This window comes from Providencia sp. PROV209 (assembly GCF_028479485.1).
In the GTDB taxonomy this organism is placed as follows: Bacteria; Pseudomonadota; Gammaproteobacteria; order Enterobacterales; family Enterobacteriaceae; genus Providencia; species Providencia alcalifaciens.
The window spans coordinates 1-93,145 of sequence record NZ_JAMPNR010000007.1; the positions used below are offsets into that span (position 1 = coordinate 1).

81 protein-coding genes and 1 pseudogene are annotated in these 93,145 nt (G+C 42.6%); 48 read left to right on the forward strand and 34 right to left on the reverse strand.

What is annotated here, in order from left to right:
- Positions 1–129: 129 nt before the first annotated feature.
- Positions 130–201 (reverse strand): annotated as a pseudogene (locus tag PR795_RS06860) (hypothetical protein); the annotation flags it as partial.
- A 720-nt stretch (positions 202–921) separates the two neighbouring features.
- On the opposite strand from PR795_RS06860, the gene PR795_RS06865 reads away from it, so the two are divergent.
- The 5 genes from PR795_RS06865 (at position 922) to PR795_RS06885 (ending at position 5,403) form a co-directional block, all read left to right on the forward strand.
- Positions 922–1,713 carry an endonuclease/exonuclease/phosphatase family protein gene (locus PR795_RS06865; RefSeq protein ID WP_006661009.1) on the forward strand — a complete coding sequence of 264 codons (792 nt, stop codon included), beginning with the start codon at positions 922–924 and terminating at the stop codon, positions 1,711–1,713.
- A gap of 79 nt (positions 1,714–1,792) precedes the next feature.
- The gene (locus tag PR795_RS06870) at positions 1,793–2,362 is read left to right on the forward strand and encodes a DUF1287 domain-containing protein (protein WP_036975309.1); all 570 of its coding nucleotides are present in this window, start codon (positions 1,793–1,795) and stop codon (positions 2,360–2,362) included.
- Positions 2,363–2,604: 242 nt separating this feature from the next.
- On the forward strand, positions 2,605–3,792 hold the full coding sequence (locus PR795_RS06875) for an NAD(P)/FAD-dependent oxidoreductase (RefSeq protein ID WP_006659395.1): 1,188 nt from the start codon (positions 2,605–2,607) through the stop codon (positions 3,790–3,792).
- 13 nt (positions 3,793–3,805) lie between these two features.
- Positions 3,806–4,198: a hypothetical protein gene (locus PR795_RS06880; protein WP_006661011.1), complete on the forward strand. Its 393-nt coding sequence runs from the start codon at positions 3,806–3,808 to the stop codon at positions 4,196–4,198.
- A 14-nt stretch (positions 4,199–4,212) separates the two neighbouring features.
- The gene (locus PR795_RS06885) at positions 4,213–5,403 is read left to right on the forward strand and encodes a methionine gamma-lyase (protein WP_006659393.1); all 1,191 of its coding nucleotides are present in this window, start codon (positions 4,213–4,215) and stop codon (positions 5,401–5,403) included.
- 65 nt (positions 5,404–5,468) lie between these two features.
- Here the strand turns inward: PR795_RS06885 and PR795_RS06890 are convergent, their stop codons facing one another.
- The gene (locus PR795_RS06890) at positions 5,469–6,836 is read right to left on the reverse strand and encodes an amino acid permease (protein WP_006661012.1); all 1,368 of its coding nucleotides are present in this window, start codon (positions 6,834–6,836) and stop codon (positions 5,469–5,471) included.
- Between the two features lie 177 nt (positions 6,837–7,013).
- Between PR795_RS06890 and queE the strand changes: the two genes are divergently transcribed.
- Complete coding sequence (gene queE / locus PR795_RS06895; protein ID WP_006659391.1) at positions 7,014–7,685, forward strand: 7-carboxy-7-deazaguanine synthase QueE; 672 nt, start codon at positions 7,014–7,016, stop codon at positions 7,683–7,685.
- A 48-nt stretch (positions 7,686–7,733) separates the two neighbouring features.
- On the opposite strand, the gene queD is transcribed toward queE, so the two are convergent.
- Positions 7,734–8,099: a 6-carboxytetrahydropterin synthase QueD gene (queD, locus tag PR795_RS06900; RefSeq protein ID WP_036967979.1), complete on the reverse strand. Its 366-nt coding sequence runs from the start codon at positions 8,097–8,099 to the stop codon at positions 7,734–7,736.
- A gap of 264 nt (positions 8,100–8,363) precedes the next feature.
- On the opposite strand from queD, the gene cysJ reads away from it, so the two are divergent.
- From cysJ to rpoS, 15 genes are all read left to right on the forward strand, one after another.
- Positions 8,364–10,169 (forward strand): NADPH-dependent assimilatory sulfite reductase flavoprotein subunit, encoded by a 1,806-nt coding sequence (gene cysJ / locus PR795_RS06905; protein ID WP_272516755.1) that lies wholly within the window; start codon positions 8,364–8,366, stop codon positions 10,167–10,169.
- Complete coding sequence (cysI, locus tag PR795_RS06910) at positions 10,169–11,914, forward strand: assimilatory sulfite reductase (NADPH) hemoprotein subunit (RefSeq protein ID WP_006659388.1); 1,746 nt, start codon at positions 10,169–10,171, stop codon at positions 11,912–11,914. The genes cysJ and cysI overlap by 1 nt, the downstream gene beginning before the upstream one ends.
- Positions 11,911–12,645 carry a phosphoadenylyl-sulfate reductase gene (locus PR795_RS06915; RefSeq protein ID WP_181480189.1) on the forward strand — a complete coding sequence of 245 codons (735 nt, stop codon included), beginning with the start codon at positions 11,911–11,913 and terminating at the stop codon, positions 12,643–12,645. The genes cysI and PR795_RS06915 overlap by 4 nt, the downstream gene beginning before the upstream one ends.
- 336 nt (positions 12,646–12,981) lie before the next feature.
- The gene (gene cysG / locus PR795_RS06920) at positions 12,982–14,394 is read left to right on the forward strand and encodes a siroheme synthase CysG (protein WP_036975301.1); all 1,413 of its coding nucleotides are present in this window, start codon (positions 12,982–12,984) and stop codon (positions 14,392–14,394) included.
- 14 nt (positions 14,395–14,408) lie between these two features.
- Positions 14,409–15,317: a sulfate adenylyltransferase subunit CysD gene (gene cysD, locus PR795_RS06925; protein WP_181480188.1), complete on the forward strand. Its 909-nt coding sequence runs from the start codon at positions 14,409–14,411 to the stop codon at positions 15,315–15,317.
- A gap of 22 nt (positions 15,318–15,339) precedes the next feature.
- Positions 15,340–16,782: a sulfate adenylyltransferase subunit CysN gene (gene cysN / locus PR795_RS06930; protein ID WP_006661016.1), complete on the forward strand. Its 1,443-nt coding sequence runs from the start codon at positions 15,340–15,342 to the stop codon at positions 16,780–16,782.
- A 4-nt stretch (positions 16,783–16,786) separates the two neighbouring features.
- Entirely contained in the window at positions 16,787–17,395 is a 609-nt protein-coding gene (gene cysC, locus PR795_RS06935; protein WP_006659383.1) for an adenylyl-sulfate kinase, read from the forward strand.
- A 158-nt stretch (positions 17,396–17,553) separates the two neighbouring features.
- Positions 17,554–17,850: a cell division protein FtsB gene (ftsB, locus tag PR795_RS06940; RefSeq protein ID WP_006659382.1), complete on the forward strand. Its 297-nt coding sequence runs from the start codon at positions 17,554–17,556 to the stop codon at positions 17,848–17,850.
- Positions 17,851–17,910: 60 nt separating this feature from the next.
- Complete coding sequence (gene ispD, locus PR795_RS06945) at positions 17,911–18,639, forward strand: 2-C-methyl-D-erythritol 4-phosphate cytidylyltransferase (protein ID WP_006659381.1); 729 nt, start codon at positions 17,911–17,913, stop codon at positions 18,637–18,639.
- A 9-nt stretch (positions 18,640–18,648) separates the two neighbouring features.
- Positions 18,649–19,161, forward strand: coding sequence for a 2-C-methyl-D-erythritol 2,4-cyclodiphosphate synthase (gene ispF / locus PR795_RS06950; protein WP_181480187.1), 513 nt, complete (start codon positions 18,649–18,651; stop codon positions 19,159–19,161).
- A complete protein-coding gene (gene truD, locus PR795_RS06955; RefSeq protein ID WP_006659379.1) occupies positions 19,127–20,179 on the forward strand; it encodes a tRNA pseudouridine(13) synthase TruD in 1,053 nt (350 codons plus the stop codon). The genes ispF and truD overlap by 35 nt, the downstream gene beginning before the upstream one ends.
- Positions 20,157–20,918 carry a 5'/3'-nucleotidase SurE gene (surE, locus tag PR795_RS06960; protein WP_006659378.1) on the forward strand — a complete coding sequence of 254 codons (762 nt, stop codon included), beginning with the start codon at positions 20,157–20,159 and terminating at the stop codon, positions 20,916–20,918. Before truD ends, surE begins: the two co-directional genes overlap by 23 nt.
- Entirely contained in the window at positions 20,915–21,541 is a 627-nt protein-coding gene (locus tag PR795_RS06965) for a protein-L-isoaspartate(D-aspartate) O-methyltransferase (protein ID WP_006659377.1), read from the forward strand. Before surE ends, PR795_RS06965 begins: the two co-directional genes overlap by 4 nt.
- 215 nt (positions 21,542–21,756) lie before the next feature.
- Complete coding sequence (gene nlpD, locus PR795_RS06970; protein WP_036961513.1) at positions 21,757–22,818, forward strand: murein hydrolase activator NlpD; 1,062 nt, start codon at positions 21,757–21,759, stop codon at positions 22,816–22,818.
- Between the two features lie 54 nt (positions 22,819–22,872).
- Positions 22,873–23,859 carry an RNA polymerase sigma factor RpoS gene (rpoS, locus tag PR795_RS06975; RefSeq protein WP_006659375.1) on the forward strand — a complete coding sequence of 329 codons (987 nt, stop codon included), beginning with the start codon at positions 22,873–22,875 and terminating at the stop codon, positions 23,857–23,859.
- Between the two features lie 57 nt (positions 23,860–23,916).
- Here the strand turns inward: rpoS and miaE are convergent, their stop codons facing one another.
- From miaE to PR795_RS06990, 3 genes are all read right to left on the reverse strand, one after another.
- Positions 23,917–24,690 carry a tRNA isopentenyl-2-thiomethyl-A-37 hydroxylase MiaE gene (miaE, locus tag PR795_RS06980; RefSeq protein WP_006661021.1) on the reverse strand — a complete coding sequence of 258 codons (774 nt, stop codon included), beginning with the start codon at positions 24,688–24,690 and terminating at the stop codon, positions 23,917–23,919.
- Position 24,691: 1 nt separating this feature from the next.
- On the reverse strand, positions 24,692–27,259 hold the full coding sequence (gene mutS / locus PR795_RS06985; protein ID WP_036961517.1) for a DNA mismatch repair protein MutS: 2,568 nt from the start codon (positions 27,257–27,259) through the stop codon (positions 24,692–24,694).
- Between the two features lie 205 nt (positions 27,260–27,464).
- A complete protein-coding gene (locus tag PR795_RS06990) occupies positions 27,465–28,355 on the reverse strand; it encodes a LysR family transcriptional regulator (RefSeq protein WP_006659372.1) in 891 nt (296 codons plus the stop codon).
- A gap of 124 nt (positions 28,356–28,479) precedes the next feature.
- On the opposite strand from PR795_RS06990, the gene PR795_RS06995 reads away from it, so the two are divergent.
- From PR795_RS06995 to PR795_RS07005, 3 genes are all read left to right on the forward strand, one after another.
- Positions 28,480–30,126 (forward strand): alpha-keto acid decarboxylase family protein, encoded by a 1,647-nt coding sequence (locus PR795_RS06995; protein ID WP_181480180.1) that lies wholly within the window; start codon positions 28,480–28,482, stop codon positions 30,124–30,126.
- Positions 30,127–30,383: 257 nt separating this feature from the next.
- Positions 30,384–30,653, forward strand: coding sequence for a DUF1471 domain-containing protein (locus tag PR795_RS07000; protein ID WP_036961522.1), 270 nt, complete (start codon positions 30,384–30,386; stop codon positions 30,651–30,653).
- A gap of 201 nt (positions 30,654–30,854) precedes the next feature.
- A complete protein-coding gene (locus tag PR795_RS07005; protein ID WP_272516756.1) occupies positions 30,855–31,400 on the forward strand; it encodes a DedA family protein in 546 nt (181 codons plus the stop codon).
- A gap of 47 nt (positions 31,401–31,447) precedes the next feature.
- On the opposite strand, the gene PR795_RS07010 is transcribed toward PR795_RS07005, so the two are convergent.
- The 5 genes from PR795_RS07010 to gltS form a co-directional block, all read right to left on the reverse strand.
- On the reverse strand, positions 31,448–33,106 hold the full coding sequence (locus PR795_RS07010) for an alpha-keto acid decarboxylase family protein (RefSeq protein WP_272516757.1): 1,659 nt from the start codon (positions 33,104–33,106) through the stop codon (positions 31,448–31,450).
- Between the two features lie 251 nt (positions 33,107–33,357).
- A complete protein-coding gene (locus PR795_RS07015) occupies positions 33,358–33,711 on the reverse strand; it encodes a RidA family protein (protein WP_181480177.1) in 354 nt (117 codons plus the stop codon).
- 3 nt (positions 33,712–33,714) lie between these two features.
- A complete protein-coding gene (locus tag PR795_RS07020; RefSeq protein ID WP_006661026.1) occupies positions 33,715–34,956 on the reverse strand; it encodes a D-amino acid dehydrogenase in 1,242 nt (413 codons plus the stop codon).
- Positions 34,957–35,012: 56 nt separating this feature from the next.
- Positions 35,013–35,921, reverse strand: coding sequence for a LysR family transcriptional regulator (locus tag PR795_RS07025; protein ID WP_006659364.1), 909 nt, complete (start codon positions 35,919–35,921; stop codon positions 35,013–35,015).
- Between the two features lie 186 nt (positions 35,922–36,107).
- Positions 36,108–37,313 (reverse strand): sodium/glutamate symporter, encoded by a 1,206-nt coding sequence (gene gltS, locus PR795_RS07030; protein WP_006661027.1) that lies wholly within the window; start codon positions 37,311–37,313, stop codon positions 36,108–36,110.
- Positions 37,314–37,976: 663 nt separating this feature from the next.
- Between gltS and mdlC the strand changes: the two genes are divergently transcribed.
- Complete coding sequence (mdlC, locus tag PR795_RS07035; protein WP_224050508.1) at positions 37,977–39,650, forward strand: benzoylformate decarboxylase; 1,674 nt, start codon at positions 37,977–37,979, stop codon at positions 39,648–39,650.
- Between the two features lie 79 nt (positions 39,651–39,729).
- Here mdlC and PR795_RS07040 read toward each other — a convergent pair whose 3' ends face one another.
- Positions 39,730–41,073: an NCS2 family permease gene (locus tag PR795_RS07040; RefSeq protein ID WP_006659361.1), complete on the reverse strand. Its 1,344-nt coding sequence runs from the start codon at positions 41,071–41,073 to the stop codon at positions 39,730–39,732.
- The gene (locus PR795_RS07045; RefSeq protein WP_036961532.1) at positions 41,073–42,881 is read right to left on the reverse strand and encodes an adenine deaminase; all 1,809 of its coding nucleotides are present in this window, start codon (positions 42,879–42,881) and stop codon (positions 41,073–41,075) included. Before PR795_RS07045 ends, PR795_RS07040 begins: the two co-directional genes overlap by 1 nt.
- 145 nt (positions 42,882–43,026) lie before the next feature.
- Here PR795_RS07045 and PR795_RS07050 point away from each other — a divergent pair, with 145 nt between their 5' ends.
- From PR795_RS07050 to PR795_RS07060, 3 genes are all read left to right on the forward strand, one after another.
- The gene (locus PR795_RS07050) at positions 43,027–43,962 is read left to right on the forward strand and encodes a LysR family transcriptional regulator (RefSeq protein WP_006659359.1); all 936 of its coding nucleotides are present in this window, start codon (positions 43,027–43,029) and stop codon (positions 43,960–43,962) included.
- 183 nt (positions 43,963–44,145) lie between these two features.
- The gene (locus PR795_RS07055; protein ID WP_006659358.1) at positions 44,146–45,033 is read left to right on the forward strand and encodes a hypothetical protein; all 888 of its coding nucleotides are present in this window, start codon (positions 44,146–44,148) and stop codon (positions 45,031–45,033) included.
- 143 nt (positions 45,034–45,176) lie between these two features.
- On the forward strand, positions 45,177–45,911 hold the full coding sequence (locus PR795_RS07060; RefSeq protein ID WP_006661032.1) for a vWA domain-containing protein: 735 nt from the start codon (positions 45,177–45,179) through the stop codon (positions 45,909–45,911).
- A 75-nt stretch (positions 45,912–45,986) separates the two neighbouring features.
- Here PR795_RS07060 and efeB read toward each other — a convergent pair whose 3' ends face one another.
- The 5 genes from efeB to PR795_RS07085 all read right to left on the reverse strand — a co-directional run bounded on the left by efeB (position 45,987) and on the right by PR795_RS07085 (position 50,030).
- Positions 45,987–47,276 carry an iron uptake transporter deferrochelatase/peroxidase subunit gene (gene efeB / locus PR795_RS07065; RefSeq protein ID WP_272516758.1) on the reverse strand — a complete coding sequence of 430 codons (1,290 nt, stop codon included), beginning with the start codon at positions 47,274–47,276 and terminating at the stop codon, positions 45,987–45,989.
- An 11-nt stretch (positions 47,277–47,287) separates the two neighbouring features.
- Entirely contained in the window at positions 47,288–48,175 is an 888-nt protein-coding gene (locus PR795_RS07070) for an EfeM/EfeO family lipoprotein (RefSeq protein ID WP_006659355.1), read from the reverse strand.
- On the reverse strand, positions 48,168–49,025 hold the full coding sequence (locus tag PR795_RS07075) for an FTR1 family iron permease (protein WP_006659354.1): 858 nt from the start codon (positions 49,023–49,025) through the stop codon (positions 48,168–48,170). Before PR795_RS07075 ends, PR795_RS07070 begins: the two co-directional genes overlap by 8 nt.
- An 8-nt stretch (positions 49,026–49,033) precedes the next feature.
- On the reverse strand, positions 49,034–49,372 hold the full coding sequence (locus PR795_RS07080) for a cupredoxin domain-containing protein (protein ID WP_006661035.1): 339 nt from the start codon (positions 49,370–49,372) through the stop codon (positions 49,034–49,036).
- 100 nt (positions 49,373–49,472) lie between these two features.
- Positions 49,473–50,030 carry an iron transporter gene (locus PR795_RS07085; RefSeq protein WP_006659352.1) on the reverse strand — a complete coding sequence of 186 codons (558 nt, stop codon included), beginning with the start codon at positions 50,028–50,030 and terminating at the stop codon, positions 49,473–49,475.
- Positions 50,031–50,296: 266 nt separating this feature from the next.
- On the opposite strand from PR795_RS07085, the gene PR795_RS07090 reads away from it, so the two are divergent.
- From PR795_RS07090 to PR795_RS07100, 3 genes are all read left to right on the forward strand, one after another.
- Entirely contained in the window at positions 50,297–51,226 is a 930-nt protein-coding gene (locus PR795_RS07090) for a DUF7916 family protein (RefSeq protein WP_006659351.1), read from the forward strand.
- 165 nt (positions 51,227–51,391) lie between these two features.
- On the forward strand, positions 51,392–52,726 hold the full coding sequence (rimO, locus tag PR795_RS07095) for a 30S ribosomal protein S12 methylthiotransferase RimO (RefSeq protein ID WP_006659350.1): 1,335 nt from the start codon (positions 51,392–51,394) through the stop codon (positions 52,724–52,726).
- A gap of 217 nt (positions 52,727–52,943) precedes the next feature.
- Positions 52,944–53,576 carry a helix-turn-helix domain-containing protein gene (locus tag PR795_RS07100; protein WP_272516759.1) on the forward strand — a complete coding sequence of 211 codons (633 nt, stop codon included), beginning with the start codon at positions 52,944–52,946 and terminating at the stop codon, positions 53,574–53,576.
- A gap of 660 nt (positions 53,577–54,236) precedes the next feature.
- Here PR795_RS07100 and PR795_RS07105 read toward each other — a convergent pair.
- Positions 54,237–54,866 (reverse strand): LuxR C-terminal-related transcriptional regulator, encoded by a 630-nt coding sequence (locus PR795_RS07105; RefSeq protein ID WP_181480172.1) that lies wholly within the window; start codon positions 54,864–54,866, stop codon positions 54,237–54,239.
- Positions 54,867–55,500: 634 nt separating this feature from the next.
- On the opposite strand from PR795_RS07105, the gene rarD reads away from it, so the two are divergent.
- Together rarD and purT are read left to right on the forward strand one after the other, a co-directional pair.
- A complete protein-coding gene (gene rarD, locus PR795_RS07110) occupies positions 55,501–56,427 on the forward strand; it encodes an EamA family transporter RarD (protein WP_036978602.1) in 927 nt (308 codons plus the stop codon).
- A 163-nt stretch (positions 56,428–56,590) separates the two neighbouring features.
- Positions 56,591–57,769, forward strand: a complete 1,179-nt coding sequence (purT, locus tag PR795_RS07115; RefSeq protein ID WP_181480171.1) for a formate-dependent phosphoribosylglycinamide formyltransferase — start codon at positions 56,591–56,593, stop codon at positions 57,767–57,769.
- 47 nt (positions 57,770–57,816) lie between these two features.
- Here the strand turns inward: purT and PR795_RS07120 are convergent, their stop codons facing one another.
- On the reverse strand, positions 57,817–59,424 hold the full coding sequence (locus tag PR795_RS07120) for a GMC family oxidoreductase (protein ID WP_181480170.1): 1,608 nt from the start codon (positions 59,422–59,424) through the stop codon (positions 57,817–57,819).
- A gap of 358 nt (positions 59,425–59,782) precedes the next feature.
- On the opposite strand from PR795_RS07120, the gene PR795_RS07125 reads away from it, so the two are divergent.
- The 4 genes from PR795_RS07125 to yjiA all read left to right on the forward strand — a co-directional run bounded on the left by PR795_RS07125 (position 59,783) and on the right by yjiA (position 64,142).
- A complete protein-coding gene (locus PR795_RS07125) occupies positions 59,783–60,271 on the forward strand; it encodes a WG repeat-containing protein (protein WP_006659344.1) in 489 nt (162 codons plus the stop codon).
- A gap of 394 nt (positions 60,272–60,665) precedes the next feature.
- On the forward strand, positions 60,666–62,819 hold the full coding sequence (locus PR795_RS07130) for a carbon starvation CstA family protein (protein WP_036961560.1): 2,154 nt from the start codon (positions 60,666–60,668) through the stop codon (positions 62,817–62,819).
- Positions 62,820–62,920: 101 nt separating this feature from the next.
- Positions 62,921–63,124, forward strand: coding sequence for a YbdD/YjiX family protein (locus PR795_RS07135; protein WP_006659341.1), 204 nt, complete (start codon positions 62,921–62,923; stop codon positions 63,122–63,124).
- Between the two features lie 55 nt (positions 63,125–63,179).
- A complete protein-coding gene (gene yjiA, locus PR795_RS07140; RefSeq protein ID WP_181480168.1) occupies positions 63,180–64,142 on the forward strand; it encodes a GTPase in 963 nt (320 codons plus the stop codon).
- A gap of 161 nt (positions 64,143–64,303) precedes the next feature.
- Here the strand turns inward: yjiA and PR795_RS07145 are convergent, their stop codons facing one another.
- Positions 64,304–65,623, reverse strand: a complete 1,320-nt coding sequence (locus PR795_RS07145) for an L-cysteine desulfidase family protein (protein ID WP_181480167.1) — start codon at positions 65,621–65,623, stop codon at positions 64,304–64,306.
- A gap of 196 nt (positions 65,624–65,819) precedes the next feature.
- The gene (locus tag PR795_RS07150) at positions 65,820–67,166 is read right to left on the reverse strand and encodes an MATE family efflux transporter (protein WP_006659338.1); all 1,347 of its coding nucleotides are present in this window, start codon (positions 67,164–67,166) and stop codon (positions 65,820–65,822) included.
- Between the two features lie 192 nt (positions 67,167–67,358).
- Between PR795_RS07150 and PR795_RS07155 the strand changes: the two genes are divergently transcribed.
- Together PR795_RS07155 and PR795_RS07160 are read left to right on the forward strand one after the other, a co-directional pair.
- Positions 67,359–68,255, forward strand: a complete 897-nt coding sequence (locus tag PR795_RS07155) for a diaminopimelate dehydrogenase (protein WP_181480166.1) — start codon at positions 67,359–67,361, stop codon at positions 68,253–68,255.
- A gap of 183 nt (positions 68,256–68,438) precedes the next feature.
- Positions 68,439–69,188 (forward strand): hypothetical protein, encoded by a 750-nt coding sequence (locus PR795_RS07160; RefSeq protein WP_036975282.1) that lies wholly within the window; start codon positions 68,439–68,441, stop codon positions 69,186–69,188.
- An 83-nt stretch (positions 69,189–69,271) separates the two neighbouring features.
- On the opposite strand, the gene PR795_RS07165 is transcribed toward PR795_RS07160, so the two are convergent.
- A complete protein-coding gene (locus PR795_RS07165) occupies positions 69,272–70,099 on the reverse strand; it encodes a phosphoenolpyruvate hydrolase family protein (protein WP_006661045.1) in 828 nt (275 codons plus the stop codon).
- A gap of 10 nt (positions 70,100–70,109) precedes the next feature.
- A complete protein-coding gene (locus PR795_RS07170) occupies positions 70,110–71,330 on the reverse strand; it encodes a Tm-1-like ATP-binding domain-containing protein (RefSeq protein ID WP_006661046.1) in 1,221 nt (406 codons plus the stop codon).
- Positions 71,331–71,708: 378 nt separating this feature from the next.
- Between PR795_RS07170 and PR795_RS07175 the strand changes: the two genes are divergently transcribed.
- On the forward strand, positions 71,709–72,347 hold the full coding sequence (locus PR795_RS07175) for a TetR/AcrR family transcriptional regulator (protein ID WP_272516760.1): 639 nt from the start codon (positions 71,709–71,711) through the stop codon (positions 72,345–72,347).
- A gap of 170 nt (positions 72,348–72,517) precedes the next feature.
- Positions 72,518–73,558, forward strand: a complete 1,041-nt coding sequence (locus tag PR795_RS07180) for an AbrB family transcriptional regulator (RefSeq protein WP_006659332.1) — start codon at positions 72,518–72,520, stop codon at positions 73,556–73,558.
- A 65-nt stretch (positions 73,559–73,623) separates the two neighbouring features.
- Here the strand turns inward: PR795_RS07180 and PR795_RS07185 are convergent, their stop codons facing one another.
- Positions 73,624–73,971, reverse strand: coding sequence for a YacC family pilotin-like protein (locus tag PR795_RS07185; protein WP_006661049.1), 348 nt, complete (start codon positions 73,969–73,971; stop codon positions 73,624–73,626).
- A gap of 313 nt (positions 73,972–74,284) precedes the next feature.
- On the opposite strand from PR795_RS07185, the gene cueO reads away from it, so the two are divergent.
- Together cueO and hpt are read left to right on the forward strand one after the other, a co-directional pair.
- Positions 74,285–75,916: a multicopper oxidase CueO gene (gene cueO, locus PR795_RS07190; RefSeq protein WP_181480165.1), complete on the forward strand. Its 1,632-nt coding sequence runs from the start codon at positions 74,285–74,287 to the stop codon at positions 75,914–75,916.
- A gap of 114 nt (positions 75,917–76,030) precedes the next feature.
- On the forward strand, positions 76,031–76,567 hold the full coding sequence (gene hpt / locus PR795_RS07195; RefSeq protein ID WP_006661051.1) for a hypoxanthine phosphoribosyltransferase: 537 nt from the start codon (positions 76,031–76,033) through the stop codon (positions 76,565–76,567).
- A gap of 66 nt (positions 76,568–76,633) precedes the next feature.
- Here the strand turns inward: hpt and can are convergent, their stop codons facing one another.
- Positions 76,634–77,287, reverse strand: coding sequence for a carbonate dehydratase (can, locus tag PR795_RS07200; RefSeq protein ID WP_006659328.1), 654 nt, complete (start codon positions 77,285–77,287; stop codon positions 76,634–76,636).
- Positions 77,288–77,557: 270 nt separating this feature from the next.
- Between can and PR795_RS07205 the strand changes: the two genes are divergently transcribed.
- Positions 77,558–78,496 carry an ABC transporter ATP-binding protein gene (locus PR795_RS07205; RefSeq protein ID WP_006659327.1) on the forward strand — a complete coding sequence of 313 codons (939 nt, stop codon included), beginning with the start codon at positions 77,558–77,560 and terminating at the stop codon, positions 78,494–78,496.
- Positions 78,496–79,266: an ABC transporter permease gene (locus PR795_RS07210; RefSeq protein ID WP_006661053.1), complete on the forward strand. Its 771-nt coding sequence runs from the start codon at positions 78,496–78,498 to the stop codon at positions 79,264–79,266. The genes PR795_RS07205 and PR795_RS07210 overlap by 1 nt, the downstream gene beginning before the upstream one ends.
- An 83-nt stretch (positions 79,267–79,349) precedes the next feature.
- Here PR795_RS07210 and panD read toward each other — a convergent pair whose 3' ends face one another.
- The 7 genes from panD to sfsA all read right to left on the reverse strand — a co-directional run bounded on the left by panD (position 79,350) and on the right by sfsA (position 85,672).
- The gene (gene panD / locus PR795_RS07215) at positions 79,350–79,730 is read right to left on the reverse strand and encodes an aspartate 1-decarboxylase (RefSeq protein ID WP_181480164.1); all 381 of its coding nucleotides are present in this window, start codon (positions 79,728–79,730) and stop codon (positions 79,350–79,352) included.
- A 393-nt stretch (positions 79,731–80,123) separates the two neighbouring features.
- On the reverse strand, positions 80,124–80,987 hold the full coding sequence (gene panC, locus PR795_RS07220; RefSeq protein WP_036961573.1) for a pantoate--beta-alanine ligase: 864 nt from the start codon (positions 80,985–80,987) through the stop codon (positions 80,124–80,126).
- Between the two features lie 34 nt (positions 80,988–81,021).
- Positions 81,022–81,813 carry a 3-methyl-2-oxobutanoate hydroxymethyltransferase gene (panB, locus tag PR795_RS07225; protein WP_006659323.1) on the reverse strand — a complete coding sequence of 264 codons (792 nt, stop codon included), beginning with the start codon at positions 81,811–81,813 and terminating at the stop codon, positions 81,022–81,024.
- Between the two features lie 67 nt (positions 81,814–81,880).
- The gene (gene folK, locus PR795_RS07230; protein WP_006661056.1) at positions 81,881–82,363 is read right to left on the reverse strand and encodes a 2-amino-4-hydroxy-6-hydroxymethyldihydropteridine diphosphokinase; all 483 of its coding nucleotides are present in this window, start codon (positions 82,361–82,363) and stop codon (positions 81,881–81,883) included.
- 57 nt (positions 82,364–82,420) lie between these two features.
- A complete protein-coding gene (gene pcnB, locus PR795_RS07235) occupies positions 82,421–83,929 on the reverse strand; it encodes a polynucleotide adenylyltransferase PcnB (RefSeq protein WP_272516762.1) in 1,509 nt (502 codons plus the stop codon).
- A gap of 380 nt (positions 83,930–84,309) precedes the next feature.
- Positions 84,310–84,765: an RNA polymerase-binding protein DksA gene (dksA, locus tag PR795_RS07240; protein WP_006659320.1), complete on the reverse strand. Its 456-nt coding sequence runs from the start codon at positions 84,763–84,765 to the stop codon at positions 84,310–84,312.
- A 190-nt stretch (positions 84,766–84,955) separates the two neighbouring features.
- Positions 84,956–85,672 (reverse strand): DNA/RNA nuclease SfsA, encoded by a 717-nt coding sequence (gene sfsA, locus PR795_RS07245; protein WP_006659319.1) that lies wholly within the window; start codon positions 85,670–85,672, stop codon positions 84,956–84,958.
- A 143-nt stretch (positions 85,673–85,815) separates the two neighbouring features.
- Between sfsA and hrpB the strand changes: the two genes are divergently transcribed.
- Positions 85,816–88,275, forward strand: a complete 2,460-nt coding sequence (hrpB, locus tag PR795_RS07250) for an ATP-dependent helicase HrpB (RefSeq protein WP_272516761.1) — start codon at positions 85,816–85,818, stop codon at positions 88,273–88,275.
- A gap of 191 nt (positions 88,276–88,466) precedes the next feature.
- On the forward strand, positions 88,467–91,013 hold the full coding sequence (gene mrcB / locus PR795_RS07255) for a bifunctional glycosyl transferase/transpeptidase (protein ID WP_006661059.1): 2,547 nt from the start codon (positions 88,467–88,469) through the stop codon (positions 91,011–91,013).
- A 199-nt stretch (positions 91,014–91,212) separates the two neighbouring features.
- On the opposite strand, the gene hemL is transcribed toward mrcB, so the two are convergent.
- A complete protein-coding gene (gene hemL / locus PR795_RS07260) occupies positions 91,213–92,502 on the reverse strand; it encodes a glutamate-1-semialdehyde 2,1-aminomutase (protein WP_181480162.1) in 1,290 nt (429 codons plus the stop codon).
- Positions 92,503–92,739: 237 nt separating this feature from the next.
- Between hemL and erpA the strand changes: the two genes are divergently transcribed.
- A complete protein-coding gene (gene erpA, locus PR795_RS07265) occupies positions 92,740–93,084 on the forward strand; it encodes an iron-sulfur cluster insertion protein ErpA (protein WP_006659315.1) in 345 nt (114 codons plus the stop codon).
- Positions 93,085–93,145: the final 61 nt, after the last annotated feature.

Genomic DNA, 93,145 nt, shown 5'->3' on the forward strand with positions numbered 1-93,145 from the left:
ACCACGATTCCTTATTTCGTATGGCACACTAGCAGGATTTTGAATGTAGAATCTGCGCTGAGCGCAAAAAATGGTACTAACCTCCCTCCCTCCATCATCATCGCTACTCCCTTGTTTAACGGGGCATATCAACTTTTTCAGCATCAGATTCAGTACTTTCAAGGGGGGTATCTCCTGAAGGCTAGCTATTGTCGTCGTCATGACAAAAACATTTTCTTCATATAAGAGAATTGAGAGTCTACTGTTTGTACTGAATGCGATGATGGGCGAAGTGGAGCTTCACTGATACTGATTTATCCCAATGTCATAACCTAGATTGTTTTGATTGATTCGATCGAAATGGCTTTTGTGTTAGTTAGAATTGCAATGAAGTGCGGATAACTGGCGTATTTTTTTAACGTTACTCATCACCACCATGAACTGTGGGACTCACTGACATCTTATCATCATCGCTACCTCTTGTTTAATAAGACCTCAACATTGGAGGCAATTTTGTTCCTGTCTGCTCTGACCGTTAGAAGATTATCAATGTAAAATAATCTCTGTAGTTACTTCCTACCTCGTAAATAACATAAAATTCTCCTTTGAACTCCCTAACGCACTCAAACACTGCCTCTATTTAAGTGATTTAAGTGATTTAAGTGTAAAAAATCTGAGTCCTTTTAGGTATTACGCCGTAATCAAAATTCTGAATGTTTTTCTACACTAAACTATTATTTAGCAGTCATATCATGGTGAAATGGTAGTAAATTCGAAAAAATAGAGAGGGCAGAAGAAAAAAGTCACAAAAAGGAATAATAAGTTCCTTAAGATTACCCGTGAGATATTTGATATACTGAATTCGTGTTTATCAGACCAATGCTAAACTAGTAGAGTTTACATCAATCGCTGTGGTTATTAATTTTGTAGGGAATCCGGTAAGTGGCTAAAAGAACCTATTCTGTTCGGTACATTGCAGGTGAACCTGCAAAACGTATTCAGCCTATGCCAATTCATATGCTTGGAGATTCACTTCCTATTGGTCTCCCACTCTTTCCTGCGGGCGAAACATTAGATGTAGTGACGTGGAACATCTATAAACAGCAGCGACCTAACTGGAAATCCACGTTGGCGGAACTTGTCAAAGAAAAAAAATTGTTATTGCTTCAAGAAGCGCAAATGTCTCCTGAGTTAGTCTCGTTCGCTGCTCATCATCAATTAATTGCTGACCAAGTTCCTGCATTACCTTTTTCTCCTCATCCCTCTGGCGTGATGACACTCGCGACAGCTCACCCGATTTATTGTTGTCCTTTACGAGAAAAAGAGCCGTTATTACGCTTAGCAAAATCAGCGTTAATCACGGTTTATCCATTGCCTAATGGCAAACATCTCATGGTCGTAAATGTGCATGCAATTAACTTTAGCTTTGGGGTGGATGTTTATACTAAGCAGCTGGGCAAATTGGGTTCTCATATTAGTAAACATGTGGGACCTGTTATTTTAGCGGGGGATTTTAATGCTTGGAGCCGTCAACGAGTGAATGCATTGAAGCGTTTTATTCGCTCTGTAGGACTCAAAGAAGTTCTCTTTGATGTCGATCTACGCACAAAAGCGTTTGGTCGCCCATTAGATTTTATGTTTTACCGTGGTTTAAAATTGAAGGAAAGCCGTGTATTACAGACGGATGCCTCTGACCATAATCCTATCATCACGCAATTTAAATTAACTAAATAGCCCCTTTTAAGACTATCCCACCTTATTTATCCCTGTAATTATTGTAGATTTTACGCTCAATTTTATGGGGGAATACTCATTGAAACAATTACTATCCTTACTCTTACTGTGTTGCATACCCTATGCATTAGGGAAAAATAATCTTGAACTAGCAAAGAAGGCAGAACAGTTGCCCCGTTTAGTTATGTATGATTCATCATATCGACAAATAGATTATCCCAATGGTGATATACCTAGTCATTATGGTGTTTGTTCTGATGTTGTGATCCGCAGTTACCGTCAATTAGGTATCGATCTTCAGAAACGCCTTCATGAAGATATAAAGAAAAACTTTAGCCAATATCCGAGCCAAAAAATATGGGGACTTAGTAAGCCTGACGCCAATATTGATCATCGGCGAGTCCCTAACTTGGAAACCTTTTTTACACGAAAAGGTACCGTTATGCCGATCACATTAAAAGGGGAGGATTATCGACCTGGTGATATTGTTTCGTGGCGTTTAGATAATGGTCACCCACATATTGGAATTGTGACATCCATCAAAGCATCGAATAGTCAATCTTACTTAGTGATGCATAACATTGGGTATGGTCAAGTGGCTGAGGATGTTTTATTTAAATGGAAGATAGTCGGACATTATTCATATTAATATTCTTATTTCAAAGAGTTACGGAAGCTATCTAGGGGAGGATTGTGGGCAATTTAATGTTTATTTACCGGATAAAATACTTTAATATCTGAAAGTGATTAGTTTTTCTTGTTGATTATTGAATTATATGCAATTTATTGTATTGGTTGTTATCGGCATTAAACTATATTTACTAAGTGTAAAGCACAGAGATGATCAGGATATATTTATCGGGTTGTTTTATTTCTTAAGGATTTTACATCATGAAAAATATAGTTATTGTGGGTGGTGGTACTGGCGGTACCATGTTAGCTAATATTTTGGCAAGAAAACTTAATAAAGACATTTTTTCTCAAAAAATAAAAATAACATTAATTACCGATAATCCCATTCATTATTATAAACCTGCATTTATGTATGTGGCTTTTAATATGTTTTTTAAGGACGAATTGAGTCGTCCTGAGCGTGAATTATTAAGACCGGAAATTGAATTAGTTATTGATAAAATTGATTCGTTTGATTTTAAAAATAAAGAGTTATACTCGAGAAATAATAAAAAATACCATTATGATTATTTGGTTGTAGCAACAGGATGTATTCCTAGACCTGAGCGTATTGAAGGTCTAAAAGAAATGGGGAATCATTTTTATGCTTATGATGCATCTCGTAAATTAGCTGATCAATTATCTAAGATTGAAAAAGGGCGTATTTTTATTACTGTTTCATTCCCTGAGACACCTAATGTTCCCCATCAGTGTGGAATTGCACCGATGGAAACAACTTTAATGATTGATGAATATTTACGAAAACGTCGAGTTAGGGATAATATTGAAATTGTTTATACTTATCCAACGGTTTCACAATTACTGCGTAATTGTTTATTCATGCAACAACCTGTTTGCGAAGTTATTCCCGAAATATTTGTCACGAAAAATATTAAAGCGCAACGAGGGTTTACCTTAGCTAAAGTTGATCCAGATAAGAAATTAGCGTACTCCAAAGAAGGGGATGAACAGCCTTTTGATTTATTAATTAGTACGCCGCCAATTACTGCGGTAGAGGCTGTTGTGAATACAGGATTAAGTGAGCATAACAACGGTGAAGGTTGGTTACCAACAGACCATGAAACGATGCAAGTTTATGGTGTAGAAGGCGTTTATGTCATTGGCGATACGGTTGACTTACCAATTAGTAAAGCAGGGGGAAGTTGCCATAACCAAGCAGCAATTATCGCAGACAATATTTGCGGTGAATTAATCTACGGATACCCTGCTGCAATTTATGATGGACGAGTGCAAGCGGTTGCTCAAATGGGGTTAACGGCAGGCATGCCTTTGCAATATGATTATAAGCACGATGTTATTCCTACTCCACCAACGAAATTGGGTGGATTACTAAGAAATGGTTTCAATAGAGGTATTTATTGGGCGGCAATTCGTGGCTTAGTTTAATAAGGAATTAAAAATGTCGAATAATGAAAGTCAAAGTAAACTGGTTGAACTATTAAGTTCTGATGCGGGTAATCATTTTGCTGAGAAATTAGCGCCATTATTACAGTTAAATCGCCTAGACAATATTGTTGATTTACTTTCTCTAGTTTCCGATCTTGTGGACATATTAGATAACAGTACAGTAGAAAGATTATCAAACTCTTTTGAAGATACTTTAGTTCCTGTCTGGGAATTAGGTACTGCCTATAATATGGCTAAAATGGAAGGTATTCATGATAGTAAAAATCCCAATTTTCGCTCAGTGTATGGATTATTAAAAGATCCTAATACATTGCGTGGAATTACAACACTTTTGCGAACAATGCAAATTGTTGGTTCTCGATTATCTCAATCCCAAGGAGGGTAATTTTCGGAGGTGGTATGAGTTTAGATATAAAACGTTCTTTTGAAACACGGGCGATCCATAGTCATTATAATTCACAGGATCATTTAGGCTCTTTAGCTTCACCTATCTACCAAACATCGACTTATGTGTTTAAAAGTGTAGAAGAAGGCGCTGCCTATTTTAGCGGTGAAAAGGATGGCTATATTTATACCCGAATTAATAACCCAACATTAAGTCTATTAGAAAATAGAATTTCCTCTCTTGAGGAGGGAGAGGCGGCTATTGTGTTCTCCTCTGGTATGGGCGCAATTACCTCAACGTTTTGGTCATTATTAAATCCGGGTGATGAGCTGTTAGTTGATCTAACTGTTTATGGTTGTACTTATGCCTTTTTTCATCATGGATTGGCTCGATTTGGTGTGAAAGTTCGTCATATTGATATGAGTGAGCCGGAAAATTTGGCACAAGCAATTACTGAAAATACGCGGATGATATTCTTTGAGTCGCCTGCTAACCCGAACATGCGCTTAGTGGATATTGCTGCGGTGAGCCAAATTGCTCATCAGCATAATATTTTAGTAGCAGTCGATAACACTTATTGCACACCGTATATTCAAAAACCACTGGTTCTTGGTGCAGATATTGTTCTGCACTCATTAACTAAGTACATGAATGGTCATGGCGATGCGATGGGGGGAGCGGTGATCACCACCGCAGAGCGTGCGAAGCATATAAGATTAGTGGGCTTGAAAGATATGACAGGAGCGTGTTTATCTCCTCATGATGCGAATCTGATTATCCGAGGGCTTAAAACCTTGTCTGTTCGTATGGATAGGATTGTCCAAAGTACACAAAAAATTGCTGAATATTTAGAAGCGCACCCGCAGGTGGTGGCAATTATGTACCCTGGCTTACCGAGTTTTGAGCAGTATCAATTAGCTCAAAAACAGATGGAATTAGCGGGAGGAATGATTGCCTTTGAACTGAAAGGGGGATTGGAGGCAGGTAAACGGTTTTTAAATCATTTAACACTGTTTTCACGTGCAGTTAGCTTAGGAGATTGTGAGTCATTAGCACAGCATCCGGCAAGTATGACCCACTCCACCTATACACCGGAAGAAAGGCAACAATATGGTATTAGTGATGGATTGATCCGTCTTTCTATTGGCTTAGAAAATGTGGATGAGTTGATTGCCGACATTCATCAAGCACTCAGTGTTGAGTAACGTATCTTGATAAAAAACAGCCCTATATGTGTACGATGTAGGGCTGCTTTATTCATCAATGTTTATTAGCGTTTTTGGTAATAACGCATGGCAAAGAAGGTAATGCTGAGTAACGCAACCCAAACAAAGCCGACAATGAGTGCTACCTGTGTATCTTTAAAGAAGCCTAATAATGCGATAACAAACACCATGAATGCGATGGTGATTGCAGGACCTACTGGCCAGAAAGGCACTGGGAATTTCAGCTTCTTAATTTCTTCTTGGCTCATCTTACGGCGCATCGCAACTTGGGACAGTAAGATCATTAACCAAACCCACACAGTCGCGAAGGTTGCAATCGAGGCAATAATAACAAAGATTTTTTCAGGTAACAGATAGTTCAGGTATACGCCCAGTAACATCACGACGGACATCACGAGAACCGTTACCCACGGCACACCGCTTTTAGTCAGTTTGGTAAAGACTTTTGGTGCTTGCCCATCTTGAGCCATACCGTACATCATGCGACCCGCACCAAAAATATCACTGTTGATCGCAGAAATTGCTGCGGTGATCACCACGATATTCAAGATATTTGCTGCAGATTGGATCCCTAAACTATCGAAGATTTGTACAAATGGACTACCATTTTGACCGATTTGGTTCCATGGATAGATGCACATCAGAATAAACAGTGTTAACCCGTAGAATAATAGGATACGGATAGGGACTGCATTAATCGCTTTTGGGATGGTTTTTTCAGGGTTTTGCGCTTCACTGGCGGTGATACCAATGACTTCTATTCCCCCAAAGGCAAACATGACTATTGCTAAAGAGGCTATCACCCCTTCGATACCATTAGGCATAAACCCGCCATGTTCCCACAAGTTTTGGATACCCACTTCATGGCTAGTTTCTTGACCAAAGCCGTAGATCATCAAGAAGGCACCACCGACAATCATGGCGATAATGGCGCTGACTTTTATAATTGAAAGCCAGAATTCCATTTCACCAAAAATCTTAACGTGACACAGATTGAGCGCACTGATAAATAATACGATACTTAAGACCCACACCCATTGATCAACATGTGGGAACCAGAATCCCATATACATCCCAAAGGCGGTAATATCGGCTAAGCAGACGACCAGCATTTCAAATACGTAGTTCCAGCCAGTTAGAAAGCCTGCGAGTGGACCCATATAATGGCTTGCGTAGTGAGAAAATGAACCGGGGACTGGATGATGAACCGCCATTTCGCCGAGGGCTCGCATCACCATAAACACCGCGGCACCACCTAACATATAAGCCAGTAACACCGCTGGACCCGCAGCTTGAATCGCAGACGCAGAGCCGTAGAATAGACCAGTACCAATCGCCGACCCTAAGGCCATAAAGCGAATGTGCCGGACACTCAGTCCCTTTCTGAGTTGATTTTGTTCACTACTTTGCATGTCTTTTCCTGTCATTAACTTTATTTCGAAATATTGTACCGAATATTGTTTCGGTTTCGTTGATTGAGTTGACGTACTTTCCTGAACGCAGGGTGACTACATTATCACAAAGTGCATTGCCCGCGAGATAGATATCTGCAATATAATATGCGCCAAATGGAATCTTCTAGGAGCAATATGAAATACCCAATAAATGAAATCTTCCAAACTCTACAGGGGGAAGGTGTTTTCACTGGTGTCCCCGCTGTTTTTATTCGTTTGCAAGGCTGTCCTGTTGGTTGTAGTTGGTGTGATACCAAACAGACATGGGATAAAGAACCTGCGAAAGAGTCCACATTGGGTGATATTGCATTAAAAACACAAGACAGTGATTTCTGGGCGATGTCCGATGCTGAGAGTTTGATTCAACTGATGCTGCAAAATGGTTATACCGCAAAACATATCGTGATAACCGGTGGAGAGCCTTGCATTTATGACTTAACGGCATTAACGCAAACGCTTGAAGCCAATGGCTTTCAATGCCAAATTGAAACGAGCGGTACATATCCGATTCTCTGCACTGAAAATACGTGGGTTACCGTCTCACCCAAAGTGGGAATGAAAGGAGGGCTACAGGTGCTTGAACAGGCGATTAATCGTGCCAATGAAATTAAGCATCCTGTCGCGAGAGAAAAAGACATTGAAGCGCTTGATCAGCTGCTTTCTCTACGCACCCAAGGTCAGCTTCCAATTGTCGCGTTGCAACCGATTAGCCAAAAAACGTCTGCCACTAAGCTGTGTATCGATACCTGCATTCAACGTAACTGGCGTTTATCTATTCAAACACACAAATATTTGAATATTCAGTAATCAACGTGTTTTGAGCTGTAGGTGATGACTTACAGCTCAATAAAGGTCTTATTCCTCACCGCGATAAACACAACCTGCATTACAGGTCTCTTTGACCGTAATGGCACTCAACAAGGGCAGTAACGGTTTAGTTTGTTGCCAAATCCAACGAGCAAGTACTTCACTGGTCGGGTTTTCTAAGCCTTCTATCTCATTTAAATAGTGGTGGTCTAGGCGTTCATAGATAGGATTAAAGGCGCTTTTCACATCAGCAAAATCCATGATCCATCCAGTATGAGCATCAATTTCACCCGTAATTTCTAAGCGCACCATGAAAGAGTGCCCATGCAGGCGACCACATTTATGCCCTTCAGGTACATGAGGAAGGCGGTGTGCCGCTTCAAAGTGAAAATCTTTGTAGATGGTTGTGCTCATAAATTTCTCCTTACTAATGTTTAGCAGCGTATTCTACTGCTATTTTGACTCAAAATGTCGTTATTTATCGATTTCTGGCTAATCTTTTTATTCGATATTCATCATCGAATATTTTCTTTAGGATTTTTAGCTATTAGTTATGGCTATAGTTTCTTATCTTCCTAGTTATGGCTGTTATAACCTCTATCCTCATTTGGGATAGAGAATGGCATGAATGACTTTTATTGACTATTCAATGATGGATCACGTTGGAGTGACAAAATAATGCAAAACAAGCAACCTCCATTATCAGCATTACCGATTTCTACGGAGCAATTAGGGCGTTTACAGACCGCTGTGGGAGATTTTTCATCTCATCAGTTGGCATGGTTATCAGGCTATTTATGGGGCATGGTGAATCAAAATAGTGCTGTGGATGAAACGGTTCCCGCAACGCTTGTCCCCCAAGAAACAGTGACCATTATTTCAGCCTCTCAAACAGGCAACGCCCGCCGCCTTGCCGAACAACTTAGAGAGAAACTCCTGAGTGAAAAGATCAGCGCGAATTTAGTGAATGCGGGTGACTATAAATTTAAGCAAATCAATCAAGAAAAAGTCGTTATTGTCGTGGCATCGACTCAGGGTGAAGGGGAACCTGCGGAAGAGGCGGTGGCTTTGCATAAATACCTGAACTCGAAAAAAGCCCCAGATCTTTCTGCAACTCATTATGCCGTTTTTGCACTTGGTGACTCTTCCTATGAACATTTTTGCCAAGCTGGAAAGGATTTCGATTCCCAGTTCGCGAAGTTAGGGGCAAGTGAATTGCTACCACGGGTTGATGCTGATGTGGAGTATCAAATATTGGCCGATGAGTGGGTGAGTACACTGACACAAATTTTAAAAGCGCGTGTGCCTGCTCAGTCAGATAGCCAGCTTATAAACACTCAATCTGGCAGCGTGAACCAGCTAGACTCTTCCCCATACACTAAAACGGCACCGCTCACCGCAACGTTGTTGAGTAACCAAAAGATAACTGGGCGCGGATCTGACAAAGATGTTCGCCACATTGAGATTGATTTAGGAAACTCGGGGTTGCGTTATCAACCCGGCGATGCGCTTGGCGTGTGGTTTGATAATGACCCAGCCTTAGTGGATGAGCTGATTGGCTTATTGTGGTTACACGGGGATGAGGACGTGTTTATCGGTCAGCAGCGTCATTCACTGCGCGACGCGTTAACTTACCAACTGGAGCTGACTCAAAATACCCATTTGATCGTCGAAAAATATGCTCAGCTATCAAAAGATGATGGCTTGCTGGCGCTAATTAGTGATAAACCGGCCATTATGCAATATGCGCAAACCACGCCAATCGTCGATATGGTACGTCAAGCGGCGGCACAGCCGAGCGCGCAAGAATTTGTTGATTTACTGCGTCCACTGACGCCTCGTTTGTACTCTATTTCTTCTTCTCAGGCTGAAGCAGAGGATGAGGTTCATGCAACGGTTGGTGTCGTACGTTATGACATTGAGGGACGCCCAAGGACAGGGGGAGCTTCTGGATTTTTAGCGGATCGTCTTAAGGAAGGAGACGAATTACGGGTATTTATTGAACATAATGATAACTTCCGCTTACCCGCAGATTCAAATACGCCGGTGATTATGATTGGACCGGGAACGGGGATAGCCCCATTCCGCGCTTTTTTGCAGCAGCGTGATAATGACGGTAGCGCAGGTAAAAACTGGTTGTTCTTTGGTAATCCGCACTTTGTTGACGACTTCTTATATCAAGTGGAGTGGCAGCGTTACGTCAAAGATGGCTTGCTGACTCATGTGTCACTGGCATGGTCTCGGGATCAGGCTCAAAAAGTGTATGTCCAAGACAAATTACGTGAGCAAGGTCGTGAAGTGTGGAATTGGATTCAGCAAGGTGCGCACATCTACGTGTGCGGGGATGCAAACCGTATGGCGAAAGATGTGGAACAAGCATTATTGGATGTCATCAGCGAGCACGGGCACATGGATGAAGAGCAAGCGGATGACTTTTTAAGTGAGCTGCGTGTGATGCGCCGTTATCAGAGGGACGTTTATTAATGAGCAATGAACATCAACAAGCTGCACCTCAACCACCTTTAGTGGTCGAAGGGAAGCTCGCAGACAGCGAGCGTATGAAGCAGCAAAGTAACTATTTACGAGGCACCATCAAAGAGGATCTTAAAAACGGTCTTACTGGGGGTTTTGATGGCGATAACTTCTTACTGATCCGTTTTCACGGTATGTATCAGCAAGATGATAGAGACATTCGAGCCGAGCGTGCAGAACAGAAATTAGAACCACGCCACGCGATGATGCTACGTTGCCGTTTACCTGGGGGAATAATCACGCCAAAGCAGTGGCTAGATATCGATAAGTTTGCCTCTGAGCACACATTATACGGCAGCATTCGTATCACTAACCGGCAAACGTTCCAGTTCCACGGCATTCTTAAAGGGGATGTGAAGCCTGCCCATCAGATGCTCAGCCATGTGGGACTTGATGCGTTAGCTACGGCTAACGATGTAAACCGTAACGTACTGTGTACCTCTAACCCTGTACAGTCTGAATTGCATCAGCAAGCCTATGAATGGGCGAAAAAAATCTCTGAGCATTTGCTACCTCGTACGAGTGCGTATGCTGAGATTTGGTTGGATAAAGAAAAGATTGTGACCACCGATGAAGAGCCGATTTTAGGGCAAACTTATCTTCCTCGGAAATTTAAAACCACCGTCGTGATCCCACCACTTAACGATGTGGATCTCCATGCCAATGACATGAATTTCGTGGCAATTGCAGAGAAAGGGCAACTTATTGGTTTTAATGTGCTGGTGGGCGGTGGATTAGCAATGACCCACGGCGATACGAATACATTCCCACGCCTTGCGAGCGAATTTGGTTTTATTCCATTAGATAAAACCTTGGCGGTCGCGGAAGCGATAGTGACCACCCAGCGGGATTGGGGAAATCGAACGGAGCGTAAAAATGCCAAAACCAAATACACTCTCGAACGAGTTGGGGTTGAGGTTTTTAAAGCGGAAGTCGAAAAGCGCGCAGGTGTACAGTTTGAGATCATCCGCCCCTATCAATTCACTCAGCGCGGAGATCAAATTGGTTGGCTAAAAGGGATTGATAACCGCTGGCATTTGACGCTATTTGTAGAAAATGGGCGTTTAATTGATTTAGCGGATAAGCCATTAAAAACCGGTGTTGCAGAAATTGCCAAGATCCACAAAGGCGATTTCCGTTTAACGGCGAATCAAAATTTAATTGTAGCGGGTATTGAGGAAGAGGATAAAGCGGCGATAGAGCAAATTGCCCTTGATCACGGTTTAATGAGCCGTGAAGTAACCCGTCAGCGTGAAAATTCGATGGCGTGTGTGTCATTCCCTACATGCCCTCTAGCAATGGCGGAAGCAGAACGTTTTTTGCCTGAATTTGTCAGCGAAGTTGAAAAAATCATGACTTCCCATCACGTCGCGGATGAGCACATTGTACTACGCATTACAGGGTGCCCAAATGGCTGTGGTCGCGCGATGCTCGCGGAGGTGGGGCTCGTTGGTAAAGCCCTTGATCGTTATAATCTGCATCTAGGTGGTAATCGAATCGGTACGCGTATTCCTCGGATGTATAAGGAAAATATCAGTAGCGCGGAAATTTTATCTATCCTTGATGAATTGATTGGTCGGTGGGCAGCTGAGCGTCAGCCTAATGAAGGTTTTGGTGACTATCTGGTCCGTGTTGAGGTGGTGAAACCCGTTCTCAACTCTGCGGTTGATTTCTACGAGGTTAAGGAGGCGGTATGAGCCGACTTCAGTTAGCGCAACTTCAGCAGTTAGATAAGCGAGATCAAGAGTCTTATCTGCATGAATACAATCTGCAACTCGAAGCGATGAGCGCCTTGGAACGCGTTGAGTGGGCAGTGGAACACTTACCCGCTGAGTTTGTCTTGTCATCCAGTTTTGGCATTCAAGGTGCTTTAGCATTGCATTTGGTGACACAAATCGTACCGAATATTCCGGTTATTTTAACGGATACAGGGTATTTATTTCCTGAAACCTATCAGTTTATTGAACAATTAACTGAGCGACTTGCTTTAAATTTAAACGTGTACCGCTCGCCTATTAGCCCTGCATGGCAAGAAGCGGTTCATGGACAGCTGTGGACTCAAGGGATTGAGGGAATTGAGCGTTATAACCAATTAAATAAAGTCGAGCCAATGTCTCGGGCACTACGGGAATTGCAGGCTCAGAGCTGGTTTTCAGGGCTGAGACGGGAACAGTCTGCCAGTCGTGCAGAATTACCTGTACTGAGCATAGGTCGTGGTATTTTTAAAATTCTGCCAGTGATTGACTGGAATAATAAGGATGTTTATCAATACCTCACTAAACATAACCTGCCATACCACCCATTATGGGAAAAAGGGTATTTGTCGGTGGGGGATACTCATACGAGTCGACCGTGGGAGCCGGGTATGAATGAAGAGCAAACTCGTTTTTTTGGTTTAAAGCGCGAATGTGGGCTTCATGAAAACTAACACTTTTCATAAAAATTAAAGTGTTTCGTTAAAATAATTAATTACTTGCTTTAATAATAAGTAGAAAATAATTTTATTTGTTTAATAACAAAGGGATGCCATTATCTTTAATAAAGGCATCCCTTTATTGTTTTTTATTATGAATTCTTTGTTTTTTATTATTTAATCAGGCTATTATCCCTGAAAATAAGCTGATTTTACTTGGTTTTGTCGACTTTATTTACCTTATGCCTTTCTGTTCCTATTCATGCTTTTTTGTCATTTCAAAGTCACGAATTCACACCATATAGTCAATTTCATTGCTCTTATAATTAAAATGTTGGATGGAAGTGATATATGGATTACTTACCTTTATTTGTGAGTTTGCGCGGTCGTCAAGTGGTACTGATTGGTGGCGGGGTCGTGGCGGCACGAAAAGCCGAGTTATTACTTAAAGCTCATGCATCGCTGGTGGTCATTTCTCCAGAGCTATGTGAAAGCTTGTATGAGGCTTATCAACAAAATCAATTGTTATGGGTACAAGCGTCTTACCAGACTCAGCATCTTGATGGTGCTTATTTAGTGATAGCTGCAACGGACGATCACGCTCTCAATGAGAAAGTTTTTCATGATGCGCAGCAGCACCACATTTTTGTTAATGTGGTGGACGAACAGCCACTATGTTCATTTATTGTGCCATCCATTATTGACCGTTCTCCTGTCATTGTTGCTATTTCATCGGGAGGTACTGCACCGGTCTTAGCGAAATTGTTGCGTGAAAAACTGGAAGCCATGCTCCCGCCATCACTTGGCAAGATGGCAGAGATTGCAGGACGTTGGCGTGAGCGTGTTAAGCAGCGTTTAACCAAATTAAGTGAGCGTAAGCGTTTTTGGGAGCGCAGTTTTAGCGGGCGTTTTGCATCTTTGGTAGAAAGCGGGCAATTGGATGATGCAGAAAAACAACTTGAACAACAATTGACTGAGCCAGATAACCAAGGGGAGCTCATCTTGGTGGGGGCTGGACCTGGTGATGCAGGACTGTTAACACTCAAAGGTTTGAGGGTACTGCAAAATGCTGATGTGGTGCTATATGACCATCTAGTGAGCGCGGAAATTCTTGACCTTGTACGTCGCGATGCAGACAAAATTTGTGTCGGAAAACGGGCGGGCAACCACAGCGTAACTCAAGAAGAAACCAATCAATTGATCGTCAAATATGCTCAGCAAGGTAAAAAAGTCGTGCGCTTAAAAGGCGGTGACCCGTTTATTTTTGGTCGCGGAGGCGAAGAGCTACAAGTCGCTGCTGAGGCTAAAATTCCTTTCCAAGTGGTTCCAGGGATCACTGCGGCGATTGGTGCAACCGCGTATGCCGGAATTCCACTGACTCACCGAGATCACGCTCAGAGTATCACGTTTATTACAGGTCATTGCCGACAAGGTGGTGCAGAGCTGGATTGGCAAGCGCTAGCGCGTGGTCACCAAACGCTGGCTATCTATATGGGGACCGTGACGGCTGACAATATTCGCCAGCAGCTTATCCAGCATGGACGTCACCGAAATACGCCTGTAGCGGTGATCGGTTGCGGAACCCGTCAGGATCAAAAAGTGGTGACTGGCGCATTACATGAATTGGAGTCATTGGCTCAACAAGCCCCCGCACCTGCATTAATCGTCATTGGCGAAGTGGCGGCATTACATCAACAGCTGGCATGGTTTGGTCAGCAACCCGAAACCATTCAATGGCGTTCAGCGGTGCTGGAATTGGCTTAAGCGAGGAGTGAATCATGAACGAAAAAAAATTAACCCACTTACAGCAATTAGAAGCGGAAAGTATTCATATTATTCGTGAAGTTGCTGCTGAATTTGCAAATCCAGTAATGCTCTATTCGATAGGAAAAGACTCTTCCGTGATGCTGCATTTAGCGCGTAAAGCGTTTTATCCCGGTACGATCCCATTTCCGTTACTGCACGTTGATACGGGGTGGAAATTTCGTGAAATGTACCAGTTTCGTGATGAAACTGCGCAAAAGTACGGTTTTGAATTACTCATCCACCGTAACCCTGAAGGGGAAAGATTAGGCATTAACCCATTTGTGCATGGCAGTGCAAAACATACTGATATCATGAAAACGGAAGGCTTAAAACAAGCGCTAGATAAGTATGGCTTTGATGCCGCTTTCGGTGGCGCAAGGCGGGATGAAGAGAAATCACGTGCGAAAGAGCGCATTTATTCATTTCGTGATCGCTCTCACCGTTGGGACCCGAAGAATCAACGCCCTGAGCTATGGCATAACTATAATGGCCAAATTAATAAAGGCGAAAGTATCCGCGTTTTTCCATTATCTAATTGGACCGAGTTAGATATTTGGCAATATATCTACTTGGAAAATATCGATATTGTTCCTCTCTATTTTGCTGATGAGCGGCCTGTGATTGAGCGTGATGGAACATTGATCATGGTCGATGATGGGCGAATCCAGCTAAAAGCGGGTGAAGTTATCACCAAGAAAAAAATCCGTTTTCGAACATTAGGATGCTGGCCACTGACTGGGGCTGTGCCATCGAATGCCAGTACGTTACCGGAAATAATCGAAGAGATGTTGCTATCCACCACCAGTGAGCGTCAAGGGCGCTTGATTGATAGTGACCAATCCGCCTCTATGGAGCAGAAAAAGCGCCAAGGCTATTTTTAATCAATCGGTAAGGAACAATATCATGGCTGAACTGGCTTACAACGACGCAATTGCGCATCAAATCCAACAACAAGGGGGCGTGGAGGCTTACTTACTCGCTCAGCAGCATAAGGGATTATTACGCTTTTTAACCTGTGGAAATGTGGATGATGGCAAAAGCACCTTGATTGGTCGCTTATTGCATGACACTCAACAAATTTATCAAGATCAGCTGTCTGTTTTACAAACGGACAGTAAGCGAATAGGGACGCAAGGCGAAAAGTTGGATCTGGCGTTGCTGGTGGATGGATTAGCCGCCGAGCGTGAACAGGGGATCACCATTGATGTGGCATATCGTTATTTTTCAACGGAAAAACGCAAGTTTATCATCGCAGATACCCCTGGACACGAGCAATACACTCGCAATATGGCGACAGGTGCGTCAACCTGCTCGTTATCTATTCTGCTGATCGATGCTCGAAAAGGGATACAAGAGCAAACTCGGCGTCACAGTTTTATTAGTACGCTACTAGGGATCCGCCATTTGATCGTTGCTGTGAATAAGATGGATTTGGTGGGTTATAGTCAGTCTGTATTTGAAAAAATTCAGCGTGATTACCAGCAATTTGCTGAACAATTGCCCGTTGATCTCAACGTTTGGTTTGTGCCTATTTCTGCACTGGATGGGGATAATATTGTATCGCCAAGTGATAATTTACCGTGGTATCACGGCGAAACATTATTGTCGCTATTGGAAAATGTGCAAGTCACTCAGACCGCAGCGGAACAGCCATTACGCTTTCCTGTGCAATATGTGAATCGTCCAAATTTGGATTTTCGTGGGTACAGCGGCACATTGTCATCGGGAATTATACAGGTGGGACAGCCGATTAAAGTGCTGCCATCTGGCACGACTTCCACCATCAAAGAGATTGTGACGTTTGCTGGTAATCAGTCTTCTGCAATTGCTGGAGAAGCGATTACCTTAGTTCTCAGTGATGAAATTGATATTAGCCGCGGTGATTTGATTGTCGCTGAAAATGAACACTTACTTGCCAGTCAGCATGCGTTAATCGATGTTGTGTGGATGTCAGAACAGCCCCTAGTACAAGGGCAGCAAGTGGATATCAAAATTGCAGGTAAGCGTAGCCGAGGCAAAGTAGAGAATATCCAGTATCAAGTGGATGTGAATAACTTGACTCAGAAAGTGGCGACGGAACTTCCATTAAACGGTATCGGTTTAGTTGAATTTTCATTCGATGAGCCATTGTTACTGGAAAATTATCAAAGTAATGGCGATACCGGCGGCATGATTTTGATTGATAGGTTAACTAACGTAACGGTTGGCGCTGGGTTGGTTCGAGAAGCTCAGTCTGAAGACGCCATCCATAGCAGTGAATTTAGCCAATTTGAAATCGAGCTTAATCAATTGATTCGCCGTCATTTCCCTCATTGGGGTGCTCGCGATGTGTTAGGTGGGAAGTAGTACCATGAGTTCACAAGAAAATATTGTTTGGCACCAACACACGGTGACTCGGCAGTGGCGCGAACAACGTAATGGACATAAAGGCGCGGTATTGTGGTTTACAGGGTTATCGGGTTCAGGGAAATCCACATTAGCGGGGGCGGTTGAAGCTCAGCTCGCGGCTTTGGGTATGCAAACCTATCTGTTGGATGGGGATAATATACGCCATGGGTTATGTGGCGATTTAGGGTTTAACGAACCAGATAGGCAGGAAAATATTCGGCGTATTGGCGAAGTGGCCAAGCTGATGGTCGATGCTGGATTGATAGTTGCAACGGCATTTATTTCACCGTACCAAGAAGATAGACAGCGAGTTCGGGCGTTATTTGAGCCTGACCAGTTTTATGAGTTGTATGTTGATACACCAATCGAGATTTGTGAAGAGCGTGACCCAAAAGGGTTATATCGGCAAGCTCGTGCGGGAAAAATTGCCCATTTTACTGGGATCGACGCACCTTATCAGCCTCCTGAAAATCCAGAGCTGCACCTTGATGGAACGCGTTCTATTGATGATTCTTTAATGCAGATTATTCAACTGCTTCAGCAAAAAAAGACCATTTCTATAGCAAATTGATTTTACTTAAATATCATCCTTTTCTACATTTATAGGGAATTGGATGATATTTAATCTCTTCTAGCGCGAAAAATTCTGACTTTTTAGACAATATTTGCATCACAGTAGCGTCACGCGCTCAGTTATGGGATGATTAGCAAATCATTTCAGGGGGCAAGATGGGTAAATTAACGCTACTATTAATTGCGATATTAGCTTGGTTACAATATTCCTTATGGTTAGGCAAAAATGGCATCCATGACTATGTAAAGGTCAAAGATGATGTTGCTGCGCAGGAAATTGTGAATTCGCGCTTAAAACAGCGCAATGAACAGCTATTTGCAGAAATTAATGACTTGAATGATGGTCAAGATGCAATTGAAGAACGGGCACGTAGCGAACTTGGCATGTTAAAGCCTGGTGAGTCATTCTATCGAATGGTCAAAGAGCGTAATAATTCGCCGTCATCTCAATAACCATCATTTAGGGTATATTACACCCAATAGCCTGATAATTTCTGATGTAAGACTCGAATCATGATAAATCCAATAACATCAAGCGCAGCACCGATTGTTGCGCTTATCCCCGCTGCGGGAATCGGAAGCCGCATGAACGCGGATTGCCCAAAGCAATATTTGTCGGTCGCGGGTAAAACGATTATTGAACACACCATTGATGCTTTGTTACGTAGCCCTGACGTACAGCTGATAGTGGTCGCATTAAGTGCTGAAGATGATTATTTTCAACACCTTGATATCGCCAAAGATCCTCGTGTCGTAACAGTTATTGGGGGAAAAGAACGCGCGGACTCTGTCTTGTCAGGACTCAACTATCTTATTAAACAACCTGAGTATGATAATGCTTGGGTTTTAGTGCATGATGCAGCACGCCCATGCTTGCATTTGGATGATTTAAATACAATTATTCAGTTAGTGACCAAAAATGATTGTTGCGGCGGCATATTGGCTGCTCCCGTTCGGGATACGATGAAACGCGGGACTGCGGGTACACAAAATATATCTCATACCGTTGAGCGAGAAGCTCTTTGGCATGCCCTGACTCCGCAGTTTTTCCCATTAGAATTATTACGTAACTGTTTAGATAAGGCATTGAAAGAGAACGCTGTTATCACCGATGAGGCTTCCGCACTGGAACATTGTGGTTATCAACCGATATTAGTATCAGGACGTGCTGATAACCTTAAGGTGACGAGACCAGAAGATCTGGCATTGGCAGAATTTTATCTTTCAAGAATGAAATCATAAGGAAAAAAAATGAGAATCGGACACGGTTTTGATGTGCATAAGTTTGGCGGTGAAGGTCCCATCGTGATCGGTGGTGTTCGCATTCCCTACGAGCAAGGCCTTATCGCACATTCCGATGGTGATGTTGTTTTGCATGCACTGACAGATGCTATTTTAGGCGCAGCAGCACTTGGGGATATTGGTAAATTATTCCCTGATACCGATCTTGCCTATAAAGGGGCGGATAGCCGTGTTTTACTCAGAGAAGCATTCTGCCAAGTCCGTAAAAAAGGGTATTTGATTGGCAATATTGATGTCACTATCATGGCACAAGCGCCGAAAATGCTGCCACATATTCCACAAATGCGTGTGAATATTGCCGAAGATCTCGAATGCCATATGGATGATGTCAATGTGAAAGCGACCACCACAGAGCAATTGGGTTTTGTGGGTCGTAAAGAAGGGATTGCTTGCGCCGCTGTGGCTTTACTTATCAAAGATAATAGTAATGAAAGTTATGAATGTTCAGTACCTGCATGGTAAACCCCTCTCTTCGGGGACGTTAAAAAGTATTCCTGAAGATTTCGTGGTGAAAGAAGATTTAGGTTTTGAGCTTGATGGGGAAGGCGAACACGTTATGGTTCGCGTCGAAAAAACAGGCTGCAATACATTATTTGTTGCGGAACAACTGGCAAAGTTTGCTAAAATTTCAGCACGGGCAGTGAGTTATGCTGGGCTAAAAGATAGACACGCGGTCACGGAACAATGGTTCTGTTTACAAATGCCAGGTAAAGATACCCCTGATTTTTCTGCTTGGCAGCTTGAAGGCTGTCGTGTTCTTGCCGTCACGCGCCAAAAGCGTAAATTACGGATTGGTTCTCTCAAAGGTAACCAATTTGAAATCACGTTGCGTGATATCACGAACGCAGATGATGTGGAGCAACGCCTACAAAAAGTGGCTAAACTGGGTGTTCCTAACTATTTTGGTGAACAACGTTTTGGTCGTGATGGACAAAATCTTGTCCAAGCACGTCGTTGGGCAAACCAAGAAATCACAGTTCGTGAACGAAATAAGCGTAGTTTTTATCTCTCTGCTGCACGAAGTGCTATGTTTAATGATATCGCAAGTGCGAGAATTGCGAATAATACGGCGCAGTACGCGATGTTGGGAGATGCTTTGCAACTCACTGGGAGAGGAAGCTGGTTTGTCGCGACCGCAGAAGAGTTGGATTCACTGCAAGCTCGCTTACAGTCTTCAGAATTAAGTGTGACAGCGCCGCTTCCTGGTGATGGCGATTTAGGTACCCAAGAGGACGCACTGGCTTTTGAAATACATTGCTTAGAACAAGATTATCAGCCATTTATGGCGCTAATGAAAAATGAGCGAGTTTCTCCAGCAAGACGCGCTGTGCTTGTTAAGCCGCAAAATTTGCAATGGCAATGGTTAGACTCGTCAACCGTGAAACTGGATTTTTTCCTGAATTCAGGCAGTTTTGCGACCAGTGTTGTACGAGAAATTATCAATCAGGATTGTGTTGATGCTGAATATATTATTGAGTAACGATGATGGGGTAACAGCGCCGGGGATACAAACTCTGGCAGCGGCGTTACGCCAACATTATCATGTACAAGTGATTGCACCCGATCGTAATCGAAGTGGGGCTTCAAACGCACTAACTTTAGATAAGCCATTAAAAATTCAAACATTAAGTAATGGTGACCTGGCTGTTCAAGAAGGAACACCAACCGATTGTGTGTATATTGGGGTGAATAAAGTGGTTCGCCCTCGTCCTGATATTGTGGTGTCGGGCATTAACTGTGGTCCAAACCTTGGGGATGATGTTATCTATTCAGGTACTGTCGCGGCAGCAACAGAAGGACGCCATTTGGGATTACCTTCTATTGCCGTTTCACTTGATGGCGAAGTGCATTATGACACGGCCGCTAAGGTAACTTGCGATATCCTCATTATGTTGCAAAAAAATCCATTACGTGCGGGAAATATCTTAAATATCAATGTGCCAGATATTCCTTACGAAGAGTTAAAAGGGATCAAAGTGACCCGTTGTGGTAGCCGCCATGCGGCATCTAAGGTCTATAATATTGAAGATCCTCGCGGGAATATGCTGTATTGGCTAGGTCCGGTAGGCGAGATTCGCGATGCAGGACCGGGCACAGATTTTGAAGCAGTACAAAATGGCTATGTTTCGATTACGCCTCTGCAAGTGGATTTAACCTCTTATAAAACGCAGGCAGTGTTAGAAGAGTGGCTAGATAAGTCAGGAGTGAAGGCAAAATGAAAATTGGGCTCATGAAAGAACTGCTGGCACAGTTGCGCCAACAGGGAATTCACGATGAGCGCCTATTAGACGCGCTCGCGCTTGTTCCTCGCGAACGGTTCGTTGACGAAGCGCTATCTCATAAAGCCTACGATAATATCCCATTACCGATTGGTCATGGGCAGACGATTTCACAGCCGTATATTGTCGCAAAAATGACCGCATTATTAGCGGTCAAACCCACAGATCATGTTTTGGAGATTGGGACAGGGTCTGGGTATCAAACTGCGGTACTGGCGCATCTTTGTGAGCATGTTTATTCAGTCGAAAGAGTCAAAAGCTTACAATGGACGGCGAAGCGTCGTTTTAAATTATTAGATTTACACAATATTTCAACTCGCCACGGTGATGGCTGGGAAGGTTGGCAATCTAAAGGTCCTTTTGATGGGATCATTGTGACAGCTGCACCTAGCGAAATACCGTCGTTGTTACTGAAACAGTTAAAAGATGGGGGACGATTAGTCCTGCCTGTTGGTGACAAAGATCAGGCTCTGAAATTGATTACCCGTCGTGGTAATGACTATCATACGAACGTGATTGAGAAAGTCCGTTTTGTTCCTCTGGTTGCCGGTGACTTGAGCTAATTACCTTTTGGGTTATCTTTTACTCATAGGGTATTTTGCTCAAACTGTTAAGTGATAATCTCAATTTGTTATACTTTTGATACATTTAACTTGTCCATTATTTTATATTTCTGCTTTAATAAGCGAAATATTTTAAGATACTAATATTCAATAAGCATACATTGCATTCTAACCCTTTAGTATCAGGTCAGACTTTTCTTCACGGGAGAAGAAATATGAAAATTGTTAGCCCAATAAACAGAATTCGATGGGCGGTTATCTTTTCATTTAGCGGTGCTTTATTAGCAGGATGCTCAACGCCTTATCATCCAGCAGCACCGATTTCGAGTGTGAATGATGGAGGTTCTAGCCAACAAACGGCGTCAAGAACTGTGCCGAACCCACCGACTAACACGGGAATGAGTACGGCGATGCCTTCAGATAGACCTAATTTATCGTCGAATAGTTCGATGGGTAATAGTGCGTCTAGACCTGTATCAACAAGTAGTGATGGCCGGATTGTTTACAACCGAGACTACGGTCAAATTCCGAAGGGAAGCTATAACGGTAATAACTATACCGTTCAGCGTGGAGATACTCTGTTCTATATCGCCTATATAACTGGTAATGATTTCCGTGAGTTAGCATCGAAAAATAACATTCCGGAACCATACAGCCTAAATGTAGGTCAGGTGATAAACATTGGTAATGCAAATGTGAGCTCGAGCACACAATTAGCATCAAATAGTCAACAGCGTCCGGTTGATCTTCAACCAACTAATGGGTATCCTGAAAATAGTAGCGGGCAGAATTCAGGTAAGATGTTGCCGAATAACAAGAAACCAACCTCTACGGTTTCTACGACAACAGCAAGCCCAACCACTACGACTGCAACAGCCACAACCGGAAGTAGCACAAATAATTCGTCAATTAAATGGCGTTGGCCAGCAGATGGGAAGATGATTGAAGGCTTCTCTGATGCTCAAGGCGGGAACAAAGGTGTCGATATTGCCGGTTCTCGTGGTCAATCTGTTATTGCCGCTGCTCCGGGTAAAGTCGTATATGCTGGCAATGCACTGCGTGGATATGGAAATCTCATAATAATAAAACATAACGATGACTACTTAAGTGCCTATGCACATAACGATACGTTACTTGTGCGTGACCAACAGGATGTTGCTGAGGGTCAGAAAATAGCCACAATGGGTAGCACCGGAACAAGTTCTGTTCGTTTGCATTTTGAAATTCGTTACAAGGGAAAATCAGTAAACCCGCTGCGTTATTTACCGCAGCGATAAACTGGGCGGGGTGTATTCGCATTCCGTCCTCATTATCTAGGGTCGGAGTCACTGATGAGCCAAAGTTCGCTGAAAGTTAACGAGTTGTATAATGACCTCGATGAAAATGCGATGGATGAAGCATTTGATGAGAGTCAATTTAAAGAAGAGGATCTAGCTTCAGAACTGGATGAAGAAACGGATTTACTCCAAAGCGCGAGTCAACGCGTTTTGGACGCAACCCAAATTTATCTCAGTGAAATTGGATTCTCTCCACTCCTCACAGCAGAGGAAGAGGTTTTCTATGCTCGCAGAGCCCTTCGGGGGGATGTGGCGTCGCGTCAGCGTATGATAGAAAGCAACCTGCGTTTAGTGGTAAAAATATCTCGCCGTTATAATAACCGAGGATTAGCCTTACTCGATCTGATCGAAGAAGGAAATCTCGGGTTGATTCGTGCCGTTGAAAAGTTTGACCCTGAAAAGGGCTTTCGTTTTTCAACGTATGCGACATGGTGGATCCGTCAAACGATTGAACGTGCCATCATGAACCAAACTCGAACAATCCGCCTTCCTATTCATATTGTCAAAGAGCTCAATATTTATCTTCGTACTGCCCGTGAACTTGCCCAAAAGCTAGATCATGAGCCAAGCCCTGAAGAAATTGCTGAGCGATTAGACAAGCCTGTAGAAGATGTCAGCCGAATGCTACGTTTAAATGAACGTATCACGTCCGTTGATACACCGATTGCAGGGGATTCAGAGAAGTCATTGTTGGAAGTCCTATCTGACGATAATGAGTCGGGACCTGAAAACACAATCCAAGATAACAACTTAAAAGAAAATATCGTTAAGTGGTTATATGAATTAAATCCGAAGCAGCGCGAAGTATTAGCACGTCGTTTTGGTTTATTGGGTTATGAAGCGGAAACTCTGGAAGAGGTTGGGCGCGAAATTGGGCTCACTCGTGAAAGAGTTCGTCAAATTCAGGTTGAAGGTTTAAGACGTCTTAAAGATATTTTGCAAGGTGAAGATTTAACGCTGGAAGCGTTATTCAATATGTAATCTGCTGTGTTTGAACTCAAAGCCCCTGTTGTCATTGATAACAGGGGGCTTTTCTTTTTAGCCGGCGGAATTAATCGGTATACCGCTGTGGAATTTAAAATCGTCATCTGGTGTTGAAATCAACTGCGCCTCAACTTCCCCGTAAAAACGTACACGCTCGGTAATATCTGTTTTGCTAATTGATTGAGCGAGTTGCAGATAGTCTTGGTAATGACGTGCTTCTGAGCGTAAAAGTGACGTATAAAAATTGGCAAGTTGCTCATCCAAATGAGGGGCTAACTTAGCAAACCGTTCACAGGATCGTGCTTCAATATAAGCACCAATAATTAATTTATCGACCAGCGTTTTTGGGTCATGTGGATCTAAATGACTAAATAATCCTTTAGCATAGCGCCCTGCGGTGATCCCATCATACGTAATACCCCGTTGATGCAGTATTTCCAATACTTGATAGAAATGGTGCAGCTCTTCTTTGATTAACAACACCATTTTATCAATGAGATCTTGGCTATAAGGTGACTGCTTTTTGGCTAAAATTTGTTTAGAAATTTGATTCTTGTTTTTCAATGTATGCACATCACCAATCCGATCATAGGCGAAGGCTTCATAGGGTTTGAACCATTCTAAAAGGATAGCTGCGCTTTCTTTATCAACGGCATATTTGCGAATTAAAAACATGGCGCTTTGCGCGGCTTTTAATTCACACAATAAATGGTCCTTCAAAATAATGGGCAAATTTTCAGGCTGACTCGCTTTGTAGATCCATTCATCAGGCGTTTCACACTGTAAAAATTGCTTAATTGGCGCTAATAATTCAGCGTACTCATCCATGTTAGTTATCCATTTCCTTTAAACGATATAACCAGTCAAGGGCTTGGCGTGGGGTGAGTTTATCGGGGTCAATGTCTTCTAAAGCGGCTAATACGGGAGACGGTTCTTCTTCTACTGCACCTAAGAAGCTTAGCTGAGCGCTATCTACATGGCTGGCATTGGCATTATTGGAGATAACTTCTAACTCTTTGAGTTTTTGCTTAGCGCGTTTAATCACTTCTTTCGGTACACCTGCTAGAGAAGCAACGGCTAAGCCATAACTTTTGCTTGCTGCGCCATCTTGGACATTATGCATGAAGGCAATGGTATCACCGTGCTCCATGGCATCGAGGTGAATATTAACCGCACCTTCCAGTTTTTCCGGCAGGGTAGTTAATTCAAAATAGTGGGTGGCAAACAGGGTCATTGCCTTGATACGGTTGACTAAATTTTCTGCACAAGCCCACGCTAATGAAAGCCCATCATAGGTTGAGGTACCTCGACCAATTTCATCCATCAGAACTAAACTGTGTTCAGTCGCATTATGTAAAATATTCGCTGTTTCTGTCATTTCTACCATAAAGGTTGAACGTCCAGAAGCAAGGTCATCAGAGGCGCCCACACGCGTAAAAATACGGTCAACCGGACCAATCACCGCTTTACTCGCAGGAACAAAACTACCAATGTAAGCCAGCAAAGTGATCAACGCAGTTTGGCGCATGTAGGTGCTTTTACCGCCCATATTGGGGCCTGTAATGATCAGCAAGCGGCGCTGTGGAGAAAGGGATAGCGGGTTAGAAATAAATGGCTCACTAAGTACTTGTTCAACAACAGGATGTCGACCTTCAGTAATCTGAATACCGGGTTTGTCCGTCAATTGAGGGCAGGCATAGCCCAGAGTGTCCGCTCGTTCAGCCAAAGTGGAGAGAACGTCCAGTTCAGCCAGAGCTTCTGCACTGGTTTGTAATGCGGCTAAATGAGGCAGTAGTCTATCAAACAGTTCATCATACAGGGCTTTTTCGATAGCCAGTGCTTTGCCTTTTGATGTTAGAACCTTATCTTCATACTCTTTCAATTCAGGGATAATATAGCGTTCTGCATTTTTCAATGTTTGGCGGCGTACATAATGAATTGGGGTGAGATGGCTTTGCCCACGACTCACTTGAATGTAGTAACCATGTACTGCGTTATAGCCCACTTTTAGGGTATCGATACCCAGTTTTTCACGTTCACGAATCTCTAAGCGGTCAAGATAATCTGTTGCGCCATCAGCTAATGCTCGCCATTCATCGAGTTCACTGTTATAGCCAGTCGCAATAACACCACCATCACGGACTAATACTGGAGGAGCGTCGACAATCGCCTTTTCTAGCAGGTCTTGTAACTCATCGAATCGACCAATCCGTTGGGTTAACGTATTCAGGTAACCACAGTCTGATTGTGCCAGAATTTGGTGAATATCCTGATATTGCTGGAACGCATGGCGCATACGTGTTAAGTCACGAGGGCGAGCGGAACGTAAAGCGAGTCGAGCAAGGACTCGTTCCAGATCACCAATTTGACGTAAGAATGGTTGCAGCTCAATGCCATATTGTTGCAAGGCACCAATGGCTTGCTGGCGGTTGGTTAACACGGTGAGATTACGCAGTGGGGTATGAAGCCAGCGTTTTAGCATACGGCTGCCCATTGGTGTCACACATTTATCCAAAATGGCGGCGAGTGTGTTTTCTGTTCCACCTGCAAGGTTTTGAGTTAACTCTAAGTTTCGGCGTGTTGCTGCATCTAAAATAACATTATCTTGTTGTTTTTCCATAATAATGCTACGAATGTGCGGGAGTGCTGTTCGTTGAGTATCTTTAACATATTGCAGTAAGCAACCCGCTGCACGTAAAGCTTTATGGGCATTTTCAACGCCGAATCCGACCAAATCTTTGGTGCCAAATTGCAGGTTTAATTGCTGTTTTGCCGTGTCTAATTCATATTCCCAAAGCGGTCGACGGCGTAATCCTTTATTCAATTCAATCAAGGACATGCTGGCAAAGTCTTCAGGATAGAGTAATTCCGCAGGACGAGTACGCTGAAGCTCAGCTTTTAATGACTCATCATCATCGATTTCGCTGATAATAAAACGACCTGATGCGATATCTAAGGTGGCGAAACCATAACCTTGGGATTCTTGCCAAACTGCCGCTAATAAGTTGTCTTGGCGTTCATTCAATAACGCTTCGTCAGTGATGGTGCCAGGGGTTACGATCCGCACGACTTGGCGCTCTACAGGACCTTTGCTGGTGGCAGGATCGCCAATTTGTTCACAAATTGCGACAGATTCCCCCATTTGCACCAATCGAGCTAAGTAGTTTTCTGCTGCATGGTGAGGGACACCCGCCATTGGAATTGGCTGCCCCGCAGATTGACCGCGTTTGGTAAGAGAAATATCCAATAATTGAGACGCTTTTTTAGCATCATCAAAGAAGAGTTCGTAGAAATCTCCCATACGATAAAACAGTAAAATATCGGGATGTTGCGCTTTGAGTTTTAAGTACTGTTGCATCATCGGCGTATGAGATTCGAAACTTTGGTTTTCTGTCATGTTTTTAACTTGTTGAATATTGAATGTATTTATGGGCTTCTGACTTTCGGTGCCAACGTCATTTTATCTTGTTGTTATAGTGGACGCGCGAAGAGTCGAAAGGTGCATTTGCGCCCATCATAGTAGCCCAGTTAAGGTAAAACTTGTACTAATGGGAACGAAAAAATGGTCAAAAGTTTGAAAAAGAAATGAAATGGTTAAATCTCTAAGATTTAACATTCAACATTTTTAATGCTAACGCTATCCATGCATTTGCTCTACGGCTAGGATGCGCACCTTTTAAGGTAGATAAGGCAAGCTCATAAGCCAACACTGGCTCCGTAACGGGAATAATGGACAGCCCATCAATGTGATTTTTTTGCCACATACTTTCAGGAAGTAATGTAACCCCGACCCCAGCCCGTACCATCGCCATAACAAGGTCTAAATGCCCGCTACGCCCAGCAATCATCGGTTTTTTACCATGAATACCACAAGCACTCGTCACCAATTCATTGATGCGATAGCTATCTTGGAAAAAGATAAATGGCTCATTCAGAATTTCTGCAAATTTAACGATATTTTTAGAGGCTAATGGATGCTTATCATTAACGAGTAGCATTAAACGGTCAGTTGCGAATCGGTATAAATTAAATTGTTGTTCATCAAATGGAGACATGATCGCTGCGGTTTCAACATCTCCTCTGAGCATAGCATCCATCATGTGGTTAGAGCTTAATTCAATGATTTGTAATTCAACTTGTGGGAATTTTTGGCTAAATTCCATGATGATGTCGGCAAAGTAGGTTGAAGCGATAACAGGGGGTAAGCCAACTTTTAACACCCCAGAGAGGGGATCTGACCTGTTTTTTAATGCATCGTTCATCCTGTCAAACTGCTCCAGTATTTGCCGTGCATGGTTGAATAAAATCTCGCCTTCATCTGTCATTTTTACCCCGTCAGTTTCTCGGATTAACAACGTGTATTCGAGCTCTTGTTCTAACTTTTGAATACTACGGCTGATAGCGGGTTGAGTGACGCACAATTTATCTGCTGCACGACTAAAGTTGTTTTGCTGAACAACTTCAACAAAATAGCGTAATCCTCGAATCTCCATCCTAACCTCTATGATATTTTGTTATAGCGATGATGATTATAAATAATTTCCGTTAATGCAATATTCGAGCTAGTAATAATACAAAGTTGAATAATCAGCCATCATTATTGTTGGGAATGAAACAATGAAAACAGTTATCGAATATGTTCTTGATCGCCTGCATATGCTGGGTATTAACGAGGTCTTTGGTGTCGCGGGTGATTATGCTTTCCCTATCGAAGATGCGGTCTGTGAAAATAAAACGTTGCGTTGGATAGGAAATTGTAATGAGTTAAATGCGGCTTATGCCGCAGATGGCTATGCAAGAATTAAAGGAATCGCTGCACTTTCAACAACTTTTGGGGTGGGGGAACTTAGTGCTTTGAATGGCTTAGCGGGTTCGTATGCGGAGCATCTACCCGTCTTCCATTTGGTTGGTATGCCAGCCAGTGGTGTACAAAAAAGCCATCGTCTTGTTCACCATACATTGGGGGATGGTGATTTTGATGTGTTCTATAAAATGAGTCAGCACTTAAGTTGTGCTCATGGGATCTTAACGCCAGAAAATTGCATTGATGAAACAGAACGATTAATTGCAGCGGCACTAAAAGAACGTCGACCAGTCTATATGGGGTTCCCATCCGATTATGCGGTAATGCCGGTTATGACTAAAAGTCAGCATGAAAAGCGTATTCCGCTAAAAAGTGATGACCAATCCTTAAAGGCGGCGGTGAATGCGATTTTGGATAAACTGAGTGTCAGTCAAAAAGCGTGTATTATTCCGGGGATCCTCTCTGCTCGTTTAGGGTGTTCGGATAATGTGCAGGCAATTATTGATAAGACGGGACTACCTTATGCCACCATGTTTATGGATAAGGGGATTGTTAGTGAATCTAACCCGACTTACATGGGGATATATAACGGCAAGTTAATGAATGCGCAAGTTGGGGAGTTCGTGGAGAGTTGCGACTGTATTTTAGGTATTGGTGCAGTATTGACTGATTTTAATTCGGGAAGTTTTACGGCATCGATCTCCCCTGAACAGCGTATTAATATTTTAGCGGATCATGTGAAAGTGGGTTCAGCTATTTATCCGAATGTCGTCATGAAAGAGGTGTTAGAAAAACTGCAAATATTAGCGCCTTCATTACAGCATAAAGGTATTAAGGCGCAAGGATTAGGCGAGCCAAGAAAAGAGGCTAATGGACAAATTACAGCACAATATTTGTATCCTCGTTTAGAGCAGATGTTTAAAGCGCAGGATATTATTGTTGCGGAGACCGGCACGGCTTCCATGGGGCTTGGTTTTGCGCTATTACCTAAAGATGCCCAATTTCATAATCAAACATTATGGGGCTCTATTGGTTGGGCAACACCAGCGGCTTTTGGTGCTGCGATTGCGGCGCCAAACACACGTGTGATTTTAGTGACGGGGGAAGGCTCTCATCAGTTAACAGCACAAGAAATTAGCCAATTTGCGCGCTTTGGTTTAAAGCCGATTGTGCTTGTGTTGAATAATGATGGCTACCTTATTGAGCGGTTATTATGTAAAGAGCCGGAGGCCTATTATAACGATTTACCTCAGTGGAATTATGCGCAACTTCCTGCTGCATTAGGCTGTGATGATTGGTTTTGCCAAACAGTAACGACTTGCGACGAGCTAGATGCCGCCATTAAACAGGCTGAAATAACAGACTCAGCTGCGTATATTGAGATTGTGATGGACCGCTATGCGGCTTCCGATTTGGCTAAAAAACTCGGTAAATCTGTAGCATCGTTATATTCATTCTGATGCTAGGGATAAGCTTGTATTTGTTGCTATTTTTAGCTCTAGTTTTAAAAAATTAACATTGCACAAATAAAAGCAATATTTGTTCAATTCAGCATGATATTAAATTTGATCTTCTTCATGGCATTCTTTATTTTAATAGATAGATATCATTTTTTACTAATAGATAAATAACGCTTCTTTTGATGATTATCAATATTGGATTTTCTAAAAGTGGAAGTGTTAATTAATAGTCATTTATTTAAATAAAGGTGAATTTGATGAATAAATTAAAAGTAGCACTGGTTAGCTTGATGTTTTTAAGTCCATTTGCGATGAGTGCAACTGAAATTAATTATGTTCAATCTATGGAAATGAAATTAGTGGGTAACATTAATATTGTCATGAATGCAGCGACAACAACGGATTATGTGAATGCGGTGTCACAAAAAGCAGATGAAGCTGGAGCAAAGTATTTCATCATAACGTCAGTTAATACTGAAGGTGAAGGCAACGATATCTCAATCAATGCTAGCTTATATAATAAATAGTCTATATTTATATTTTATGCGTTGTGATCCCCTGCACTTAAGTCAGCGTTAAGTGCAGTTTTTTTATGTATCTCTATCCTAACCAGCAGTTTTCCATCATATTGAATCAACTCGCAGAGACCTCAAATTTCATATTTATTTGTGCTAAGATTTTAGCCAGAGATATCGCTTATTGATTGGTTTGGAAAGGCTCCTCATTTTATGTCTGAAGTTTTAACTCATTGGTTAATGGAATATGGTTATTGGGCTGTATTTCTTGGTGCAATGCTTGAAGGTGAAACGGCTGCCTTTTTATCAGGGGTTGCTGCCCATAATCAATTACTTTCTTATCCTTTGACGATGTTATTTGCTGCTCTGGGCGGTGTGTTTAGCGATAACGTACTTTTTTTCGTTGGGCGCTATGCGGGAGCGAAAGTTTTACCTAAATTTCAAAAGCATCAACATAAAATCGTGCGGGTGCAGCAATTGATACAGCGTCATGAAAATTGGATTATTATTGGAATTCGATTTGCTTATGGCATGAGAACCATCGGCCCCATTATTATTGGTGCTAGCAAAGTGAATCCGCTGAGATTTTTTGTGTTAAATATTTTTGGCGGTGCAATTTGGGGATGCCTGATTGTTTCTATTGGGTACTTTGTGAGCTCACTTGTATTGTCACTTCCATTCCATCCTCACTTTTCTTGGTTGGTTATTGCTGTGTTAGTCATCGTGGGTATTTGGTGGATTCGACGAAACAAACGGTAAGTATCAATAATGATAAGCCACCAAGTGATGGCGGCGAGTAGCGATATTTAAGCGGTGTGAGCCTTTGGTATTCCCGTGCGAATGATTTCCCCCATTTTTTTAAGTAATTCTGATGCTTCATACTTGTCAGTCATAATTTCTATATAGGCGGCAGTGTCTATTCTTTCGAGTGTATTAAGAACGCGATCGAGCTCTTCACAGGTTGTCACTGTTTGGCAATACCAATTTTTGCATCCAAGGGTCGCAGGGAGTTGCGCATAATTCCATGGATGTACGTCGTTATAATAAGCTTCAGGCTGATGGCAGAAAAGACGTTCAATAAGGTAACCATCATTATTGAGAACAAAGATCAGCGGCTTAAGTCCCCAACGTGCAAATTGGCTAATTTCTTGAGCCGTTAATTGGTGTGAGCCTTCTCCGGTCGCGAGAATGACTCGACGATGGGGGGCTGCAAGGGCTGCGCCTAATGCGGCAGGTGTCGCCCAACCAATAGAGCCCCATAAGGATTGGGTTTGAAATGAAACCTCTTTAGGAAGAAGTGCAAAGCCTAATCCCATTGAGAATGTACCGGTATCTGCAAACACAATGTCATTTTGCTTTATAAATTTTTCAAATCGTGGATATAAATAACTACTCGTTATTTTGCCTTCATTGTTGGGGATGGGGTTTCCTAAACCATGTGCTTTTATTGATGTGCTGGGAATAAATGTCAAAATATCTTTGAGTTCATTCAAAAGCTCATAAATATAAACTTGAGTATAAACAATAGAATCAATCACCACGTGATCGTCCATAATTTGAATCAGATTGTCAGGGAGAATATTGGCGCTGAAGCATCCTGTATTTACATCACTCATTGCTGCACCAATATTTAAAATGCAGTCACAGTTTTCAATAAAATCAGCGACTGCTAAATTCATTAAATGTCCGGAATACATTCCCATATATTGAGGGTCTGTCTCATTTAAGACGCCTTTATCCATAAACATGGTGGCATAGGGTAGATGAGTTGATTTGATGATAGCTTCGGTTTCTTTGACTAAATCAAACCGCGAAATGAGGGAACCAATTAATGCACAAGCTGATTCGCTATTTTGAAGTTTATGGGCAATTAAGCTAATGACTTTTTTCAATGTATCAGGTCGGCTGGTCGGTAGCACCAATGGTTTTGCTTTCGATATGGTAATACGTTGAACGGCATAATCAGCGGGAATACCAATATAGACAGGGCGTCTTTGTGATAGGGCGTGGGTAATTAAGCGATTCATTTCGCTAACACAATTTTCAGGCGTGAGTATTGCGTGAGCACAAGCGAAAGATTGAGCCGCTTTGTAAAATACGTCAAAGTCACCATCACCTAAAGTGTGATGCATAATGCGTTGATTTTTTTGAATATGGCTAGATGGCATGCCCACTAAATGAAAAATTGGTAATCTCTCTGCATACGCACCAGCAATGCCATTTAAGGCGCTAAGTTCTCCGACTGCGAACGTGCTGGCGAGGGCGGCAACCCCCTTTAAACGCGCATAACCATCTGCGGCATAGGCCGCATTAAGCTCGTTGCAGTTTCCTACCCAACGTAAGTTTGGATTAGCGCAAACAGCGTCATTAATTGGGAAAGCATAATCACCTGCAACGCCAAAAATGTCATTGATGCCTAAATCCTGTAATCGGGATAAAACATGCTCAATCACGGTTTGGGTCATGTAATCTCTCCATCTTGATATAAAAACAACCAATAATTATTGGTTTTGTTTTAATTTTCAGATAATTATTTAAATAACGTATATAGATAATAGTAGTAGGAATGCTAGATAAAGGCGTATTTTTTTTATTAGAAGGGTAATAAAAAGAGTGATTGAGATGAAAATTGGACGAAAAAGATGAAAAGAGGAGTAAGATAAGCATTCAAAAGAATAAATCTAACCTTTTGAATGCGATAGCGAATGAGTAATAATTAACGTTGGGCAGCAGTGACCATCACTTCAACGAGAACTTGTTCTCGTGCCATATTAGCTTCAACGGCAGCGCGAGCAGGGCTAAATTCAGCGGGCATCCATGCTTCCCAAACAGTATTGAAGTCAGCAAAATCGCGTTTCATATCTTTAATCCACACCTGTGCAGATAAAATACGTGTTTTGTCACTGTTACTGGCTGCAAGCAATGCATCAATTTTATTTAATACGTCTTGAGTTTGCGTTGTAATATCTCCGATTAAATCAGTAGGGACCTGTCCTGATAAGTAAACTAAGCCAGCATATTCAACGCTATCCGCTAAGCGGGGTTTTGGGTTATTCCGTTTAATTGGCATCAATTACCTCGTTAATCCTTCTAGTGAAATTGGAGAACTCTGCTGAGTAATGAGCTGAGTTAATATCTCTGCGCTACCCGCTGCTAATGTAAAACCTAAACTGCCATGACCCACATTGAGCCATAAATTGCTGTGTGTTGTCTTGCCTAACATAGGGGGTCCCTTGGGTGTTGACGGACGTAAACCGCACCATGTTTCTGCTTCATCGATTTTAGGTAAATTCGGGAATGTTTTTTTAATAATGTTTTTTAATGCAGAAATTCTGTTTTCCCGTAATCCATATTTGTCATAACCAATATCTACCATTGCCGCGATACGCAATTGATCATGCAGTTTGGCGTAAACAATTTTATTGCCGTAGTCGGTAACACTAATTTTAGGAACGATATGTGTCATGTGTGGATATTCCACACTGAGGCTGTAACCTTTTAAACCTAAAATGGGTACATCGATACCGAGTGGTTTTAATAGCTCTCGACTTCCGTTACCCGCACAAATCACAACATCATCGGCTTGAATGGTGCCTTGAGACGTCTCTACACCAGTAATGGCATTGCCAAGCTTAATAAAGGATTTTACTGAATGCTCGAGGCATAATTTAAATTGTGGTTGTGTTGTTAAGTACGCCAGAATATTTTTGCAGAATAAATAACAATCTGCGGTTTCATCATTTGGTGCGTAGATAGCACCAACTAATTGTGATTGGATATTTTTCAATGCAGGTTCTAGTTGAACAATTTCTTGTGCACTGAGTACTTTTTGGAATTCTTTATCTACGGTTTCACTGGCTTTTTTAAAGCTAGATTGATCTCGATGGATAATTAATTTCCCTGATTTCTCCCAAGCAAAATCAGAAATATCGCCACTTGTTCGCCAAGTATTCATTACATTTTGGCTTAAGAGTGATAATCGTAATAAATGGGCGCCATTGATTTTATTGGTTGTGCGGTTGCAAGCTAATGTGAATTGAGTCATCCAAGCAAGCTGATGTAAGGTAAAATCGATTCTTAAATTTAATGGGGAATCACTTTTACCCATCCAGCGTAAACCTTGTAAGGGAACGCCAGCATCCGCTAATGGTGAAACATAGCGATAACTTAATTGACCACCGTTAGCAAAACTTGTTTCCATGCCCACATCAGAATCGGATTCAATGAGTGTGACGGTTTGACCTGCTTTAATTAAAGCATATGCGGTACTTAATCCAATCACCCCTGCACCGATCACTACCACATGTTTAGTCATAATATTCCGCAACCAATAATAACTTAGGAGTTATCATTTAACGGCGAATAGTCAGACTAAACAATTGAGTTTTCATCACCAGAGTATAACTTTTGGTTAACTACTGCGTTGCGTTTTTTTAGTATTAGCGACAAGGTGTTTACATAATTTTGGGCGGCTTTGGTCAGTGGTCTGTCAGCACGATGGAAGACTGATACAGCGAGGTGTAAATGCTCTTTGAGTGGATAAATCATGGATTCAGGTAAGGTATGTTCCGCGGAAAAAATATCGGTAATACTGCAACCTAATCCTGCACGCACAAACTCTGCAGCCATATGATAAGTATGCACACTGATATTCGATTCCTCGAACTCATGTACCTGTTGTAGCAGTTGAGACAATGAGTCTGATCCTGGGTGGATCCAACGGTTTTGATCGATATCCATTAATGATACGGGGGAAGATATGGGTGGCTGACTGTCAACATATACGAGTGGAATGTCGGCGACGGGAAGGACAGTGATCCCGCCTTCGATCGCTAAATTAAACGCGATACCAATATCCAGATCTTGCTGGGTTAATAATTGCAAAATATCGGTAGTGTGATGCGTGCCAATAGTGAGTTTGATATTCGGATGTTTTTTAATAAAAAGGGCGGTGACTTCGGGAACTAAGTTAAGACCCAGACTTGGTAAGCACCCAATCGCTAATTTACCTTGTGGATTTCGTGATAAATTTTGTGCCAAAATTCTGAGTCTATCTAAATTCTGATAAACCTCCTTGGCTTCCTCAAATAATAAATTAGCTTCATCTGTTGGAATTAATTTCCCTCGAATCCGTTGAAATAAAACCAATCCAAGCTGTTGTTCCGCATGTTTAAGGGCTTTACTCGCCGCAGGTTGGGAAATATGGAGAACTTCAGCGGCACGTGTCAGTGAGCCACAAGTCATAACAGCATAGAAAATATCAAGGTGCCTTAATTTCATTATTGGTAACCTAAGCAATATATTGCATTTTTTCTTATTTTACAGAAAAGCCGGGAGAGGATCCGATATCGGAGTCACTTACTCGAAAGGAAAAAAGGATTCAAAGCGAATAAAACGAGAAAATATCTAAAGTGACAATGCCAGCTCATATACATTTAGTTATGAACTGGCATACAGTATCGAGAATTAACCGATGGATGCACCTAATTCAATAAACAGCTTAATTACGATACTGTTGGTGATATCCACAAGAAATGCTCCGACCATTGGAACAACGAGGAAAGCTTTATGGGATGGGCTAAATGCGCGGGTAACAGTTTGCATGTTGGCAATCGCTGTTGGCGTTGCACCCATTCCAAATCCACAGTGACCTGCACTGATGACGACGGCATCATAGTCACTTCCCATCATTTTGAAGGTCACAAAGCAGGCAAATAGCACCATAACTACCGTTTGTACGGCAATGATGATTAATACCGGACCTGCCATACTCGCTAATTGACCAAATTTTAATGACATCAGGGCAATAGCAAGGAACAGTGAGAGTGCCACGCTACCTAATACATCAACAGTAGGTTCGAAAACTTCGTGCTTAAATACGTGAGTTAAGACGTTACGAATAATAATACCTACAAACAGACACCAGACGAATGTAGGGAGGTGCATTGGTGTATCTTTGGCTAATTCACTGATGTAACTACCGGCAACGATACAAATGATCAGCATTGAAATGGTTTCAATGATGTTGTTGGCGTTGATCTTTCTTTTCACTGACGGCTGCTCGAATGCTTCGAGAATTGTCTCTTTTTCTTGCTCTGTCGCTTTAGGAATAGTGACTTTTTTCAGTAAGTGACGAGCGACAGGTCCACCAATGAGTCCACCCAGTACAAGCCCCATTGTGGCACATGCCATAGCAAGCTCAACAGCACCTGTTACACCGTATTTATCGGCAAGGATCGGTCCCCAAGCACCTGCGTTACCATGACCACCGGTTAAGGTAACTGAGCCCGCTATCAAACCAATAAATGGACTTTCATTTAGCATGACAGCCATGCCCATACCGACCATGTTTTGAATCACAATTAAGATTGTTACAGCGAGAGTTAAAATAACGAGTGGTTTTCCACCTTTTATTAATCGGGAAAAGTCTGAGCTCAAACCAATTGATGAGAAAAAAGCAATCATTAATGTGCTTTGTAATGACGTATCGAATGAGAAGGTATAGCCAGCGGCTTTATCAACAATTAATAAAACAATCGCAACAATAAATCCGCCAACAACGGCATCCGGAATATGGTTTTTCTGTAGAAAAGGGCTGATTTTAACCACGATCATCCCAATAAGAAGCGCTAAGCACGCAAATAATAACGTATAACTGGCATCTAAGATCATTATTTTACCTCATATGAGTTTACCAGAGTGTTTACTTTTGCAATTTAACATTGGTGTTAAATTAAATTACTTTGCTTAACTTTTGTTTAACAATGAGTTTTGTTTGGGGTGCTATAACTTTTAGTTAATTAAATTGTTTAAAAAAAACGCATTTATTGATTGATTTAATTTATTACCAGAATGTTATTCAATTATATAAACCGTTATGAATAATCTAATTCATTGATTTTAATTTAAATTTTAAATTTCCCCATCAGATGGGAAACTCATCGAGTTTTTGACGTGTTTCTAGGGCGTAGAAATGAGGCGTTGAGTGGGTTAATTGTTAGAAGTGTGATGAGTGGCATAAAGCCGTTATTTTGTTAATGTTTGTTAAGTCATTGCCATATGACTCACGTTTTAGATGCTTCTAGGGAAGGTTTCATTTACTTTTTCTTTATTAAAGAGCAGATGAAATGAATATAAATGCCAATATTCTTAGGTCTCTTTCGTGATTTATATGGATTAAATCTTAATAGGTAGTTTTTATTCCTATTTTATTTCTATCATCGAAACAAGATGTTATTTTAACCTATTGTATTATATTGAAATTTAAAATTATTTGAGCGATTTAAAAGTGGAGAAGCATCTCTGGTGTAAATGTTTTTCATTGAGGGATTCGTTATGATAGGAACTGATCCAGATATCTTAATTAGGGTATTTAAAATGAAGAAAACCATTCGCCAAGTTACTTTTGATTTATTACGTCAGTTGGACATTACCACTATTTTTGGGAACCCAGGCTCGACAGAAGAGACATTTTTAAAAGATTTTCCGAGTGATTTTCGTTATATCCAGACATTACATGAAGCTTCGGCGGTTGCTGCTGCGGATGGCTATGCCCAAGGTATGCGTAAAGTGGCGATGGTCAACTTACATACCTCCGCTGGGCTCAGTAATGGTATGAGTAACATCCTGACTGCCTACATGAATCGCACTCCACTGATTATTACTGCCGGAAACCAAACCCGTGAAATGTTATTAATGGAGCCGTGGTTAACCAATATTGAGCCTGAAACGCTACCCAAGCCTTGGGTCAAATGGAGTTATCAACCGGCTCGTGCAGAGGATGTACCTGCGGCATTTATGCGGGCGTATGCGATGGCTCTCCAGCCGCCAGCAGGACCTGTTTTCCTTTCTATTCCGCTGGATGATTGGGACAAGCCTGCGATTGCTCAAGAAGCCGTTGTACGTGAAGTTTCACAGCGGATTGGTTATGATCCCGCTCGCTTACAAGCCTTTGCGGATGCGCTTAGCTCGGCGAAAAATCCGGTACTGATCTATGGTTCTGCAATTGCTCGAGGTGAGGGTTGGGATGCTGGAATCGCATTAGCTGAAAAGCTCAATATTCCTGTGTGGGCGGCTCCGGCTTCTGAACGTCCACCATTCCCTGAAACGCATCCTCTGTATGCCGGAGGACTGCCTTTTGCGATGGGTCCATTATCCGATAAGCTGAAAGGACACGACTTGGCGTTAATTATTGGTGCGCCGGTATTTCGTTATTATCCTTATGTGGCAGGAAGTTATCTTCCTGATGGCATGCGTTTATTGCATATTACTGACGATCCTATTGAGGTAGGAAGAGCGCCTGTTGGGGATAGTTTACTCAGTGATGCAGTATTGGCAATTGAAGGGTTAACACAGCGTGTGAAAGCGCGACCTGCGCCAAAAAATAGCGTGGAAAAGCAATCACATGGTATGGCTCCACACCCAGCCGCGCCGGAAGTAAAAGGTGATTCTACTGTTTTGAGTGCAGCACAGCTGTTTAAAGCGCTGAGAGAAGTTTCTCCGAAAGAGACGATTCTAGTTGAAGAGTCGCCTTCCAATCTTGGCGAGCTCCATCGTGAATGGCCGATTGAATCGCCGGATTCTTTCTATACCTTTGCCAGCGGTTCGCTAGGGTGGAATTTACCTGCGAGCGTGGGAATTGCATTAGCGGAAAAAGACAGTGGACGCCATCGTCCGGTGATGTCAATTATAGGTGATGGTTCGATGCAATATTCTATTCAAGGGTTATGGAGCGCCGCTCAACACAATTTACCGATTGTATTTGTAATCCCGCGAAATAGCGAATATGCGATTTTAAAATCATTTGCCGTGTTAGAAGAAACGCCGGGGGTTCCGGGTCTGGATATTCCAAACTTAGACATTGTGGCGTTAGGTAAAGGTTATGGTTGTACCGCGCTAAAAGCCACAACGATTGATGAGGTAAAAGCGGCTTGCCGTGACGCATTTAACCGCCAAGGACCTACCGTGATTGAAGTGCCTATCCTGCCTCAAATTCCACCGTTGATTTAAAATAAGGTGAAGATTGAATCATAACCTTTAACGTGAAATCCCCTAATATTGAGAGAATTAGGGGATTTTTTTATTAAACTTAGTGCTTCACGAGGGTGGAGAAGTAATACACTAAGGGGACTGCGAGAATCCATAGGCTGATTGGAATTTCACGCCACTTGCCTGCTACGGCTTTAATTAAGATATAGAACAGTAGCCCGCCAGCAATACCTGTACCGAAACTGTTTGCGATGAGCGTAATCATCACCATCATGAGTACTGGTAGGCCGTCAGTAAAGTTACCTAAATCAACTTTGCGTAATCCGCTAAACATATTTAAGCCGATTAAGATTAACGCGGGTGCGGTTGCTTGCGCTGGGATCATTAAAGCAATTGGCGTAAACAGCAACATCAGAAGGAACATAAATGCTGCCGCCAATGCGGTCATCCCTGTTTTTCCTCCCGCTTCAGCCGCGGCGGAAGATTCAATTAAAGCCGTTGCCGCAGGAATACCGACTAAAGGACCTAATGCCGCCGCAATGGAGTCCACAATAAAGGGTCGATTGATATTCGGCATATTACCTTCTTTATCCAGTAATCCAGCCTCGCCACCCACCGCTAATGTCGTACCCATGGTGGAGAAAAATTCAGCTGCAAAAAAGACGAACAAGAACGGTAAGAACGCGATATTGAGTGCGCCGATTAAATCCACTTGTCCCAAAACAGGGGCAATTGAGTGGGGCACGCCGATAAAACTTTCTGGTAATTTAGTGACGCCGAAAGGAATCCCTAGCAAAGTGGCGAATAAAATTGCCCATAAAATCCCTCCCGGAATACGGCGAGATTGCAGTGCAATCGCGACAAAGAAACCGGCAAGTGCGACTAAGGCGCCCGGAGAGAGAAAGTCGCCAAGCATTAACGCATTCGTTTTTGGGTTAGCGAGGACTAAGCCTGCGTTACGAAAACCCAGTATCGCCACGAACAAGCCAATCGAGGCAGTTAAACCGAGCTTGATAGACTGTGGAACTGAACGGGTAACCACTTCACGTAAACCGAATTTGGTTAACAGGAAAAATAAAATCCCAGACCAACACGCGATACCTAAACCGATTTGCCAATCAATCCCTTCGCTGCCTGCGAGAGTGACCCCGACTAAAACGGAGCCGCCAATGCCGGGACCCACAATAAATGGTAGATTGCCATAAAATGCCATTAAGAGGCTGGCTAATACAAATACGATGATAGTGCCAGTGGTCGCCGCGCCTTTATCCATTCCGCCTGCGGCTAATAATCCCGGAATAACCACAAGTAAATAGGCTGCTGCAAGGAACCCAGTGATTCCAGCTAGGCATTCTGTTCTGATTGAACTACCTCGTTCACGCAGTGCAAAACGTCTTTCTAACCAACTCCCTGATGTTGGCTGATGACGAGAATTGTTAGCCATTAATTGGCGCTCCTATCATTATTTTTTATATGGTGAGTATGTTCATGACGTTCTAAGACGGCATTGACAATTTGGCGGGTGGTACCGCAAGTTAATCCTAAATCAGTTAAATGAGGACCTGCATTACATGCAAGGCAGGTGCCTTCAATCGCTTTGAACACGCGATACGGTGGTTCCCAATCGGCGATTTGGCTACTTAATTCTCTCAGTTGGCGAAATTGGGCAGCAAGCTCAGGCGCTGGTAATTCAGATAGCATGCCCGCAATTGGCATGGCGACATGGGCTAGGACTTTACCATCTTGGACTAATGCCATACCGCCGCCACTTTCAATCAGTAAGTTGGCTGCCATTGCCATATCGTTTGCATCCCGCCCGAGTATCACAAGGTTATGGGAATCATGAGAGTAGCTGGTGGCAATGGCGCCGCGTAATTCACCCCATCCTTTTAACAAGGCAACTTGAGGTTTGGCATCATGGCGACCATGACGGTGTTGTACGCGGATTAAACTAAATTCGTCAGGGAGTTGTACTATGCCATCTTTCACCTGTACATCCACTTCCCCCCATTGGGTAAAGCGAGCACCACTAATATGGCGTAATCGCGCTGTGCCATTTCGTAAATCAGTGAGTTGAAGTTGGCAATCTTGTGCGGAGATTGGCGCTAAGTGCATGGTGTCGCGTGGTGGCAAAATCGTATTTTCGGGTGCGATTGGGCGGGTAAGTTGCCCATTTTCTGCCACTTTTTTACCGTCAACGTACACTTTCTGAGCGTTTAAAGTTTCCAGTGAATTTAACACAACTAAATTTGCTCGACGACCAGCGGCAATCAGACCAAGGTCATTGCGTTGCAAGCGAATGGCGCCATTGAGCGTCGCAAAGCGCAAGACATCTGTGGCTTGCAGTCCGTGTTCAATCAGCAAATTCAGTAGGGCTATCACGCCCCCTTTTTCAATCAACATATCCGGTGGTACATCATCGGTACACACGGTAATTTGTGATGATAGATGGGGAAGTGTTTGTAAGGCCGCGACAATTTCAGGTAATAAATAAGGGTGAGAACCTCGAATTTCGAGCGTCAGCCCTGCACGTAGTTTTTCGAGAGCATCTTCAGCAGAGGTAAGTTCGTGATCTGATGTTACGCCAGCGGCAAGGTAAGCTTGTAAATCAGCGCCTTTTAATCCACGCGCATGACCTTCAATGATTTTTCCTGAATTTAATCCGGCATCGAGGATTTCTTCCATGCGCTCACTGCCATGCAACACACCAAACATATCCATCACTTCTGCGACACCACGCACCTCTGGCCAACTGAGCATGGTAGACATTTCTTGTCCTGCAAAGTCTGCTCCTGACATTTCTAAGCCGGGTGTTGATGGTACCGAAGATGGTGCAGCAACCATGACATCCAGAGGTAGATTACGGCTAGCATCAATAGCATAACGTACCCCTTCCAGCCCAAGTACGTTCGCCAATTCATGGGGATCCCAAAATACTGCAGTGGTGCCTTGAGTGAGGACAATTTCAGCGTAGCGAGCTGGAGGAAGATGGGAGCTTTCTAAATGAACGTGAGTATCGATGAAGCCGGGAGAAATAAACTGCCCCGATAGGTCGTGAATTTCATGGCTATCCGTACGACTTCCCGTCGGATGGACACTCGCAATCAGCCCTTCAGTGATACCAATATCGGCAGGGCGAATTTCACCTGTGACCATATCGATGATATTGGCGTGGGTAAGCAAAAGGTCAAAGGGAATTTCCCCTTTTGCGGCCTGAACGGCACGACGTCGAGTTTGATTTGTTAGCTTCATAAAACACCATCTTCAAGATTTATGTCGCTACTTTATGAGTAAGGCAAACGTTTGCCAAGATGATAAAATTTATCAGATCATAAAGAGAGGTTATAATGCAGAGCATAATGATAAGAATAACTATCCATTTAAGTGAGGAAATCCAATGACTGAGCCATGGCAGCGTCTTCCTGCATTAACCTTAAAGCAGTTGCAATATTTTGTGACCCTCGCTCAGTTGCGCCATTTTACCGAAACAGCGAACCGTCTCGCCGTGAGCCAGCCTGCGCTGAGTAGCGCGTTACGGCAAATTGAAACCGTGATTGGCGGTAAATTAATTAACCGTACTGCAGCCTCTGTCACATTGACCGAATTGGGCGCGGCGATTTTACCTCATGCGGAGCGTATTTTAAGTGTGTCGCATCGTGGGTTTAGCGATATTCAGAAAATTATTGAAGAGGGGGGCGATGGCACATTACGTATTGGGCTGGTGCCTTCCGTGAGTTCGTTATTATTCCCGATGATTCCTGAGCAATTACAGCTATATTTTCCTAAGTTGAATGTGGAATTTTATGACCAAACGAATGACTCGCTAGTGAATAAATTGGTCAATAACGAAATTGATTTTGGCATCGGGGTTTTGGATAGTTCAGTTCCTGAAGAATTAACGCTGTACCCACTTCAAGATGATCCGTTTGTGGCGGTGATCCATCGTGATGAATTTATTTCTGATAATGCATTTCACTTACCTTGGAAACTATTAAATAACCGTGATATTGCGATGTTTTCAAAAGGAAATATTCACCGATTGGTGACGGCAACGATTGAAAGTAATCGGCTCAATATCAACCCTCGTTATCAAGTCGACTATATAGAAACCTTATATGGTTTGGTCAGGTCGAAATTGGCAATTGGCATTCTGCCTCAGTTATATACCGTTCATTTACGGGATCCTGAGCTTAAAGTTTTACAATTACAACAACCAGCTCTGACGCGTTCGATTTCGCTAATGCGTAACAACCAAACATTGACGCCGATGATGGAATCGGTATTTCAGCTATTATTTAAAGTATTAAGACGCTCGCATACTCATAAGTATTAATTCGACATCATAAATCTAAATATAATTTACCGTAATACATGATGATTGTTTGATTTATAACAAGTGAAGAGTGTTAAGCACTAATCGTAAAACTATTTTTATTCAAATGAATAAGATTATTGCCCTTGATTGTTTATTTTTTGGTCGCATATCTAGGTGGTCAATAAGATGTTGGGGGAATAAATGAACGCTATATTGAAAGTCAGCCTACTCACGACAGCCATGCTATTGGTGACAGCCTGTGGCGATCTGGACATTATGGGGAATAAAGGAAAGTTTTATTATAGCAATCCAACAGAAAAAACAATTTCATTTAAAGTTGATGGCAAAGAGTATCGCGTTGAACCTAACCAATTTGGTTCGGTTGCATTAGCGAGTGGTGAGCATACTCTGGAAGATGCACTCGGTCATACAACTACTTTTATGGTATTTGAGCACAACTCTGGCGGGATATTAAACCCGAATCACGGGGTATATTATACTTTTTCTGAAGTGTATACCGACCAACATGACTATAAGGGATATCAGCCCACCCAGTATGATGTCACTATTTATGGACATGAATTAACGCTACCGATTAAAAGTAGCAATGCGACTGTCATTGATGGCAATTTATTTCGTTGTACTTATCCGATTGGAAAAGCTTTGCCGGGCGCGGTAAATAAGCAATACAAGCAAGAAGATATTAAATCGAAATGTTTTGATCAGTCTGAATTGATTGAATATTTCGCGAATGTGCACGACCAAAATTTAGTGCCTAACACCCCTCAAAATGAAGAAAATAATTCAATTAGCCAGCACTTAAGTTATCAAGTGCCGGAAGTCACGTTTAGTGACCCACAGGTGCAAACTGTCGCGAACGAGATTGTGGCATTAACGGAAACACTAAAACATGCTGATAAAGTCGATATTCATCAAGATTTGAATAAACAATATCACCAATTAACGGTTCAGCTTGTTGAAACGTTCACACAAAGCCCATCTAGTCAGATTGCGGCGGAATATATAAAGTTAAATAAGTTTATTAAACAGATTAATCAAATCCGAAATTACGGAGTGTGGGTGAGATAAGTATATTCCATTAAGTTTATGTGAGTGTTTTGATAATTAAGAATTTGCTTATAAATTAAACAGAGTAATCTTATGTGATATCCCGATGAAACAAGGAAACTAATCGATAGTTTCATTAGGATAATATGATAAGAGGCTCGGTGATGAATTTATTTAAAACGTCATTTTTTACTACGATATCCGCTATTTTTGTATTATTTTTTTCCAATGTTTCGAGCGCGACATCAGTTATTGAACCAATTAAAGATCCTGAAGTATTAGACTTGGTTTTTATTTTAGATAAAAGTGGTTCTATGTCGGGTTTTGAGTCTGACACAGTGGGTGGATATAACAGCGTACTGACTGAGAACAGAAATAAAGCGAATAAAACCTTTATCACGACAATTTTATTTAATAATAAAACGAGTTTACTACATAATAGAGAACCTATTGATAAAGTTAAAAATCTTACCTTGAATGATTATTCTGTCGGGGGAAATACCGCATTATTAGATGCGATTGGTGATAGCATTATTAAGATGCGTGAGAATAGAAAAATCACCAAGAATAATAATGTATTGTTTGTGATTATTACCGATGGTGAAGAAAACAGCAGCACTAAATATAGTCAAGATAAGATTAAATCGATGATTAAATCCGCTGAAGTTGAAGATAAATGGGACTTTATTTTCTTAGGCGCCAATATTGATGCAATTGCTGAGGCTGACAATATTGGTATCAAGCGTTCAAATGCGACTGGCTATGTTCAGGATGGCACGGGTTACGATAAAGCGTATAAAGCAGTGAATAAAGCCGTAGAAGCTAAACAGAGTGCTGCACCAATATCAGAGGAATGGAAACAGGAAGTTGAGCAAGACGCGAAGGATCGTAAAAAATAATAAGACAATAACTATTTTAGTTTATAGAAAAAAGCTAAAAGCCCCGAGCTGACTATCGGGGCTTTTTTTATGGCATTATTTTGTGGATTTCAATGCCGAAAATAATCCTTTGGCGAGCTGATCTTCAGCGGATTTAATTCCCGGTAAAACGAAATAGTATCCCCCGCCAAATGGCTTGATGTAACGCTCGAGAGGTTCACCATTTAAGCGTTTTTGGGTATCAATAAAGCCGGTTTTTAAATCTTTTTGATACGAAACAAAAATGAGCCCCATATCCAATGCGCCGTTATCGGTTAATCCTAAAGAATAACTGTAACTGCGGCGGCGTAATTTTGCAGTATGGCGACTTGGGTTTCTTGGCTCCGCACGACGCATATGAGAGTCAAATAGCACGCGATCGCCGTGAGGATCTTTCTCGAAAGCGGGGTCATCCATCTCATGCTTCATACCCATTGGTGCGCCAGTTTCTTTATGGCGTCCAAAGTCATTTTCTTGATCTTCCAGTGGTGTTCTATCCCAGAATTCAAGATTGAAGCGAATAAGGCGAACGGCTTGGTAGGTACCGCCAATACACCATCGTGGCTCTTTGCTGTCTTCGGTGACCCAAATCAGTTCATTCATCAACGCATTATCATCTGAAGGCGCATTTCCGGTGCCATCTTTAAAACCGAATAAATTGATTGGGGTAGTGTGTCTGTCGATATCCCGTGACGGTAGGAAACCATCGATTTTCCATAAGGGGAACCAATAAGGCGAGGTATGGCGCAATACATCGCGTAGGGCATAAATCACGCTTTCTTGGCTATTCGCACAAATTTGTAGGACCACATCTCCACCACACCATTTGTCTTCTAGGCGGTCATTCGGAAAACTGGTCATTTCCACCAATTGGCGTGGCTTTAGCTTCTCTAACCCAAAACGTGAGTCAAACAGGCTATCTCCCAAAGAAACGGTGATACTCAGAGAATCTGGCTGGATGAGCGTTCCTAAAATACCGGACTCCGCAGGAGGCATTTTATCATTCTGATTTGGCGAGGATTTTTGTACTTGCGTTAGAAAGGCAATGCGTTGAGTTAATAGATCAAACAGCGATTGCAGCTCATCAATGGATGTCGATGTAATATGAAACGCAATAAACGAGGCATGCTTTTGTTCAGGGGTAAGTACCCCAGCTTGATGAGAGCCTAAGTAATTGATGCTTTTATCATAAGTCAGTTGGCAATCGGCAATCGCCGCTTTAGCGCTGAGGGCGGGGGCGGCGAGAATTGCGCCACCCATGACTAATGTTTTCAGTGCATGGCGTCGAGAAATATTGGTCTGAGAAAAACGGGAAGAATCTAACTCGTTTTTTGGTTTAGCTTGCATAAACTTATGCCTTAATATTTATAGTAAACATCAACATCTAACTGAGCGCGCAATGTGGCGAGTAGCTCAGCTTGTTGCGTTAACAGAGAATAGAGTGTCATTTTGTCTTGTTGTTTTAGTTGGCTATAAGGTGCGTATTGCCCTTTAGCTAATTGATATGACTGCACTATTTTATTAATTTTCTGATCATTTTCTTTTATTTGATCAAGAGTTTTGGCTTCAACAAATGGGCTGATAACATCGATGATCACTTGAGAGCCTTTGGCATTCGCCGCCATATCGAAGAGATCTGTTTGGCTATAGATATTCTCTTTACCTGACAATTTGGTCTCAAGGATCATTTCGATAAAATCAGCAGAAGCTTGAACCAACTTAGGAATTTCAATGGTTTCGGTCAGTACACGTTTTTGCAGATCACGGCCTTTGAGTAATAGCTCATCAGAGGCGGGGAGCGCTGCTTTTAAATCTTGCTGAGAGAATAATAGATATTCAACAAGGTGGAACCCGACAAAGCGGTAATCTTTTTCTTTATCCAGAAAATAATCTGCACGAGAATTGATGGTACGGTCAGTATTGCCAAATAACACAATGATTGGGCGTACCGTTTCATAGTGCTGGTGAGCTTGGATATAGGCTGCTTTAGCCTGTGCCAGTTGACCTTTCTGTATACTTTGATTGAGTTTCTCTAACTGCTCGACCATTTCACTTAACTCCTTATTGACAAAGGTTAAGTATTCTTGAATGGCTGGTTGATATTTTTCGGGGGTGGGAATATCGCCTTTGGCAATAATGATATTATCCCCCGTTTGCACTGGGGAGCGTAGGGCTTTGCCGTGCGCAGTGGATACCATTAATGAGGCAAATATCATACTGATTGCTAATCTAGAGGTTTTACGCATTTTGTAAGTTCCGTTTAGCGGTATGGCGTTTGTTCCACATAAATAGTGCGATGATCACAATCCAGTAGATAACAAATGTGATGACACTTAACCAAATGGGTTGTGAGCGATACGCAAAGAATGATGAGATAAAGTTTCCTGCAACGCCAGAATCATCCAGTAATGCACTCGTATCCCATGCTGGATAGATTAAAAATTCAGGGATTGGATAATCAAATTCAATCATTAAGTTTGAAATTTCTTCGACACCCCTTAGCAGTAAAGATAGGGCGAGAAACAACAAAATCACGCCTGTGACTTTGAAGAAAATCTTCCATGAAATGATGCGGTTAGTTAATAAGAATGCGTATAACGTCATACCTGCAATGACAATACCAGCCGCCACTTCAAAGATAAATTCATTCGCGTTTGCTGACGTTAACGACATGATAAAGCTAGAGAGGAACACGACGATTTCGCTGCCTTCACGCGCAATGGCGATGGCAATAATCAGTGTTGCACCCCACCAACTGTGATGTTCGGCATTACGATTAATACCGGATTCCAGCTCTTTTTTCATCGAGCCGCCACTTTTATTCATCCAATAAACCATTTGGACAATCAATATGCAGGCGAGGATCTCCATGACTATCATGAAAATCGATTGACCGGTGTCATCAAGGACATTGAAGACACCGTAAATGAGTAATGCCAGTAAAATGGACATGGCAATACCTAACCCAACCCCGCCCCATAGGTACTTCATACCATTTCGAGCGTCTGGGTGGCGTTTGATCCACGCGTAGATGATACCGATGACTAATAGCGCTTCAAAACTTTCACGCCAAACTACAAAGAGAACTTGCCCCATGTTGGATCCTACTCTTTAGCAATGATCTCGCCTTTTGGGTGAGAAAGATGGAAATCGTCGAAAAATGTGTAACTACCTGGTTTTAACGGTGCAATAACAACAACAGAGCTTGCGCCTGGCGCCAATACTTTCTCTTTACGTAGTTGTAAGCTTTCAAATTCTGCGGGTTCAGTGCCAGTATTGGTAATTTTGATGCGAATAATGGTTTTGGCTGGTACTTCGAGAACGCGAGGGATTAAATCCCCATTCTTCATTTCTAATTCAACCGTATATTTTTCGGCACTTAATGCGGATTGCGAAAATAATGCGCAAATAAAAACCAGTAAAAAGCTGAGTAATGTTTTCATTGTTGGCTCAAACTTATTGAAATTGAGAGTTTCTTACTAGCGAAAAAGGGCTCGCGCGGAATATTACCCCCGCGAAAGCCCCCAGCGCATCATTGAAAAACTAGTAGCTGCCTTTACGACCTATGCCTGCATAGTCAAAGTCCCAAGAGACTTCAAACGGTTCAAACCAAGGTGCAACGCCTGTTTCTTTATCAATGTGACGACCGAAAGCGGCTTGTTGGTTATGTGAAGGTGGGTAAATTTTGTAGGTTACGCGATATTTACCGTTACCGTTCAGTTTAATGTTTTCACCATAGTGAGGACCATCGCTAGCCACCATCGGCATAAAGGTGCCTGACTGGGTCTGTGGTTTATCACCCAGTTTTGTGACGGTATATTCAACGGTTAAGTAAGGCATCCAATCGCCTTCTGCAAAGCCATTCGGGTTCTCTTCTACGGCATGAATGTCAGCTTCTAAGTGAACGTCGGCTTTATCCGCAGGTAGGTGCGCCATTTTGTGGTGACCTTCTTCGGTATCCATGGTGATAGGTTGTAAATAAACACCTTGGATTTCCATGCCGTTTTTAATGACTGGATGACCGAGAGGATATTCTTGTGCAAAGGCGGATAGAGAGAATAAGGCTAAGCCCGAAACGGCTGCCTGATAAGCGAATTTCATTATGACATCCTTACCTGAATGAAGTTAGAAACATAATGATAATCATTACTATTAATGAAAAACAAGCAGAATGTTTTAATGGATAGTTAAATTTACCCTATGAATATATTTAAATTTAATATTAATCAAAGTGTTAATGTTTCCTTTTTTAGACATAAAAAATAAGTATTAGAAAGGTGATGTTGTTCAGACTCTCTAGTGGGTTCCACATGTTATAGTCAAAACACTTTCTCTCTTTTCTTGGGCACAAAGCCGAGGTTTTGGAAATGCAAAAACGTTATTTGGATTGTTCCGCTTCTGAAATTGCAAAACTCAATAAGAAGAATTTATTGGAGGCGATTAAAGCGAGTGAAGGTCGGCTATTGGTTAGCGAAACGATTGGAACCATTCAACCTGTTCTGATGAATGTCACGAATGCAGAGCTAGCGGCAAGTCAAGGTGCAGATATTCTGTTACTGAATGTCTTTGATGTGAATCACCCGGAGATGCAAGGGTTACCTGAAGGTACCGCGCCAGATGAAATTATTCGTACCCTAAAACATTTAACTGGGCGTGCTATTGGCGTCAATTTAGAACCCGTTCCCGCAGGCTTTAATAATCCACATCAAGATAAACAGTGGCAAATATCTGAAGGGCGTTTAGCAACGGTAAAAAATGCGCTGAAACTAAAACAGATGGGCGCAGATATTATCGTGTTAACAGGCAATCCGGGTAATGGCGTTACTAACCAAGAAATTAACCAAAGCTTAAAAGAGTTAAAAGCGGTGGTGGGGGAAGATGTTGTGCTTATTACGGGGAAAATGCATGCAGCAGGGGTATTGAATGCGTCCGCCGAACAGCTTATTACGGAAGATGATATTCAATCTTTTATTAAGAGTGGGGCTGATATTATTTTACTGCCTGCACCGGGCACGGTACCGGGTATTTCATTGGAATTTGTGCAAAGAATGGTGAGTTATTGCCATTCACAACGCGTGATGACCATGACAGCGATCGGGACTTCTCAAGAAGGGGCTGATCTGCAAACTATTCGTCAAATCGCGTTAATGTGTAAAATGGCTGGCACGGATTTACATCACATCGGTGACTCCGGCTATAACGGAATTGCTTTACCGGAGAATATTTTGAATTACGGCATTGTTATTCGAGGTGTCAGACATACTTATGCTCGTATAGCTCGTTCAATTAACCGTTAATATTTTGCTGTTTATCCCAGAGGAATTCCCGCGTGATTTAGGCGTGGGGTTCCATTCAAAATGACATTCATATCGCTAAAAAAACATACAATTCCCGCTATACTTCAGGTAAAATCCAGCCCATTTTTTAAAACAATATCTATAACACAATAAAAGAAGTGAGTTATGTCGCAAAATACGAATTCAGTGCCAAAGATTGGCTTTGTTTCACTTGGCTGTCCAAAAAACCTCGTTGACTCAGAGCGCATCTTAACGGAGCTGCGCACTGATGGTTACCAAGTCGTTCCAAGCTACGACGATGCCGATTTGGTTATCGTGAACACCTGTGGCTTTATTGATAGTGCAGTTCAAGAATCGTTAGAAGCTATTGGTGAAGCATTGAATGAAAATGGTAAAGTGATTGTGACTGGATGTTTGGGCGCGAAAGAGAACCAAATCCGTGAAGTTCACCCAAAGGTGTTAGAAATCACAGGTCCACATAGTTATGAGCAGGTGCTCAATCATGTCCATCATTATGTTCCCAAACCAGAGCATGATCCGTTCTTTAGTTTAGTGCCAGAGCAAGGTGTGAAATTAACACCAAAGCATTATGCCTATTTGAAAATTTCGGAAGGTTGTAACCACCGTTGTACTTTCTGCATCATCCCTTCTATGCGAGGCGACTTAGATAGTCGTGCCATTGGTGATGTATTAAATGAAGCAAAACGTTTAGTGGAATCAGGTGTTAAAGAATTACTGGTCATTTCCCAAGATACTTCCGCTTATGGTGTGGATGTGAAACACCGAATGGGATTCTGGGATGGTAAGCCAGTGAAAACTAGCATGGTCGGGCTATGTGAACAGCTAGCATCGATGGGCGTTTGGGTTCGTCTACATTATGTTTACCCATATCCGCATGTTGATGACGTGATCCCATTAATGGTGGAAGGCAAGGTGCTGCCTTATTTGGACATTCCTCTTCAACACGCAAGCCCAAAAATTCTAAAATTAATGAAGCGCCCTGGCGCAGTCGAAAGAACCTTAGAACGCATCAAGCGCTGGCGTGAAATGTGCCCAGAACTGACATTACGCTCGACATTTATTGTTGGTTTCCCGGGGGAAACGGAAGAAGATTTCCAAATGCTGCTGGATTTCTTGCAAGAAGCGAGATTGGATCGTGTGGGTTGCTTTAAATACAGTCCTGTTGAAGGGGCAAAAGCCAATGAACTGGCTGATCAAGTACCGGAAGATGTGAAGGAAGAGCGTTATCACCGCTTTATGCAGCTACAACAAGAGATATCCACTCAGCGTTTACAAGAGAAAGTTGGGCGTGAGCTATGGGTGATTGTTGATGAAGTTGATGATGAAGGTGCCGTTGGTCGTAGTATGGCGGATGCGCCAGAAATTGACGGAATGGTGTACCTCAATGGTGAGTTTGATGTGAAGGCAGGGGATATTGTTAAGGTGCTGATTGAGCATGCTGATGAATATGACCTGTGGGGCACAGTTGTCACCGAATAAAAAACGTTCTATCATCTAGTTCGAAATTTAGCCTGCGAGTCATGTTCGCAGGCTTTTTTCGATATGCCCGATCAATTTGGGTTTTTTCTATTTTTCAAATACTTGATCTATATCATCCCGCCAAAATCTATCAAATCATAACTTGATCTAGGATATAAAACTTAACTGATAAGTTGACATAATCAAAGAGAATACTTATCGAAGAATAAGGTTGATTATGACTATAGATTTTACAATTCCCAAACTCGCACAGCTTACAGAAAAATCATCATGCTCTATTAATCCAGAGTTATTGATACAACTGGCAAGTGATACCATCACCGATGGCTTATCGTCTATCCATGATTTCGACATTGAAGGGATGTTGCTGGATAAATATGGTGAAACCTTATGGGCTAGCCGTAAATCAGAGATCTCAACTAAGTTTCCATCGGGGATATTTTCTCAAATGCAGGTCTGCACTCTCGATGACCAGCCAATTCACTCACAAGGAAATACCTATTATTTCGCGCCTATTTATGACGAAAAACATCTGTTAGCCACACTTATCTTACGTGGGGATTCGATGAGTAGTAAGTTACTTTTAGCACTCACACTGGCTTTAGGGCGGGAAATCAGTGAGAAGCTGAAGTGTCACTTTTACTGGCAAAAGCTTTCAAATAAGACCCCAGGGCATAATCTGTTCCATGATTTGAATATTCATGAAGTGGAAAAAGCGCTTATCATTGAGGCTGCATTGGCTTATGGTGGAAAAATTCAGGAGATGCACCAAGCATTAAATATGGGGCGTACAACGCTCTGGCGAAAGTTAAAGCAATATCAGATTGATATTCGAGAATACAAGCTATAGCCCTGCTAGATAAAAAAAGCTTCTACTGATTCTCTGCAAACAATGCCGAAAATGTTCGAAGCATTCAAATCACACAGCCTTACGGTAATCACTAAGCCTAACATATCAATTTATTGATTGTGGGCTCAGTCACGCCTGATGGCGAAACTATAGAGAAGAAATGAAAAAGAGCTAAGATTATCAACTTAACTTGATGGTAAGTATGTTGATCTTAGTCTTCATTTTTTAGAAATTGGTCTTAACGTAAGATTATAGATTTTTATTTCAATGAGATTGCATACTTACAGTGTGAGTGTGTGGATATGGGGGGATATATAGGTTTATATACCATTTTAAACTAAATATATTAATTTAATAATTAGCTATAAATAAGTCTTCCATTATTGATAACTAACGTAATAATTTCCATGTATAAAAATGATAGTTCAACTTATTTTATTTACCACTATTGGCTAAAAAATAGTTATCCTATGCTCATTAAATAAATAAGTGTAAATAGCATGGATTAATAGTTATTCTGAATTTTTTCTTTAAGTTAAATAATAAATATAAATAAAAATCTAATTTTAGTTATATTTTTATGGGTATTTGATAAGGAATAAAATGCCTGATGATTCTAGGCATGATCATCAGGCAGGAGAGATCTGGTGAATAAAGTCATTAAGTGTTTTCTGAATAAGTATTAATATATTCATACTCTTGGATTAATTGAGGTAATGACTTTATTCCTAGTTTTGTATAAATATTAGAGCGATGCACTTCTACGGTTCTTGGTGATAATGATAATTTTTCAGCAGTTTCCCTACTGGTATTCCCGTCTAAGATCATATCCATGATTTCACGTTCTCTGGCAGAGAGTCGATCAAATTTGTCCGATAAATAAATATATTTTTTATGATTTTCATTTTGTTTTTCGAAGTGCTCATTAGCTCCTTGAATAGCGCTTAGAAACGTTCGATCATCAAATGGAAATGCATAAAAGTCAAAGGCACCAGCTTTAAAGCAGTCCCGGCACAGTGTTGCAGAGGCTTCTGGGGCGATGACGATAACGGGTACAATGGCTAAAGATTGAGTAATGTTTTTTAATTTATTAATATAACTTGAGTTATTGTCTACAAATAATAAGATACAATCCTTTGCATTCTCCTCTTTAGGATAAGTATAAGTACTAATAAATACCTGTTCGTCATTATAGAATTTAAAAATAAAATCAAAAGATTCCATCTTTGATTTCAGTTTATTCTTAAAGACATTATCATTTTCAACGATTACATGAATGGCGCTATTCATCACCAAACTCCTGTTAAACGGATTTGACATTCAAATTAACATAGTTAAATAGGATGAGAATAATTTACCGATGAAAATGGTAATGTATTTTCAACTATTCTTTTTTATAGATTATTGCTGAACGTAAATGATATTAAAAAAAGAACTTGCCTAATTTTAATATAAAAAAGAAACAAAAGTTAAAGTATGTGTCAAAACGTAACATCTGTTTAATGTTTTGTAACAATATAGAATTTTAAACTTGGCTTACGATTATTATGTTTTCTAGATAACACGAAAATAATGTTATTTAGCTAAGTAATAATATCGCAAATTGGTAGTCATAAAAAGCACTATTAGCAATTTTATGAAATTTTATTAATCATCCTATGAAATATTTTTATCTTTTTTTAAATTTATCACCAGAAAATTAAAATTTGTCTCAGTCAAATAGTACTGTCACTCAAAAATGAGTGAATACACGTAATTGAACGTTTAAAAGTATTGCATAATTTACGTATATTTTATTAAGGGAAGTGTTTAAAGGAGTTAAGTGGCGAGGTTATTCTCATTATAGTTTGCACATCAACCTACACTCTTTCATTTATTGGCGTATTATAGAGGCAAATTGGTCATACTTTCAGACGGATAAATTATGTTGCTGCGTTCAGGGGTAGCATTGGCTATCTTTTCCTACATCCTTTGGGGGATAACCCCGCTGTTTTATCGACTGTTACCTGATGCTCAAGCCATGGAGTTGCTGGCTCAACGATTGATCTGGTCTATTCCCTTTTTATTTGTTATTCGATTACTTATCAAAAACAAATCATTATGGAAGCAAGTATGGGCGGACAAACGCTCGATAGTGTTATGTCTTTTTAGTTCTTCCATTATGGCGGTGTCGTGGACGACATTCACTTATGCCTTAACGCACGGGCAAGTACTTGCCGCGAGCTTGGGCTACTTTATTAACCCGCTATTTTCCATCTTGCTTGGCGTGATTTTTTTACGGGAACGTTTGGTCTTTGCTGAAAAGTTGGCTGTCGTGTTTATTTTTTCGGGAGTGGTTTACCAAATTATTCAATATGGCGAGCTACCTGTTTTAGCTTTAGTGATGGGGAGCGCATTTGCTGTTTATGGATTGATCCGCAAATTTATCCGCTTTGATGTCATTACGTCTCTATTCTTGGAGGCCTTATGGCTATTACCACTGGCAGTCGGTATCACTTGGTGGTTATCTGCCCATGGTATCAGTGCAGTAGCAAACGGGGATTGGCAAACGAAAATACTCTATATGCTAGCGGCACCTGTTACTATCATTCCACTCTTGTTCTTTACCGCAGCTATTAAGCGCACAACGCTGACGGTTATTGGCTTAGCACAGTATATAGAGCCAACCATTCAATTCTTATTAGCGGTGTTCCTGTTTAATGAAGTGTTCGACTGGGTTAAAGGTGTGAGCTTCACCCTTATTTGGATTGGTTTACTATTCTGTGTCTTAGCGTTGTTGCATAAGCGCTATGGCAAGGGATCTCGCCGCCAACCGTATGTGACGGGGCGTGATGAGCCACCACAAATTTAGCCTGTAATTTTAAGCGATTAGCGTTATTTTCTAGTCGGTATATTGCCTATTGGCTTTTCGATGATAGTCAAGGCAAACGATTGCGTATATAATCCCAACCATCTTTTTATACATTATCTTTTTAAGCAGCAAAATTAATCTCTTGGGATATAAGGTCATTATCATGAGCCAATTAGGTACTGCACTTTGTTCTAGCGCGACAAAAGTTATGCTTCTCGGATCTGGGGAGTTAGGTAAAGAAGTGGCGATTGAGTGCCAGCGTTTAGGTATAGAAGTGATTGCGGTCGATCGTTATGACAACGCACCTGCTATGCATGTTGCTCATCGCAGCTATACTCTCAATATGCTAGATGGCGACGCATTGCGGCAGTTAGTGGCGAGCGAAAAACCGGATTTTATTGTGCCAGAGATTGAAGCCATTGCGACAAAAACCTTGGTTGACTTAGAGCGACAAGGGCAGAAGGTTGTACCCTCTGCGAATGCTGTTTACCTCACGATGAATCGTGAAGGAATTCGCCGTTTAGCGGCTGAAGAGTTGCAACTACCCACCTCTGAATACCGTTTTGTAGAAACCAAAGCGGACTTTGAAGCTGCTGCCCATGAAATTGGTTTCCCATGTATTGTCAAACCGGTGATGAGTTCTTCAGGCAAAGGGCAGAGCGTGATCCGTTCCGCGGAGCAGTTAGACAGTGCGTGGAACTACTCTCAAGAAGGCGGTCGAACGGGTCAAGGACGCGTTATCGTCGAAAAGATGGTGAATTTCGATTTTGAAATTACGTTATTAACTGTCAACGCGGTAGATGGCGTTCATTTTTGTGCGCCAGTGGGCCATCGTCAAGAAAAAGGTGACTATCGAGAGTCTTGGCAGCCACAGACCATGAGTGACGTTGCTTTGAAAAAAGCGCAAGACGTGGCGAAAAAAATCGTGACAGCGTTAGGGGGATACGGTTTATTTGGTGTGGAATTGTTTGTTTGTGGGGACGAGATTATTTTTAATGAAGTCTCTCCGCGCCCTCATGATACTGGCATGGTAACACTGATTTCCCAAAATCTTTCTGAATTTGCTTTACATGTTCGCGCTTTTTTGGGCTTGCCAATTGGTTCTATTCGCCAATACGGTGCCAGCGCATCGGCGGTTATTTTACCGGAACTTCATAGTCGTAATGTGGTTTTCACGGGAATCGATGAGGCATTAAATTCTGATATTCAATTGCGCTTATTTGGTAAACCGGAAATCGCGGGAACTCGCCGTCTAGGTGTGGCATTGGCGATTGGGGATTCGATAGAGCAAGCGTTAGAGATGGCGAAAGTGGCGGCGGCTAGAGTGAAAGTAACAGGTTAGTGATTATCCCCCGCCTGTTGGGTTTTGGCGGGGGCTTTTTAGGGTGATTATTGTCTATCTTCAATAATCATCGCGGCAGCGCGTTCCGCAATCATAATGGTTGGTGCATTGGTATTGCCACTTGGAATTTCAGGCATCACGGAGCAGTCCACCACGCGCAGCTTATTTATTCCGTGAACACGAAGACGTAAATCAGTGACGGAATTTGCAATATCGGTACCCATACGGCAAGTACCAACTGGGTGGTATACGGTTTTACAGAAATTACGTACAAATTCTTCTAATTGACCCTCATCATGCTGAACTTGGGCAGGTGGCATCAACGTATTTTTACTGACAGCTTGTAATGATGGCTGGCTTAACACATCTAAACCAAATTTTACCGCACGTTTGCAACCCTCCATATCTTCAGGATCAGCTAAGTAATTGGCATGAATTTTTAATGGGTCTTGCGGGTTTTGGCTACGCAGTAAAATTTTTCCGCGAGACTTAGGTTGTAAGTAACCGACTTTCAGTGAAAAACCATGAGCGGCGGGTAGAGGCTCTCCCGGTACATCATCCCAGCTATCTAAAATAGGTAAAAAGTGAATTTGCACATCAGGGCGGCCTTGGTTACAGCTGTCTTTAAAGGCGGCGCCTTCTAAAACGTTAGAGGCGAGTAGCCCACTGCGAAATGCCATCCACTCAAAACCATGCTTGATAGCGGCAAAGCCTTGGTCTGCACCAAATAAGCTGATGGGTTCTTTGGTGGTGACGTTGATGGACATGTGTAGGTGGTCATGAAAGTTTTCGCCTACCGGTAAATTAGCCACTGTTTTGATCCCTAAAGCGGAAAGGTGTTCTTCTGGTCCGATACCAGAGAGCATCAATAACTTCGCGGATCCCATTGCGCCGGAGCAAACCAGCACTTCTTCACGAGCAAAGGCTTCGACTTCGTGACCATTTTTACCTTGGTAAGCCACGCCAACTGCTTGTCCATCGCGAATAATAATGCGATTAACTTGGATATTAAGTTTGAGAGTTAAACGGTCGCTATTTGCCACTGATTTCAAATAGGTTTTGGAGGTGCTGGCTCTTTCCCCATTATGTGTGGTGGTTTGATAGAAACTGGTTCCTTGTTGGCTCTCGCCATTCAGGTCATTAACGTAAGGTAAACCATGTTCTTGAGCCGCTTGAATGAATGCCATAGAAAGTGGATGGCGATAGCGGTTTTCGCTAACGGGAAGGGGTCCTTCAGTGCCGTGGTATTCACCCGTTAGGCTTTCGTTGCGTTCGGCTTTTTTAAACCACGGTAGAACATCTTGATAACCCCAGCCTTCACAGCCGTACTTTTGTTCCCAGTTATCGTAATCTTGTTTTTGCCCACGAATGTAGATCATACCGTTGACGGAACTACTGCCTCCCAGCACACGACCCTGAGCAATTTGCATTTTGCGGTTGTTGGCATGAGGTTCTGGTTCGGTTTCATAGGGCCAGCTTTTTTGGGCAATAATTTTTGCGACCCCTGCAGGCATACGGATAAACATGTGGTTATCGCTACCGCCTGCTTCAATGAGCAGCACGCGAGCTTGGGTTTCTTGAATCAGGCGAGCGGCGAGAACACAACCTGCGGAGCCTGCACCGACAATAATATAGTCATATTTTTGTGTGCTCATGTTCACTCTCTTATCTAAATTAACATCAAATCATCATTTATTTAACAATACCCTCTTGAATTATTAATGTATAAATAATGTTCCGTTAGTGTGATTGGCTTCAAAAATAATTTCCTATGTAACTATTTTTGATTTTCTCTATTTATTGTTATTTAAGGAGTAAATATTTATTTTTCGATTTTAGCTCTTAATCGTTATTGTTATTAATAAGTTAATGTTTTGCGTTTTTGACGACTTTTAGTGCTAGAAAGAAAGAGTAAAAGTGCAGTCCCATAAAGGAATTGCGTATTGTCTGATACCCATTTTTGTGACTTTGGGAGATTCTGAGTGCTCGATAAAAATGAATGGGTGTTTATCAATGAAAGCGAGACTCATAAAAAGCAGTTTGATGGGATTATGGGGTACGATGTTCATGGCAACAGTGGCTCAAGCCATGCCGATTGAGGACCAATTTCAGCTAATGGCGGAAGGTGAGAGTGAAAAAATCCGTTGCTTTGAATCTTCTTCGCCTTTCCTTTATTGTCTTAAAGGAAGCGTATACACAAAAAGTGGTATTAGACTCGTGGATAAGCACGGTAATGAAGTGTATCAATTTTACTATTTTGATAATGGTCTCGACCCTGAGAGTGAAGGGCTATACCGAATTCGTCAGGGTGAAAAGATTGGTTATGCCAACGCAAGAACTGGAGAGATTGTGATTAAGCCAATCTACGATTGTGCATATCCATTCGAAAACGGTAAGGCCAAGGTTGGTATGAAGTGTCAGCAACAAACAGATGGGGAACATCGCTGGTGGGTAGGCGGTGAATGGCAAGAAATTGTTAATCCTTTGAATATGAAAAATTAGCGTTTTATTCATGTGTTAAGTGCATAAATTTAACAAAATTCACAATGCAAACATGATTTTAAATATTGTTTAACTTATTGAAATGAAAAATATTTGCAATATAGATCACATTTTTCAAGGGTTTGGCGTCGCTTGAAAACCATTCACTGCAAAAAACTAACCGCTTAATTCTGTATGCCACCACTCAAGGTAACTTTTCTCTTTTCCTGATAGTAATTTCTTAACATACCCACTATGGCAGAACTCAATTTTTCACATTCAAAATCATTCAACCACTGCCTATTAAAAAATTATTTGTTATTCATCGAAAGCGACTAAAACCAACGCTTTCGCCGTTTAATAAATCGCAATTACGCATTAATGGCATGTTCGTTCTACCTCAGAAGGGTGTTCTATGAACAAAAATGGTATTTTAAAACACATTCCATGGATGATCCTCGGGATCATCGGTGCAATCTGTTTGGGTGTTGTCGCGTTAAGACGTGGCGAACACATCAGTGCACTGTGGATCGTCGTCGCTTCCGTGGCGGTGTATCTGATTGCATATCGTTACTACAGCTTATATATCGCTAAAAAAGTGATGCAGCTGGATGAAACACGTGCTACGCCAGCGGTCATTAATAATGACGGCTTAAACTATGTTCCAACCAATAAGAACGTTCTGTTTGGTCACCACTTTGCAGCTATCGCAGGGGCGGGTCCATTAGTGGGACCCGTATTGGCGGCTCAGGTTGGTTATTTACCGGGAACGTTATGGCTGTTAGCTGGGGTGGTCCTTGCGGGGGCGGTGCAGGACTTTATGGTGCTGTTTATCTCCTCACGCCGTAATGGTGCATCCCTTGGTGAGATAGTTAAAGAAGAATTGGGGCCAATTCCAGGTACACTGGCACTGTTTGGCTGCTTCTTAATTATGATCATTATCCTTGCGGTATTAGCATTGATCGTGGTTAAGGCTCTGGCAGAAAGCCCATGGGGTGTGTTCACGGTTTGCTCCACTGTGCCGATTGCGCTGTTTATGGGGATATACATGCGCTATATCCGACCAGGACGTGTGGGTGAAATTGCCGTTATCGGTATTGCACTGTTAGTCGCTTCTATTTGGTTTGGTGGTGTGATTGCTCATGACCCATACTGGGGGCCAGCGCTGACCTTTAAAGATACGACGATTACTTATGCATTAGTCGGTTATGCGTTTGTTTCAGCATTATTGCCAGTATGGCTGATTCTGGCTCCTCGTGACTACTTAGCGACATTCCTGAAAATCGGGGTTATCGTTGGTTTAGCGGTGGGTATTGTTATCCTGAACCCTGAGCTGAAAATGCCAGCGGTGACACAGTTTGTTGATGGTTCAGGTCCAGTGTGGAAAGGTACACTGTTCCCATTCCTGTTCATCACCATTGCGTGTGGTGCGGTGTCTGGTTTCCACGCCTTAATTTCTTCGGGTACGACGCCAAAACTGCTCGCGAACGAAAAAGATGCGCGTTACATCGGTTACGGTGCGATGTTAATGGAATCTTTCGTGGCTATCATGGCGTTAGTCGCCGCTTCTATCATCGAACCAGGTCTGTACTTTGCAATGAACACTCCACCATCAGCATTAGGTATCACTATGCCTAACCTGCATGAGCTGGGTGGTCCAGATGGCGCTGCAATTATGGCGCAACTGAAAGATGTTTCTGCTCATGCGGCAGCAACAGTGAGTTCATGGGGCTTTGTGATTTCGCCTGAACAAATCATGCAAACAGCAAAAGACATCGGTGAACCTTCTATTCTGAACCGTGCGGGTGGTGCGCCAACCTTAGCTGTCGGTATTGCGTTTGTATTCCACGAAATTATGCCAGCTGCCAACATGGGCTTCTGGTATCACTTCGGTATTCTGTTTGAAGCGCTGTTTATCTTAACCGCACTGGATGCGGGTACCCGTTCTGGTCGCTTTATGCTGCAAGATTTACTGGGTAACTTCGTGCCATTCCTGAAGAAAACCGACTCTCTGTTTGCGGGTATCATCGGCACTGCGGGATGCGTAGGTTTATGGGGTTACTTGCTGTATCAAGGTGTTGTTGACCCTCTGGGCGGCGTTAAGAGCTTGTGGCCACTGTTCGGTATCTCCAACCAGATGTTGGCAGCGGTGGCGTTAGTCCTGAGTACTGTTGTACTGATTAAGATGAAACGTAGCAAATATATCTTAGTGACTGTGTTACCAGCAGTATGGTTATTAATCTGTACAACATGGGCATTAGGACTGAAATTATTCAGCGATAATCCTCAACTGGAAGGTTTCTTATACTTAGCGAAATCTTACAAAGAGAAAATCGCCGCAGGTGGTGCTGATTTAACGGCACAAGAAATTACGAATATGAATCACATTATTATCAATAACTACACCAATGCGGGTCTGAGTATTCTGTTCTTAGTGGTGGTTTACGGTATTATCTTCTTTGGTATCCGTGTGGCAATGAAAGCCCAGAAAAACCCAAATCGTACAGATAAAGAAACCCCTTATGTTCCTGTTCCTAAAGAGGGTGTGAAAGTGTCATCATCACACTAAGGACACAAAAATGATTCGAGATTTTATTCACTCGAAACAGTAAGGGAAGCCCGACATTGTACAAAAATGCAGTGTCGGGCATTTTGCCTTTGGAGAGAGTTATGTTTGGAAACTTGGGTAAAACCGGAAAATATTTAGGTCAGGCGGCTCGAATGCTGGTCGGGATCCCCGATTACGATACCTATGTGCAGCATATGAAAGACAATCACCCAGATAAACCCGTGATGACCTATAAGGAATTTTTTCGTGAAAGACAAGATGCTCGCTACGGCGGTGGTGGTAAAGGCGGATTTCGCTGCTGTTAACGGATAATCCTGTAAACGAATGATCCTATAAATGTATAGCGTGATGAGGGCAATAATGAAACCAATCAATGTAACGATTTTAACGGGCTTTTTGGGGGCAGGGAAAACGACGCTATTGAGCCATATTCTCAATGAGGATCATGGACATAAAATTGCCGTGATTGAAAATGAATTTGGTGAAGTGCCTATCGATAATGCGTTGATTGGCGATCGCGCCACTCAAATTACGACGTTAAGTAATGGGTGTATTTGTTGCAGTCGTTCCAATGAATTAGAGAACGCGCTACTGGATCTATTAGATGGTTTGGACAGCGGTAAACTGGATTTTGACCGTTTAGTCATCGAGTGCACAGGAATGGCTGATCCAGGACCTATTACGCAAACTTTTTTCTCCCATGATGTTCTGTGTGAACGTTATTTATTGGATGGCATCATTACGTTAGTGGATGCGGTACATGCTGATAAACAGCTAAATGATTTCGCTATTGCTCAAGCCCAAATTGGCTACGCCGATAGAATTTTACTGACTAAAACCGATATCGAGCCAAATAACGACGCTTTAATTGAGCGTTTACAGAGAATTAATGCCCGAGCGCCGATTTATCCGGTGGTTCATGGGGATATTAATTTAGATTTGTTGTTAGATATTGAAGGCTTTTTGCTGGATTCAAAACTCAATGTTAAGCAGCCGACTTTCCGTTTTGTACCTAAGCAGCAAAATGAGGTGGGCTCCATTGTCTTGGAGTTTGATTATCCCGTTGAGTTGATGGCGGTATCTCAAGTGATGGAAGATTTACTGCTTGGTTTCGCAGATAATTTATTACGTTATAAAGGTATTCTATCCATTATCGATGAACCTAAACGTCTGTTATTTCAAGGTGTCCAGCGCCTGTATAGCGCCGATTGGGATCGGGATTGGGAAGAGGGCGAAAAGCGTAGTAGCGTCCTCGTTTTCATCGGCATCGACCTCCCAGAAGCCGAAATTCGCGAAAAATTCGCAGCACTAGAAACTCAATAAAAACTCAATAAAAACAAAGAAGAAGCTAACAGAAGATTCTAATTCAAAGATATTCGAGTTGTCGCAAGGCGGTAATCGAGTTAAGGGCTAGGAGCATACATAAGTATGTGACTAGCCTTAACGAGTGTAACCAACACAGCGACAGCTCGAAGAGCGAAGAATTAGCGAGCTTTGGAGGACATTATTTCGATTATTTGAATGTCCGTATGCCGCATTGAACCTGCCGCCAACGAACACAAGTTCGTAATCGACTGATCCACATCATCTGACACAATTCCGTCTGAGCCTCTTACGCAGCTATTATCTAGCGCCATCAGTACCGCTTTATATGCCGCACTTGCGCTGGTGGAAACTTTCATTGCACAGCTATTGGATGCACCGTCACAGATCATGCCGCTCACGTCGCCGATCATACTGGAAATTGCCATTGCGACCACTTCATAGCGAGCTTCTAATAACCATGCAATCCCTGCTGCAGCACCCATTGCTGCGGTGGTTGCCGCACATAATGCAGAAAGTGCAGGTAATTGGTTATGGATATAAATTGCCATCAAATGCGAAAGCATCAGTGCACGGGCTAATTGTTCTTCAGTAGATTGCAAATAATCTGCGGTAACAACCACAGGCATGGTTGCGGCAATACCTTGGTTACCGGAACCGGAATTACTCATTGCGGGGAGTACCGCACCACCCATACGTGCATCGGAGGCTGCCGTTGTGCGGATCATAATTTCGGATAATAAATCTTTGGACAATAAACCGCGGTCACGTTGAGCCTGTAGCGTTTTGCCGATATGCAGGCCGTAGCTATTACGCAAACCTTCTTGAGATAACGCATCATTTAAGTGAGCGGCTTCAAGAATGAAACGAATATCGTCTAAGGGGGCTTGAGTTGCGAACTCATAAACAGCCTTAGCAGTGACTTTAGGTAAGCTGACATCGGTACCACAATCAACGGGATCCCTCGTTTCTGTTTTACTCTCAGTAATATCGAACAGAACCTGATCACCGTGGATAATTTTGACAATATGCGTGTGAGAGCCTGCGATGATCACCGTGGCAGAATCATTTTCGCTATAGACTGTCGCTTCTGAATAAATAACATCATCACAAGGGGATTTAATATCAACGGTGATGGAGCCGTCCGCAAGCATCGCTTTACTGCGTGCAATCGCTTCTGGTGAGGCGGATTTTAATACTTCTAAACCTGCATCGGCATCACCACCAATTGCACCCAGAGCTGCTGCAATGGGTAAACCCACCATTCCTGTTCCAGGGACGGTGACACCCATTCCATTTTTCATTAAGTTTGGAGAAACAAACGCGGCAACGCGAACGACTGGTGATGGCAGATAAGATGCTGCTTTTGCCGCTGCATAAGCAAGGGAAATAGGTTCAGTACAGCCCAGTGCAGGCTTGACGTCTTGTTTAACAGCATTGATAAAATATTGCCAAAGGAGTTCTTCAGTTTGCGTTGCCATGGTGATATCCCTAAAAGTCATGTGGTGATGAAATTATTTTAATAAAGAGGGCGGAGAAAAACTTCACAATGTTTATGGATAAATCGGGATGGGAGAGAAAATTTATCTCTAACTCTGATTCTTAATAGAATATTTTTTTAAATATGATGCCGATCACAAAAATCCTACCTATTTTCATTGGTAGGATTTTGTGAAATTAGCTTTCTAAATCGAGGCGTTTACTTTGCCATTTACGCGAGCGCCAGCGCCACGCATTGGTGAGTCCACGAACCCACTCATCGACAAAGAAACCAATCCAAATACCGATTAACCCCATTTCCATTTTAATACCGAGGAAGTAGCCAAGCGGGATGGCAATGCCCCACATGAACAGGATGGCAGTGAATAATGGGAATTTCGCATCACCAGAGGCGCGTAAGGCATTGACCATAACGATATTGATCGTGCGTCCCGGCTCTAAGAAAACGGATAATAAGAAAATCGGCAGGAGTAGCTGAATAATGCCTTGGTCATCAGTTAAGCTATTCAGGATCGGTGAACGGAATAACCAGAACATAAATACCACACCAATCGTGACGTAAAAGCCCCATTTCAGGCTCTTAAAGGCGCGACGGTATGCATCGTCAAAGCGTTTAGCACCGACTAAATGCCCCACCATAATCTCATTACCGATACTGATAGAGATCCCAAACAGCATAATAAATAACGACAACTGGAAGTAGAGAGTTTGCGCCGCAAGAGCGGTTTCACCCATTAAGCCAATAAACGCAGATGCGGTCATAAAGTGCAGGATCCACACTAAGTTTTCACCCGCAGCAGGTAAACCAATATGCAGGATTTTACTCAGCATTTTGCTTGACCAGTGGATCAGCATCATTGGGGTAAATTTGATTCTTAAACCATAGAACAGCAAGCCAAAGAGTAAAATCACCGCAACCACACGTCCAACTACCGTTGACCATGCGACGCCTTCTAACCCATATTGTGGCAGACCAAAGAAACCATAGAGCACAATCATGTTACCTATCACAGTAATGATGTTGGCGATTAATGTGACCCACATGGCAGGCTGTGCTTTACCATAAACGCGTAAACAAGCTGCGAGAATGATAGAAATAGCTTCAGGAATTAAACAGATACCCAAAATGTGTAAATACGCATACCCATCATCCATTAAGTGGGATGGCGTATTCATGATGGTGAGAATTTTATAGCCAAAAAACAGTGCAATTAAGGCACTGGAAAAACCTAAAATAAAGTTAAAGGCGATGGAGATATGGATTGCTTGGCTGGCTTTGTCACGGCGACCCGCCCCAAGGTATTGGGCAATAACCACACTGCAACCAACACTAATAAAGTTAAAAATAGTAATAAAAAGGTCAAAAACTTGGTTTCCCACCCCCATAGCGGCGAGGTAGGCAGTGGATACATGGCTCACCATGTAGGTATTAATTAATAAGGTGGCCAAATGAAGGAAAATATCAATAAAGATTGGCCAACTGAGGGAATAGAGTGACCTCTCAGTGACATCGGACTGATGCATTAAGAACCTTTGTATATGTTTAAATAAAGGAAAGAACGAGATTTGCTCGGATTCTACCTCTAATCAGTGAAGTAACCTAGTAATAAAAGCCGGATATTTTTAGATAATTAAGCTTTGTTTAATCTACATAAATTTGTTATTGATATGTATCTTGTATTTGAAATATGACATCAGAATGACCGAGGAGTCACAATGACAAAAATTAAAACAGCAATAGTGGGTTACGGCAATATTGGTCGTTATGCACTAGAAGCTGTTCAAGCCGCTGATGATTTCGAATTAGTCGGAATTGTACGTCGTAATACCCAAGATATTCCAGCGGAATTGGCGACATATAAAGTGGTTGATGATATCGAGAAATTAGGCAGTGTGGATGTTGCATTACTGTGTTCCCCGACGCGTGCAATTGGCCCTTTAGCAGAGAAAATTTTAAGCCTAGGTATCAATACCGTCGATAGCTTTGATGTGCACTCTGATATTGTGGCATTAAAACATCAGCTTGACGGTGTGGCGAAGAAACATAACAGTGTATCGATTGTCTCGGCTGGTTGGGATCCGGGTTCTGACTCTATCATGCGTACGTTGATGTTGGCGATGGCGCCGAAAGGGGTGACCTACACCAACTTTGGTCCCGGTATGAGCATGGGACATAGTGTTGCGGCAAAAGCAGTCGACGGTGTAAAAGATGCACTTTCTGTCACCATTCCATTAGGGACAGGCGTTCATCGTCGTATGGTCTATGTGGAGCTTGACGCTGGGGCTAATTTTAACGATGTGAGCAGCGGGATCAAACAAGACAGCTATTTCTCTTCCGATGAAACGCATATTCGCCAAGTTGATAGTATTGATGCATTAAAAGATGTAGGACACGGCGTGCAGATGACTCATAAAGGCGTTTCTGGCGCAACGCATAACCAATTATTTGAATACTCAATGCGTATCAATAACCCCGCATTAACCTCTCAATTTATGGTATCAGCGGCTCGCGCGACCATGAAGCAGCCTGCAGGGGCTTATACCGTTATTGAAATTCCACCCGTGAATTTCCTACAAGGTGATTTAGATAGCTTAATTGCTAAGCTTGTTTAATCTATTGATAGCGTTAACCTCTAGTCGATAGAATCACGTTTTAATGGTGCGCAGAATGATGAATAGCATTGTGACCGCGTACCATTTTCTCTCCTCGCTTTTTATTTTATTCCCCTTCAGAATAACGCCATTATTTAGGATTGGTTCGATACAAGCATAAAAGAGTGCCAGCGGAGAAATGGAATGGAAACACCAAAGGAAAAGAAACCAGTTACGAATAAAAATAAAGGGCGCCAATCCTCATCGGCAAGTTTTTTCCCTAGGAATAAAGCGGTAAAAAGCGTCAAAGAGACCCACAATTCATTCAGTATCATTCGTGCCTTTTCGAAAATGATGAATTATGGATTTTCGTTATTCTATGTCGGTTTTATTATTTCAGTTTGGTTTTTCCCTGAGAATTACAGTGTAGAGATTATTTATAACCTCACATTGATCCTTATATTCGAGTTTATTTTGGTGCATTCCGGCGTATTTATGTCGGTATTTAAGAATTTTTTTGTGATATTAGGATTCGCCTTGGTTTATGGGCTTTTTGCACTGGCTATCAATGCCTCAGTGTTGGGGGACTCGCCTGTAATCCTCTATCTCTACAGTGCGACCGTTGTAAACCGGATGCTGTTTGGATTAACCAGCCGAACCGACCAAGAACGCCAAGAAAATCTTGGGTATTCCGCCTTAATGGCAATGAACTTTATGTTCAGTATCTTTACTGCGCTGTTGTTATCGTGGATGGTGCCATATGGTGGGCTGACACCCGAGTATCTGGAATCTATCCATTATTTGGACTCGATTGGTACAGGCGGGGAATTCCCTGAAAAACCCCATGTGGCTTTTGCGTTCGGGGTGCTCTATTTTTCGCTACCCGTTGTTTTACCTGCACTATTTGGACTGTTCAAATTACGTAAGAAGAGGATGCATCAAAGGGATGTGTAAGCAAAAAAATAAAGAAAAACGCCTACCGAAGTAGGCGTCCTGGTGTTGGCAAAAATAAAGTAAAACAAAATAAGGAATAAATATTAGCGGGTTATAGATTTAAATTGCTGTGTGGTTTCTTTTAATGCCACTTCTGTCGGTAAACGTTCCATGGAGCTTGCACCGTAGAAGCCGTGGCAATCAGGACAGTGAGCTAAAATATATTCGGCATCAGCTGGGGTCGCGATAGGTCCACCATGACACAGAATAATCACATCATCACGGACGGATTTCGCTGCGGTTGCCCAATCATTGATTAGTTTAACGCAATCGGCCAGTGTCACCGCCGTTTCGGCACCAATGTTACCGCCGGTAGTCAGACCCATATGTGGTACAATGATATCAGCCCCTGCTTGCGCCATCGCGATAGCATCTTCGCGACTAAAAACGTATGGTGTGGTTAATAACCCTTTTTCGTGTGCCATGCGGATCATCTCGACTTCTAACCCATAGCCCATGCCGGTTTCTTCTAAATTAGCGCGGAAGTTACCGTCGATAAGACCCACGGTTGGGAAGTTTTGCACGCCAGCAAAGCCTGTAGCCTTGATATCATCAAGGAATTTATCGAATTGGCAGAATGGATCAGTGCCGTTGACGCCAGCCAGCACGGGGGTGTGCTTCACGACTGGGAGAACTTCCTTCGCCATATCCATTACGATTTCGTTAGCATTGCCGTAAGCGAGCAGACCCGCTAGAGAACCGCGTCCCGCCATACGATAGCGACCTGAGTTATAGATAACGATTAAATCGATACCACCTGCTTCTTCACATTTAGCGGACAGACCTGTACCGGCACCGCCGCCAATGATGGGTTCTCCACGAGCAATCATCTCTCTGAAATGTTTCAGTAAGTCTTCGCGGTTATGTTTCATTAATGAACCTCTACTTATTTGTTATTTCCTGGTGTAATTCAATAACCTGATCACAGAATTCTGCTGAATTGATGTGGTGCGGGCTTAATATTAATTGTCGTTTTTTTGTTATGACTAAGTGTTTGGTTAATGCATCGATAAAGGCTTGATCAGCGGCAGGATCCCAGAATGGAGCCCCGTCAATATCGAGAGCAGAGAAACCAGCTGTTGGGATAATAAAGCGAATTTCTCCTTCACAAACATTGAGCTTTTCGGCAATCCAACGTCCCATCTGGCGGTTTTCTTCAACGGTGGTTCTCATCAGCGTGACTTGAGCATTATGATGGTAAAATTGACGATCTTTATATTGCTCTGGTACGGTGGATGGGCGACCGAAGTTCACCATATCCAGTGCGCCGCAGGATAATACGCAAGGGGTTTGCGTGCGAGCGATAGCGCCGAAACGATCTTCATCACAAGCTAAAACGCCGCCAAAAAGATAATCACATACTTCAGTCGTGGTGATATCTAAAACCGAATCTAATAAACGGCTATCAATCAATTTTTCCATCGCTTTACCGCCACTTCCGGTTGCGTGGAAGACGAGGCAATCATGGTCAGATTCTAATTTGGCAGTCAGTTGCTGGACACACGGTGTTGTCACGCCAAACATGGTCAATGCAATGGCGGGTTTATTTTCAGTGACGTCAGTTTCGCCGTTATCAAACCAAACTGCGCCTGCGATTTGGTTTGCTGCATTTTTTAGAACCTTGCGTGAAATGACATTCAATCCAGAAACATCGGTGACGGAATACATCATGGAGATATCACTGGCGCCGATATACCCAGATATATCCCCTGATGCCATGGTGGAAACCATTAATTTTGGTATACCCACCGGCAAGATTTGCATTGCTGGTGTAATCAGTGCAGTCCCACCTGAGCCGCCTAGCCCAAGTATTGCGGCGACGTCAGTTTGTGCAGCTAGATAGAGGCTGAAAGCCTGCGCCATCGCTTCTATTGCTTTTCCTCGGTCGCCACAGAAAACGGCGCTGTTTCCTTGAGGATGGAAACTGGCAACCATATCTGCGGTGATATCCGCATGTTTGTCTAATTTTAGTGGCTGAGTGCTTAGATCAACGGTACGTACAGCAAGCCCTGCATTTTTAATTAAGTCACTGACATAAAAAAGCTCAGCACTTTTAGTGTCTAGGGTACTTGCAACATAAATAAAACCCTGATGCTTTGGCATAGAAAAATCCTTTTATTTTTTATGTAGGGGGAGGTGCTGAATTTTTCATCTTAATGAGATTATCGTATCATTTACGATAAGTCAATAATGAGACTGTAGTCTCATTTTTTAAATTGTCTACTTGGATAATCGAAGAATGATTTGTATCTTTTTGATAAAGCATTATAAATAAGATGGTTATTGCAAAATGGTAAACTTAGAGTAGTGGTTTTTGTCCATGAATATTTAAATATAATGATTTACCGTGCTGTATTTATAGCGTAATTTCGAGAACAAACATAATTATATACACGTCAAATGAGTAATAGGGTGGCTAACATCTTCGTGTTGTTAATCATCTTGCTATGCTCATAGAAAGGCGATTTTAAGGACTAAAACATGCCATTGAGTCATTTAATGCCAGATTATAAAGGAACGCGTAAACGCACTTATAACTTATTAGTTTCAACAGCAGTTGAGCTATTTGAAAAAGGGGCGATGCCATCAGTTTCCGAATTAGCGATAGAAGCTGGGGGTTCTCGAGCAACTGCCTATCGTTATTTTCCGACTCAAAGTGACCTTATTGCGGCGACAGTTAATGTTAGCCTTGGACCTATTTTGACGTGGAAACCTCAAAGCGAAAAAACAGAAGAGCGGATTGATGAATTGCTACGTTACGCATTTCCGCGCATGTTTGCCCATGAAGGGGTATTACGAGCCGCTCTGCAAACATCACTTCAGCAATGGGCTCTCGGTCGCTCATCCCCAACACCAGAACCTGAAGAAAAACGATTAGAGCGTGGTAACCGTAAAGACATTTTGGCGATGGTAACATTGCCGATGAAATCTGAATTTCCTGAAGAAATCATTAATAAGGTCATCAAAGCGTTTTCTGTCATTTATGGTTCGGAAATATTCTTGGTACTGAAAGATATTTGGAAATTGGATAATGACCAAGTCACCGAGATTGCACAGTGGATGGCAAAAGCAATTATTAATCAGGCTATTGCGGATAAACAGCACATTGAAAAGCCTTAGAAATTAATTCTGCCTAAATTTACCTAATATCCTTCTGTTTGTAGGGACATTTGAAGTGTGAAATCGTGAATATCGGGTAGGCGATAATTTAGGCACACTTAGCTTTATAACTTTGAATGATTATGAGGTAACTTATTCTCATAATTAATTATTTCAATGGTTATTGTCCGATGATGAAGCTGATAAAAATGGGTGTAGGAATTATTCTTTGTGCCATGATTGGTGGTGCACTCACTTATATCGGCATTCCTCTTGCATTAATGTTCGGGCCTATCCTTGCCATTATCATTTTTCACCGTTTTGGCCTGTTATTCCCTATCCCGAAACACACCATCACTTTTGTTCAAGTCACGCTAGGAACCTCTGTCGGTTTGATGTTCAATCAGGTTTCATTGTCGGACGCGGATAATTTATTGCTGTTGTTGTTAATGCTGGTGGTGTGCTTGGCCGTGCAGTTTTCGTTTAGTTTTTTCTGGTTTCACCGCAAGGTAGGGTGGACAAAACAGGAAGCGATGTTAGGCTCGGTGCCGGGAGCGATGGCTGCTATTCTTGCGTTAACAGATCACACTCATACACCGCCACAAAAAATTGTTATTTCCCATACTATTCGATTGATTATCCTTATTTTATTGGCAGGTTTGGTAGTAGGAAGCGAGGGCGATCCTCAGCCGCTAATTGAATGGCCAACGTTAACCCTGGAATCCACATTCTGGTTACTGGTGATAGTGACAGTGGGGGTGGTGATGGGATTGCTCTTACAACGACTCAGAGTGCCCGCACCATTTATGCTGACTTCCCTTGGGGCGGCGACCTTAATTCAAGGGTGGATTGATGTTCAGCTTCATTTTCCGTTGATGCTGACTGAGCTGAGCATGGTTTTAATCGGCATGAACATTGGTAACCACTTTATTGTCTTCCCGTTATCAGCCTTGATTAAAAATATTTACTCCTCAGCGCAAGTGGTGATTATTAATATTATTTTGACCTTTTTGATCACTGTATTTGCAGCATGGATCACGGGGTATGATATTGCAGTACTTTTGCTGGCTTGGGCTCCGGGCAGTATGGAAGCCATGACCTTTGCGGCGATCACGATGAATTTAGATGCAGGGTTTGTCATGTCTAACCATATTATTCGGATGGTGATCATTCAAACCATTCCATCGGTCGTGTTATTTTGGCAGGAACGTAAAGGAAAGAAAGAAGGATAAGAAGGAAACATGGTTCGATTTTGTCGATGGTGTTGCCGGCATGTTTCCGCATTCGGATTGCTTGATTATTTTACGTAAGCAAATAGACCTAGAGAATCCCTCGCTAAAGATTGGCATTTGAACTCTTGGGTGAGGGGAATGCCTTTTAAATCGTCATAACTTTCTTTATTCAGCTTGCTCATTTTATCTGAGTTGTAGTTGCCTAAATCCCATTTGTTACTTTTTGCAAAATAGACAATAGCGCGTTCAATTTCTCTGTCAGGAATTTGGGAATAGCCACAGTCGTATTTTAAATAAATAAACACAGCAGTCAGATCAGCGAGGTCTTCAGCTTCATTGGTTGAGAGTGCTTTAGCGGCATTGGTTATCCCCAAAAGCATCATTAAGCATGACATTAATATAAATTTTTGCATTCGATATTCTATCTGGTTTTTATGTCAAGTTACATTAGCATAAGAACATACTCGCATTACATCAAGTTGCCTTATTTCTTTACGGCTACTGTGCACTTTAGATTATTTTGTGTATAGATTCGTTAGTCAATTCTAACTTTCTTAAATCTATGTAATAAATCCATATTAACTGAATGGGTTTATTGACCTTCCTGTAAGGGGAAGCTTTATCATCTCAATCATTAAACCACGTTTTGCTTGGCAAGGGCAATTTTAGACTTGTCACACCGTGCTCACCGATTGTTGATTTTGATAAATAAAAGGAAGGTTATCTATGTTACGTCGTGATTTTCTTAAGCTGAGTGCCATTGCCTATGCGGCTAGCGCACTGCCAGTTTGGAGCCGCATGGCTGTCGCAGCAGGGAATTACCCTACGCTCGCTATTCCACCAATAGTGGAACCGGATGCTCAAGGAAATATTCAAATCGCCATCAAGCAAGGTATTTCTCAGTTTGTGCCGGGTAAGAAGACCATAACGTGGGGATATAACGGCGATTTATTAGGACCTGCCTTGAGTTTAAAAAATGGGCAGTCAGTGAATATTAATATCACCAACCAGCTTCCTGAAGAGACGACAGTGCATTGGCACGGATTAGAAATTTCAGGGGAACAGGATGGGGGACCTCAAGCAATTATTGCCCCTGGCGCCAGTCGTAAAGTCAATTTCACACTTAATCAGCCAGAAGCGACCTGTTGGTTCCACCCTCATACTCATGGAAAAACAGGGCACCAAGTGGCAATGGGATTAGCGGGATTGGTGCTGGTCAAAGATGACGATAGTCAAAAACATGGCTTACCGAGCGAGTGGGGCGTTGATGACATTCCGGTAATTTTACAAGATAAGCGTTTGAAAGATGATGGGCAGATTGATTATCAATTGGATGTGATGAGTGCGGCGGTAGGCTGGTTTGGGGATATGATGCTCACCAACGGGGCTGTTTATCCTAAACACGTTGCACCGAAAGGTTGGATCCGTCTGAGATTATTAAATGGCTGTAATGCTCGTAGTTTAAATGTATCGACCAGCGATGGGCGCAAAATGTACGTGATAGGTAGTGATGGCGGGTTGCTCGCTGAACCTATTGCCTTGACCGAATTACCTATCTTAATGGGCGAGCGTTTTGAAGTACTGATTGATGCTTCAGATGGTCGTGCCTTTGATCTTGTGACACTACCTGTTGGGCAAATGGGAATGACCCTTGCTCCGTTCGACCAACCCCTTCCTGTTTTACGTATCGAAACCACGCTCAGTGACGGAACAGGCAAATTACCGAGCCAGTTAGCAACGCTTGCCGCTATACCGTCTTTGACAGGGCTGAATCGTCGTAAATTCCATTTGATGATGGACATGCGTTTGGATATGCAAGGCATGATGATGCTGCGTGAAAAATATGGTCCGCAAGCTATGGGGAGTATGGGGGGACATGGCGGGATGATGGGCAATATGGATCATGGAAACATGAACCATGGCAATATGAATAACGGCAATATGAATCACGGTAATATGTCCGGCATGCAGAACAGTGGTGGTCACTGTGGTTCCGGTGCGGATGAACTGGATATTCATAATGCCAATACCATCAATGGTCAGGTTTTCTCCATGACTCACCCTGCGTTTAATGCGCCACTGAATCAGCAGGAAATATGGGTGATTTCAGGGCGTGGCGATATGATGTTGCACCCGTTCCATGTACATGGCACGCGTTTTAGAATTCTCAAAGAAAATGGTCGCCCTGTCGAACCACATCGTCAAGGTTGGAAAGATATCGTAAAAGTGGAAGGGCAAGTGAGTGAGGTCTTGGTGGAGTTTAAACATACGGCAACACCTCAGCACCCTTATATGGCGCACTGTCATTTGTTGGAACATGAGGATACAGGCATGATGATGGGCTTTACCGTAAGTTAACGTTGCCAATGTGGCAGTGGCAACGTGGTCACTGCCATTGGTTTTGTCGTCGCGTCTTTGTGTGGCTTATGTTAAAATTACGCGCTTTCCATTCCCACACATGCGTAATAGATGATGAAACATACTCTGGATGTAATGATCTCTGAAGAAGAGATTGCTCAAAGAATCAGTGAATTAGCAGACAGCATTAGTGCTCATTACCAAGATAAACACGGTGAGTTAGTTCTGGTTGGTCTGTTAAAAGGCTCTTTCATTTTTATGGCAGATCTATGCCGTAAAATCACAGTACCTCATGAAGTTGATTTCATGACGGTATCAAGCTACGGCAATGCGATGACATCAAGCCGTGATGTGAAAATTGTGAAAGATTTAGATGAAGATATTCGCGGTAAGCATGTGCTGATCGTGGAAGATATCATTGACTCAGGCAATACCTTAAATAAAGTCCGTGAGATTTTTGGCTTACGTGAGCCAGCATCTGTGGCAATTTGTACGCTACTTGATAAGCCATCTCGCCGTGAAGTAGACGTGCCAGTTGAGTGGATCGGTTATTCAATCGAAGACAAATTTGTCGTAGGTTATGGTATCGACTACGCACAACAGTATCGTCATCTGCCTTATATTGGACACGTGACTTTGCTGGAAGAGTAATTAACTTTATTCTTTGCAATAAAAAGAGCAGCCTAGGCTGCTCTTTTGCTATTTAGCATCAGGAAATTATTTTTTCTGTGTGAGCTTAGAGATAGCCTCACGATAGCCTAACTCTAATTTTTCTCGGCTATCTGAAGTAATGTGTAAGTCATGCAAACGACCATTATTGATACCGTAAACCCAGCCATGGATCATGATATTTTGACCGCGTTTCCACGCAGATTGCATGATAGTCGAGTGACCTAAGTTATACACTTGCTCAACGACGTTTAATTCGCAAAGGCGATCTAAGCGCTCACAAGGTTTTAGTTCACCTAACATAGAGCTATGGCGATACCAGATATCACGGATGTGTAATAACCAGTTATTGATCAGGCCTAATTCGGTGTTATCCACCGCGGCTTCAATACCACCACATCCGTAGTGACCACAGATAATAATGTGTTCGACTTGCAGAACATCAACCGCATACTGAATAACGGATAAACAGTTTAAGTCCGTATGGATAACTAAGTTCGCCACATTACGGTGAACGAAGAGATCCCCAGGGGCTGCGTTGATCAGTTTTTCGGCAGGCACTCGACTGTCTGAACAGCCTATCCATAAAAATCTAGGTCTTTGAGCTTTTGATAATTCTTTAAAGAATTCAGGATCTTTTTCTTTTACAGAGGCTGACCATGCTTCGTTATTAGCAAACAGCTCTTCAATTTTTCTCATCATGACTTATAGCCTAGTTGTTTGTAGCTTAATTGTGTGACTTTGCGATAAAATCTTATACAGTATTTATTGATTAAATAATAATTAGTTATACTAATTTCATATCTATGATGAACCACTCATTTATACATGACAACCCTCAATTAGGGGGGGTGCTGAATAATACCTTGTTAAATTATTATCACTTTTCTGCATAACATCCGACAAGAAAAAGTGGCATCATTGTTCTATATTGCCTCCAAACAGCCCCAAGAATAAAGGTATTTTTAATATATGACTTACGCACTCGAACTATCGCAGCTGACGAAAACCTATGCAGGTGGTGTGAAAGCGTTGCGTGGAATTGATTTACGCGTGGAAGATGGTGATTTCTATGCCTTGCTTGGACCTAATGGTGCAGGAAAATCGACAACGATAGGGATTATTAGCTCATTGGTGAATAAAACCAGTGGTTCAGTCAGCGTGTTTGGCTATGACCTAGATAAGCAAGTTGTTCAAGCTAAACAGCAGCTTGGCTTAGTTCCCCAAGAATTTAATTTTAACCCATTTGAAACGGTATTGCAGATAGTCTTAAACCAAGCTGGCTATTATGGCGTTCCTCGCAATTTAGCGAACCAACGTGCTGAGCAATATCTTACTCAGCTGGATTTATGGGAGAAGCGCAATGAGCGTGCGCGTAATTTATCTGGCGGGATGAAACGCCGCCTGATGATTGCTCGTGCTTTAATGCATCAGCCAAAATTACTCATTCTCGATGAGCCAACCGCCGGTGTTGATATTGAACTGCGTCGTTCTATGTGGACGTTTTTGAAAAAATTGAATGCACAAGGCACCACCATTATTTTGACGACCCACTATTTGGAAGAAGCGGAAATGCTGTGCCGTAATATCGGGATTATTCAGCATGGTGAGCTGGTGGAAAATACCAGTATGAAGCAGCTTTTAAGCCAATTAGAGTCAGAAACATTTATTTTTGACTTAATGCCGAAAAGCCCGCTTCCCGATTTGGTCGGATATGAGTCTCGCTTGGTGGATACCTCAACCCTTGAAGTCGATGTGAAGCGAGAGCAAGGGCTCAATGGGGTATTCAGTCAATTAAGTGACCAAGGAATTCAAATTTTGAGTATGCGTAATAAGGCGAACCGTCTAGAAGAGCTATTTGTTAGCTTAGTGAAAAAAGATAATCAAGTCTCTCAGAAGGAGAGTGTGTAATGTTCACTCTGTATTGGGTTGCCTTAAAAACTATCTGGATTAAAGAAGTGACTCGTTTTGGTCGTATCTGGGTACAAACTTTGTTGCCTCCAGTGATCACGATGTCGCTCTATTTTGTCATTTTCGGGAACTTAATTGGGTCTCGAATCGGTGACATGGGTGGTGTGGATTATATGCAGTTTATCGTCCCCGGTCTTATCATGATGGCGGTAATCACTAACTCATATTCAAACGTCTGTTCATCGTTTTTTGGTTCTAAATTCCAGAAAAATATTGAAGAGTTATTAGTGGCACCAGTTCCAACTCATGTGATTATCGCAGGTTTTGTGGGCGGTGGTGTTGCACGCGGAATTCTAGTTGGCTTCTTAGTCACCATTGTTTCGCTATTCTTCATCCCGTTGCAAGTTCATTCATGGTCAATGGTTGTGGTGACATTATTGCTAACTGCAATAGTGTTTTCTCTGGCGGGGCTTTTGAATGCGATTTTTGCCAAAACCTTTGATGATATCAGCATTGTTCCAACATTCGTTTTAACCCCGTTGACGTATCTGGGTGGGGTATTCTATTCCTTATCATTATTGCCACCATTCTGGCAGGCAGTGTCCAAGCTGAACCCGATTGTGTATATGATCAGCGGCTTTAGATATGGCTTTTTAGGCATTGCCGATGTGTCTATTGTCGTTACCTTAAGCGTATTAATGGTATTTTTAATTATTTTCTATGCACTGACATGGTATTTAATTGAGCAAGGAAGAGGCTTAAGAAGCTAATTTAGCGGAAGGGCAGAATTAAGAAAGGAAGTAAAACGGTGATGAGAATGAAAAATGCCCCTCTAAGGGGCATTTTTTTGATATTAAGCGACTTGAACCGGCACTGCTTTGGCAATACGGCTCATGGTGTTATTTGTGTCAAAGTAAGCGACTTTAGGTTGATGCTGGCGGGCTTCTTCGTCAGGCAGCATGCCATAAGTGCAGATAATCAATTTATCACCAACAGCCGCACGGCGAGCCGCCGCACCATTAACGGAGATAATTTTAGAACCGCGTTCTCCTGCAATTGCATAAGTCGAGAAACGTTCGCCATTGTCCACATTATAAATATCGATCGCTTCATACTCTAAGATACCAACCGCATCTAAAAAATCCTGATCGATAGCGCAAGAGCCTTCGTAATGTAGATCTGCTTGGGTAACGGTGGCACGATGGAGCTTACCTAGTAGCATTTTTCTTTGCATGTATTCTTCCTCATTCAAGCCACAGCGTTGTTGGCTGCGAGCTCTTGCCCTAGTCACATACTTATGTATGCTCCTAGGGTCGCGTTTACTTGCCGCCTAGCTGTGACATGAATGAGTTTGAATAAATCTCAGGTTATTCTTTCTCATTCAAGCCCAGCGTTGTTGGCTGTGCGCTCTTGCCCTAGTTACATACTTATGTATGCTCCTAGGGTCGCGTTTACTTGCCGCCTAGCTGTGACATGAATGAGTTTGAATAAATCTCAGGTTATTTTTCTCATTCAAGCCCAGCGTTGTTGGCTGCATAATCATATTTATTCTTACTCATTGTATGCCACAGCGTTGTTGGTTCGTTCTCTTACTACCTAACGGTGACATCAATGATGTTTAAATTAGTTAAGCGATATCGAGCGGCAAATCGACTTGTAGATTATCGATTAAACGGGTTTTTCCTAACCATGCGGCCATCAAAATTACGGCGCGGCGGCTGGAAACCGTTAGCTCACCGAGGTTATCGGCATCACGAATAAACAGCTCATCAGGTGTAAATCCAGCCTGACGTAAAGATTCTTCCATTTCACCGATTAAGCGAGTTGCTGCGGCGGGAGAATCAGCCAGCTTTTCGCCCGCTTTTTGCATAATGGCAAATAGCTGAGGGGCTATTTTGAGTTCATCTGCGGACAAGTTATTATTCCGCGAGCTGAGCGCTAAACCGTTCTTGGCACGGACGATAGGGACACCGACAACTTGGATATCGAAAGAGAGATCCGTGACTAATTTACGTACCAATTGAAGTTGCTGGAAGTCTTTTTCGCCAAATAACGCAATATCAGGCTGAACCAAGTTAAACAGCTTAGTCAGAACGGTCGCAACACCGCGGAAATGCCCAGGACGGCTAGCACCCTCTAACATGGTAGAGATTTCAGGCACTTCAACATAAGTTTGATTATCCATTCCCTCAGGGTAGAATTCCGTCGCAGAAGGCGCAAAAACTAAATCAATATTTTTGCGTTTGAGCTTTTCGCAATCTTCTTGCAAGGTGCGTGGATAATTCGCTAAATCGGATTGACGGTCAAATTGCATTGGATTGACAAAAATACTGGCAATCACAATATCCGCTTGCTGTTTTGCTTGGTCAATCAGCGTCAGATGCCCATCATGTAAATTTCCCATCGTAGGGACAAACGCAATACGTTTGCCTTCTTGTTTCCAGCGGCGAATTTCACGGCGCAAGATTAGCGATGTTTCAATAATCCGCATACTTCCCATCCTTATCGTTATACGTTATATAGAATTAAGAAAATGAGTGGGCGTCACTCGGGTAAATTTCTTGTTCAACTTCTTGAATATACAAGCGAATAGCATCACTGATATTCCCAGCTTCAGCCAGAAAATTTTTCGCGAACTTGGGTGGTTTGGCTGTGATCCCTAAGGCATCATGCATCACCAAAATTTGTCCATCAGTGCCTTTTCCCGCACCAATACCGATGACAGGTAACAGTAATTCTTCAGTGACTTGGTTCGCGAGGGAGGTAGGAACACACTCAAGAACGAGCAGTTGAATACCTGCATTTTCGAGGGCAATCGCATCTTTAATCAATTGGTTAGCGGTCACTTCATCACGACCTTGGACTTTATAGCCCCCCAATACATTGACAGCTTGTGGGGTTAAGCCTAAGTGACCACAGACAGGCACGGAACGTTCACACAGCATTTTGACCGTATCACATAACCAGCTGCCCCCTTCAATTTTGACCATGTTAGCACCTGCCTGCATTAAAATAGCGGCATTTGTGCACGCTTGCTCTGGCGTGGCATAGCTCATAAATGGCATATCAGCGATGATAAATGTGTTAGGGGCGCCTTTACGAACACAGCGAGTGTGATACGCAATTTGTTCGACAGTGACAGGCAGGGTGCTTGATTCTCCCTGGATAGTCATTCCTAAGGAATCACCAACGAGAATCACTTGGATACCTTGCTCCGCAAATAGTTGTGCAAAGCTGGCATCATAAGCAGTAATGGTGGCGAATTTGTGTTTCTCTTTCTTATATTGACACAAATCAGCGAGAGAAATGGGTTTCATTAAAATAACCTCCGGAAATGATTTCTCTTATGACCATACCTTAAAAGAGGTTAAATACGTCAGGCGTTTATTCCCAAAGCATTAGGCCATTACGAGGGACGTGTATAAGTCTTTCTGACAGTAATTCACCATCAGGAAAAATCAGGGAAGGGGTAATATCACTGAGCGGATAAAGCATAAATTCACGCTCCTTTAGCCCATAATGTGGAATGGTTAACCGTTCTGTATTCATGATGCGGTTACCAAACAACATGATATCGAGATCTAACGTTCTTGGTCCCCAGCGCTCATCTTTACGAACACGCCCTAAATCTAACTCAATTTTTTGAGTGTAATTGAGAAGTTCTTCGGGTTCGAGTTCTGTTTCCAGTAAAACGGCCAGATTGAGAAAATCAGGCTGATTTTGTGGACCGAGCGGCTTGGTTCGATAAATAGATGAAGTGCTCACAACGCGACTGTTTGGGATTGCATTTAATGCAGTAATCGCTTGTTGTGCTTGCTTAAGTGGCTCGCCTAAGTTGCTGCCAATGGCAATATACACCTGCTCCATTTCTTTATCTCTCTACAGTGATCGCAACGACAGTTTAAGTCGTTGCGACTGACACAATTATGATTTGTTAGGCTTTCTATTGCCAGATTGCGATGAACGATGTGGACGTTGGCGACGGCGAGTCGGTGCACTGCCTAATTCCGAAATCATTTCACGTTGTTTCTGTGCGTTAGACTGCTGGAAATCACTCCACCATAATGCGAGTTCTTGTAGCTCATTACGGTGCTCAACATTTGCTCTTAGCTCTAATAAATCAAAGGCTGCACGGAATTTCGGGTGCTCCATTAATTTATTCGCACGGCGACCTTGGCGACGAGGTAGGCGCAATTGCAGCATCCAAATATCACGCATGGTTGTGGTGATACGTTTTGGTATTGCAATAGAGCGGCACTGTTCATCCAGTACATCATTCATGGCCAGTGCAAAAGCATCGTAGTAAGCCAGCCCACCTTCCTGTGCTAATTTCTCAGCATGTTCAGTGACGGGATACCATAACATGGCTGCGAATAAAAATGCAGGGTTGACTCGCTTATCATTTTTTAGTCTGAAATCAGTATTTTTTAACACTTGTTCAATGATTTTTTCCATTGGCGAGTCGCCATTCTCGGTGAAGCGGCTTGCAATCACTGGGAACAGTTGCTCAAACAAATGGTACTGATTCAGCATTTTATATGTGGCGTAGCCATAACCCGCTTGAAGTAATTTTAATGACTCTTCAAACAGGCGAGCAGATGGAATCTCACCTAGCAGTGGGGCTAAGAGGTGAATGGGTTCTGCGGTCTTTGGCTCGATACGCATATTGAGCTTACAGGCAAAACGCACAGCACGGATCATCCGAACGGGATCTTCACGATAGCGAGTTTCTGGGTCACCAATTAGGCGAATGACACCATCTTTTAAGTCTTGCAAGCCATTAACGTAATCACGTACAGAGAAATCATCAATGTTGTAATACAGGCTATTGACGGTGAAGTCGCGACGAATTGCATCTTCTTCGATGGAGCCGAAAATATTATCGCGAAGTAACATGCCATTTTGCGCTTGGGATGACAGATTTTTGTCATCTACTTCTTGATCATGGTGACCACGGAAAGTGGCAACTTCAATAATTTCTGGACCAAACATAATATGTGCAAGGCGGAATCGGCGACCGACCAGTCGGCAATTACGGAACAGCTTGCGAATTTGCTCAGGCGTTGCATTGGTCGTGATATCGAAATCTTTGGGTTTTTGACCCAATAATAAATCACGGACGCCGCCCCCAACTAAATAGGCTTCATAGCCATTTTTATTGAGGCGATATAATACTTTCAGTGCATTATCACTGATGTCATCACGCGAGATTGGGTGATCGGCTCGTGGGATAACCGTAATGGATTCTTGTTTCGTCACGGGTGTTCGCTTCTGTGTTTGAACATCGGAACGCTTAGGATGACGAACCGTTTTCTTTATTTGCCTAGTATTCTGCTCATGCCGAGTGTTCCTCTCAGATTTTTTTTCTGATGCAGAAGGAGTGACTGGCCTTTCACTGGCTGCCTGTGTGTCTCGCGCACCGCGCTTTGGCATCGCGTCCTGTTCTGTGGACGATGCTGGTTCATTGCGAGATAAAATATTACGGCAGAAATTTGCTACTCGGTTAAAAATAGTACACCTCGATGTCATTACATAGATTCATAAAACAAAATAAGCGGCTAATCATAGCTCACTGAAGTTTCTTTGAGAATGGTTAAACGAATAAAAGTCATGGCTAATTATATTTTATATCAATTAACTCAGTGAATATTATACTAATTGTAGATTTTTATCATGTAACGCAAACGATAACAAAAGCAGCAAAAATGAGAATGGAAACATCAGCGAAAAGGGGGAGTTTGAATTTTTTTGAGGGTGCGAATCCTTATAACGGCGCAGGGTTAATGCGCCGTTGAGGACTCCCAATACAACAATTAGCCAGCCATCTGCTTTTCGCGGATTTCTGCTAATGTTTTACAGTCGATGCACAAATCTGCAGTTGGACGCGCTTCCAAACGACGGATGCCAATTTCCACACCACAAGATTCGCAGTAGCCAAAATCTTCATCTTCAACTTTCTTCAGCGTCTTTTCGATCTTCTTGATCAATTTACGTTCGCGGTCGCGGTTACGTAATTCGAGGCTGAATTCCTCTTCCTGAGCGGCTCTATCAACGGGGTCTGGAAAGTTAGCTGCCTCATCTTGCATATGAGTAACAGTCCGGTCCACTTCATCTCTGAGTTGATTGCGCCATGCTTCGAGAATGAGCTTAAAATGCGCCAATTGGGCTTCGTTCATGTACTCTTCGCCAGCCTTCTCATGATAGGGCTCAACCCCGGCAATGGCGAGAATGCTTAAGGACGATGTCTTACGTTTTTGCCCTTCTTGCATAATGCTTCTCCTACACACGCAAATTTTACAAAAACCCCAAGGGGGAAAATTTAAGGTCGCTATAAATATCAGAAGACAGCCGTCTTGGCAATCGTTCATGTGATGAGTTTTGTAATGCTGTGAGGGCAAGCGTGTTTCTTCCCTTCACTAGCACTCATAACTCGATGACCTTGTTTAAATATCGACTAAACTAAAATGACTTAGTCGGGGTGAAGCGAACTGATGTCCCTATTTGCATTTTTTGTTTAGATATATCCACTTGATAACACAGAACTTCGACGCCATTGGCAATAGCCTGTTCTAACAACGCTGCATATTGAGAGTCAATATGTGCAGCGGCGGATACTACGTGGATGCCGCTATGTAAAACAACAAACATAAGTATGGCGCGTTTTCCTTCTTTAGCAATCTGAGTCAGCTCTCGAAGGTGCTTTTGCCCCCTAATTGTTTGGGTGTCAGGAAAATAACCATGACCATCCTCTAGTAAAGTAACTGATTTTACTTCTATAAAACAATCAATTAACCCATCTTGAGCAAGAAAAAAATCAATTCGGCTGTTTTCGTTTCCATACTTCACTTCGGGAGTCACTATACTGTAGTCAGATAATTCTGGAATATGTTTTTTTGCCAACGCTTCTGCCACTAATTGATTTGCCCGCATTGTGTTAATACAAATTAGATGGTTATTTTGAGTTTGCGTTAACTCCCAACTATAAGGGTATTTTCGTTTCGGATTATCTGAGGTGGAATACCACACCGTATCTCCAGGCGTGGCACAACCCGTCATGGCTCCCGTATTCGCGCAGTGTATCGTTATTTCCTCTCCCTCGGGGGTGACGACATCCGCTAAAAAACGCTTGTAGCGTTTAATTAAAGTCGCTGATTTTAATGGGGGGATAAATTCCATGTCTTCTCCGTTTTACTGCGTTGCTCGTGATATAACATGGCCTCATGCTATATAGGCTTATGTGATAGACAGTATTAATGCGTCATATTGGTTAATGCTACAATGCTTAACATAAAAGTTAAACGTCATGGAGTCGCCCCTTAGTGTTCCCTATCTTAGAAGTAAGTAATGACTTACTCGCTGCTTTAGCGAAATCTCCGCAAGTTCTCTTACATGCGCCAACTGGCGCAGGTAAATCCACTGTACTGCCGTTAGAAATTCTCAAAAGTGGGCAGTTCAATGGGCGGATCATTATGCTAGAACCGCGGCGGATTGCTGCACGTTCGGTGGCTGCTCGTTTAGCACAACAGTTAGGGGAATCGATAGGCGAAACCATTGGCTTGCGAATGCGCTCTGAAAGTAAGGTTAGTGCTAAAACACGGCTAGAAGTGGTCACTGAAGGTGTTCTCACGCGTCAATTACAAAATGACCCGATGCTTGAGGGTGTCGAGTTAGTCATCTTGGATGAGTTTCATGAGCGTAACTTACAAGCGGATTTAGGGTTAGCACTGTTATTGGACTCTCAACAAGCATTGCGGGATGATTTAAAAATTCTATTAATGTCTGCAACTCTTGATAATCAGGGGCTTAGCCTGTTATTCCCTGATGCACCTGTGATAAGTTCTCTGGGAAAAGCATTTCCTGTTCAGCGAGAGTATAGACCCATCAATCCGAATAAACCTTTCCATCAGGAAGTCGCTAGCGCGGTTTGGCAATTAATGCAGCAACAAAGTGGTTCCTTATTGCTGTTTTTACCCGGAGTTGGTGAAATTGAACGCACCAAAAGTGAGCTAGAAAAGAGGGTGAGTGAGGATGTACTCTTGTGCCCAATGTATGGCGCTTTATCTATCCAAGCTCAGCAACAAGCCATTTTCCCTGCACCAGAAGGTAAACGTAAAGTGGTGCTTGCCACCAATATTGCAGAAACGAGCTTAACTATCGAAGGGATCCGGCTAGTGGTGGACAGTGGCTTCGAGCGAGTGGGACAGTTTAACCCCAGAAGTGGTTTAACCAAATTAGTCAAAAAACGGATTAGCCAAGCTTCCATGACTCAACGGGCAGGACGAGCAGGGCGTTTAGAGGCAGGGGTATGTTGGCATCTATTTAGCGCAGAGCAAGCTGAACGTGCTGCGCCATTTAGCGAAGCAGAAATCAACAATAGTGATTTAAGTGGGTTATGGTTAGCGCTTCTTCAATGGGGATGTCATGACGTTTCTCAACTTCAATGGTTGGATGTTCCCCCTGATGCGGCATTGTCTGCCGCTAAAACCTTGCTCTTTAAGCTGGGCATGACAGATAGCCAAGGAAAACTCACCTCGATGGGGAATAAAATGGCAGGTATGGGAACGTCAGTCCGTACGGCTGCTATGTTGTACCATGCACAGCAAACTCACAATAAACAGGTTGTGCAGCTTGCGGCATTATTAGTGGCAATTATTGAGGAACCACCTCGTAACGGCGTAACGGATCTTCATACTTATTTAGAGAGACCCACCGAGAATTGGTGTAAGCGGGCATCAGTTTTAAGTGGTGAGAAAGTCACGCAGGCATTGTACAAAACGAACTCATTGATTAGTGAGTGGTTACCAACACTACTAGCGGCAGGGTTTCCGGACTATATTGCTAAATCCCGCGATAACCAAACTCGCTATCAACTCGCAAGTGGCTTAGGGGCAATTTTAGACGACAGTGACCCATTGATAGGGAGCGCTTGGTTAATGGTTGCGGGACTTTGGCAATCAGAAAATTCGGCGGATGCGCGGATCTCCCTAGCCTATCCCATTGAGATTGAAAAACTTCAACAGGATTGCCCATATCTTTTCGATTCCCAAGAAACGGTTGAGTGGGATGAGCAACGTGGCAGCTTGCTGGCGTGGCGCCGCTTACAGTGTGGGCAGTTAGTCGTAAAATCTCAACGGCTGACGAATCCTGAACCTCAAGAAATTAAAAATGCGTTAGTGTATTGGTTGCAGCAAAACGGTTTACAGACGCTAAATTGGCAAGATAATGCGCTGCAATTACGCATTCGCTGTGCGTTAGCTGCTCGCTATTTTCCTGATAATTCGCTCCCTGCAATGGATGATGCCGCGCTACGAGAAACGTTGGATACGTGGTTAGCCCCGTATCTTGATGGCGTGACAAGCAAGAAAAAATTGCAGGATATTGATTTAATGAATTTATTATTAAATCGATTAGACTGGCAGCAACGTCAATGGCTTGATGCGCTTTTTCCTATGACTTACACCGCGCCATCGGGTAGCGAGGTAAGTATTCACTATTCTCTGGATAAACCTCCGATAGCTGAAATTCGTCTACAAGAGGTCTTTGGTGAAAAAACGAATCCGACCGTGGCAATGGGAAACCTGACGCTGACACTATCTCTACTTTCACCAGCTCGGCGCCCGATACAAATTACTCAAGATCTTGGCGCATTTTGGCAAGGTAGCTATAAAGAGGTGCAAAAAGAGATGAAAGGTCGCTACCCCAAACACCCTTGGCCAGATGATCCTGCAAATGCGCAGCCAACTCGACAAACAAAAAAAGCGATGATGAGTGCGAAATAACCTAATTTTGTGCTCTAATAACGGGCTGTAAATTAGGCGGTCGGTCTCGATAGGTAGCGTAAGAAAGTGTAATTAGGAGCTTTCTTCCGTGAAATTCCTTGAATTATGAGCCAAAATTAGTCTTAGATTACATCTACGCATTTTTAGTTAGATTTTAATGCCTATTTAGGTATAGGAGATATGGAGCGACCATGTCCGGTAAAGATTTTGAACCCATTGGTAGACGAAAAAGACGCGCTGCTGAAAAAAATGCATCCTCTTCACGCCGCCGTAGACGCCGCGATGATTATGATGACGATTTATATGATGATGAAGATATTGATGACGAATATCTTGATGATGAAGACGATGAAGAAGAGCAAATGACTAAAAAAGGCTCAAAAAAGAATAAACCTCGTAAGAGTAAATGGCGCTGGTTCTGGCTGCTGTTTAAATTAATGTTGGTATTCGCTGTGATACTGGCAGCTTATGGTTTTTATCTAAACCAACAAATAAAAGAGCGCCTTGATGGTAAGGTGTGGGATCTGCCCGCGGCGGTATATGGTCGCATGGTGAATCTTGAACCTGGCATGGATTACAGCCAAGCTGAAATGTCCAACTTGCTCGAAGGAATGCAGTACCGCAAAGTCAGCAAAATCACGACATCTGGTGAGTTTGTGGTGAAAGGCAATACGATTGAAATTCTGCGTCGACCATTTAATTTCCCAGACCAAAAAGAGGGGCAAGTTCTCGCACGTTTGGTGTTTGAAAATGGCATGTTAAGCAAGATTGAAAACATCGAAAATGGACGCTCATTTGGCTTTTTCCGTTTAGATCCGAAGCTTATCACCATGATGCAATCTGCCAACAATGAACAGCGCTTAGTGCTGCCAATGGCGGATTTTCCTGAATCTCTAATTAAAATTCTCCTTGAAACAGAAGATAGAAACTTTTATGAGCATGATGGTGTCAGCTTATATTCTATCGGTCGTGCGGTGGTGGCGAACGTCACGGCTGGGCGTTCAGTGCAGGGGGGAAGTACCTTAACTCAACAGTTGGTGAAAAACTTATTTTTAACCAACGAAAGAACCCTAAAACGTAAAGCTAATGAAGCTTTTATGGCACTGATTCTCGACTACAACTACAGCAAAGAGCGCATTCTTGAGCTGTATTTGAACGAAGTCTATTTAGGGCAAAATGGTAATGATGAAATTCGCGGCTTCCCATTAGCAAGCCTGTATTATTTTGGTCGTCCAATCAATGAGTTAAGTTTTGACCAACAAGCGTTATTGGTAGGTATGGTGCAAGGTGCATCCACCTACAATCCATGGACTAAGCCTCAAAATGCGATTAAACGTCGTAATATTGTGCTGAAAATCCTTGAAACGCGCGGTGTGATTGATAGCGAAATGTACCAAATTCTCAGTGCAAGACCGCTCGGTGTGAAAAACAAAGAGGGGTTAGTCGCATCTCAACCTGCATTTATGCAGATGGTGAGACAAGAGCTAAATGAGAAATTGGGCGATAAAGTTAAAGATCTCTCTGGTGCGAAAATCTTTACAACACTTGATCCTGTCGCACAAACAGCCGCTGAAAACGCGGTTGAATCAGGTGTGGCTGATTTGCGTAAATCTCGTAAATTAGATGATATCGAAGGCGCAATGGTTGTTGTTGACCGCATCAATGGCGAAGTTCGTGCAATGGTTGGCGGGTCAGACCCGCAGTTTTCAGGCTTTAACCGTGCACTGAATGCTCGTCGTAGCATTGGTTCACTGGCGAAACCCCCTGTTTACTTAGCTGCATTAAGTGAGCCAGACCGCTTCCGTCTAAATACATGGCTATCCGATGAACCACTGACATTAAAAGTGGGTAATCAAAGCTGGAGTCCACGAAACTATAGCCGTAATTTTAACGGACGTATGATGCTAGTGGATGCGCTTGCGAAATCACAAAATATTCCAACCGTAAACTTAGGAATGGAAATTGGTCTTGACCAAGTGATGAACACCTTTATCCGTTTAGGCGCACCAGAAAGTGCGATGGAAAAAGTCCCTGCGATGTTATTGGGGGCTGTGAACTTAACGCCAGCAGAAGTCGCACAAGTGTATCAAACCATCGGTGGTGAAGGTAACCGTGCGAAATTATCTGCGTTACGCTCTGTGATTGATGGTGACGGAAAAGAGCTGTACCAAAGTTACCCATCTGCAGAACGTGCAGTACCGTCTCAAGCCGCATATTTAACACTATTTGGTATGCAGCAAGTGGTACAGCAAGGGACTGGGCGCGTATTACTTAATAAATATGGAAAATACAATCTGGCGGGTAAAACGGGCACGACGAATGACTTGCGTGATAGCTGGTATGCTGGAATCGACGGTAAAGAAGTTGCTATTGTCTGGGTCGGGCGCGATAACAACGGACCAACCCAATTAACAGGTTCAACAGGGGCATTAAGGGTTTATCAACGTTATTTAGATAATCAAACGCCACTGACATTAATCAACCGTGCACCAGAAGGCATTACTGACATGCGCGTCATGATGGATGGACAATTTAGCTGTTCTGACTTTGGTGGCGGTAGGATGTTGCCAGTATGGACGGATGACCCTCAAAGCCTATGCCAAGGTTCCACATCGCAAGACCCTGCATGGAATTTAAATGGGAATAATGAGGCACCGCAAGAAGAGGCTGCACCAGATTGGGTGAAAGATATGTTCGGTGATTCCCCATCCAATTCTCCATCATCCCGCACGCCGTAGCGTTGTTGGCTCCATTCGGATACTCGGGTCACATACGTTTGTATGCTCCCCGAGTTATCCTCGTTTGCCGCTTTGCTACAGCGCACGGGATTTAGGCGAATGTTGAGATAAGCCATAAGTTTGAAAAGAAAACAGATCAAAAAAATAGGCACCGTCTTATGCAGATGGCGCCTATTTTTTTGGATTTTAGTGTGAGAAATTACTCGGCTTTAATTTTTGCCAGTGCAATTTCAGCAGCATTGATGGTGCGCTGGATATCTTCATCACTATGGGCGATAGACATAAATCCAGCTTCGAATGCTGCAGGTGCTAGGTATATGCCTTGTTCTAGCATATAGTGGAAGAACTTCTTAAAGCGTTCCACATCACATTTCATGACGTCTTGGTAGCAAGTAACGGATTCTGCGTCAGTGAAAAATAGTCCAAACATTCCACCCACATGGTTAATCACCATTGGTACACCTTGATCTTTAGAGACACGCTCTAAACCACGAGCGAGTTTATCTGTCAGTTCAGTTAAACGATCATGGACGCCCAATTGGGATACTTCGTTTAAACACGCTAAACCCGCAGCCATTGCGACAGGGTTACCAGAAAGTGTTCCCGCTTGGTAAATAGGACCGATTGGCGCCAATTTTTCCATGATGTCAGAACGACCACCGAAAGCGCCTACTGGCATACCGCCACCGATGATTTTACCTAAACATGTTAAATCAGGCTGGACATTGTAATAACTCTGAGCACCACCAAGGGCAACGCGGAAGCCTGTCATGACTTCATCAATAATCAGCAGAGCATTAAATTCGTCACACAGTGCGCGAAGACCCGGTAAAAATTCAGCTGTTGGCGGAACGCAGTTCATGTTACCCGCAACAGGTTCTACAATGATACAAGCAATATCATCAGGATAATTTTCAAATGCTTGGCGAACAGAATCTAAGTCATTGTAAGTACAGCTTAATGTGTGCTTAACAAAATCTTCAGGTACACCCGGAGAGTTAGGTTCGCCCATGGTTAAAGCGCCAGACCCTGCTTTCACTAATAGGCAGTCGGCATGACCATGGTAGCAACCTTCGAACTTAATAATTTTGTCGCGACCCGTATAACCACGAGCAAGGCGGATGGCACTCATGGTTGCTTCAGTACCAGAGTTCACCATACGGATCATCTCGATAGAAGGAACCAGATCACACACTAGTTTTGCCATTTCTACTTCAGCCGCTGTTGGTGCACCAAAGCTTAAACCTTTGTTAACCGCTTGAATGACCGCATCGCGAATGGCTGGATGGTTGTGACCCAATACCATTGGACCCCAAGAGCCGACATAATCAATATAAGCTTTGCCATCGGCATCATAAATGTAAGCGCCATCAGCGCGTTCGATAAATAACGGAGTACCGCCGACACCATTAAATGCGCGAACAGGGGAGTTAACACCGCCAGGGATTAGCTGTTGAGCTGCTTTATATAATTCTTCGGAATGGTGCATTGCAGGGCTCCTGAAAAGAGACGAAATAAAAAGTTGCCGCTATTCTAAAGCACAAGACTGATTAAACCAATGCTATCAATCACAATGATGAACCAATCACAGTGATTAATAGTAACTCTGTGCTCTATTGTATAACAACACTTGAACCAATCAGTCAGGTGACGGATAATTGAAATATTGATCTAAGTAGGCTTAGCCTTACATATGAATTTACCGATTATCGGTCTGGAGTAATAAATGAGTGATGATGCAGCTCTGCCACTGCAATTTACGGATGCAGCAGCAATTAAAGTAAAAGACTTAGTCGCCGATGAAAATAACCCAAACCTGCGTCTGCGCGTCTACATTACAGGCGGTGGTTGCAGCGGTTTCCAATATGGCTTCACCTTTGATGACCAAATCAATGAAGGGGATATGACCATTGAGAAACAAGGTGTCGCGTTGGTTGTCGATCCAATGAGTCTGCAATATTTAGTCGGTGGTAGTGTGGACTACACTGAAGGGTTAGAAGGTTCACGCTTTATTGTGACCAACCCAAATGCCAAATCAACATGTGGGTGTGGGTCGTCCTTCAGCGTCTGATTTTTCGTCATATTTCGGGTTGTAGGGGTGTTGGCTGCGCTCAGCTCCCCTAGTCACATAC

Excerpts from the sequence above, each read along its gene's own strand:
- PR795_RS06875 (WP_006659395.1), top strand. The coding sequence starts at position 2,605 with ATGAAAAATATAGTTATTGTGGGTGGTGGTACTGGCGGTACCATGTTA.
- PR795_RS06880 (WP_006661011.1), top strand. The coding sequence starts at position 3,806 with ATGTCGAATAATGAAAGTCAAAGTAAACTGGTTGAACTATTAAGTTCT.
- PR795_RS06885 (WP_006659393.1), top strand. The coding sequence starts at position 4,213 with ATGAGTTTAGATATAAAACGTTCTTTTGAAACACGGGCGATCCATAGT.
- PR795_RS06890 (WP_006661012.1), bottom strand. The coding sequence starts at position 6,836 with ATGCAAAGTAGTGAACAAAATCAACTCAGAAAGGGACTGAGTGTCCGG.
- queE (WP_006659391.1), top strand. The coding sequence starts at position 7,014 with ATGAAATACCCAATAAATGAAATCTTCCAAACTCTACAGGGGGAAGGT.
- queD (WP_036967979.1), bottom strand. The coding sequence starts at position 8,099 with ATGAGCACAACCATCTACAAAGATTTTCACTTTGAAGCGGCACACCGC.
- cysJ (WP_272516755.1), top strand. The coding sequence starts at position 8,364 with ATGCAAAACAAGCAACCTCCATTATCAGCATTACCGATTTCTACGGAG.
- cysI (WP_006659388.1), top strand. The coding sequence starts at position 10,169 with ATGAGCAATGAACATCAACAAGCTGCACCTCAACCACCTTTAGTGGTC.
- PR795_RS06915 (WP_181480189.1), top strand. The coding sequence starts at position 11,911 with ATGAGCCGACTTCAGTTAGCGCAACTTCAGCAGTTAGATAAGCGAGAT.
- cysG (WP_036975301.1), top strand. The coding sequence starts at position 12,982 with ATGGATTACTTACCTTTATTTGTGAGTTTGCGCGGTCGTCAAGTGGTA.
- cysD (WP_181480188.1), top strand. The coding sequence starts at position 14,409 with ATGAACGAAAAAAAATTAACCCACTTACAGCAATTAGAAGCGGAAAGT.
- cysN (WP_006661016.1), top strand. The coding sequence starts at position 15,340 with ATGGCTGAACTGGCTTACAACGACGCAATTGCGCATCAAATCCAACAA.
- cysC (WP_006659383.1), top strand. The coding sequence starts at position 16,787 with ATGAGTTCACAAGAAAATATTGTTTGGCACCAACACACGGTGACTCGG.
- ftsB (WP_006659382.1), top strand. The coding sequence starts at position 17,554 with ATGGGTAAATTAACGCTACTATTAATTGCGATATTAGCTTGGTTACAA.
- ispD (WP_006659381.1), top strand. The coding sequence starts at position 17,911 with ATGATAAATCCAATAACATCAAGCGCAGCACCGATTGTTGCGCTTATC.
- ispF (WP_181480187.1), top strand. The coding sequence starts at position 18,649 with ATGAGAATCGGACACGGTTTTGATGTGCATAAGTTTGGCGGTGAAGGT.
- truD (WP_006659379.1), top strand. The coding sequence starts at position 19,127 with ATGAAAGTTATGAATGTTCAGTACCTGCATGGTAAACCCCTCTCTTCG.
- surE (WP_006659378.1), top strand. The coding sequence starts at position 20,157 with ATGCTGAATATATTATTGAGTAACGATGATGGGGTAACAGCGCCGGGG.
- PR795_RS06965 (WP_006659377.1), top strand. The coding sequence starts at position 20,915 with ATGAAAATTGGGCTCATGAAAGAACTGCTGGCACAGTTGCGCCAACAG.
- nlpD (WP_036961513.1), top strand. The coding sequence starts at position 21,757 with ATGAAAATTGTTAGCCCAATAAACAGAATTCGATGGGCGGTTATCTTT.
- rpoS (WP_006659375.1), top strand. The coding sequence starts at position 22,873 with ATGAGCCAAAGTTCGCTGAAAGTTAACGAGTTGTATAATGACCTCGAT.
- miaE (WP_006661021.1), bottom strand. The coding sequence starts at position 24,690 with ATGGATGAGTACGCTGAATTATTAGCGCCAATTAAGCAATTTTTACAG.
- mutS (WP_036961517.1), bottom strand. The coding sequence starts at position 27,259 with ATGACAGAAAACCAAAGTTTCGAATCTCATACGCCGATGATGCAACAG.
- PR795_RS06990 (WP_006659372.1), bottom strand. The coding sequence starts at position 28,355 with ATGGAGATTCGAGGATTACGCTATTTTGTTGAAGTTGTTCAGCAAAAC.
- PR795_RS06995 (WP_181480180.1), top strand. The coding sequence starts at position 28,480 with ATGAAAACAGTTATCGAATATGTTCTTGATCGCCTGCATATGCTGGGT.
- PR795_RS07000 (WP_036961522.1), top strand. The coding sequence starts at position 30,384 with ATGAATAAATTAAAAGTAGCACTGGTTAGCTTGATGTTTTTAAGTCCA.
- PR795_RS07005 (WP_272516756.1), top strand. The coding sequence starts at position 30,855 with ATGTCTGAAGTTTTAACTCATTGGTTAATGGAATATGGTTATTGGGCT.
- PR795_RS07010 (WP_272516757.1), bottom strand. The coding sequence starts at position 33,106 with ATGACCCAAACCGTGATTGAGCATGTTTTATCCCGATTACAGGATTTA.
- PR795_RS07015 (WP_181480177.1), bottom strand. The coding sequence starts at position 33,711 with ATGCCAATTAAACGGAATAACCCAAAACCCCGCTTAGCGGATAGCGTT.
- PR795_RS07020 (WP_006661026.1), bottom strand. The coding sequence starts at position 34,956 with ATGACTAAACATGTGGTAGTGATCGGTGCAGGGGTGATTGGATTAAGT.
- PR795_RS07025 (WP_006659364.1), bottom strand. The coding sequence starts at position 35,921 with ATGAAATTAAGGCACCTTGATATTTTCTATGCTGTTATGACTTGTGGC.
- gltS (WP_006661027.1), bottom strand. The coding sequence starts at position 37,313 with ATGATCTTAGATGCCAGTTATACGTTATTATTTGCGTGCTTAGCGCTT.
- mdlC (WP_224050508.1), top strand. The coding sequence starts at position 37,977 with ATGATAGGAACTGATCCAGATATCTTAATTAGGGTATTTAAAATGAAG.
- PR795_RS07040 (WP_006659361.1), bottom strand. The coding sequence starts at position 41,073 with ATGGCTAACAATTCTCGTCATCAGCCAACATCAGGGAGTTGGTTAGAA.
- PR795_RS07045 (WP_036961532.1), bottom strand. The coding sequence starts at position 42,881 with ATGAAGCTAACAAATCAAACTCGACGTCGTGCCGTTCAGGCCGCAAAA.
- PR795_RS07050 (WP_006659359.1), top strand. The coding sequence starts at position 43,027 with ATGACTGAGCCATGGCAGCGTCTTCCTGCATTAACCTTAAAGCAGTTG.
- PR795_RS07055 (WP_006659358.1), top strand. The coding sequence starts at position 44,146 with ATGAACGCTATATTGAAAGTCAGCCTACTCACGACAGCCATGCTATTG.
- PR795_RS07060 (WP_006661032.1), top strand. The coding sequence starts at position 45,177 with ATGAATTTATTTAAAACGTCATTTTTTACTACGATATCCGCTATTTTT.
- efeB (WP_272516758.1), bottom strand. The coding sequence starts at position 47,276 with ATGCAAGCTAAACCAAAAAACGAGTTAGATTCTTCCCGTTTTTCTCAG.
- PR795_RS07070 (WP_006659355.1), bottom strand. The coding sequence starts at position 48,175 with ATGCGTAAAACCTCTAGATTAGCAATCAGTATGATATTTGCCTCATTA.
- PR795_RS07075 (WP_006659354.1), bottom strand. The coding sequence starts at position 49,025 with ATGGGGCAAGTTCTCTTTGTAGTTTGGCGTGAAAGTTTTGAAGCGCTA.
- PR795_RS07080 (WP_006661035.1), bottom strand. The coding sequence starts at position 49,372 with ATGAAAACATTACTCAGCTTTTTACTGGTTTTTATTTGCGCATTATTT.
- PR795_RS07085 (WP_006659352.1), bottom strand. The coding sequence starts at position 50,030 with ATGAAATTCGCTTATCAGGCAGCCGTTTCGGGCTTAGCCTTATTCTCT.
- PR795_RS07090 (WP_006659351.1), top strand. The coding sequence starts at position 50,297 with ATGCAAAAACGTTATTTGGATTGTTCCGCTTCTGAAATTGCAAAACTC.
- rimO (WP_006659350.1), top strand. The coding sequence starts at position 51,392 with ATGTCGCAAAATACGAATTCAGTGCCAAAGATTGGCTTTGTTTCACTT.
- PR795_RS07100 (WP_272516759.1), top strand. The coding sequence starts at position 52,944 with ATGACTATAGATTTTACAATTCCCAAACTCGCACAGCTTACAGAAAAA.
- PR795_RS07105 (WP_181480172.1), bottom strand. The coding sequence starts at position 54,866 with ATGAATAGCGCCATTCATGTAATCGTTGAAAATGATAATGTCTTTAAG.
- rarD (WP_036978602.1), top strand. The coding sequence starts at position 55,501 with ATGTTGCTGCGTTCAGGGGTAGCATTGGCTATCTTTTCCTACATCCTT.
- purT (WP_181480171.1), top strand. The coding sequence starts at position 56,591 with ATGAGCCAATTAGGTACTGCACTTTGTTCTAGCGCGACAAAAGTTATG.
- PR795_RS07120 (WP_181480170.1), bottom strand. The coding sequence starts at position 59,424 with ATGAGCACACAAAAATATGACTATATTATTGTCGGTGCAGGCTCCGCA.
- PR795_RS07125 (WP_006659344.1), top strand. The coding sequence starts at position 59,783 with ATGAAAGCGAGACTCATAAAAAGCAGTTTGATGGGATTATGGGGTACG.
- PR795_RS07130 (WP_036961560.1), top strand. The coding sequence starts at position 60,666 with ATGAACAAAAATGGTATTTTAAAACACATTCCATGGATGATCCTCGGG.
- PR795_RS07135 (WP_006659341.1), top strand. The coding sequence starts at position 62,921 with ATGTTTGGAAACTTGGGTAAAACCGGAAAATATTTAGGTCAGGCGGCT.
- yjiA (WP_181480168.1), top strand. The coding sequence starts at position 63,180 with ATGAAACCAATCAATGTAACGATTTTAACGGGCTTTTTGGGGGCAGGG.
- PR795_RS07145 (WP_181480167.1), bottom strand. The coding sequence starts at position 65,623 with ATGGCAACGCAAACTGAAGAACTCCTTTGGCAATATTTTATCAATGCT.
- PR795_RS07150 (WP_006659338.1), bottom strand. The coding sequence starts at position 67,166 with ATGCATCAGTCCGATGTCACTGAGAGGTCACTCTATTCCCTCAGTTGG.
- PR795_RS07155 (WP_181480166.1), top strand. The coding sequence starts at position 67,359 with ATGACAAAAATTAAAACAGCAATAGTGGGTTACGGCAATATTGGTCGT.
- PR795_RS07160 (WP_036975282.1), top strand. The coding sequence starts at position 68,439 with ATGGAAACACCAAAGGAAAAGAAACCAGTTACGAATAAAAATAAAGGG.
- PR795_RS07165 (WP_006661045.1), bottom strand. The coding sequence starts at position 70,099 with ATGAAACATAACCGCGAAGACTTACTGAAACATTTCAGAGAGATGATT.
- PR795_RS07170 (WP_006661046.1), bottom strand. The coding sequence starts at position 71,330 with ATGCCAAAGCATCAGGGTTTTATTTATGTTGCAAGTACCCTAGACACT.
- PR795_RS07175 (WP_272516760.1), top strand. The coding sequence starts at position 71,709 with ATGCCATTGAGTCATTTAATGCCAGATTATAAAGGAACGCGTAAACGC.
- PR795_RS07180 (WP_006659332.1), top strand. The coding sequence starts at position 72,518 with ATGATGAAGCTGATAAAAATGGGTGTAGGAATTATTCTTTGTGCCATG.
- PR795_RS07185 (WP_006661049.1), bottom strand. The coding sequence starts at position 73,971 with ATGCAAAAATTTATATTAATGTCATGCTTAATGATGCTTTTGGGGATA.
- cueO (WP_181480165.1), top strand. The coding sequence starts at position 74,285 with ATGTTACGTCGTGATTTTCTTAAGCTGAGTGCCATTGCCTATGCGGCT.
- hpt (WP_006661051.1), top strand. The coding sequence starts at position 76,031 with ATGAAACATACTCTGGATGTAATGATCTCTGAAGAAGAGATTGCTCAA.
- can (WP_006659328.1), bottom strand. The coding sequence starts at position 77,287 with ATGATGAGAAAAATTGAAGAGCTGTTTGCTAATAACGAAGCATGGTCA.
- PR795_RS07205 (WP_006659327.1), top strand. The coding sequence starts at position 77,558 with ATGACTTACGCACTCGAACTATCGCAGCTGACGAAAACCTATGCAGGT.
- PR795_RS07210 (WP_006661053.1), top strand. The coding sequence starts at position 78,496 with ATGTTCACTCTGTATTGGGTTGCCTTAAAAACTATCTGGATTAAAGAA.
- panD (WP_181480164.1), bottom strand. The coding sequence starts at position 79,730 with ATGCAAAGAAAAATGCTACTAGGTAAGCTCCATCGTGCCACCGTTACC.
- panC (WP_036961573.1), bottom strand. The coding sequence starts at position 80,987 with ATGCGGATTATTGAAACATCGCTAATCTTGCGCCGTGAAATTCGCCGC.
- panB (WP_006659323.1), bottom strand. The coding sequence starts at position 81,813 with ATGAAACCCATTTCTCTCGCTGATTTGTGTCAATATAAGAAAGAGAAA.
- folK (WP_006661056.1), bottom strand. The coding sequence starts at position 82,363 with ATGGAGCAGGTGTATATTGCCATTGGCAGCAACTTAGGCGAGCCACTT.
- pcnB (WP_272516762.1), bottom strand. The coding sequence starts at position 83,929 with ATGCCAAAGCGCGGTGCGCGAGACACACAGGCAGCCAGTGAAAGGCCA.
- dksA (WP_006659320.1), bottom strand. The coding sequence starts at position 84,765 with ATGCAAGAAGGGCAAAAACGTAAGACATCGTCCTTAAGCATTCTCGCC.
- sfsA (WP_006659319.1), bottom strand. The coding sequence starts at position 85,672 with ATGGAATTTATCCCCCCATTAAAATCAGCGACTTTAATTAAACGCTAC.
- mrcB (WP_006661059.1), top strand. The coding sequence starts at position 88,467 with ATGTCCGGTAAAGATTTTGAACCCATTGGTAGACGAAAAAGACGCGCT.
- hemL (WP_181480162.1), bottom strand. The coding sequence starts at position 92,502 with ATGCACCATTCCGAAGAATTATATAAAGCAGCTCAACAGCTAATCCCT.
- erpA (WP_006659315.1), top strand. The coding sequence starts at position 92,740 with ATGAGTGATGATGCAGCTCTGCCACTGCAATTTACGGATGCAGCAGCA.